The 110334-nt window shown below is 71.5% G+C and carries 120 protein-coding genes, 2 tRNA genes and 1 pseudogene (1 of these 123 only partly in view); 64 read left to right on the plus strand and 59 right to left on the minus strand.

Going from position 1 to position 110334, the window contains the following annotated elements:
- Nucleotides 1-95: 95 nt before the first annotated feature.
- Nucleotides 96-926, minus strand: a complete 831-nt coding sequence (locus ACF059_RS31390; RefSeq protein WP_392063961.1) for a DUF3626 domain-containing protein — start codon at nt 924-926, stop codon at nt 96-98.
- 38 nt (nt 927-964) lie between these two features.
- On the opposite strand from ACF059_RS31390, the gene ACF059_RS31395 reads away from it, so the two are divergent.
- Complete coding sequence (locus tag ACF059_RS31395) at nt 965-1525, plus strand: GNAT family N-acetyltransferase (protein WP_392063964.1); 561 nt, start codon at nt 965-967, stop codon at nt 1523-1525.
- A 161-nt stretch (nt 1526-1686) separates the two neighbouring features.
- Here ACF059_RS31395 and ACF059_RS31400 read toward each other — a convergent pair whose 3' ends face one another.
- The 6 genes from ACF059_RS31400 to ACF059_RS31425 form a co-directional block, all read right to left on the minus strand.
- A complete protein-coding gene (locus ACF059_RS31400) occupies nt 1687-3174 on the minus strand; it encodes a type VI secretion protein (protein ID WP_392063967.1) in 1488 nt (495 codons plus the stop codon).
- A gap of 2 nt (nt 3175-3176) precedes the next feature.
- On the minus strand, nt 3177-4595 hold the full coding sequence (locus tag ACF059_RS31405) for an ATP-binding protein (protein ID WP_360894379.1): 1419 nt from the start codon (nt 4593-4595) through the stop codon (nt 3177-3179).
- Between the two features lie 19 nt (nt 4596-4614).
- Entirely contained in the window at nt 4615-6177 is a 1563-nt protein-coding gene (locus ACF059_RS31410; RefSeq protein ID WP_392063970.1) for an SCO6880 family protein, read from the minus strand.
- Nucleotides 6174-7499 carry a hypothetical protein gene (locus ACF059_RS31415; protein ID WP_392063972.1) on the minus strand — a complete coding sequence of 442 codons (1326 nt, stop codon included), beginning with the start codon at nt 7497-7499 and terminating at the stop codon, nt 6174-6176. Before ACF059_RS31415 ends, ACF059_RS31410 begins: the two co-directional genes overlap by 4 nt.
- A complete protein-coding gene (locus ACF059_RS31420; RefSeq protein WP_392063975.1) occupies nt 7489-8316 on the minus strand; it encodes a hypothetical protein in 828 nt (275 codons plus the stop codon). Before ACF059_RS31420 ends, ACF059_RS31415 begins: the two co-directional genes overlap by 11 nt.
- A gap of 98 nt (nt 8317-8414) precedes the next feature.
- On the minus strand, nt 8415-8723 hold the full coding sequence (locus tag ACF059_RS31425; RefSeq protein ID WP_008742356.1) for a hypothetical protein: 309 nt from the start codon (nt 8721-8723) through the stop codon (nt 8415-8417).
- 368 nt (nt 8724-9091) lie between these two features.
- Between ACF059_RS31425 and ACF059_RS31430 the strand changes: the two genes are divergently transcribed.
- Nucleotides 9092-10255, plus strand: a complete 1164-nt coding sequence (locus ACF059_RS31430; protein WP_392063978.1) for an alpha/beta fold hydrolase — start codon at nt 9092-9094, stop codon at nt 10253-10255.
- Nucleotides 10256-10506: 251 nt separating this feature from the next.
- On the opposite strand, the gene ACF059_RS31435 is transcribed toward ACF059_RS31430, so the two are convergent.
- Complete coding sequence (locus ACF059_RS31435; protein WP_392063981.1) at nt 10507-11361, minus strand: pentapeptide repeat-containing protein; 855 nt, start codon at nt 11359-11361, stop codon at nt 10507-10509.
- Between ACF059_RS31435 and ACF059_RS31440 the strand changes: the two genes are divergently transcribed.
- From ACF059_RS31440 to ACF059_RS31460, 5 genes are all read left to right on the plus strand, one after another.
- Nucleotides 11360-11968, plus strand: coding sequence for a LysE family transporter (locus ACF059_RS31440; RefSeq protein WP_366868439.1), 609 nt, complete (start codon nt 11360-11362; stop codon nt 11966-11968). The two genes, ACF059_RS31435 and ACF059_RS31440, sit on opposite strands and share 2 nt — an antisense overlap.
- A gap of 52 nt (nt 11969-12020) precedes the next feature.
- A complete protein-coding gene (locus tag ACF059_RS31445; protein WP_392063985.1) occupies nt 12021-12836 on the plus strand; it encodes a thioesterase family protein in 816 nt (271 codons plus the stop codon).
- Nucleotides 12837-12886: 50 nt separating this feature from the next.
- Nucleotides 12887-14641 (plus strand): protein kinase, encoded by a 1755-nt coding sequence (locus ACF059_RS31450; protein WP_392063988.1) that lies wholly within the window; start codon nt 12887-12889, stop codon nt 14639-14641.
- A gap of 75 nt (nt 14642-14716) precedes the next feature.
- Nucleotides 14717-15721 (plus strand): bifunctional lytic transglycosylase/C40 family peptidase, encoded by a 1005-nt coding sequence (locus tag ACF059_RS31455; RefSeq protein ID WP_366868450.1) that lies wholly within the window; start codon nt 14717-14719, stop codon nt 15719-15721.
- Nucleotides 15722-15925: 204 nt separating this feature from the next.
- Nucleotides 15926-16654: a phosphatase PAP2 family protein gene (locus ACF059_RS31460; RefSeq protein ID WP_392063991.1), complete on the plus strand. Its 729-nt coding sequence runs from the start codon at nt 15926-15928 to the stop codon at nt 16652-16654.
- A 145-nt stretch (nt 16655-16799) separates the two neighbouring features.
- On the opposite strand, the gene ACF059_RS31465 is transcribed toward ACF059_RS31460, so the two are convergent.
- Together ACF059_RS31465 and ACF059_RS31470 are read right to left on the minus strand one after the other, a co-directional pair.
- Nucleotides 16800-17018, minus strand: a complete 219-nt coding sequence (locus ACF059_RS31465) for a hypothetical protein (protein ID WP_392063994.1) — start codon at nt 17016-17018, stop codon at nt 16800-16802.
- A gap of 90 nt (nt 17019-17108) precedes the next feature.
- Nucleotides 17109-17327, minus strand: a complete 219-nt coding sequence (locus ACF059_RS31470) for a hypothetical protein (protein WP_392063997.1) — start codon at nt 17325-17327, stop codon at nt 17109-17111.
- A 132-nt stretch (nt 17328-17459) separates the two neighbouring features.
- Here ACF059_RS31470 and ACF059_RS31475 point away from each other — a divergent pair, with 132 nt between their 5' ends.
- Nucleotides 17460-18293 (plus strand): hypothetical protein, encoded by an 834-nt coding sequence (locus tag ACF059_RS31475; RefSeq protein ID WP_392064000.1) that lies wholly within the window; start codon nt 17460-17462, stop codon nt 18291-18293.
- Between the two features lie 141 nt (nt 18294-18434).
- Nucleotides 18435-18590 (plus strand): hypothetical protein, encoded by a 156-nt coding sequence (locus ACF059_RS31480; RefSeq protein WP_360894414.1) that lies wholly within the window; start codon nt 18435-18437, stop codon nt 18588-18590.
- A gap of 42 nt (nt 18591-18632) precedes the next feature.
- Here ACF059_RS31480 and ACF059_RS31485 read toward each other — a convergent pair whose 3' ends face one another.
- A complete protein-coding gene (locus tag ACF059_RS31485; protein WP_360894346.1) occupies nt 18633-18959 on the minus strand; it encodes a metal-sensitive transcriptional regulator in 327 nt (108 codons plus the stop codon).
- 204 nt (nt 18960-19163) lie between these two features.
- On the opposite strand from ACF059_RS31485, the gene ACF059_RS31490 reads away from it, so the two are divergent.
- The gene (locus ACF059_RS31490; protein WP_243631357.1) at nt 19164-19784 is read left to right on the plus strand and encodes a DUF47 domain-containing protein; all 621 of its coding nucleotides are present in this window, start codon (nt 19164-19166) and stop codon (nt 19782-19784) included.
- A 5-nt stretch (nt 19785-19789) separates the two neighbouring features.
- Nucleotides 19790-20788: an anion permease gene (locus tag ACF059_RS31495; protein ID WP_392064004.1), complete on the plus strand. Its 999-nt coding sequence runs from the start codon at nt 19790-19792 to the stop codon at nt 20786-20788.
- A 157-nt stretch (nt 20789-20945) separates the two neighbouring features.
- Here the strand turns inward: ACF059_RS31495 and pstB are convergent, their stop codons facing one another.
- The 7 genes from pstB to mshD form a co-directional block, all read right to left on the minus strand.
- Nucleotides 20946-21722, minus strand: a complete 777-nt coding sequence (gene pstB / locus ACF059_RS31500; protein ID WP_360894338.1) for a phosphate ABC transporter ATP-binding protein PstB — start codon at nt 21720-21722, stop codon at nt 20946-20948.
- Between the two features lie 29 nt (nt 21723-21751).
- Entirely contained in the window at nt 21752-22834 is a 1083-nt protein-coding gene (pstA, locus tag ACF059_RS31505; protein WP_392064007.1) for a phosphate ABC transporter permease PstA, read from the minus strand.
- On the minus strand, nt 22834-23823 hold the full coding sequence (gene pstC, locus ACF059_RS31510; protein WP_392064010.1) for a phosphate ABC transporter permease subunit PstC: 990 nt from the start codon (nt 23821-23823) through the stop codon (nt 22834-22836). The genes pstA and pstC overlap by 1 nt, the downstream gene beginning before the upstream one ends.
- Nucleotides 23824-23950: 127 nt before the next feature.
- Nucleotides 23951-25087 carry a phosphate ABC transporter substrate-binding protein PstS gene (gene pstS / locus ACF059_RS31515; protein WP_392064013.1) on the minus strand — a complete coding sequence of 379 codons (1137 nt, stop codon included), beginning with the start codon at nt 25085-25087 and terminating at the stop codon, nt 23951-23953.
- Nucleotides 25088-25331: 244 nt separating this feature from the next.
- Nucleotides 25332-26303, minus strand: a complete 972-nt coding sequence (locus ACF059_RS31520; protein ID WP_392064016.1) for a CHAD domain-containing protein — start codon at nt 26301-26303, stop codon at nt 25332-25334.
- Between the two features lie 4 nt (nt 26304-26307).
- Nucleotides 26308-28650 carry an RNA degradosome polyphosphate kinase gene (locus ACF059_RS31525; RefSeq protein WP_392064019.1) on the minus strand — a complete coding sequence of 781 codons (2343 nt, stop codon included), beginning with the start codon at nt 28648-28650 and terminating at the stop codon, nt 26308-26310.
- A gap of 194 nt (nt 28651-28844) precedes the next feature.
- Nucleotides 28845-29771 carry a mycothiol synthase gene (gene mshD, locus ACF059_RS31530; protein ID WP_392064022.1) on the minus strand — a complete coding sequence of 309 codons (927 nt, stop codon included), beginning with the start codon at nt 29769-29771 and terminating at the stop codon, nt 28845-28847.
- Between the two features lie 166 nt (nt 29772-29937).
- On the opposite strand from mshD, the gene ACF059_RS31535 reads away from it, so the two are divergent.
- Complete coding sequence (locus ACF059_RS31535; RefSeq protein ID WP_392064025.1) at nt 29938-31752, plus strand: bifunctional metallophosphatase/5'-nucleotidase; 1815 nt, start codon at nt 29938-29940, stop codon at nt 31750-31752.
- A 61-nt stretch (nt 31753-31813) separates the two neighbouring features.
- Here ACF059_RS31535 and ACF059_RS31540 read toward each other — a convergent pair whose 3' ends face one another.
- Nucleotides 31814-32596 (minus strand): alpha/beta fold hydrolase, encoded by a 783-nt coding sequence (locus tag ACF059_RS31540; protein ID WP_392064028.1) that lies wholly within the window; start codon nt 32594-32596, stop codon nt 31814-31816.
- Between the two features lie 121 nt (nt 32597-32717).
- On the opposite strand from ACF059_RS31540, the gene ACF059_RS31545 reads away from it, so the two are divergent.
- Together ACF059_RS31545 and ACF059_RS31550 are read left to right on the plus strand one after the other, a co-directional pair.
- A complete protein-coding gene (locus ACF059_RS31545) occupies nt 32718-33305 on the plus strand; it encodes a TetR/AcrR family transcriptional regulator (protein WP_392064031.1) in 588 nt (195 codons plus the stop codon).
- A 61-nt stretch (nt 33306-33366) separates the two neighbouring features.
- Nucleotides 33367-34275, plus strand: a complete 909-nt coding sequence (locus ACF059_RS31550) for a phosphatidylinositol-specific phospholipase C (RefSeq protein ID WP_392064034.1) — start codon at nt 33367-33369, stop codon at nt 34273-34275.
- Here ACF059_RS31550 and ACF059_RS31555 read toward each other — a convergent pair.
- The 3 genes from ACF059_RS31555 to ACF059_RS31565 all read right to left on the minus strand — a co-directional run bounded on the left by ACF059_RS31555 (nt 34249) and on the right by ACF059_RS31565 (nt 37770).
- Nucleotides 34249-35697, minus strand: coding sequence for a HAMP domain-containing sensor histidine kinase (locus ACF059_RS31555; protein WP_361945317.1), 1449 nt, complete (start codon nt 35695-35697; stop codon nt 34249-34251). The two genes, ACF059_RS31550 and ACF059_RS31555, sit on opposite strands and share 27 nt — an antisense overlap.
- Nucleotides 35694-36425: a response regulator transcription factor gene (locus tag ACF059_RS31560; RefSeq protein WP_361945407.1), complete on the minus strand. Its 732-nt coding sequence runs from the start codon at nt 36423-36425 to the stop codon at nt 35694-35696. Before ACF059_RS31560 ends, ACF059_RS31555 begins: the two co-directional genes overlap by 4 nt.
- A gap of 82 nt (nt 36426-36507) precedes the next feature.
- A complete protein-coding gene (locus tag ACF059_RS31565) occupies nt 36508-37770 on the minus strand; it encodes a S1C family serine protease (RefSeq protein ID WP_392064037.1) in 1263 nt (420 codons plus the stop codon).
- 158 nt (nt 37771-37928) lie between these two features.
- Between ACF059_RS31565 and ACF059_RS31570 the strand changes: the two genes are divergently transcribed.
- Nucleotides 37929-38321 carry a hypothetical protein gene (locus ACF059_RS31570; protein ID WP_392064040.1) on the plus strand — a complete coding sequence of 131 codons (393 nt, stop codon included), beginning with the start codon at nt 37929-37931 and terminating at the stop codon, nt 38319-38321.
- Between the two features lie 26 nt (nt 38322-38347).
- On the opposite strand, the gene ACF059_RS31575 is transcribed toward ACF059_RS31570, so the two are convergent.
- Nucleotides 38348-39370, minus strand: a complete 1023-nt coding sequence (locus ACF059_RS31575; RefSeq protein ID WP_360894303.1) for a LacI family DNA-binding transcriptional regulator — start codon at nt 39368-39370, stop codon at nt 38348-38350.
- A 24-nt stretch (nt 39371-39394) separates the two neighbouring features.
- Nucleotides 39395-40210, minus strand: a complete 816-nt coding sequence (locus ACF059_RS31580) for a response regulator transcription factor (protein WP_392064043.1) — start codon at nt 40208-40210, stop codon at nt 39395-39397.
- A 404-nt stretch (nt 40211-40614) separates the two neighbouring features.
- On the opposite strand from ACF059_RS31580, the gene ACF059_RS31585 reads away from it, so the two are divergent.
- The 13 genes from ACF059_RS31585 (at nt 40615) to ACF059_RS31645 (ending at nt 50765) form a co-directional block, all read left to right on the plus strand.
- Nucleotides 40615-40869, plus strand: a complete 255-nt coding sequence (locus tag ACF059_RS31585) for a MoaD/ThiS family protein (RefSeq protein WP_392064046.1) — start codon at nt 40615-40617, stop codon at nt 40867-40869.
- Between the two features lie 10 nt (nt 40870-40879).
- Nucleotides 40880-42754 (plus strand): hypothetical protein, encoded by a 1875-nt coding sequence (locus ACF059_RS31590; protein WP_392064049.1) that lies wholly within the window; start codon nt 40880-40882, stop codon nt 42752-42754.
- Between the two features lie 63 nt (nt 42755-42817).
- Nucleotides 42818-43534, plus strand: coding sequence for a DUF2993 domain-containing protein (locus tag ACF059_RS31595; protein ID WP_392064051.1), 717 nt, complete (start codon nt 42818-42820; stop codon nt 43532-43534).
- 161 nt (nt 43535-43695) lie between these two features.
- Complete coding sequence (locus tag ACF059_RS31600; RefSeq protein ID WP_350206375.1) at nt 43696-43779, plus strand: putative leader peptide; 84 nt, start codon at nt 43696-43698, stop codon at nt 43777-43779.
- A 181-nt stretch (nt 43780-43960) separates the two neighbouring features.
- The gene (locus ACF059_RS31605; RefSeq protein ID WP_360894291.1) at nt 43961-44806 is read left to right on the plus strand and encodes a sulfurtransferase; all 846 of its coding nucleotides are present in this window, start codon (nt 43961-43963) and stop codon (nt 44804-44806) included.
- A 52-nt stretch (nt 44807-44858) separates the two neighbouring features.
- The gene (locus ACF059_RS31610) at nt 44859-45149 is read left to right on the plus strand and encodes a DUF1416 domain-containing protein (protein ID WP_030030422.1); all 291 of its coding nucleotides are present in this window, start codon (nt 44859-44861) and stop codon (nt 45147-45149) included.
- Between the two features lie 154 nt (nt 45150-45303).
- Nucleotides 45304-45567 (plus strand): DUF3099 domain-containing protein, encoded by a 264-nt coding sequence (locus ACF059_RS31615; protein WP_360894288.1) that lies wholly within the window; start codon nt 45304-45306, stop codon nt 45565-45567.
- A 127-nt stretch (nt 45568-45694) separates the two neighbouring features.
- Entirely contained in the window at nt 45695-46474 is a 780-nt protein-coding gene (locus ACF059_RS31620) for a hypothetical protein (RefSeq protein ID WP_392064056.1), read from the plus strand.
- Nucleotides 46471-47331: a hypothetical protein gene (locus ACF059_RS31625; protein ID WP_392064059.1), complete on the plus strand. Its 861-nt coding sequence runs from the start codon at nt 46471-46473 to the stop codon at nt 47329-47331. Before ACF059_RS31620 ends, ACF059_RS31625 begins: the two co-directional genes overlap by 4 nt.
- A complete protein-coding gene (locus ACF059_RS31630) occupies nt 47328-48371 on the plus strand; it encodes a hypothetical protein (protein WP_392064062.1) in 1044 nt (347 codons plus the stop codon). Before ACF059_RS31625 ends, ACF059_RS31630 begins: the two co-directional genes overlap by 4 nt.
- 267 nt (nt 48372-48638) lie before the next feature.
- On the plus strand, nt 48639-49211 hold the full coding sequence (locus tag ACF059_RS31635; RefSeq protein WP_392064065.1) for an FABP family protein: 573 nt from the start codon (nt 48639-48641) through the stop codon (nt 49209-49211).
- 108 nt (nt 49212-49319) lie between these two features.
- Nucleotides 49320-49775 carry a Fur family transcriptional regulator gene (locus tag ACF059_RS31640; RefSeq protein WP_360894273.1) on the plus strand — a complete coding sequence of 152 codons (456 nt, stop codon included), beginning with the start codon at nt 49320-49322 and terminating at the stop codon, nt 49773-49775.
- Nucleotides 49776-49796: 21 nt separating this feature from the next.
- Nucleotides 49797-50765: a YgfZ/GcvT domain-containing protein gene (locus ACF059_RS31645; protein ID WP_392064068.1), complete on the plus strand. Its 969-nt coding sequence runs from the start codon at nt 49797-49799 to the stop codon at nt 50763-50765.
- A gap of 31 nt (nt 50766-50796) precedes the next feature.
- Here ACF059_RS31645 and dtd read toward each other — a convergent pair whose 3' ends face one another.
- Complete coding sequence (gene dtd / locus ACF059_RS31650) at nt 50797-51222, minus strand: D-aminoacyl-tRNA deacylase (protein ID WP_392064071.1); 426 nt, start codon at nt 51220-51222, stop codon at nt 50797-50799.
- A 136-nt stretch (nt 51223-51358) separates the two neighbouring features.
- Here dtd and ACF059_RS31655 point away from each other — a divergent pair, with 136 nt between their 5' ends.
- The 5 genes from ACF059_RS31655 to ACF059_RS31675 all read left to right on the plus strand — a co-directional run bounded on the left by ACF059_RS31655 (nt 51359) and on the right by ACF059_RS31675 (nt 55490).
- A complete protein-coding gene (locus ACF059_RS31655; RefSeq protein WP_366868409.1) occupies nt 51359-51934 on the plus strand; it encodes an AmfC protein in 576 nt (191 codons plus the stop codon).
- Nucleotides 51935-52026: 92 nt separating this feature from the next.
- Complete coding sequence (locus tag ACF059_RS31660; RefSeq protein WP_392064074.1) at nt 52027-53271, plus strand: GNAT family N-acetyltransferase; 1245 nt, start codon at nt 52027-52029, stop codon at nt 53269-53271.
- A gap of 119 nt (nt 53272-53390) precedes the next feature.
- Nucleotides 53391-54158: a putative protein N(5)-glutamine methyltransferase gene (locus ACF059_RS31665; RefSeq protein ID WP_392064077.1), complete on the plus strand. Its 768-nt coding sequence runs from the start codon at nt 53391-53393 to the stop codon at nt 54156-54158.
- A gap of 131 nt (nt 54159-54289) precedes the next feature.
- Complete coding sequence (locus tag ACF059_RS31670) at nt 54290-54637, plus strand: DoxX family protein (protein ID WP_361945270.1); 348 nt, start codon at nt 54290-54292, stop codon at nt 54635-54637.
- A gap of 166 nt (nt 54638-54803) precedes the next feature.
- On the plus strand, nt 54804-55490 hold the full coding sequence (locus ACF059_RS31675; protein ID WP_392064080.1) for a hypothetical protein: 687 nt from the start codon (nt 54804-54806) through the stop codon (nt 55488-55490).
- 28 nt (nt 55491-55518) lie between these two features.
- Here ACF059_RS31675 and ACF059_RS31680 read toward each other — a convergent pair whose 3' ends face one another.
- The 3 genes from ACF059_RS31680 to ACF059_RS31690 all read right to left on the minus strand — a co-directional run bounded on the left by ACF059_RS31680 (nt 55519) and on the right by ACF059_RS31690 (nt 57717).
- Nucleotides 55519-56094 carry a hypothetical protein gene (locus tag ACF059_RS31680; protein ID WP_392064083.1) on the minus strand — a complete coding sequence of 192 codons (576 nt, stop codon included), beginning with the start codon at nt 56092-56094 and terminating at the stop codon, nt 55519-55521.
- 763 nt (nt 56095-56857) lie between these two features.
- Nucleotides 56858-57472 carry a DUF6461 domain-containing protein gene (locus tag ACF059_RS31685; RefSeq protein ID WP_392064086.1) on the minus strand — a complete coding sequence of 205 codons (615 nt, stop codon included), beginning with the start codon at nt 57470-57472 and terminating at the stop codon, nt 56858-56860.
- An 86-nt stretch (nt 57473-57558) separates the two neighbouring features.
- Complete coding sequence (locus tag ACF059_RS31690) at nt 57559-57717, minus strand: hypothetical protein (protein WP_392064089.1); 159 nt, start codon at nt 57715-57717, stop codon at nt 57559-57561.
- A 220-nt stretch (nt 57718-57937) separates the two neighbouring features.
- Between ACF059_RS31690 and ACF059_RS31695 the strand changes: the two genes are divergently transcribed.
- The 3 genes from ACF059_RS31695 to ACF059_RS31705 all read left to right on the plus strand — a co-directional run bounded on the left by ACF059_RS31695 (nt 57938) and on the right by ACF059_RS31705 (nt 59425).
- Complete coding sequence (locus tag ACF059_RS31695; protein ID WP_392064092.1) at nt 57938-58339, plus strand: helix-turn-helix domain-containing protein; 402 nt, start codon at nt 57938-57940, stop codon at nt 58337-58339.
- Between the two features lie 23 nt (nt 58340-58362).
- Nucleotides 58363-58941 (plus strand): hypothetical protein, encoded by a 579-nt coding sequence (locus ACF059_RS31700; protein ID WP_392064095.1) that lies wholly within the window; start codon nt 58363-58365, stop codon nt 58939-58941.
- Between the two features lie 148 nt (nt 58942-59089).
- A complete protein-coding gene (locus ACF059_RS31705; protein ID WP_361945255.1) occupies nt 59090-59425 on the plus strand; it encodes a DUF2516 family protein in 336 nt (111 codons plus the stop codon).
- A gap of 40 nt (nt 59426-59465) precedes the next feature.
- Here ACF059_RS31705 and ACF059_RS31710 read toward each other — a convergent pair whose 3' ends face one another.
- The 3 genes from ACF059_RS31710 to ACF059_RS31720 form a co-directional block, all read right to left on the minus strand.
- Nucleotides 59466-60839: a PP2C family protein-serine/threonine phosphatase gene (locus ACF059_RS31710; protein ID WP_392064098.1), complete on the minus strand. Its 1374-nt coding sequence runs from the start codon at nt 60837-60839 to the stop codon at nt 59466-59468.
- Between the two features lie 476 nt (nt 60840-61315).
- Entirely contained in the window at nt 61316-62371 is a 1056-nt protein-coding gene (locus ACF059_RS31715) for an NlpC/P60 family protein (RefSeq protein WP_361944307.1), read from the minus strand.
- 336 nt (nt 62372-62707) lie between these two features.
- Complete coding sequence (locus ACF059_RS31720) at nt 62708-63541, minus strand: class I SAM-dependent methyltransferase (protein WP_361944310.1); 834 nt, start codon at nt 63539-63541, stop codon at nt 62708-62710.
- A gap of 264 nt (nt 63542-63805) precedes the next feature.
- Here ACF059_RS31720 and mshA point away from each other — a divergent pair, with 264 nt between their 5' ends.
- Nucleotides 63806-65176 (plus strand): D-inositol-3-phosphate glycosyltransferase, encoded by a 1371-nt coding sequence (gene mshA / locus ACF059_RS31725; RefSeq protein WP_361944312.1) that lies wholly within the window; start codon nt 63806-63808, stop codon nt 65174-65176.
- Nucleotides 65169-65669: a YbjN domain-containing protein gene (locus tag ACF059_RS31730; protein WP_392064103.1), complete on the plus strand. Its 501-nt coding sequence runs from the start codon at nt 65169-65171 to the stop codon at nt 65667-65669. Before mshA ends, ACF059_RS31730 begins: the two co-directional genes overlap by 8 nt.
- Nucleotides 65670-65732: 63 nt before the next feature.
- Here ACF059_RS31730 and ACF059_RS31735 read toward each other — a convergent pair whose 3' ends face one another.
- Entirely contained in the window at nt 65733-67013 is a 1281-nt protein-coding gene (locus ACF059_RS31735) for an MDR family MFS transporter (protein ID WP_392064105.1), read from the minus strand.
- Nucleotides 67014-67178: 165 nt separating this feature from the next.
- Here ACF059_RS31735 and ACF059_RS31740 point away from each other — a divergent pair, with 165 nt between their 5' ends.
- Entirely contained in the window at nt 67179-67937 is a 759-nt protein-coding gene (locus tag ACF059_RS31740) for a phosphoglyceromutase (protein WP_392064107.1), read from the plus strand.
- Nucleotides 67938-68159: 222 nt separating this feature from the next.
- Here the strand turns inward: ACF059_RS31740 and ACF059_RS31745 are convergent, their stop codons facing one another.
- Complete coding sequence (locus ACF059_RS31745; protein ID WP_392064110.1) at nt 68160-68954, minus strand: hypothetical protein; 795 nt, start codon at nt 68952-68954, stop codon at nt 68160-68162.
- Nucleotides 68955-69938: 984 nt separating this feature from the next.
- Here ACF059_RS31745 and ACF059_RS31750 point away from each other — a divergent pair.
- Nucleotides 69939-70271 (plus strand): GIY-YIG nuclease family protein, encoded by a 333-nt coding sequence (locus tag ACF059_RS31750; RefSeq protein ID WP_392064112.1) that lies wholly within the window; start codon nt 69939-69941, stop codon nt 70269-70271.
- Between the two features lie 185 nt (nt 70272-70456).
- Here ACF059_RS31750 and ACF059_RS31755 read toward each other — a convergent pair whose 3' ends face one another.
- Nucleotides 70457-70684, minus strand: a complete 228-nt coding sequence (locus ACF059_RS31755) for a hypothetical protein (RefSeq protein ID WP_392064115.1) — start codon at nt 70682-70684, stop codon at nt 70457-70459.
- Between the two features lie 162 nt (nt 70685-70846).
- Here ACF059_RS31755 and ACF059_RS31760 point away from each other — a divergent pair, with 162 nt between their 5' ends.
- The 3 genes from ACF059_RS31760 to ACF059_RS31770 all read left to right on the plus strand — a co-directional run bounded on the left by ACF059_RS31760 (nt 70847) and on the right by ACF059_RS31770 (nt 72847).
- On the plus strand, nt 70847-71665 hold the full coding sequence (locus tag ACF059_RS31760) for an arylamine N-acetyltransferase (RefSeq protein WP_392064118.1): 819 nt from the start codon (nt 70847-70849) through the stop codon (nt 71663-71665).
- 181 nt (nt 71666-71846) lie between these two features.
- Entirely contained in the window at nt 71847-72200 is a 354-nt protein-coding gene (locus ACF059_RS31765; RefSeq protein ID WP_392064120.1) for a hypothetical protein, read from the plus strand.
- 233 nt (nt 72201-72433) lie between these two features.
- A complete protein-coding gene (locus ACF059_RS31770) occupies nt 72434-72847 on the plus strand; it encodes a hypothetical protein (RefSeq protein ID WP_392064123.1) in 414 nt (137 codons plus the stop codon).
- Nucleotides 72848-72883: 36 nt separating this feature from the next.
- Here the strand turns inward: ACF059_RS31770 and ACF059_RS31775 are convergent, their stop codons facing one another.
- Nucleotides 72884-73480 (minus strand): DUF2867 domain-containing protein, encoded by a 597-nt coding sequence (locus tag ACF059_RS31775; protein WP_392064125.1) that lies wholly within the window; start codon nt 73478-73480, stop codon nt 72884-72886.
- Nucleotides 73481-73577: 97 nt separating this feature from the next.
- On the opposite strand from ACF059_RS31775, the gene ACF059_RS31780 reads away from it, so the two are divergent.
- A complete protein-coding gene (locus ACF059_RS31780; protein WP_360894203.1) occupies nt 73578-74138 on the plus strand; it encodes a TetR/AcrR family transcriptional regulator in 561 nt (186 codons plus the stop codon).
- A 90-nt stretch (nt 74139-74228) separates the two neighbouring features.
- Here the strand turns inward: ACF059_RS31780 and ACF059_RS31785 are convergent, their stop codons facing one another.
- Both ACF059_RS31785 and phoU read right to left on the minus strand, forming a co-directional pair.
- A complete protein-coding gene (locus ACF059_RS31785; RefSeq protein ID WP_361944336.1) occupies nt 74229-74378 on the minus strand; it encodes a hypothetical protein in 150 nt (49 codons plus the stop codon).
- Nucleotides 74379-74566: 188 nt separating this feature from the next.
- Nucleotides 74567-75244, minus strand: a complete 678-nt coding sequence (gene phoU, locus ACF059_RS31790; RefSeq protein WP_360894197.1) for a phosphate signaling complex protein PhoU — start codon at nt 75242-75244, stop codon at nt 74567-74569.
- Nucleotides 75245-75464: 220 nt separating this feature from the next.
- Between phoU and ACF059_RS31795 the strand changes: the two are divergent.
- A pseudogene (locus ACF059_RS31795) lies at nt 75465-76613 on the plus strand (sensor histidine kinase); the annotation flags it as partial.
- A gap of 88 nt (nt 76614-76701) precedes the next feature.
- Nucleotides 76702-77382 carry a response regulator transcription factor gene (locus ACF059_RS31800; RefSeq protein WP_030387286.1) on the plus strand — a complete coding sequence of 227 codons (681 nt, stop codon included), beginning with the start codon at nt 76702-76704 and terminating at the stop codon, nt 77380-77382.
- A gap of 122 nt (nt 77383-77504) precedes the next feature.
- Here ACF059_RS31800 and ACF059_RS31805 read toward each other — a convergent pair whose 3' ends face one another.
- Nucleotides 77505-78206, minus strand: coding sequence for a DUF461 domain-containing protein (locus tag ACF059_RS31805; RefSeq protein WP_392064130.1), 702 nt, complete (start codon nt 78204-78206; stop codon nt 77505-77507).
- A gap of 623 nt (nt 78207-78829) precedes the next feature.
- On the opposite strand from ACF059_RS31805, the gene ACF059_RS31810 reads away from it, so the two are divergent.
- From ACF059_RS31810 to ACF059_RS31835, 6 genes are all read left to right on the plus strand, one after another.
- A complete protein-coding gene (locus tag ACF059_RS31810) occupies nt 78830-79312 on the plus strand; it encodes a CarD family transcriptional regulator (RefSeq protein WP_003953493.1) in 483 nt (160 codons plus the stop codon).
- Nucleotides 79313-79580: 268 nt separating this feature from the next.
- Nucleotides 79581-80327, plus strand: a complete 747-nt coding sequence (gene ispD, locus ACF059_RS31815) for a 2-C-methyl-D-erythritol 4-phosphate cytidylyltransferase (RefSeq protein WP_392064133.1) — start codon at nt 79581-79583, stop codon at nt 80325-80327.
- Entirely contained in the window at nt 80317-80862 is a 546-nt protein-coding gene (gene ispF / locus ACF059_RS31820) for a 2-C-methyl-D-erythritol 2,4-cyclodiphosphate synthase (RefSeq protein WP_392064136.1), read from the plus strand. The genes ispD and ispF overlap by 11 nt, the downstream gene beginning before the upstream one ends.
- A gap of 94 nt (nt 80863-80956) precedes the next feature.
- Nucleotides 80957-82357 (plus strand): cysteine--tRNA ligase, encoded by a 1401-nt coding sequence (gene cysS / locus ACF059_RS31825; RefSeq protein ID WP_366868388.1) that lies wholly within the window; start codon nt 80957-80959, stop codon nt 82355-82357.
- A 95-nt stretch (nt 82358-82452) separates the two neighbouring features.
- Nucleotides 82453-83424 (plus strand): 23S rRNA (guanosine(2251)-2'-O)-methyltransferase RlmB, encoded by a 972-nt coding sequence (rlmB, locus tag ACF059_RS31830; RefSeq protein WP_360894180.1) that lies wholly within the window; start codon nt 82453-82455, stop codon nt 83422-83424.
- 146 nt (nt 83425-83570) lie between these two features.
- A complete protein-coding gene (locus ACF059_RS31835) occupies nt 83571-85079 on the plus strand; it encodes a DoxX family membrane protein (protein ID WP_392064139.1) in 1509 nt (502 codons plus the stop codon).
- A gap of 122 nt (nt 85080-85201) precedes the next feature.
- Here the strand turns inward: ACF059_RS31835 and ACF059_RS31840 are convergent, their stop codons facing one another.
- The 3 genes from ACF059_RS31840 to ACF059_RS31850 form a co-directional block, all read right to left on the minus strand.
- Nucleotides 85202-85987: an NDP-sugar synthase gene (locus ACF059_RS31840; RefSeq protein WP_392064142.1), complete on the minus strand. Its 786-nt coding sequence runs from the start codon at nt 85985-85987 to the stop codon at nt 85202-85204.
- A 28-nt stretch (nt 85988-86015) separates the two neighbouring features.
- Complete coding sequence (locus ACF059_RS31845; protein ID WP_392064145.1) at nt 86016-86429, minus strand: hypothetical protein; 414 nt, start codon at nt 86427-86429, stop codon at nt 86016-86018.
- A 255-nt stretch (nt 86430-86684) separates the two neighbouring features.
- Nucleotides 86685-87773: a sn-glycerol-3-phosphate ABC transporter ATP-binding protein UgpC gene (locus ACF059_RS31850; protein ID WP_366868384.1), complete on the minus strand. Its 1089-nt coding sequence runs from the start codon at nt 87771-87773 to the stop codon at nt 86685-86687.
- Between the two features lie 287 nt (nt 87774-88060).
- Between ACF059_RS31850 and ACF059_RS31855 the strand changes: the two genes are divergently transcribed.
- Nucleotides 88061-89230, plus strand: a complete 1170-nt coding sequence (locus tag ACF059_RS31855) for a hypothetical protein (protein ID WP_392064148.1) — start codon at nt 88061-88063, stop codon at nt 89228-89230.
- 109 nt (nt 89231-89339) lie between these two features.
- Nucleotides 89340-89413: transfer RNA gene (locus ACF059_RS31860), tRNA-Thr, on the plus strand.
- A gap of 71 nt (nt 89414-89484) precedes the next feature.
- Here the strand turns inward: ACF059_RS31860 and ACF059_RS31865 are convergent.
- The 13 genes from ACF059_RS31865 to ACF059_RS31925 all read right to left on the minus strand — a co-directional run bounded on the left by ACF059_RS31865 (nt 89485) and on the right by ACF059_RS31925 (nt 96672).
- Entirely contained in the window at nt 89485-90630 is a 1146-nt protein-coding gene (locus tag ACF059_RS31865; protein WP_392064151.1) for a tyrosine-type recombinase/integrase, read from the minus strand.
- Entirely contained in the window at nt 90630-90833 is a 204-nt protein-coding gene (locus tag ACF059_RS31870) for an excisionase family DNA-binding protein (RefSeq protein ID WP_360894159.1), read from the minus strand. Before ACF059_RS31870 ends, ACF059_RS31865 begins: the two co-directional genes overlap by 1 nt.
- A 2-nt stretch (nt 90834-90835) precedes the next feature.
- Nucleotides 90836-92239: a replication initiator protein RepSA gene (gene repSA / locus ACF059_RS31875; RefSeq protein WP_392064154.1), complete on the minus strand. Its 1404-nt coding sequence runs from the start codon at nt 92237-92239 to the stop codon at nt 90836-90838.
- A 4-nt stretch (nt 92240-92243) separates the two neighbouring features.
- A complete protein-coding gene (locus ACF059_RS31880) occupies nt 92244-92429 on the minus strand; it encodes a hypothetical protein (RefSeq protein ID WP_392064157.1) in 186 nt (61 codons plus the stop codon).
- Between the two features lie 4 nt (nt 92430-92433).
- Complete coding sequence (locus tag ACF059_RS31885) at nt 92434-92613, minus strand: hypothetical protein (protein ID WP_392064160.1); 180 nt, start codon at nt 92611-92613, stop codon at nt 92434-92436.
- Nucleotides 92614-92707: 94 nt separating this feature from the next.
- The gene (locus ACF059_RS31890) at nt 92708-93253 is read right to left on the minus strand and encodes a GGDEF domain-containing protein (protein ID WP_392064163.1); all 546 of its coding nucleotides are present in this window, start codon (nt 93251-93253) and stop codon (nt 92708-92710) included.
- 5 nt (nt 93254-93258) lie between these two features.
- Complete coding sequence (locus ACF059_RS31895) at nt 93259-93591, minus strand: SpdD-like protein (RefSeq protein WP_392064165.1); 333 nt, start codon at nt 93589-93591, stop codon at nt 93259-93261.
- A gap of 12 nt (nt 93592-93603) precedes the next feature.
- Nucleotides 93604-93759 (minus strand): hypothetical protein, encoded by a 156-nt coding sequence (locus ACF059_RS31900; RefSeq protein WP_360894141.1) that lies wholly within the window; start codon nt 93757-93759, stop codon nt 93604-93606.
- A gap of 19 nt (nt 93760-93778) precedes the next feature.
- Entirely contained in the window at nt 93779-93967 is a 189-nt protein-coding gene (locus ACF059_RS31905; protein ID WP_392064169.1) for a mobile element transfer protein, read from the minus strand.
- 19 nt (nt 93968-93986) lie between these two features.
- Nucleotides 93987-94652, minus strand: coding sequence for a DUF2637 domain-containing protein (locus ACF059_RS31910; protein ID WP_392064172.1), 666 nt, complete (start codon nt 94650-94652; stop codon nt 93987-93989).
- A 66-nt stretch (nt 94653-94718) separates the two neighbouring features.
- Nucleotides 94719-94910, minus strand: a complete 192-nt coding sequence (locus ACF059_RS31915; RefSeq protein WP_392064174.1) for a hypothetical protein — start codon at nt 94908-94910, stop codon at nt 94719-94721.
- 80 nt (nt 94911-94990) lie between these two features.
- Nucleotides 94991-96340, minus strand: coding sequence for an FtsK/SpoIIIE domain-containing protein (locus ACF059_RS31920; protein WP_392064239.1), 1350 nt, complete (start codon nt 96338-96340; stop codon nt 94991-94993).
- 2 nt (nt 96341-96342) lie between these two features.
- Nucleotides 96343-96672, minus strand: a complete 330-nt coding sequence (locus tag ACF059_RS31925) for a hypothetical protein (RefSeq protein WP_030764160.1) — start codon at nt 96670-96672, stop codon at nt 96343-96345.
- A gap of 153 nt (nt 96673-96825) precedes the next feature.
- Between ACF059_RS31925 and ACF059_RS31930 the strand changes: the two genes are divergently transcribed.
- A complete protein-coding gene (locus ACF059_RS31930) occupies nt 96826-97692 on the plus strand; it encodes a GntR family transcriptional regulator (RefSeq protein WP_392064177.1) in 867 nt (288 codons plus the stop codon).
- A complete protein-coding gene (locus tag ACF059_RS31935; protein WP_392064180.1) occupies nt 97679-98371 on the plus strand; it encodes an HAD family hydrolase in 693 nt (230 codons plus the stop codon). Before ACF059_RS31930 ends, ACF059_RS31935 begins: the two co-directional genes overlap by 14 nt.
- Nucleotides 98372-99583: 1212 nt before the next feature.
- Here ACF059_RS31935 and ACF059_RS31940 read toward each other — a convergent pair.
- Nucleotides 99584-99790, minus strand: a complete 207-nt coding sequence (locus ACF059_RS31940) for a hypothetical protein (protein WP_392064182.1) — start codon at nt 99788-99790, stop codon at nt 99584-99586.
- Nucleotides 99791-100123: 333 nt separating this feature from the next.
- On the opposite strand from ACF059_RS31940, the gene ACF059_RS31945 reads away from it, so the two are divergent.
- The 3 genes from ACF059_RS31945 (at nt 100124) to ACF059_RS31955 (ending at nt 102107) form a co-directional block, all read left to right on the plus strand.
- Nucleotides 100124-101062, plus strand: coding sequence for a restriction endonuclease (locus ACF059_RS31945; RefSeq protein WP_392064185.1), 939 nt, complete (start codon nt 100124-100126; stop codon nt 101060-101062).
- Nucleotides 101063-101649: 587 nt separating this feature from the next.
- Nucleotides 101650-101775 carry a hypothetical protein gene (locus ACF059_RS31950; protein ID WP_392064188.1) on the plus strand — a complete coding sequence of 42 codons (126 nt, stop codon included), beginning with the start codon at nt 101650-101652 and terminating at the stop codon, nt 101773-101775.
- Between the two features lie 254 nt (nt 101776-102029).
- Nucleotides 102030-102107: transfer RNA gene (locus tag ACF059_RS31955), tRNA-Thr, on the plus strand.
- 85 nt (nt 102108-102192) lie between these two features.
- Here ACF059_RS31955 and ACF059_RS31960 read toward each other — a convergent pair.
- Nucleotides 102193-103575, minus strand: coding sequence for an NAD(P)/FAD-dependent oxidoreductase (locus ACF059_RS31960; protein WP_392064190.1), 1383 nt, complete (start codon nt 103573-103575; stop codon nt 102193-102195).
- Nucleotides 103576-103762: 187 nt separating this feature from the next.
- Between ACF059_RS31960 and ACF059_RS31965 the strand changes: the two genes are divergently transcribed.
- Both ACF059_RS31965 and ACF059_RS31970 read left to right on the plus strand, forming a co-directional pair.
- Nucleotides 103763-104236, plus strand: coding sequence for a GNAT family N-acetyltransferase (locus ACF059_RS31965; RefSeq protein ID WP_392064193.1), 474 nt, complete (start codon nt 103763-103765; stop codon nt 104234-104236).
- A 50-nt stretch (nt 104237-104286) separates the two neighbouring features.
- Nucleotides 104287-104961 carry a pentapeptide repeat-containing protein gene (locus tag ACF059_RS31970; protein WP_392064196.1) on the plus strand — a complete coding sequence of 225 codons (675 nt, stop codon included), beginning with the start codon at nt 104287-104289 and terminating at the stop codon, nt 104959-104961.
- A gap of 228 nt (nt 104962-105189) precedes the next feature.
- Here the strand turns inward: ACF059_RS31970 and ACF059_RS31975 are convergent, their stop codons facing one another.
- Genes ACF059_RS31975 through ACF059_RS31985 form a run of 3 tightly spaced genes read right to left on the minus strand, consistent with a single transcriptional unit; the run spans nt 105190 to nt 107645 of the window.
- A complete protein-coding gene (locus ACF059_RS31975) occupies nt 105190-105693 on the minus strand; it encodes a hypothetical protein (RefSeq protein ID WP_392064199.1) in 504 nt (167 codons plus the stop codon).
- 60 nt (nt 105694-105753) lie between these two features.
- Entirely contained in the window at nt 105754-106377 is a 624-nt protein-coding gene (locus tag ACF059_RS31980) for a response regulator (RefSeq protein WP_392064202.1), read from the minus strand.
- A complete protein-coding gene (locus tag ACF059_RS31985; protein ID WP_392064205.1) occupies nt 106374-107645 on the minus strand; it encodes a sensor histidine kinase in 1272 nt (423 codons plus the stop codon). The genes ACF059_RS31980 and ACF059_RS31985 overlap by 4 nt, the downstream gene beginning before the upstream one ends.
- A 376-nt stretch (nt 107646-108021) precedes the next feature.
- Here ACF059_RS31985 and ACF059_RS31990 point away from each other — a divergent pair, with 376 nt between their 5' ends.
- The 3 genes from ACF059_RS31990 to ACF059_RS32000 form a co-directional block, all read left to right on the plus strand.
- Nucleotides 108022-108579 (plus strand): heme-binding protein, encoded by a 558-nt coding sequence (locus ACF059_RS31990; protein WP_392064208.1) that lies wholly within the window; start codon nt 108022-108024, stop codon nt 108577-108579.
- A gap of 56 nt (nt 108580-108635) precedes the next feature.
- The gene (locus tag ACF059_RS31995; protein ID WP_392064211.1) at nt 108636-110051 is read left to right on the plus strand and encodes a M1 family metallopeptidase; all 1416 of its coding nucleotides are present in this window, start codon (nt 108636-108638) and stop codon (nt 110049-110051) included.
- Nucleotides 110052-110135: 84 nt separating this feature from the next.
- On the plus strand, nt 110136-110334 hold the 5' portion of the coding sequence (locus ACF059_RS32000; protein WP_392064214.1) for a VOC family protein. 200 nt of this gene lie beyond the right edge of the window; 199 of the gene's 399 nt are visible here — the first part of the coding sequence; its start codon is at nt 110136-110138; the stop codon falls past the right edge of the window.

Here is a 110334-nt window from a genome sequence, read left to right on the forward strand (position 1 = left end):
AGAGTAGGACGCCGCCGAACAATCATTGCGGAAGCCCCGCACCAGCCCCCTTTTCGGGGGGTTCGGTGCGGGGCTTTTCTGCGTTTACCGGCCGGTCAGCGGGGGCCGCCGTAGCGGGCCAGGAGATGCCAGACCCGCTTCAGGGCCTGCTGGTCGTGGCGGCCCGTGCGGGCCGCGTCGCCGATGACCCGTGGCGTAAGCCGGCCCGAGACGGCTATCTCCGTGCCGAGGTCCACGTACTCCTGGCCGCGGTACTCGGGGTGGCGGATCAGCTCGGTGACGGTGAGCTGGAATCCCCCGTGCCATTCGGTCGGACAGGGGAGTTTGGCGGCCGCGGCCTCGACCTCCGTGTCCCGGTAGCTGGGGTCCAGTACGAGGGCGGCGACATCGCGGTCGAGCCGGACCGGGGTGTGGACCTGCGCCTCGATGTAATCGTCGAGGGCGTCCTGGTCATCGGCCTCCGCCAGGGCTATCAGGGGCATGCGGGCCGCGACTCCGAAGGATTCGGGTTCGAGGTAGCTGTCCGGGTAGCAGAACGTGGTCCGGGCGAGGGCTTGCGGGGTGAGGCGGAAGTGGGCCGAGCCGAAGCGGGGGGCCGCGCCGGCCGGGTGGTGGCGGTAGTTCAAGGCGCCGTATACGGGGCGGGACTCGGGTGGGACTTCGTCGTACGCGCCGCCGAAGATGCGGCTCTCCCACTGCCAGCGGGCTCCGCCCGGGTGGGCGGTGAGGCCGCCGTTGCTCGTGCCCGTCACGAACTGAGAGCGGTACACGCCCTCCTCGGCCATCGCGGTGAGGAGGGGCACGCCGCCGAAGTCGCGGTCCGGGTGGAAGTTGAGGGTCACGGCCAGGGCCGGGTCCAGGGGCGGGCCGTAGGCGCGTGCGGCGACATGGCGCAGGGCTTCGACGTGCGGGTTTGGTGAATTCACAGATGAAGTCTGCCGGTTGGGCTCATAGGATCGCGTCCATGAACGAGCTCCAGCATGTGATACGTCCGGTGCGCGGTGACGAGTGGGAGCAGGTCAAGGCGCTGCGGATCGCCGCGCTGGGGGATCCCGCCGCCCCGGTGGCCTTCCTGGAGACGGTCGAGCAGGCCGAGGCCCGCCCCGACGCGTTCTGGCAGGAGCGGGCCCTGGGTGCGTCGCACGGGCGGGCGGCCCGGCAGTTCGTCGCCGTGGCTCCCGACGGGCAGTGGGACGCGACGGTGGTGGTGCTCGTGGAGGAGGGCGGTACCAGCGACTTCTTCGGCCAGGACGTCGAGCAGACGCAGGGGCACCTGGTCGGGGTGTTCGTGCGGCCCGAGCAGCGGGGGACCGGGCTGACCGAGGCCCTGTTCGGGGCCGCGCTGGAGTGGGCCTGGTCGCTGGAGGAGCCCGTGCTGGCGCGCGTACGGCTGATGGTGCACGAGGAGAACGCGCGGGCCGCTGCCTTCTACCGGCGGTACGGGTTCGTGCCGAGCGGCTCGGTCGTCGCCGTGCCGGGGGATCCGGCTGCGAAGGAGCTGGAGTACGTGTTCCCGCGGCCCTAGGCCGTCTCTTCCGGATCTTGCCGGGGCCCGCGCCGCCCGGCACCGCGCCTCGCTGCGTTGTCGGGGCGCCCGAGTACGTCCAGTACTCGGGCGCCCCTCCGCCTTGCGATGCACGGCACCGGACGACGCGGGCTCGACCGACAAGATCCGAAAGAGACGGCCTAGTGCGGGGCCGGGTCGAAGGTGGACTGGGGCCAGCGGGTGCGGGCCTGTTCGCGGCTGCGGCACAGGGCCAGCAGGGGGAGCGAGTCGTCCTGGAGGAGCTCGGGCAGCTGGGGGATCGGGGCGACGGCCGCGACGTCCTCCAGGACCAGGGTGAGTGGTGGGTCGAGCCGACCGTGGGATGACCGTACGGCCATGCGGCGGCCGTGCTCGACCACGTGAGAGGCGAGTGCGGTCAGCAGGGGCATCGCACCCGGGTGGGTACGGGGGTCCTCCAGCGGTTCACCCACCACGTAGAGGGTGCCCCCTTCGGCGGCGAACGATGCGAGCGCGAGGGAATCCGCCCGGTTCGGGTTGCAGGCCTCGCGGATGTGGATCGAGGTCAGGCAGGACAGGGCGTGGGCCGTCAGGCTCTGGGCGAGCTCGCGCCGTTGGGGATGGGCGGTGAGTGCGCTCTCCAGCTCGCCGGCCGCGCCGGGGGCGGCCTGGGGGTGGGTGCGCAGGATGCGGACCGGGTCCTGGGCGTTGTTGCCCTGGGCCCAGCGGTGGAGTTGTTTGAAGGGGCGGTCGTCGAGGGCGGCGGCTTGGAGCCAGCTGCGCAGGAGCGTTTCCGCGGTGTCGGCGACGGCTGCGTCGAGGCGGGCCTGGGGGCGTACGGGGGCGAGGAGGGCGAGGGCGCGGGCGGCGGCGGTGTCGCGGTCGGCGCAGCCCTCGGCCGGGTTCCAGTGCAGACGGGCCGGGGTGTCGCAGCGGTGGGAGGGGTCGTAGAGGAGGACCGGGCCGAGTTTGGCGCGGGCGTCCTTGGTCTCGGCCCAGAGGGCGGGGGAGGAGGTCACGATCAGCGCTGCCCCCTCGCTCTCGCCGACGCGCTGCACCGCGGCGCGCAGGCGGTCTTCGGGGCCGCCGTAGGTGATGCGGCTGGTGGCGGGCGGGCGTGCGGGGGCGTAGCCGAAGCCGTAGCGGTAGGCCTCGTCCACCGGGGGCGTCGGCGGCGCCGGGACGGGTGCGGGTGCCGGCGCGGGGAGGGGTGTCGGCGCCGGTGTCTGCGCGGGAAGGGGCGCCCGGGCCGGCTGGGGCTGCGGGGGTTCGTACCGTACGGGGTCCTGCGCGGCCTGTTTGGCCAGGGCGCGGCGGGACTTGGTGCGGGCGACCACCCCGATCGCGAAGACGGTGAGGACGAACATCACCAGGAGCTGGCTGATGAACAGGCCCCAGAACAGGCCCCAGCCCGAGAGGGCGGCGGGGTCCGTGTCCGGCCAGGCGGCGGCGATGTCGTGCGGCTCCGTTATCAGGGCGCGTACGGCCTCCGGGGTGCGGGTGAAGGTGACCGTGTCGGGCCAGGCGCCCTTCGCGAGGACGGCCCCGAGGCCGGTGGCCGACCAGACGAGGACCGCGAGGCCCAGGAGGAAGGCCAGCAGGGCGACGAGCAGGCCGTCGGGGATGCCGCCGCCGCGCGCGGGGGGCTGCGTAGGGGGTGCGTCGTGCATGGTCAGGCCACCGTGGTCGCGGAGCCGGGGCCGCTGCTGCGGCGGCGTTCGATGGCGAGGGCGCGTTCCTCCGCCTCCAGCTCGGCGGCCAGCATGTCGTCGTGGAGGAGGGTGGGGGCGGAGGACTCGGTCATGGCGCGGTCGGTGAAGACCAGGGGGCGTTCGGCTTCGGTGATGAGGTGTTTGACCACTTGGACGTTGCCGTTGACGTCCCAGACGGCGATGCCGGGGGTGAGGGTCGGGATGATCTCGACCGCCCAGCGGGGCAGGCCGAGGACCCGGCCCGTGGCGCGTGCCTCGTCGGCCTTCTGGGCGTAGATGGTGCGGGTGGAGGCCATTTTGAGGATGGCTGCGGCCTCGCGTGCGGCGGCGCCGTCGACGACGTCGGAGAGGTGGTGGACGACGGCGACGAAGGACAGGCCGAGGCGGCGGCCGAACTTGAGCAGGCGCTGGAACAGCTGGGCCACGAAGGGGCTGTTGATGATGTGCCAGGCCTCTTCGACGAGGAAGATCCGCTTCTTGCGGTCGGGGCGGATCCAGGTGTGTTCCAGCCACACGCCGACGATCGCCATGAGGATGGGCATGGCGATGGAGTTGCGGTCGATGTGCGACAGGTCGAAGACGATCAGGGGCGCGTCGAGGTCGATGCCGACGGTGGTGGGGCCGTCGAACATGCCGCGGAGGTCGCCGTCGACGAGGCGGTCGATGACGAGGGCGACGTCGAGGCCCCAGGCCCGGACATCGTCTATGTCGACGTTCATCGCTTCGGCGGATTCGGCCTCGGGGTGGCGCAGCTGTTCCACGATGTCGGTCAGGACCGGCTGGCGGTCGCGGATCGTGTCGACGACGTAGGCGTGGGCGACCTTGAGGGCGAAGCCGGCGCGCTCGTCGAGGCCGTGGCCCATGGCGACCTCGATGATGGTCCGCAGCAGCGCGAGCTGACCGGTCGCGGTGATCGCCGGGTCGAGGGGGTTGAGGCGGATCCCGTCGTCGTTGGCGGCGATCGGATCCAGGCGGATGGGGGTTATCCCCAGCTGCTGGGCGATCAGGTTCCACTCGCCGACGCCGTCCTCGCCCTGGGCGTCGAGGACGACGACCTGGCGGTCCTTGAAGCGGAGCTGGCGCAGGACGTACGTCTTCTCCAGGGCGGACTTGCCGTTGCCGGATTCGCCGAGGACCAGCCAGTGGGGGGCCGGGAGCTGCTGGCCGTAGAGCTGGAAGGGGTCGTAGATGTAGCCCTTGCCGCTGTAGACCTCGCGGCCGATGATGACGCCGGAGTCGCCCAGTCCGGGGGCGGCGGTGGGCAGGTAGACGGCTTGCGCCTGCCCGGTGGAGGTGCGGACGGGCAGGCGCGTGGTCTCGACTTTGCCGAAGAGGAAGCTGGTGAAGGCGTCCGTCAGGGCGGACATGGGATCTCGCATGGGCGGCACTTCCCTCCAGCTAGCGTCGGATGCCGGTGGCGAACGGCAAGGTGTTGACGAAGGCGCGGTGGTGCTCGCGGTCGCACCATTCCAGCTTCAGGTAGGACTTGCCGGCGGAGGCGCGGATGGTGCGCTTGTCGCGGGCGAGGGCTTCGGGTGAACGCGAGGACACGGTGATGTACCCGACCAGGTTGACTCCTGCCGCACCGCTGGCGAGATCTTCACCTCTTTGGTCGAGCCGGCCGTGGGCGGCGATGTCGCGGGGGTCGACGGTGCGGTTCATCTTGGCGGCGCGGCTGGCGTCGGCCTCGTCGTTGGTCTTCTCGGTGAGCATGCGCTCGATGGCCACCTCGGTGGGCTCCAGGTCCATGGTGACGGCGACGGTGCGGATGACGTCCGGGGTGTGGACGAGGAGGGGGGCGAGGAAGTTGACGCCGACGGGGGTCATCGGCCACTCCTTGACCCAGGCGGTGGCGTGGCACCAGGGGGCGCGGGTGGAGGACTCGCGGGTCTTGGCCTGGAGGTAGGTGGGCTCCACGGCGTCGAGCTCGGCCGGCCAGGCGTTGCGCTTGGTCATGGCCTGGATGTGGTCGATGGGGTGGTCGGGGTCGTACATGGAGTGCACGAGGGAGGCGAGGCGGCCCTGGCCCAGGGGCTGGCGGACGCGGATGTCGGCCTCGGCGAGGCGGGCGCAGATGTCGGTGAGCTCGCGGGCCATGACGATGGCGAGGCCGGCGTCGCGGTCGAGCTTGCGGCCCTTGTGGGGGGTGGAGGCGCGGGCGATGGTGACGGCTTCGGCGGCCAGGTCGCGGGTGTAGTGCATGCAGGCGACGAGGTACGCGCGGTGCTGCTCGGAGGAGGTGGACACCATCGACTGGAGCTGGTCGTAGGAGTCGCGCAGCCAGCCGGGGGCCTGGGTGTCGCCGCGCTGGGCCACGTCCTTGGCGTGCGCGTCGGGGTCGGCGGGCAGGGTGCGGGCGAGCATCTGGAGGCGGGTGACGAAGCCGTCGCCGTTGGCCACGTGCTTGAGGAGGGTGCCGAAGCGGTCGACGAGGGCCTCTTGGTCCTCGCTGTCGCGCAGGCCGACGCCGGGGCCCTCGATCTCGATGGCGGCGGTGACGGTGCGGCGGTCCGCGTGGAGCAGGACGGCGATCTCGTCGGGGCCGAAGGGGGCGGCGAGCCAGCTGATGCGGCCGATGCCGGGGGGCGGGCCGACCTCGACCTCGCGGCCGTCGGAGCCGCGGATGCCGGCTTCCATGGCGCCCGAGCGGTACGTGGTACCGCGGCGCAGGGTCCGCTTGTAGCTGCGGCTGATCTCGAACCAGCGGTAGAAGGTGCGGCCCTTGTACGGGACGTACACGGCGGCGAGCGCGAGCATCGGGAAGCCGGCGAGGCTGACGATGCGCAGGGTGAGGTCGGGGACGAGCAGTCCGCTCATCATGCCGAAGAACGCCCCGGCGATGATCAGGGCGATCTCGCCGGTCTCGCGGTTCTTGCCGACGATCGCGTTCGGCCGGGCCCGGCCGATGAGATACGTGCGGCGGGGTGCGACCGGGTGCATCTGGTGGGACTGGGTCGTCAACGCCCGTCACCTCCTGTGTTCCTCGTGCCTGAACTCGTACTCGTGCTCGTGCGGGGCGGGGGTGCGGCGGAGGGGACAGATCCGCCGCCGGACCCACCGCCGGAGGGGCGGCTGCTGTGGGCGGCCACGCCTCCGGAGAGGGGGTTGGCGGGGCGGGGCGCACTGCCGCCGCCGTCGCCTCCGCGGTGGGCTCCGCGGCTGCTGTGGGTCTTGATGCCCTGCGAGACGAGGGAGGCCGGGGAGCTGATGACGGCGGCTGCCTGGGCGCCGTCGGTGGCCTTGCTGCGGTTGGAGCGGGCGGAGGCGATCTCGTCGCCGAAGCCGGGGACGAAGCGGTAGATCATCGCGGAGGCGAAGATCGCCAGGAGGATGATGGCGAGGCCGGTGACGACGGCGGAGAACGCGTTCGGGCCCTTTTCTCCGGTCAGGGCTCCGGCGAGGCCGAGGACGATGACGATGACCGGCTTCACGAGGATGACGGCGATCATGATGCCGGCCCAGCGGCGGACGTGGCCCCAGAGGTTGCGGTCGACGAGCCCGGAGTACACGACGACGCCGAGGAGGGCGCCGACGTAGAGGAGGGCGGCCCGGATGAACAGCTCCAGGAAGAGGATCCCGGCGGCGAGGACGGTGACGAGGGCGACGACGATCAGCATGATCGGGCCGCCGCCGATGTCGTCGCCCTTCTTGAGGGCTTCGGAGAAGGAGCCGAAGAAGACGTCGGTCTGGCTGCCGGTGGCGGAGGCGATGACCTCGGTGACGCCGTCGGTGGCGGAGACGACGGTGTAGAGGACGAGGGGGGTGAAGGCGGAGGCGAGGACGGTGAGCCAGAGGAAGCCGATGGCTTCGGACATGGCGGTGGTGAAGGGGACGCCGCGGACGGCTCGCTTGGCGACGGCGAAGAGCCACAGGACGAGCGTGAGGATGGTGGAGGCGGCGAAGACGACGGAGTACTGCTTGAGGAAGGCGGGGTTGGTGAAGTCGACGTCGGCGGAGCCCTTGACCGCTTCGCTGAGCTTGGTGACGATCCAGGCGGCGGCGTCGGCGCAGCCGCGGGCGAGGGAGGCGAGGGGGTTGAGGGCGTCTCCGCCGTCGCTGGGCGCCAGTCCAGTCCTCGGGGTGCCCCCGGAGGTGCCCGTGCCACTCTGGCAGTACTGCTTCGAGGGGCCGTCGAGCAGGGCGCACGGGTCGTTGCTGGCCTGCGGGGTGGGCGGCGGCGTGGGTGCGGGGGCCGCGTAGGCGCGGGTGGTGAGGGCCACGACGGCAACGTTGGCGAAGGCGATCACACCGAGCCGGCCGGGGAACCGGAGGCTACCGGGCATACGTGAATCCTCCGAATTCCTTGATGGCCTTGCTCATGTCGTCGGACGTCGACACGGGGACATCACCGGGAACTGGGGCGGGCCCGTCCTGCTGGGAGTCGTCCACGACCTTCCAGTCCTCACCGATCCAGCTCAGTTCGAAGGTCCAGGTCTTCCAGAGGGTCCGGACCGGGTCGGTGGACTTGGCGCCGGACATGCCGATCAGGCCCGTGTACCAGACGGCGATCTTCGCGCTGGCCGGGCTGTAGCTTTCGACGCGCGTGCCGATCGGGACGGCGCGGGTGACGAAGGTGCTGCCCTGCGGGGGGTTTCCGTTCGCGTCGAGGCCGAGCTTCGCGAGGAAGGCCGCGGAGTAGGCCTCGTCCTGAGGACCTTTCAGCCCGGTAGCCACATCCGGTGCGTAGATCCCGTCGACGAGGGCGTGCCGGGTGTTCTTCTTGAACATGCCGTCGGAGCCGAGCACCACCGCGTAGTTGGCGGCGGCCGACTGTGCGCCCTGTTCGTCGTGGGCGAAGCCTCTGGGGATGCCGGAGGCTTTGCCGGTGACGGGGAGCGTGCCCGTGGACGTCGTCGAGGAGGCGGCCGGGGCGTTGTCGGCTGGTTTGTTTTCCGGGGTGTCGGGGGTTTGGTTCGCGAACGCGATGGCGGCGATGAGGAGGACCACCACGCCGACCACCGTGACCAGGCTGCGGGTGGGGCGGGGGGTGCGGCGGGTGGGGCCGTACGGGTCGGCGGGGGAGTCCGGGAGGCGGGTGCGGGTCTGGCCCGTGCCGCCGACCTCGCCGTGGCCGCCGCCGTACTGGTCGTCGTTGCTCATTGCGTTTCGGCCCCCTCCGCGTCGTACGACGGTAGCGCTGGTTCCCGCGCAGGCGCGGTGTGGTGAGTCCTCATCAGGTACGGCCGCGGGTGGCCCGGCTAGACGGCCATTCCGTAGACGATGGTGAAGAGGGTGCCGAGGGAGCCGATGATGAAGACTCCGGTCAGGCCGGCCACGATCAGGCCCTTGCCCTGTTCCGCGCTGAACGTGTCGCGCAGGGCCGTCGCGCCGATGCGCTGTTTGGCCGCGCCCCAGATGGCGATGCCGAGGCAGAGGAGGATCGCCACGGCCATGACCACCTCGATCATGACCTTCGCTTCGTTGCCGAGACTGCCGAACGGCCCCCAGTTCGGGGCGATTCCGCCGATGATGGTGGTGATGTCGCCCTTTTCGGCTGCCAGGATCATGTAACTCACCGCCCCTGTATGGGTAGTTCCGGAAGGCCCCGGCCCGACGGCAGGGGTTACGCACTATCTTCGCTGATGAAACCGCCGTCGTCGTCGACTTGACGGGTCTCTTTACCCGATCTCGCGGCCCGCACCCTGCCTGCGCGCTCTGACCAGCAAGAATGTGCGGTCACTCTGTGTATCACGGAGGGTGACGCCGGGCAATGATTGTCGTCTCGGCGTACGGGGGGCGGGGTGAGGGGCCGCCGTTCGGCGTAACGGGGTGCGGGGGCTTGGTCCGACTCGCCGATATTCGTACGACATGTCGGATGGTGTGACCGTTGGTCCGTACGGGGGCGTTGTCAGTGGTGCCCGGCAGGCTGGATGGCATGACGACGACTCCGTGGACCCTTGCCGATGTCGAGGCGGCCATCCGGGCGGGATGGTCCGCCGACACCTCCGAGCCCGCGGGCATCTCGGGGATCTCGTGGTCGGCCGAGAATCCGGCGTGGGGGCAGTGCGACATCACCGCCGTCGTGGTGCAGGACATCGTGGGCGGGGAGCTGGTGGTCGGAGAGGTGTTCCTCGACGGCCGGCAGGAGGGCTACCACTGGTGGAACCAGCTGCCCGGGGGGATGCGGGTCGATCTGACGCGGGAGCAGTTCCGGCGGGGCGAGGTGGTGACGCCGGGTCGGATCGTGACGCGGCCGCCGGGGCGGTTGTCGAGGCGCTGGGAGGAGTACCAGCTGCTGCGGCAGCGGGTCATCGACAAGTTGGGGCCGTTGCCCGGGGTGGTGTGGGTGCCGGGCGGCAGCGGGCCGCGGAAGCTGGCTTACACGGACTTCGGTGGGCCGGGGGCGCCGCTGCTCGCGCTGCACGGGCACTTCGGGGAGGGGGCGCTCTACGCGGACCTGGCGCGGGAGGTCGGGCCGGCGTGGCGGGTGATCGCCCTGGACCAGCGGGGACACGGGGACTCCGACCGGGCGGGGGAGTACACGCGGGAGGGGTACGTCGCGGACGCGGCGGCGGTACTGGAGCACCTCGGGCTCGGTCCGGCGGTGGTGCTGGGGCATTCGCTGGGCGGGGTCAACGCGTACCAGCTCGCGGCGCGGCGGCCGGATCTGGTGCGGGCGGTGGTGGTCGAGGACATCGGGGCGGTGGTCGAGGACGACCTGTCCTTCGCGCGGCAGTGGCCGCGGCGGGCCGCGACCCGGGACGGGTTCCTGGCGGGGGTGGGGAGTGCGGCGCCGCACCTGGCGGGGTCCCTGCGGGAGCATGCGGACGGGTGGGGGCCGGCGTTCGAGGTGGAGGACATGGTGGAGTCCCAGCGGGGGCTGAACGGGGACCACTGGGGGGACTGGCTGGCGGTGCGGAGGCCGACGCTGCTGGTGCGGGGGGATCGGAGCCGGGTGTTGTCGGCGGGGCATGCGCGGGAGATGGCCGTGCGGAGGGCGGGGGTGCGGTTGGTTGAGTTGCCGACGGGGCATGCGGTGCGGGTGGGGGATCCGGAGGGGTTTTTCGCTGCCGTGCGGGGGTTTTTGGCGCGGGTGTGAGGCCGGGCCCGTGGGTGGGGGCCGGGGCCGGGGCCGTTGCCGGGGCTCCGCCCCCGGCCCCGCGCCTCAAACGCCGGCGAGGCTGAAAGAGCGGGGCTCCGCCCCCGGCCCCGCGCCTCAAACGCCGGCGAGGCTGGATTTGGGGCTCCGCCCCGGACCCCGCGCCTCAAGCGCCGGCGGGGCTGGAGGTGGCGGCGGGGGCTGGAAGAGCGGGGCTTCGTGCCGGGTCCCGCGTCTCGCGACGGTGGGGTTTACGTCCAGTGGGTGGGGTGGGTGAGGGTGGGGGGGATTTGGGTGGTGGGGGTGCCTTGGGCTGCGTTGAGTTGGGGTTGGGTGAGGAAGATGGCGCCTCGGAGGTCCGCGTCGCGGAGGTTGGCGTCGCGGAGGTCTGCGCCGATCAGGTCGGCCGTGCGGAGGTCGGCGTGGCTGAGGTCGGCGGCGATCAGGTAGGCGCCGCGGAGGTTCGCGCCGCGGAGGTTGGCGGCGGAGAGGCGGGCGCCCATCAGGTCGGCGCCGCGGTGGTTCTTCTTGCGGCCCGGGACCTTGGCCCGTACGAGCTCGCTGGTCTTCAGGAGCAGGGTGTTGGCCTCCTGGCGCAGGGCGGCGACGTCCAGGTCCGCCAGGGCGGCCGCGTCGGCGCGCGTCCACTGCTCCGTGTCGGCCAGGGCGCGGCGGAGCTGCGCGTGGACCGGGGCGGCGTCCGGGAGGGTCAGGGCCTCGTTGATGTAGAAGAGCAGCTCGTGCAGCTGTCGCATCACCGGGAAGGCCTCGAACATCGCGCGGGCCGTGCCGGGGTGGGTGCGCCAGTCGCGGCCGCCGAAGGTGACCTGGGAGATCTGCTGGCCCGCGCCGTAGCAGTCGAAGACGGTGCAGCCCTGGAAGCCCTGGTCGCGCAGCCGGGTGTGGATCGTGCAGCGGAAGTCCTGCTGGAGGTTCTTGCAGGGGGTCCCGGCGGGCTTGTTCACGGCGAAGTCGTTGGACTTGGCGAAGGGCAGGGCTACGCAGCAGAGCGCGAAGCAGTTCGCGCAGTCCGCCTGGAGGACGGGGAGAGTGGTCGGCACGTGCCTATTGTCTCCCGGCGTCGTCAGCGGTGAGCATCGCCGCATGACAGAAGTGATCGCAGTCGCCGTTATTACCCTCCTCGCCGTGATCAGCCCGGGCGCCGACTTCGCCATGGTGGTCCGCAACAGCTATCTCTACGGGCGGCCCACCGGCCTGTTCGCCGCCGCCGGGGTCGCGGCGGGCGTGCTGGTCCACGTCTCCTACACGATGCTCGGGGTCGGTCTGCTGATCGCCTCCTCCACCGCGCTGTTCACCGCGATCAAGCTGGCGGGCGCGGCCTACCTGGTGTGGATCGGGATACGGACCTTCCGGGCGCGGGCCGAGGTGACCGTGGACCTGGAGTCGAAGCCGGGGCTGACCGGGGCCGCGGCGATGCGGTCGGGGTTCTTGACCAACGTGCTGAATCCCAAGACGACGCTGTTCGTCGTCTCGACCTTCACGCAGGTCGTCCACCCGGACACGCCGGTGTGGCAGCAGGCGGGCTACGGGGTGTTCATGTCGGCGGCGCACCTGGGCTGGTTCGGGGCGGTCGCGCTGTTCTTCTCCGACTCCCGGCTGCGCGACCGGATGCTGAAGGCGCAGAAGACGCTGAACCGGGCCATCGGGTCGGTGCTGGTGGGGCTGGGGGTGGGGCTGGGGTTCGCCCGCTGAGGGGGCGGCGCGGGGCTGGTGCCGCCGGTTACCTGTCGGTAGCGTGCTGGGTATGGGCGCTGTCGAGGGGTTCTTCGAACGAGTTGATGCCGGGCGGTTCACCGCCACCGAGTACACGCGCGGCCCCTGGGACCCGGGCTCGCAGCACGCCGGCCCGCCGGCCGCCCTGCTCGGGCGGGCGGTCGAGGAGCGGCCGGGTGCGCGGGCGGACATGCGTATCGCCCGGATCACGTACGAGATCCTGCGCCCGGTGCCGATCGGTGACCTGGAGGTCACCACCAGCGTGGTCCGGGCCGGGCGCAGCACCGAGGTGGTCGAGGCCGCCCTCGGCCCGGTGGGCGCCGCGCCCGTGATGCTGGCGCGGGCCCTGCGGATCAGGGTGGCGCCGGAGGCGGTGCCGGCCGTGGTGGCGGGGCCGCAGCTGCCGCCGCCGGGGGAGGTGGAGGTGACGCCGTTCTTCCCGGTGCCGTGGGAGCGGGGCTACCACTCGGCCATGGAGACCCGGTTCACGCAGGGCACGTTCGTCGAGCTGGGTCCCGGGACGTGCTGGATGCGGATGAAGGTGCCGCTCGTCGCGGGGGAGGAGACCAGGCCGCTGGACCGGGTGCTGATCGCCGCCGACTCGGGCAACGGCATCAGCTCGGTGATGGACTTCGGGCGCTACGTGTTCATCAACAGCGACCTGAGCGTCCACCTGCACCGCCATCCGGTGGGCGAGTGGGCCTGCGTGGAGGCCCGTACGAGCGTGGACGCGGCCGGGATCGGGCTGGCCGACGCGCAGCTGCACGACGAGAAGGGGCCCATCGGCCGCAGCGCGCAGAGCCTCTTCGTCGCGCCCCGCCAGGAGGGCGGCCGGGCCGGGGCGTAGGGGTCAACCCGGCTGCGAGGCAGGGCAGTCGGTGTGGCAGGCTCGGCCGGGTGGAGGCGCTCAGCTCGACCGATCCGGCCCGCATAGGGGCCCACGCACTGCTCGCCCGGCTCGGCGCCGGTGGCATGGGACAGGTGTACCTCGGGCGTTCCCCGGGTGGGCGCCTGGTGGCCGTCAAGGTCATCCGGGACGAGATCACCGGCCACCCGGAGGCGCTGGCGCGCTTCCGCCGGGAGGCCGGGACGGTGCGCGCGGTGCGGTCGGCGTACACGGCGAACCTGATCGACGCCTCGCTGGCGGCGCCCCCGTTCTGGATCGCCACCGAGTACGTGGCCGGCCCGACGCTCGCGCACGCCGTCGGGGCGGGCGGGCCCCTGCCGGCCGAGACCTGCCGCCGGCTGTTCGCGTCGCTCGCGGAGGGCCTGGCGAGCGTCCACGCGTACGGGGTCACGCACCGGGACCTCAAGCCGCAGAACGTGATCCTGGGCGCGCAGGGCCCGCAGCTCATCGACTTCGGCATCGCGCGCGGCGTGGAGGACACGGCTCTCACGCAGGACGGCCAGGCGCCCGGGACGCCGGGGTACACCGCGCCCGAGGTGCTGCTGGGCGGCGAGGCGGGGCCGGCCGCGGACGTGTTCGCGCTCGGGGCGACGCTCGCGTACGCGGCGACCGGGCGGCCGCCGTTCGGCACGGGCGTGGCGGCCACGGTCAGCTACCGCGCGGTGCACGAGCCGGTCGACGTGGCCGGGGTGGAGCCGGATCTGGCGGCGCTGATCGGGGCCTGTGTGGCGAAGGACCCGGCGGCCCGACCCGGGCCGGCCGAGGTCATCAGCCGCTGCGGCGTCCGGGACGCGCTGGTGGACGACCCGGTGTACGTGGGGCTGGGGGCGCTCGGGGAGCCGGTGCCGGTGCACGAGATGCGCACGCAGGGGCCCGGGTATCCGTACGTGCCCACGCAGCAGGCGCATCCGGCGTACGAGGTGCAGCCCGCGGGGCCGGAGCGCCCGGCCGGTCGGCGGCGCGGGGCCCTGGCCGGTGCGGGGGTGGCCGTGACGGTGGCGCTCGCGCTGGCGGCGTGGAAGCTGATGCCGTTCGACGGCAGCCGGGACGAAGCCGGAGGCTCCGGTTCCACGGCCACGCCCCCCGCAGCGGCATCCGGCGGCCCGGCGTCCGGCGGCCCCGCGTCCGGCAGCCCCGCGTCCGACGGTCAGGCGCCCGGAGCCGCCGCCTCCAAGGGCGGCGCCAAGCCCCCGGCCCCCTACATCGAGAACAACCGGATCTCGCGCTACCTGTGGACCCCGTCCCCCGATCCGGACAAGGCCGCGCACGGGGTCGGCCAGTGCAACCAGGTCCCCGAGGCGAAGACGCCGGGCGCCGACTTCCAGTACTCGGTCTCGACCACCCGCTCCGACCCCGGCCCCGGGGCGGCGCCCGGCACCTCCGTCCGCATCAGCATGCGCGTCAAGTACGCGGAGATGGCGCAGACGGCGCCCGATCCGTACTACGTGGCCGTGGCGGTCAAGTCCCCGCACGACATCTCACCGGACACCGGCAAGCCCTTCCCCATGGACAACAGGGCCGTCGGCTACACCAGCAAGCCCACCGACGTCTACACCCACTGGAAGTCGGGCGGCGACGTGACGCTGACGTATCCGGACGACTTCGCGCAGCACGCCGCGGGCAAGACCTGGCCCGCCGTGCCCGTCGGCAACGACCCGGGGGACTGGACGGTGGTGTTCTACCACGTCGAGGATGACCCTACGAAGTACGACAGCATTGCCTGCACCGGCTTCCAAGTGGGGTAGTAAACATGCGACACGGCCGAATCGCACGTTGAAGTGACGGGGATGGGGGAGGGTTGACGGGTGCGCAGATTCTGGATGGCCGGTGGGATCGGGATCGGGCTGTGTCTGACCTTCGTGGCGCTGCTCGTCGTCGGGACGTACTCGGCCGCGGCGGGCCTGGCGGGCGCGGCGGGTGGCCGGGCCGTGGGCCTGACCAAGGGGGCGGTGCCCGCCAAGTACCAGTCGCTGGTGGAGAAGTGGGGCGCGCTGTGCCCCGCCATCAGTCCGCCGCTGCTGGCCGCTCAGCTGTACTCCGAGAGCGGCTGGAACCCGAGCGCCGTCAGCCCGGCGGACGCGCGTGGCATCGCGCAGTTCATCCCGGGCACCTGGGCGGGGCACGGCATCGACGGGGACGGCGACGGGGACCGGGACATCTGGGACCCCAATGACGCCATCCCCTCCGCCGCCTCCTACGACTGCGAGCTGGCCAAGGACGTGGCGAGCGTGCGCGGCGACGCGACGTCGAACATGCTGGCGGCGTACAACGCGGGTGCCTACGCGGTCATCAAGTACGGGGGCGTGCCGCCGTACAAGGAGACCCAGGGCTACGTGAAGGCCATCACGACCCTGGCGAAGAGCTTCGAGCGGCCGGTGGGCCGGGTGGCGCCCTCGCAACAGGCGGCCGGAGCCATCTACTTCGCGCAGAAGCAGCTGGGCACGCCGTACCTGTGGGGCGGTAACGGAACGCCCGACCAGGACGGGCGGTTCGACTGCTCGGGGCTGACCAAGGCCGCGTACGAGACGGTGGGGATCCAGCTCCCGCGGGTCGCCAACGACCAGTACAACGCCGGGCCGCACCCCTCGCGCGATCAACTGCTGCCCGGGGACCTGGTGTTCTTCTCCGATGATCTGACGAACTCCCGGACGATCCGGCACGTCGGGCTCTACGTGGGCGGCGGCTACATGATCAACGCCCCCTACACCGGGGCCGTGATCCGCTTCGACAAGATCGACACGCCGGACTACTTCGGTGCGACGCGCGTGACCAAGGACGGCGCGGAGGCCCTTCCGGAGCGTTCCGCTCCTGGTCGGACGCCGTAGCAACTCTCCGTGAACCAAAGGCCCTGAGCTGCGACGACGTGTCACTCTTCGATAACGTTGGAGTGATCATTCGGTGGAGAGTGGAACGTAGTCGCCAGAACGGGCGTTCCATGAACGCGGGGGTTGATCAAGTGGGGGGCGAAGGGGCGCACACCGGCGTGCGCCCGCGGGCGAACCACGGCAAGGGCAAGGGGCCGCATCACCATGGCTGGACTCACAACCGGTGGGCCGAACGTGGATGTCAGCCTGCTGTACGAGGTCAACGGACAGGCCCGGCAGGCCCCGGGCTGGCTGGACCGGGCCGTGAGCCTGGCCGGTGAGTACGGAATCGTGCTGGCCCTGGTGCTCCTGGTCCTGTGGTGCTGGCGCGCCGCCCGCCGGCAGGACGAGGCCACCGCCGTCGAGTCCTTCGCCGCGCTGGTGTGGGCCCCCCTGGCCGCCGCGCTGGCCCTCCTCGTGAACGTGCCGCTGCGTCAGTTCGTCGCCCGCCCGCGGCCGTTCCACCAGCACGACGGCCTGCAGGTGCTCGATCCCGGCTTCGGCGCGGAGATCGGGAACACCGGCTTCTCCTTCGTCAGCGGGCACACCACCCTCGCGATGGCCCTGGGCGTGGGCCTGTTCGTCGCCAAGCGGAAGTACGGGGTGCTGGGCATCGGGCTCGCGCTCGCCGAGGGCTTCTGCCGCGTGTACATGGGCGTCAACTACCCGACCGACGTGATCGGCGGGCTCGCGCTCGGCACCGCCGTCGTCCTGGTGCTCGCGCCGCTCGCCATGGCGGTGCTGACCCCCGCGGTGCGGGCGGTGGCGCGCTCCCGGCGCCTCGGGCAGCTCGTACGGTCCAAGGGCCGGGCCCTTCCCCGGCCGGTCGGCCTGCCCCAGGCGCAGACCCCGCCCGCGGGGCAGCGTACGCACGAGAGCGACCTCGCCGCCTGACCCCGCCTGACCCCGCCTGACCCGTACGGCCGGGCCCGTCAGGTCTGCGCGTACGAGTCCCATACGGCGAGCAGGACGGCCACCAGGAGGCACAGCCCCGCCGCGCCGAAGCAGACGCGGACCGCAGGCGGGCGGGGGCGGGGCGTCACGGGTCGCCGCCGTCGGTGTCGCCCTGGCGGCGGTACTGGGAGCGCAGCCACAGCCCGGTGGTGACGGCCGCGGCGGAGGTGACCCCGACGGCCAGGGCCACGTCGGCCGGTCTGTCCGCCGAGCCCACGGGTCTGGCCCGGGCCGCGGCGGCCGGGGCGGACACGATGAGCAGGGCCCAGAAGAGGGCTGCGACGCGGGGTGCGGATCCTGGCATGAGTCAAGGGCATCCGCTGCGGCGCGCCCCGGCCAGCCGGGCCGTCCGAACGGGCGAGAGCCGCTACGAGCCACCCAGCCACCCGTCGGGCTACCCCGCCGGGTGGCGGGCGGCGTCCTTGCGGGCCAGGTCGCGGGAGCGGCGGGCCGGGCCGGTCCATCCGCAGGTGCAGACGGCCAGGCAGAACGAGCCGCGTTCGGCGGTGGACGTGGCGTGGCCGGCGGCGGACGGCTGGGCCGCGGCGTCCGGGCGCGGGAGCGGCACGGAGGCGAGCGGAGGGAGCGGGGGCGCGTCGGTAGGCGGTTCCACGGCTCCACGGTACCTGGGGGGGACGGCGGCCGGGGAGCCCCGCGGCCCGTGACGGGAAACCCCGGACCTCGTTAAACGGAGCGGGTGGGGGCCTCGGGCAAACAGCGGTCATGCGTTGGGGGTTGGCAGGCGATGGTGGTTCACCGGCACAAGCGTCGGCGCGAACGTGCGGGTGAGGCGTTGCTCGCCGCCGGCGTCACCCTGGCGCTCACCGCGATGAGCGGCTGCGCGGGCGACGCCGCCAGCGACGACCGGCCTCCGGCGGACCCGGCGGCGGTGGTCCGCGGGGCCGCCGACGCGCTGGCGAAGACGGGGAGCGCGCGGACCCGTACGGCCATGGAGATGGCCACGGGCGGCACCCGGGTCACGATCCGCGGCGAGGGCGGGGTCGACTTCAAGCACCGGATGGGCCAGCTCCTGGTGATGCTCCCGGCGGACGTGAAGGGCAAGGCGGAGCACCGGCCCATCACCGAACTGCTCGTGCCGGGCGCCCTCTACATGAAGAACCGCGGTGCGGGCGTGCCCGTCGACAAGTGGGTCCGGATCGACACGACGGCCCTCGCCGACGGGAACCTGGTCACGGGCGGGGCCACCGATCCGCTGGTCGCGGCCGAGCTGCTGCGCGGGGCGCAGGAGGTCACGTACGTCGGGGAGACCGAGGTGGCGGGCACCAGGGTGCGGCACTACCGGGGGACGACCGACATCGGACGGGCCGCGCGCAGCGCGGTGCCGGAGCTGCGGGGAGCACTGGAGGCGGCGGCGAAAGGGTTCAGCACGGACACGGTGCCGTTCGACGCCTACCTGGACGAGGAGGGGCGGCTGCGGAAGGTCCGGCACCGCTTCACCTACGTCAACAATGGCGTGATCGATGTCTCGTCGACGACGCTGCTGTACGGGTTCGGGACGCCGGTGACCGTCGTATTGCCCGCAAGCGGGGACATTTACGCGGGGAAGATCGCCGAGTAGGGCGGCGGCTGGGGCGATCGGGCCATGGGCCGGTATCCGGAAATGGTCCATCCGTGTCATGCGGGGGAAGGCCCCGGCTCCCTACGCTGGGACCGGGCGCCGGTGAGGGCCGGTGGACGGTGGCAGATTGAGGTGACACGCGTGACTCCCGCAGGCGGTACGACGGTGCAGGACCACGTGGCTCTCGCCGAGATCGAGCTCTGCGGCGAGCTGATCATCGCGGCGTCCGCGGCAGCCGAGGAGCGGCTCAGCCAGGACCGGATCGACGAGGTGTTGATGGGGATCTGGGCCGGCTGACCGCCGTGTCCGGGGCTCACGCACGCGCCGAGGCGCAGCAGGTCAGGTGCGCAGGAGCCGGGCGATGGCCTTCGTGGCCTCTTCGACCTTGGCGTCGATCTCGGTGCCGCCCTTGACCGCCGCGTCGGCGACGCAGTGGCGCAGGTGTTCCTCCAGGAGCTGGAGGGCGAAGGACTGGAGCGCCTTCGTGCTGGCCGAGACCTGGGTGAGTATGTCGATGCAGTAGACGTCCTCGTCGACGAGCCGCTGGAGGCCGCGGATCTGGCCCTCGATCCGGCGCAGCCGCTTGAGGTGCTCCTCCTTCTGGTGGTGGTAGCCGTGGACCGCTCCGCCGTCGTGGGGGTTCCCCGCCGCCTCGATGGTCGTCATACGTCCTCCCGTGCTGCGGAATGAGGGGGCGCGAAGGTGCATACCCCTCATGGGTATAGGGTACTGGGCTCCGCCCGATGGGGCAGGGGTCCCGTGGTCCTCACTCTGCCTGATGGAGGACACTGGGGAACCGCCGGTTAGCCGTGGCCGGGGGATGCGCCTAGCATCAGCCTGACCGAATCCAATGCACCCCGAGGACCTCACGTGCGATTTCGTCTGACCCCCAGGGAGACGAGCTTCTACGACATGTTCGCCGCATCCGCGGACAACATCGTCACGGGCTCCAAGCTCCTCATGGAACTGCTCGGAGCGGACTCCTCCGCCCGGGCCGAGATCGCGGAGCGGATGCGGGCTGCGGAGCACGCGGGAGACGACGCGACCCACGCGATCTTCCACCAGCTCAACTCCTCCTTCATCACGCCGTTCGACCGCGAGGACATCTACAAGCTCGCCTCGTCGCTCGACGACATCATGGACTTCATGGAGGAGGCCGTCGATCTCGTCGTCCTCTACAACGTGGAGGAGCTCCCCAAGGGAGTCGAGCAGCAGATCGAGGTGCTGGCGCGCGCGGCCGAGCTGACCGCCGAGGCCATGCCGCACCTGCGGACGATGGACAACCTCACCGAGTACTGGATCGAGGTCAACCGGCTGGAGAACCAGGCGGACCAGATCCACCGCAAGCTGCTCGCGCAGCTCTTCAACGGCAAGTACGACGCCATCGAGGTGCTGAAGCTCAAGCAGATCGTCGACGTGCTCGAAGAGGCGGCCGACGCGTTCGAGCATGTTGCGAACACGGTGGAGACCATCGCGGTCAAGGAGTCCTGAACCTCGTGGACACCTTCGCTCTGGTCGTGACCATCGGTGTCGCGCTCGGCTTTACCTATACGAACGGTTTTCACGACTCCGCGAACGCGATCGCGACCTCCGTCTCGACGCGGGCGCTGACCCCGCGCGCGGCGCTGGCGATGGCCGCCGTCATGAACCTCGCCGGTGCCTTCCTGGGCAGCGGGGTGGCCAAGACGGTCAGCAAGGGCCTGATCGAGACGCCGCACGGCAACCGGGGCATGTGGATCCTCTTCGCGGCGCTGGTCGGCGCGATCGTGTGGAACCTGATCACCTGGTACTTCGGTCTGCCCTCGTCCTCCTCGCACGCGCTGTTCGGCGGCATGGTGGGCGCGGCGCTGGCCGGCGGCATCGGCGTCCTGTGGGACGGCGTGGTCGAGAAGGTCGTCATCCCGATGTTCGTCTCCCCGGTCGTCGGCCTGGTCGCCGGCTACCTGGTGATGGTGGTCATCCTGTGGCTCTTCCGCCGGGCCAACCCGCACAAGGCGAAGCGCGGCTTCCGTATCGCGCAGACGGTCTCGGCGGCCGCCATGGCGCTCGGTCACGGCCTCCAGGACGCGCAGAAGACGATGGGCATCGTCGTGATGGCCCTGGTCATCGCCGACGTGCAGGCCGCGGACGCGGCGATCCCGGTGTGGGTCAAGATCGCGTGCGCCGTGATGCTGTCGCTGGGTACGTACGCGGGTGGCTGGCGGATCATGCGTACGCTCGGCCGCAAGATCATCGAGCTGGACCCGCCGCAGGGCTTCGCGGCCGAGACCACCGGCGCCTCGATCATGTTCGGCTCGGCGTTCCTCTTCCACGCGCCGATCTCCACCACCCACGTGATCACCTCGGCGATCATGGGCGTGGGCGCGACCAAGCGGGTGAACGCGGTCCGCTGGGGCGTGGCCAAGAACATCATCCTCGGATGGTTCATCACGATGCCGGCGGCGGCCCTGGTCGCCGCGGTGAGCTTCTGGATCGTGAACCTGGCGTTCGTCTAGCCGGCGACGAGAACCAGCCAGGACGAGAACGGGCCGGCTCCCCCCACCCAGGGGGAGCCGGCCCTTTTCTTTCTTCCGCCGTGCGGTGGCACCGCCATGCAGCACCGCAGGACGCGGGGTCACGCGGCGCAGCCGCGTGAGGTCTCGTCCGGCCGGTCTAGCCGAAGCGGCCGGAGATGTAGTCCTCGGTCGCCTGCACGGACGGGTTCGAGAAGATCCGGTCCGTGTCGTCGATCTCGACGAGCTTGCCGGGCTGGCCGACCGCCGAGAGGTTGAAGAAGGCGGTGCGGTCCGAGACGCGGGCCGCCTGCTGCATGTTGTGCGTCACGATGACGATCGTGAAGCGCTCCTTGAGCTCGCCGATCAGGTCCTCGATCGCGAGGGTGGAGATCGGGTCGAGCGCCGAGCAGGGCTCGTCCATCAGCAGGACCTGGGGCTCGACCGCGATGGCGCGGGCGATGCACAGACGCTGCTGCTGGCCGCCGGACAGGCCCGAGCCCGGCTTGTTCAGGCGGTCCTTGACCTCGTTCCAGAGGTTGGCACCCTGGAGGGACTTCTCGACGATGTCCTGGAGCTCGGACTTCTTGAAGGAGCCGTTCAGCCGCAGGCCGGCCGCCACGTTGTCGAAGATCGACATGGTGGGGAAGGGGTTGGGGCGCTGGAAGACCATGCCGACGGTGCGGCGGACCGCGACGGGGTCCACGCCGGGGCCGTACAGGTTCTCGTCGTCCAGGAGCACCTTGCCCTCGACGCGGCCGCCGGGGGTGACCTCGTGCATGCGGTTCAAGGTGCGCAGGAAGGTGGACTTGCCGCAGCCGGAGGGGCCGATGAAGGCGGTCACGGAGCGGGGTTCCACGGTCATCGAGATGTCGTCGATGGCCTTGTGGGCGCCGTAGAAGGCGGACAGTCCGCTGACGTCGATTCGCTTTGCCATGAGGGGTCACTTCGCTTTCGTGAGTCGCGTCAGCGACCGGTCTTCGGGGCCTTCCAGCGGGCGATGCCGCGGGCCACCAGATTGAGGATCATGACGAAGGCGATCAGTACGAGCGCTGCGGCCCATGCCCGGTCGTAGGAGGCTTCACTGCCGACCTTGTACTGCTCCCAGATGTAGAGCGGGAGCGAGGACTGGGCGCCTTCGAAGGGGTTGCCGTTGATCAGCTGGGAGCCGAAGACGAGCAGCATGATCGGGGCGGTCTCGCCGGTGATGCGGGCGACGGCCAGCATCACGCCGGTGGAGATGCCGCCGATGGCGGTGGGGAGCACGACCTTGAGGATCATGCGCCACTTCGGCACACCGAGGGCCAGGGCGGCCTCGCGCAGCTCGTTCGGGACGAGCTTGAGCATCTCCTCGGTGGAGCGGACCACGACGGGCATCATCAGGATCGACAGGGCCATGGACCCGGCGAAGCCGGAGGGGCCGAAGCCGAGCATCAGGTTCCAGGTCGTCAGGATGAACAGGCCCGCGACGATGGAGGGGATGCCGGTCATGACGTCGACGAAGAAGGTCACGGCCCTGGCGAGCGGGCCGCGGCCGTACTCGACGAGGTAGACGGCGGTCAGCAGGCCGACGGGCGCCGCGATCAGGGTGGCCAGGCCGACCTGTTCGATGGTGCCGAGCAGGGCGTGGTAGACGCCGCCGCCCTGGTCGAAGCTGGTCACGCCGTTCATGGAGTGACTGAGGAAGTTCCCGTCGAGGAGCTTTGCGCCGCGGCTGACCGTGGTCCACATCAGCGAGAACAGCGGGACGATCGCGAGGACGAAGCAGACCCACACGACGGAGGTCGCGACGCGGTCCTTGGCCTGGCGGCGGTTCTCGATCACCGCGCTGGCGGTGTAGGTGACGGCCACGAACAGCAGGGCCGCGATCAGGCCCCACTGGACCTTGCTGTGCAGGCCGAAGACGAGGCCGGTGCCGCTGCCGAGGGCGATCGAGAGGACCGCGATGCCGGCCGGGGCCCAGCGGGGCAGCCCGCCTCGGGTGAGGGTGGTGGGGGCGGCGGACTTGGTGGCCCGCGTGGGCCGCTGGTCCTGGAGTGTGTGGCTCATCAGGCGTTCGCCCCCGAGAAGTCCTTGCGGCGAGCGATGATCAGGCGGGCTGCACCGTTGACCAGCAGGGTGAGCAGGAAGAGGACCAGACCCGAGGCGATCAGCGCGTCCCGGCCGAACTCGTTGGCCTCGTCGAACTTCGCGGCGATGTTCTGCGCGAAGGTGCCGCCGCCCGGGTTCAGGACGTGGAACGAGATCAGGAAGCTCGGGGAGAGCACGGTCGCGACGGCCATGGTCTCGCCCAGCGCGCGGCCGAGGCCGAGCATCGAGGCGGAGATGACGCCGGAGCGGCCGAAGGGCAGCACCGCCATCCGGATGACCTCCCAGCGGGTCGCGCCGAGGGCCAGGGCGGCCTCCTCGTTCATGCGCGGGACCTGGAGGAAGACCTCGCGGCTGACGCTGGTCACGATCGGCAGGATCATGATCGCGAGCAGGATGCCGACGGTGAAGAGCGAGCGGGCGACGCCGACCTGGGTCTTGTCGAAGACGTACGTCCAGCCCAGGTACTCGTCGAGCCAGAGGTTCAGGCCGTTCAGCTGCGGGACGAGGAAGAGCGCGCCCCAGATGCCGTAGATGATCGACGGCACGGCGGCCAGCAGGTCGACCACGTACGCGAGGGGCGCGGCCAGCTTGCGCGGCGCGTAGTGCGAGATGAACAGGGCGATGCCGACGGCGATCGGAACCGCGATGGCCATCGCGATGATCGAGCTGACGACGGTGCCGAAGAGCAGGACGGCTATGCCGAAGACGGGCGGGTTGGCCGACGCGTTCCAGTCGAAGGTGGTGAGGAAGTTCCCCTCGTTCTTCGACAGGGCGATGGAGGCGCGGTAGGTGAGGAAGGCGGCGATCGACGCCATGATCACCAGGAGCAGGATGCCGGAGCCCTGGGAGAGCCCGGCGAAGATCTTGTCACCGGCGCGGCCGGTGGACCTCGTGCTCTGGGTGACCGGCGGAGCCGTGTCTGTCTGGGCGGGTGTGGTGGAAGCCATGGTCTTTCCGGTCTGTGTGGGGGGCGGGCCCCCTGGCGGCGGTGCACCGGATTCCCCTGGGTGAAGGGGAGGGTCCCCGAGGTGTCGGCTGCCCGGACGGGGGTGGCCGACACCTCGGGGCTCAGGACTAGCCGAGGTTCTTGATGACTTCGCGGACCTTGGTGTTGATCTCGGCCGGGATCGGCGCGTAGCCGTTCTCGCTGAGGATCTTCTGCCCCGCGTCGGAGGCGGCGTAGTTCAGGAAGGACTTCACGGTCGGGAGCGTCTCGGCCTTGTTGCCCTTGTCGCAGACGATCTCGTACGTCACCAGGACGAGCGGGTAGGCGCCCTCGGCCTTGGTGGCGTAGTCGAGCTTGAGGGCCAGGTCGGAGCCGGTGCCGGAGATCTTGGCGGCGGCGATGGCCTTGGAGGCGTTCTCGCCGGTGGCCTTGACCGGGGCGGCGGCGCCCGTGTTCAGGTCGACCGTCTTGATGCCCTGCGAGCTGGCGAAGGAGAGCTCGAAGTAGCCGATCGCGCCGTCGACCTGCTTGACCTGCGCGGCGACCTGGGAGGAGCCGGAGGCGGACTGGCCGCCCGGGGCGGCCCACTTCTTCGCGGCCTCGTACGGCCAGGCGTCGGGCGCGGTGGCCTTGAGGTACTTGGTGACGTTCTCGGTGGTGCCCGAGTCGTCGGAGCGGTGGAAGGCCTGGATGGGGGTGGAGGGAAGCGTGACGCCCGGGTTGAGCTTCTTGATCGCCTCGTCGTCCCACTTCTTGATCTTGTCGTTGAAGATGTTGGCGACCGTGGCGGCGTCCAGGTTCAGCTTCTCCACGCCGGCGACGTTGAAGCCGAGGGCGATCGGGCCGCCGACCATCGGCAGGTCGACGGCCTGGCCACCGGTGCAGATCTTCTTCGACTCCTCGACCTGCTCCGGCTTCAGCGCCGAGTCGGAGCCGGCGAAACCGACGGTGCCCTGGTTGAAGGCGACGATGCCCTCACCGGAGGAGGAGGACTTGTAGTTCACCTCGACGCCCGAGCAGGCGGCCATGTAGTTCTTGATCCACAGCTCGACCGCGTTCTTCTGCGCGGAGGAGCCGGAGGCCAGCAGCTTGCCCTTGGCGTCGTCGCACTTGACGTCGCCGGCGGCGGCCGCGGAGGGCTTCGTCGTGCCGTCGGCGGTCTTGGTGTTGTCGTCCGAGCCGCACGCCGTGAGGACCAGGGCGCCGGACACGACGAGCGCCCCGAGGGCGGAGGCACGAAGCATGTTCTTGCGCTGAAGCTTCACTTTCGGGTGTTCCTTCCAGAAGCCGCCGGCCGCTTTCTGTATCGGGGCGGCGTGCGAAGAGGACTACGTCGGTTGCCCGGGAGGCCGCTCGCTGTGTCCGGCGACGCGCTCCGTGCACCACTGAAATTAGGCAGAACAGGTGAAGCGGCCGACCGGGGAGAGTGAACGGACGGTGAACCGTGGCGGACGACCCGGTGCGTTCCGGCCGGAGCGCCCCCCGGGGTCATCATCCGTTATCCGGCCGTTACCTCGGTGTGACCGCGGGCTCCGGGAGCCAGATGGCCTGAAAGGCGCGGCGGGCCGCCTCCACCTCGTGGCGCTGGTCGGCGTGCAGCACACCGAGGGCGTACGCCGTTGCCGGGGCGATGCGCGGGGTGCGGGCCGCCGTCGCGGAGGCGGCGGCCGCCTCGGCCGCGTCGCGGTGGCGGTCCAGGGCCGCCCCGGCGGCCGCCGGGCGGGTCACGTCCCCGCCGAGCGCCTCCTGGGCGTAGCGGTGGACCCGCAGGAGGCGGCGCACCTCGTGCCAGGACCCGTCGTGGTCCGCGTCGTACGGGCTCGGCGCCGCCCCGGAGCCACCGGCCGGCGGCAGTGCCGCGACCGCGGCCGACAGCCGGGTTTCGGCCACCGCGGCCAGCGGGACCAGGACCTGCGAGACGCACCCCCGGGCCGCGACCGGATCCAGCGGGACCTCCGACGCCAGCACCGCCACCGCGTCGGCCACCGCGTGGAAGCGGGCGGAGCCGAGCGCCTGCAGGGTGGCCGAGTGGGCGCGCGTACGGGCCAGGGTCAGCTGCCGCTCCAGCAGGGCGCCGGCCCGCGCCGAGCCCACCGTCAGCGCGCCGGCCGTGCCGCGCGCCACCGGGACCCGGGGCGAGCCCGACAGCCGGTGCAGCGCGTCCAGCAGCCGGGTCAGCCGGGCGGCGTACGCGTGCTCGTCGGCCAGCGTCGAGGACAGCCACACCAGCTCGGTGCGCAGCCCGTCGGCCCAGGAGGACTCGGTCACTCCCCGGAAGGTGGCCAGGGCTCCGCTGATCCGGCGCGCAGCCCCCCGCAGGCTGCGCGCCGCATCGCCTCCGTCGGCGCCGTCGGCCCCCGCCCCGGACTCCGTCCGGGGGGAGCCGCCCTCCTCGTGCAGGCGCAGCCCGCGCAGGAAGGCGGTGGCCTGGGAACGCAGGTACGCGCCGAGCACGTCACCCGCGTCCCCCGTGGCCGTCATCACGTCATGGTTTGGCTGAGCCACGCCGGCGCCTCCGCGCGTCTATGAGCATCTCCTGTACGTGCCGCAGCGGCTGGCCCTCCGCGTCCGTGCTGTGCCGGGTCCACTCGCCGTCCGGGCCCAGGTGCCAGGAGGACGTGAGGTCGGACATGCCGGTTTCCAGCATCCGGTCCAGGGCCGCGCGGTGGGCCGGGTCGGCGACCCTGACCAGTGCCTCGATACGGCGGTCGAGGTTGCGGTGCATCATGTCGGCGCTGCCGATCCACACCTCGGGCTCGCCGCCGTTGCCGAAGGCGAAGACCCGGGAGTGTTCGAGGAAGCGGCCGAGGATCGAGCGGACCCGGATGTTCTCCGAGAGCCCGGGGACCCCGGGGCGCACGGCGCAGATGCCGCGCACCCAGATGTCGACGGGCACGCCCGCCTGCGCGGCCCGGTAGAGCGAGTCGATGAGGGCTTCGTCGACGATCGAGTTCATCTTCAGGCGCACGTACGCGGGGCGGCCGGCCCGGTGGTGGTCGGCCTCCTTGTCGATGCGCGCGATCAGGCCGTCGCGCAGCGAGCGCGGCGCGACGATCAGCCGGCGGTAGGTCTCGCGGCGGGAGTAGCCGGAGAGCCGGTTGAAGAGGTCGGAGAGGTCCGCGCCGACCTGCGGGTCCGCGGTGAGCAGGCCGAGGTCCTCGTAGAGCCGGGCGGTCTTGGGGTGGTAGTTGCCGGTGCCCACGTGCGCGTAGCGGCGCAGCTGGTCGCCCTCCTGGCGCACGACGAGGGAGAGCTTGCAGTGGGTCTTGAGGCCGACGAGCCCGTAGACGACGTGGCAGCCGGACTCCTCCAGCTTGCGCGCCCATTTGATGTTCGCCTGCTCGTCGAAGCGGGCCTTGATCTCGACGAGTACGAGGACCTGCTTGCCGGACTCGGCGGCGTCGATCAGGGCGTCCACGATCGGGGAGTCGCCGGAGGTGCGGTAGAGCGTCTGCTTGATGGCGAGGACGTCCGGGTCGGCCGCGGCCTGCTCCAGGAACCGCTGCACCGAGGTGGAGAAGGAGTCGTACGGGTGGTGCAGCAGCACGTCCCGCTCGCGCAGGGCGGCGAAGATGTCGGGCGCGTGCGCGGACTCGACCTCGGCCAGGTCCCGGTGGGTGCCGGCGATGAACTTCGGGTACTTCAGCTCGGGCCGGTCCAGGGAGGCGATGCCGAACAGGGCGGTCAGGTCGAGCGGCCCGGGCAGCGGGTACACCTCGGAGGCGTTGACGTTCAGCTCCTGCACCAGGAGGTCCAGCACGCCCGGGTCGATGGACTCCTCGACCTCCAGGCGCACGGGCGGCCCGAAGCGGCGCCGCATGAGCTCCTTCTCCAGCGCCTGGAGGAGGTTCTCGGCGTCGTCCTCCTCCACCTCCAGGTCCTCGTTGCGGGTCACGCGGAACATGTGGTGGGCGAGCACCTCCATGCCCGGGAAGAGCTCTTCCAGGTGCGCGGCGATGACGTCCTCCAGCGGGACGTAGCGCTGCGGTGAGGCCTCCAGGAAGCGGGAGAGGATCGGCGGGACCTTGACCCGGGCGAAGTGGCGGTGGCCGCTGGCCGGGTTGCGCACGACGACAGCCAGGTTGAGCGAGAGGCCGGAGATGTACGGGAACGGGTGCGCGGGGTCCACGGCCAGCGGGGTCAGCACCGGGAAGATCTGGTTGCGGAACAGGGTGAAGAGGCGGGCCTGCTCCTTCTCGGTGAGGTCGGGCCAGCGGATCAGGTGGACGCCCTCCTCGGCGAGGGCCGGGGCGATGTCCTGCTGGAAGCAGGCGGCGTGCCGGGCCATGAGCTCGCGCGAGCGGGTCCAGATCAGGTCCAGCACCTCGCGGGGCTGGAGGCCGGAGGCCGACCGGGTGGCGACACCGGTCGCGATGCGCCGTTTGAGTCCGGCCACGCGGACCATGAAGAACTCGTCGAGGTTGCTCGCGAAGATCGCCAGGAAGTTGGCGCGCTCCAGGAGCGGGGTCGTCGGGTCCTCGGCCAGCTCCAGCACCCGCTCGTTGAAGGCCAGCCAGCTGCGTTCCCGGTCGAGGAAGCGGTCCGCGGGCAGCTCGCCGCCGTCCTTGTCCTCGTAGGTGTCCGGGTCGGCGTCGAGGTCCGGATCGAGGTCCAGGTGGGGGCGGTGCGCGGCGATGGAGCCTATGCGGGGCGTCGCGGGCGCCGGGGCGGCCGCCTGGCCGTTCGCCCGCGCGTGGGCTTTGGCACGGGCCTTCGCGTCGGCCTTGGCCTCGGAGTGTTCCTCCGCCTTCGCACGGGCGGCGGCGGACAGGTGCGACGGGTGCTGGGCCGGGACCTCGGTGGGGCCCGTGCTGGGCTGGTGGCTCATGACTCCATTGTTCCGCGCACGCGGCAGGACGGGCGCGTCGGAAGTGTCGGCCGTCAGTCGGAGTCGGGGCTGCATTCAGCGACAGTCGCAAGGCCGTCTGAATGCCCGGTGAATGGCATGTGGCTTCCCGGCTCTGGCTGGGGCACGAGTCGTGGGGGCGGGGCGGCGGGCGGCCCGCCCCACCCCCCGCCCGCTCAGCTCTCCGTGCGGTACATCAGGTCGACCTCGTGCGTGGTGAAGCCGAGGCCCTCGTACACGGAGAGGGCCGCCGGGTTGTCGGCGTCCACGTAGAGCATGGCCGTCGGCAGGCCCTGGGCCGCGAGGTGGCGCAGGCCGATCGCGGTGAGGGCCTTGCCGAGGCCGCCGCCCTGGGCGCCGGGGCGCACTCCGAGGACGTAGACCTCGCCCAGCTGCTCCGCCGCGTGGACCTTGGTCCAGTGGTAGCCGATGAGCTCCCCGTCGCGCTCGGCGAGGAAGAAGCCCTTGGCGTCGAACCAGGGCTGCGCGATCCGGTCGTCCAGGTCCCGCTGGGTCAGCGAGCCCTGCTCGGGGTGGTGGGCGAAGGCGGCCGCGTTCGCCGCGAGCCATGCCGCGTCGTCGTCGCCGGGCACGAAGGTCCGTACGCTCACGCCCGCCGGGAGCACCGGCTCGGGCAGCGGGTCGCCCTCGGCCAGCGGCCGGCGGAGCTGGCGCAGCTCGCGGAAGAGGGTCAGGCCGAGGACCTGCGCAAGGTGCCGGGCGGCCGGCTTGCCGCCGTGGGCCCAGACCCGCAGCCGCTTGCCGGAGGCGGCCAGGAGGGCCATCCCCATCGCCCGGCCGTGGCCGCGCCCCCGCAGGGACGGGTGCACGATGAGCTCGGCGGCCGGGGCCTCCACCGGGTCGGTGTCCTCCAGTTGCCCGTACGCGGCGAGCCGGCCGCCCTCGGTGAGCAGGAAGTGCCGGATCCCCTCGCGCGGTCCGCCGCGCAGCTGGAGCCGTCCCTGCTCGGACACGGCGGTGGTGCCGTCCGTACGGGCGCCGTCCTCGATGAGGTCGGCGATCGCGTCGGCCTGTTCCTCTGTCAGCTCGTCGAGGGTCTGAATCTGCCGTCCTGGCTCCAGGGCCGCTGCTGCGTCAGTCATGGCACGAGCCTACGACCGCGAGGGGCCGCGGGAGGAGTCCGGCCCGGGGGGAATGTCTCCCACGCGTAACCAGCTCGATACCCGCTACCCCCTGTCGTGCTACGCGCGTTGACCATAGGCTTCCCCGGACCTCCCAAGCAGTATCGCTGTCCACAAAGGGGACTAAATGTCAGCGACGCCACAACGGCACCGCCGAACCCGCCGGTTGACCTTCGCCGCCCTCGCCGTCACGGCCGGGGCCGGGGCGATGGTCGCCGCCGCACTGCCGGCTGGAGCCGCGAGTGGTGGCGGTGCGGCCAAGGGCCGGACCGTCGATGTGCAGATGCTGTCGTTCAACGACTTCCACGGCACGCTGGAGCCCCCGCAGGGCTCCTCCGGCAACGTGAGCGAACGTCAGGCCGACGGCACCACCAAAGCCATACCCGCGGGCGGGGTCGAGTACCTCGCGACCAGCCTGCGCGAGGCCCGCAAGGGCCACGAGTACTCGGTCACCGCAGCGGCCGGTGACATGATCGGCGGCAGCCCGATGCTGTCCGGCATCTTCCACGACGAGCCGACCGTCGAGGCGCTGAACAAGCTCAAGCTGGACGTGTCCAGCGTCGGCAACCACGAGTTCGACGAGGGCAAGGCCGAGCTGCGCCGCATGGTGTACGGCGGCTGCCACCCGGTCGAGGGCTGCTTCGAGTACGGCAAGGAGTTCACGGGCTCCGAGTTCAAGTACCTCGCCGCGAACGTGACGGACGAGAAGACCCAGCGTCCGATGATGTCGCCCACCTTCGTGTGGAAGAAGGGCGACGTGAAGATCGGCTTCATCGGCGTCACCCTGGAGGGCACTCCGGACGTCGTGACCGCCGAGGGCGTCAAGGGCCTGAAGTTCGGCGACGAGGTCGAGACGATCAACAAGTACGCCGCCGAGCTGAACAAGCAGGGCGTGAAGTCGATCGTCGCGCTGATCCACGAGGGCGGTCTGCCCGCGAGCGGCGCGTACAACTACGACTGCGACGTCCCGGGCGCCGGCGCCGGCATCTCGGGCGCGATCGTGGACATCGCGAAGAACGTGGACCCGAAGGTCGACGCGCTGGTCACCGGTCACACGCACCAGGCCTACTCGTGCAACATCCCCGACCCGGCGGGCAACCCGCGCACGGTCACCTCGGCCGCCTCCTACGGCCGGCTGTTCACGGACACCACCCTCACCTACGACCGGCAGACCAAGGACATCGTCCGTACGCCGGTCGCCTCGCCCAAGCCGGTCAACAAGGTCGTCACCCGGGACCAGCCCAAGGCCCCGGACATGACCGAGCTGATCGACCGCTGGAAGGCGCTCGCCGCCCCGATCGCGAACCGCCCGCAGGGCTTCATCGCGGCCGACATCCCGGGCCGCGGCTCGGACGCGCCCGAGAAGCCGCTCGGCGACCTGATCGCCGACGCGCAGCTGGACGCGCTGGCCCCGGCCGACAAGGGCGGCGCGCAGCTGGCCCTCATGAACCCGGGCGGCATCCGCGCCGACCTGGCCTACAAGGCCGCGGGTGAGGAGGGCGACGGTGTCGTGACGTACGGCGAGTCCTACACGGTCCAGCCGTTCAACAACATGATGAACATCGTCGACCTGACCGGCGCGCAGCTGATCACCGCGCTCCAGCAGCAGGTCAGCGGCCCGGTCAACGGGGTGAGCCCGAAGATCCTGCAGGTCTCGAAGGGCTTCACGTACACCCTGGACATGACGAAGACGGGCGCGGACCGCGTCGTCGTCGACTCGGTGAAGCTGAACGGCGCGGCCATCGACCCCGCCAAGACCTACCGCGTCGCGATGAACGAGTTCCTCGCGGGCGGCGGTGACGGCTTCACCGTCCTGAAGCAGCACAAGAACAAGCTGGTGGGCGCGTCCGACCTGGACTGCTTCAACGCCTACCTGATGAAGTCGACGGCGGCGACCCCGATCGCGCCGCCGGCGGCGGACCGGATCACGGTCGTCAAGTAGCACCTGGAGCAACCCCGGTGAGGGGCGGCGGGCCGGTCGGCCCGCCGCCCCTTCGGCGTTCTCAGAGGCCGGCGAGGAACGCCGCGACGGCCCCGTGGAGGCCCTGGGGGTCCTGGAACGGCACGAAGTGGTCGCCGTCCAGGGGCGCGTACGAGGTCCCGGGCCGCCGGGAGACCATCGCGTCGGCCACCTCCCGCGTCAGGGCCTGGCTGCGGGTGCCGTGGACGAGCAGCGCCGGGCAGTGGCTCGCGAGCCAGGCGTCCCAGTGGTCGCCGCGGCAGGCCTCGATCGAGTCGAGCTGGTCCTGCGGGTGGAACGGCAGCCGCCAGCCCGTCCCGTCGGGCAGCGGGCGCAGCGCCTGCGCGACCATCTGGGCGCCCAGGGGTCCGGCCGCGTCGAGCAGTTCCTCCCGGGTGGGCGCGGTGTAGCGCGCGCCGCGCAGGAAGCCGAACCACTCGGAGTCCGCCGGGTGGATCTCCACCGTGGTGTCGACGACGATCAGCGCGCCGACCCGGTCGGGGTGGCCGGCGGCCAGGTACTGGGCGTTGAGCCCGCCGAGGCTGTAGCCCAGCACGGCCGCGGGAGCCCGGACGCCGAGGTGGTCGAGCAGGGCGACGGCGTCGGCGACGTATCCCTCGCGCCGGTAGTCGGGGGCCCGGTCGGAGTCGCCGTGGCCGCGCTGGTCCGGGGCGATGACCCGCCATGCGTCGCCGAGGGCCTGCGCGAGGCCGGTGAAGGCGGCCCCTTCGGACATGCCGCCGTGCAGGGCGAGCAGCGGGCGGCCCGGGCCCCCGAAGTCCCGGTAGGAGAGGGTGCGGTCGTCGATCTTCAGCTCGTGGCGCATGGCCGGTCCTCCGGTGGTCCGTGGATCTTCGGATGGGTGCAGCCTGCCAGTATTTGGGCAAGCGTGCAAGACGTACGTCTAGGGCGCACGCCCAAATCCGGGGCGCGGATACGATCCCGGCATGGGAAATCGCGAGGACCTGCTGGCCGGAGCGCGCCGCTGCCTGGAGGAGAAGGGCTACCTGCGCACGACGGTGCGCGACATCGCCACCGCCTCGCAGGTGAGCATGGCCGCGATCGGCTACCACTTCGGGTCCCGGGAGGCGCTGCTCAACCAGGCGCTCTTCGCGGCCATGGACGAGTGGGCCGCGGGCTCCGGCCGGCTCACGGGGCAGGGCGAGAGCGCCGAGGCGCGGTACGCCGACACCTGGGACCGCAAGATCCGGGACTTCGGCGACATGCGCTGGCTGTGGCTCGCCAACGTCGAGGCCTTCGTGCACGCCCAGTCCTCGCCCGAGCTGCTCGCGACCCTGGCCGAGGGCCAGCGCAGGTCCCGGCGCATGGTGGCCGCGCAGCTGCGCGGGGTGCCCGAGGACGCGGTCGCCGAGGAGGACGTACGGGCCCTCGGGTCCCTGCACATCGCGCTGCTGACCGGGGTGATGGTGCAGTCCCTGACCGACCCGGAGCAGGCGCCGAGCGGGGCGGAACTCCTCCAAGGGCTGCGCACCATGGTGGAGTTGCTCGAAAAGCCGACCCCTACCGACAGGTAGTAAAGGCCGGTCCGGCACGCCATAATCCCGTCCCACCACTGGGTCGGGAAAAGGGGCGGGCATGGGCATGCGCACGGGCACGGGCACGGTCGCGGGAATGGACCGGCGGGCGTTCCTCGTCGGAGCACTGGCCACGGGCGTCGCCGTAGGGCTCGGCGCACCAGCCGCCGCGGCCACGGCCACGGCGCTCGGCACCCAGGACTGGATGGCGGCCCTCGGGGACTCCACCGCCCTCCAGCGGATGACCATCCCCGGCACCCACGACTCCGGCGCCCGCCAGGGCGGCCTCTACGTCGCCTGCCAGAACACCTCGATCAGCGAGCAGCTCGACTCGGGCGTCCGCTTCCTCGACGTCCGCTGCCGGGTGACGGGCGGCTCCTTCGCCATCCACCACGGGTCCTTCTACCAGAACCTGATGTTCGGCGACGTCCTCGTCGCCTGCGCGGACTTCCTGGCGGCGCACCCCTCCGAGACCGTCCTGATGCGGCTCAAGCAGGAGTACTCCACCGACAGCGACGCCACCTTCCGCGCCGTCTTCGACGACTACCTCGACCGCCGCGGCTGGCGCCCGCTCTTCCGGATATCCGACACCCTGCCCTCGCTCGGGCAGGCCCGCGGGAAGGTGGTCCTGCTCGCCGACAACGGCGGTCTGCCCGGCCTGCGCTACGGCGACGGCAACGTCTTCGACATCCAGGACGACTACAACGCCGAGCCCTTCGCCAAGCGCGGCAAGATCGAGAACCACTTCCGCAAGGCCGTCCAGCAGCCCGGCAAGCTCTTCGTGAACTACACCAGCACCTCGGCGTACATGCCGCCCCGCTGGAACTCCGACCGGCTCAACCCCCAGGTGCACGCCTTCGTCGACGGCGCGGAGATGGCCGGCCGGACCGGGCTCGGGATCGTCCCGATGGACTTCCCCAACACCCGCTCCGGCCTGGTCGCCTCACTGCTGCGGCACAACCCCGTCTGACGGCAGCCGCGGCGGCGGGGCCGGCGCCCCCGGGATGCGGAGCACCGCCTCCGTGCCCGGGCCGCCGTCGGCCGCCGCCCGCAGCTCGGCGCTGCCGCCCGCGCGGGCCGCCGTACGGGCCACGATCGACAGGCCCAGGCCGCTGCCGGGCAGGGCGCGGGCCGACGGGGAGCGCCAGAACCGCTCGAAGACGTGCGGCAGGTCCTCGGCCGGGATGCCCGGCCCGTGGTCCCGTACGGTCAGCTCACCCGCCCGCAGCGTCACCTCGACCGCGCCGCCCGGCGGGCTGAACTTCACCGCGTTGTCCAGGACGTTGACCACGGCCCGTTCCAGGGCGGCCGCCTCGCCCCGTACGTACCAGGGCGACAGGTCGGAGCTGAAGGACAGCTCCGGGCCGCGCAGCCGGGCCCGGGACAGCGCCGCCCCCGCGATCTCGTGCAGGGCCACCACCTGGAGCGGGCTCCCGGCCCCGGCGTCCGGCCGAGACAGCTCCTGGAGATCCCCGATGAGCGCGGCGAGCTCCGTCATCTGCGCCTTGACCGAGGCCAGCAGCTCCCGCCGGTCGTCGGGCGGGATGGCCCGGCCGGTCTCCTCGCTGCGCGCCAGCAGCTCGATGTTGGTGCGCAGGGAGGTGAGCGGGGTGCGCAGCTCGTGCCCGGCGTCCGCGATCAGCTGGGCCTGGCGCTCCTGGGAGGAGGCCACGGCCGCCGTCATCGCGTTGAAGGACCGCGACAGGCGGGCGATCTCGTCGTCGCCCTCGTCGGGGATGCGGACGGTGAGGTCCTCGGTGCGCGCGATGTGCTCGACGGCGTCGGTGAGTTCGTCGACGGGCCGCAGTCCCGTACGGGCCACCCACAGGCCGGCCGCGCCCGCGCCGACGACGCCGATCCCGCAGACCAGGAGCAGCACCCAGGCCAGGGTGGACAGCGGCTTGTCGATGTCCGCGAGGGGCTTGGCCACGGTCAGCGCGGCGGGCTGCCGGTCCACCAGGGCGGGCTGGGTGTAGACCCGCACCGCGGTGCCGTCGGAGGTGGTCGCGTCGTAGAGGACGGCCCCGCGCCGGCGCTGGGCGACCTCCAGGTCGAGCTTGGTGACCTCCAGGGTGTTCTTGCCGTCGACCCAGCAGTGCCGGCCGTCCGCCAGCACGATCTGCACCTGCGCGCTGAGGTTGTTCGCGGGCCGGTCCGGCAGGGCGCCGCCGCTGACGCAGCCGATCGCCCCGTACACCTGGTTGGCCTGCCCCTCCGCGTTGGTGGCGCGCAGCGTGCTGTCCAGCTGGTCGCGGAGCTGGGTGCGCACCATCACCCAGGACACGGCGGCCACGGCGGCCACGGCGAGCGCCACCGCCACCGTGACCAGCAGGGCCAGGCGGGAGCGCAGCGGCAGTGCGCGGAACCGGGCGGCCGGGCCCGTGCGGCTCACTCGGGCCCGCTCTCGCCGGCGCGCAGGACGTAACCGACCCCGCGCACGGTGTGGACCACGCGCGGCTCGCCGCCCGCCTCGGTCTTGCGGCGCAGGTACATCACGTACACGTCCAGGGAGTTGGAACTGGGCTCGAAGTCGAAGCCCCAGACGGTCTTCAGGATCTGCTCGCGGGTCAGGACCTGGCGCGGGTGCGCGAGGAACATCTCCAGCAGCGTGAACTCGGTACGGGTCAGCTCCACCGGGCGCCCGGCCCGCGTGACCTCGCGCGTCGCGAGGTCCATGCGCAGGTCGCCGAAGGTCAGGACGTCCTCGTGGCCGGCCTCGCCGCCGCCCTGCGGGGCCGCGTAGGAGCTGCGGCGCAGCAGGGCGCGGACCCGGGCGAAGAGTTCGTCGAGCTCGAACGGCTTGACGAGGTAGTCGTCGGCGCCGGCGTCGAGACCGGTGACGCGGTCGCCGACGGTGTCGCGGGCGGTGAGCATCAGGACGGGCGTGACGCTGCCGGCGGCGCGCAGCCTGCGGGCGGCCGTCAGCCCGTCCATGCGCGGCATCTGGATGTCGAGGACGATCAGGTCGGGGGCGTAGGAGGCCGCCTTGTCGAGGGCGTCGAGCCCGTCGACGGCGGTCTGTACGGCGTACCCCTCGAAGGCGAGGCTGCGGCGCAGGGCCTCGCGCACGGCCGGTTCGTCGTCGACGACGAGGATCCGGGCTTCGCCTTCGGCGCCCATGCCGGTGGTTGCGGACATGGCTGGTCCCCCTGGGGTGGTGGTCTTCGGTGCGGGCGGGCGTCTCCCAGCCTCGCACGAGGGGCTAGGACGGGGCGCCGAAGCCACCGGCCGAGGAGTTGAGGGTGTCGGAGCCGGTGGAGCCGGTGGAGCCTTTGCCGCCGGGGCCGCCCTTGCGCAGGGAGGGCAGGTCGGCCTTGACCGTGTTGACCGGGATGGCGAAGCCGAGGCCGACGCTGCCCGCGCTGGAGCTGTCCTTGGACGGGGAGTAGATCGCGGAGGGCATGCCCACGACCTCGCCGTTCATGTTGAAGAGGGCGCCGCCGGAGTTGCCGGGGTTCAGGGAGGCGTCCGTCTGGATGGCCTTGTACGAGGTGGTGTCCGAGCCGGGGTTCCCGTTGAACTGCCGGCCGTCGAACGAGAACGGCCAGCCGCCGTCGTCCTGCTGGCGGCGCTGCGGGGCCTGCTGCTCCGACTTCGGCACGTTCACCTCGCGGTCCAGCGCGGACACGATGCCGCTGGTGACCGTGCCGGTGAGGCGGTCGGGGGAGCCGATGGCGACGACCTGGTCGCCGACCTTGACCTGGTCGGAGTCACCGAGCCGGGCGGGGGTCAGGCCTTTCGCGCCCTGGAGCTTGATCAGGGCGAGGTCCTTGTCGGGGTCGGTGCCGACGAGCGCGGCCCGGTACTTCTTGCCGTCGCTCATCGTCACCTCGATCTCGGAGGCGCCGTTCACGACGTGGTTGTTGGTGACGATCTCGCCGTCGGCGGTGACGACGATGCCGGAGCCGGTGCCCTGGCCGGAGCCGGTGCGGGTGTCGATGCGGACGACCGAGGGGCCGGCCTGCTCGGCGACGCCGGAGACGGTGCCGGTGCTGGACTGCGAGACGTTGGTGCCCCTGAAGCCGCCCCCCGCCGTGCCGTTCTGGTGGCCCATCAGCTGCTGGACGCCGGCCGCGGTGCCGCCGCCGATCACGGCCGCGGCGAGCGCGACGGCCGCCAGCAGCGCGACCGGCCGCTTGGCGCGGGGCGCGGGGGCGGCGGCATGGGCGGGACCGCGAGAGCCGTGGCCCCCGCCGCGAGAGCCGTCGCCTCCGCCGTGCGAGCCGTCGTCCCCGCCACCCGCACCGCCGGCGGGCGGGACCGTCTCGCCCCGGATCACCGGCGGCTGGTGTGCCTCGTGCCAGCCCGGGGCGGCGGGCGGGTAGGCGGGCGGCGGCGGGTACGAGCCCTCCGCGGCGTCCTGCGCCAGCCGGTCACGTCCCCGCTGCCAGTCCTCGCCGAACGGCGCGGGCTGGGTCGGGCGGTTCTGGGGGTACTCGCCTTCGCGGCGGAAGCTCTCGGTCATGGCTACGACTCTGGGCGGCGAGGATGAGAGCTTCCTGAGACCGGCCTGAGAAGCCCGACAGAACCGCGTAATGCCCGATATAAGTCCGCTTCCGTCGACCCTCCGGCTCCGGTATCTTGAACGCGTTCAGATGAACATGTTCAAATCTAGGGGCGGGTATGGGCGCGGACGTACGTCATAAGGTGGCCGACGGGTCGTGGACCTGGGCCGTGGCCGCCGCTCTGTCGGCCGTGACGATGGCGCTCGTCGGGTTCGGGGCGGGCGGCCCCGTGGCGCTGGGTCTTCTCCTCGGGCTGGCGGCGCTGGTCGCCACACCGCTCTCGCTGCGGCGTCGACCGAAGGCCTTCGCGGTGGTCTGCATCGTCGTGGGGGCGGTGATCCTGCCCCTGGGGCTGCTCTTCGCCCTGTTCGGCGTGCTGGTGTTCCTCCCACCGGGCCCGCTGCTGATCGTCGCGGCCTACGCCGACCGCCGTAACCGGCCGGACGACCGCGTGGTGATCCTGGCCGTCGCGACGTCGATCGCCGCGACGATGGCCTTCATGGCGCTGTGACGCGAGCTCTCCCGCCCCGTGCGGCTTTAGCGGCAGCCGCAGGAGCGGCGGATCACCAGGGCCGACGGGAACTGCTTGAGCCGTTCGCGGCGCGAGCCCGCCACGCGCAGGGAGTCGTCCAGGACGAGGTCGACGGCCGCGCGGGCCATCGCCGGGCGGTCCGAGGCGATCGTGGTCAGCGGCGGGTCCGTGAGGGCCGCCTCCTTGACGTCGTCGAAGCCCGCCACGGCCAGCTCCCCGGGCACGTCGATGCGCAGCTCCCGCGCCGCGCGCAGGACGCCGATGGCCTGGTCGTCCGTGGCGCAGAAGATCGCCGGGGGGCGGTCCGGGCCGGACAGGACCTCCAGGGCCACGCGGTACGCGTCGTATCGGTTGTACGGGGCCTCGAAGAGCCGGCCCTCCACCGAGCGGCCGGATTCCTGCATGGCCCGGCGCCAGCCCTCGACGTGGTCGGCCACCGGGTCGCCGACCGACGGGGTGTTCTCCACGCCGCCGATGCAGGCGACGTACTCGTGACCGTGTTCGAGCAGGTGCCGCGTCGCGAGCTGGGCGCCTCCGATGTCGTCCGTGATGACGGCGACGTCGTCGATGGCCTCCGGGCGCTCGTGCAGCAGCACGACGCGCGCGTCCCAGGCCTCGATCTCCGTGGCGGCGCGCTCGCTCATGCCCTGGCTGACCAGGATCAGCCCCGAGACCCGCATGCCGAGGAAGGCCCGCAGGTAGTGGACCTCGCGCTCGTCGCGGTAGTCGGAGTTGCCGACCAGCACCATCTTCCCGCGCTCGGCCGCGGCCTGTTCGACCGCGTGCGCCATCTCCGCGAAGAACGGCTGCCGGGCATCGGGGACGATCATGCCTATGAGGTCGGTGCGCCGTGAGGCCATCGCCTGGGCGACCCGGTCCGGGCGGTAGCCCAGGTCCTTGATCGCGGCGAGGACACGCTCGCGCGTGGCCGGGGCGACCGGCCTGGGTCCGTTGTTGATGACGTAGCTCACGACGGCGGTAGAAGTACCCGCAAGTCGCGCTACGTCATCCCGCGTCACCTTGGCCACACGCGGGAGTCTACGCGGGGTGACCTACCTCTGGGCAGGGCGTACGGGGGAGTGGATGCTCACAGGATCTTCGGCCGACCGGGTGACGGCGGTGGTGGCCTGCGCGGCCGCCTGGGCGGCGGCCTTCTGGGCCGCCTGGGCCGCGGCCTCCGCCGCCGCCCGCTCGACCTTCTCCGGGGTCACGAAGCGGTAGCCGACGTTGCGGACCGTGCCGATCAGCGACTCGTGCTCGGGGCCGAGCTTGGCGCGCAGCCGCCGTACGTGGACGTCGACCGTCCGGGTGCCGCCGAAGTAGTCGTAGCCCCAGACCTCCTGGAGGAGCTGGGCGCGGGTGAAGACCCGGCCCGGGTGCTGCGCGAGGTACTTGAGCAGCTCGAACTCCTTGAAGGTGAGGTCCAGCACCCGCCCCTTGAGCTTGGCGGAGTACGTCGCCTCGTCCACCGACAGATCGCCGTTGCGGATCTCCATCGGGGAGTCGTCCGAGCCGAGCTGCTGGCGGCCGGTGGCCAGGCGCAGCCGCGCCTCCACTTCGGCCGGTCCGGCGGTGTCCAGGAGTACGTCGTCGATGCCCCAGTCGGCGGTGACGGCCGCGAGGCCGCCCTCGGTGACGACCAGGATCAGGGGGCAGCCGGGCCCGGTGGAGCGCAGGAGCTGGCACAGCGAGCGCACCTGCGGCAGGTCGCGGCGGCCGTCGACGAGGATGACGTCGGCGCCCGGGGTGTCCACGAGGGCCGGGCCCTCGGCCGGGGCCACCCGGACGTTGTGCAGCAGCAGACCGAGGGCGGGCAGCACCTCGGTCGAGGGCTGCAGCGCGTTGGTGAGCAGCAGGAGAGAGCTCACGACCGACCACCTGCCCGGGTCGGACGGTGGTGCACGGTTCGCTGGTCCATCACGTCGGTTCCTCCTCGGTCCCGTCGAGGACGTGCGTGGTACTGCTTCGTACGGTTCTCTGGCGCCCTGTGCGGTCCCCGCGCCCTGGGGTCCGCATGGATACCACTGTTCTCGGTTCGTTCAACGTGCTGAAAGCACAAAAGGACCCGGGGGCAACGTTGCCCGGATCCTCTCGCCAGCAGAATAGCCCACCCTTCCTTTCCGGGCCGAGGCTTCTGCGGCTTCCACTTCTGTGGTTCGTGCCACGCCCGCAGCCCGCGTATGCCCCGGTTTCACCGGATCACTCGCCCGGGCGGGCGCCGGGAGGGGCCATCATGGAGGCCGACGGTAGAGAGCCGACGAGGGGAGCAGCAGTGGCAACGGGAACCATCCGCTACTGGGGGGCGGCCAAGGCCGCGGCCAAGACGGCGGAGGAGCCGTACGCGGCGCGCACGCTGGCCGAGGCGCTCGACGCCGTGCGCGAGCGTCACCCCGGGGAGCTGACCCGGGTGCTGCTGCGCTGCTCCTTCCTGGTCAACGACGAGCCTGTGGGCAAGCGCCCGCATGATTCCGTCCTGCTGAGCGAGGGGGGCACCGTCGAGGTGCTCCCGCCGTTCGCGGGCGGGTGAGCGGGAGCCGATGAGCACGCCTGAGGAACAGCAGCGGTACGCGCAGCAGCAGTATCGAGAGCAGCACCAGCACCAGCAGCAGCCACAGCAGCCACACCAGCACCAGCAGCAGGATCCGTACGGGACCCAGACCTGGCAGTCCGACACCTGGGACACCAGCCACCAGCCGGTGCACCCGCCGCTGGGCGCGGTGCCGGGCCAGCCGGCGGCGCCCGAGGGCTGGTTCCGCGACGAGGCCTCCGCGCCCGCGGCCGTGGATGGCGGTGCGGGTGCGCCCTGGCCGGGCGGCCCGGCTGCGGCGCAGCAGCAGGCCATGGCCCCGGAGGGCTGGTTCCGCGACGAGAACCAGCAGCCGGCCCCGGCTCCCGCCCCGGCGCCGGGTCCCGCCCAGGACTGGTCACAGGGTGCGGGGATGCCCGCCGCGGCCGCGGAGACGGCCTACCTGCCCCCGTACCCCGGCCCCGAGCCTCAGCAGCAAGCCGCGGCGTCGTCCTCCGGCCGCCACGCGGCGGCCCCGGCCGAGGGCCGGGAGCCTGCCGTGCCCGAGGGCTGGTTCCGCGACGAGGTCCCGGCTCCGGCCGCGGCCCAGGACTGGTCGCAGGGTGCGGGCATGCCCGCCGCGGCCGCCGAGACGGCGTACCTGCCCCCGTACCCCGGTCCGGCGCAGCACTCGGCCCCGGCCGAGGAGACCGCCTACCTTCCGCCGGTGCCCGCCTTCGAGCAGCAGACCCCGGCGCCCTCGCGCGGCCGCCACTCGGCCGCCCCGGCGCAGCCTCAGGCGCCCGTCGCCGCCTCGGCCTCCGCCTCCGCCTCCGCGGAGGAGACCGCCTACCTGCCGCCGTACCCCGGCCCCGCGCAGCAGCAGAGCGCCGTGCCCGAGGGCTGGTTCCGGGACGAGGTCCCGGCCGCGGCCCCGGCGTCCGCTCCGGCCGAAGAGACCGCCTACCTGCCGCCCTACCGGCCGGAGGCGGCGGCCGAACAGACCGCGTACCTCCCGCCCCAGGCGGCCGGCCCCGCCCCGGAAGCCGCGGAGGCCCCGGAAACGGCCGTTGCAGCGGCAGGGGCCGGAGCGCCGGGCGCGGCGGCGGCCGAGTGGTCCCCGCCCACCCTCGCCGGCAACACCCTGCGCGCCGTCGATCCGGCCCAGGCCCGCGCCGAGGGCCGGTCGCCGATCATCGACCCCGGACCGCAGGCGGCCATACTGACCGCCGGCCTCGGGCTGCTGCTCGCCGTGGCCGCCGCACTCGGGCCGTTCGCCCTGCTCGTCCCGCTGATCGTCCTCCAGGCGCTCACCGCGGCCGGCTGGTTCCGCCTCAACGGCATGTGGCCGGCCCGCCAGGGCATCGCCCTCGCCTTCGCCGGGGCGCTGGTCGCCGACGCGGCCGTGCTCGCCGTGGACGACGCGTACGGCCCCGGCGCGATCGTCGGCACCCTCGGCGCCTGGGTGCTGCTCACCCTCGTCCTCCAGCTGCGCAGCCACGCGGACCCCGACGAGCGCATGTACGGCCTGATGGCCTCGGTGGCCTCGGCCGCCCTCGCCATCGTCTGCGCGGGCTACCTGGCGGCGGACCTGGCCGCCGTCACGGTCGGCGCGGCCGCCGTCGCGGTCGCCGTCTTCGCCCGCGCGCTGCCGCTGCCCACCCTCCCCTCGGTCGGCGTCTCGCTGGCCGCGGCCGCCGGTGCGGGCATCGCGGTCGGCGGGCTGACGTCCGTCGGCGTGGGCGGGGCCCTGCTCGGCCTCGTGGCCGGGGTGTGCGCGCTGATCGGGCTGCGGGTGGCCGCGTATGACTATCCGTCAAAGTTCGTGCACATGACGGCCGGTGTGGCCCTGCCGCTCGCGGCCGCCGCTCCCGCCGTGTACCTGATCGGCCGGGTGGTGGGCTGATCCCTGCCCGACGAGGGGCATGGTCAACTAGAACGCACGTACCGACTAGCTGGGGGAGGGCACGTGCGTGCTCTGCGCATCGTTGTGATCATCGGAGTGGTGCTGGGGGCCGTGTTCGTCGGCCTGGACCGCGTGGCGGTCACCTACGTCGAGGGCCGGCTGGCCGACCGGATCCAGGCCAGGCAGGGCCTGGGCGGCAGCTCCGAGGTGGAGATCCGCGGTTTCCCCTTCCTGACGCAGGCGCTCAGCCACGACCTGGAACGCGTCGACCTGAAGCTCCGCGGCGTCGACGTCATGGCGGACGGCCGAAAGACGCGGCTCTCGGAGCTCGACGCGAGCTTCCACGACGTGAAGCTGAACGGGGACTACGGCGGCGGCACCGCCCGGCGGGCCGAGGGCACCGGCCTCATCACGTACGCGGACCTGACCGCGGCCTCGCAGACCGGCGCGACCCTCTCCTACGGCGGGGCGCCGGGCAAGGTGCGGGTCACCGCGGCGGTGGACGTCCTCGGCAAGACCCTGACGCGCCACGTGGTGTCCACCATCACCCTCGTGGACGCGCAGGACGGAAAGGGCGGCAAGCTCGTGCGGGTGCGGGCCGACGAGGTGCCCGGCGAGGGCATCCCCGGGGTCGAGAAGCTGATCCGCAGGAAGACCGACTTCGACCGCAGTCTGGACGGCGGTATGCCGGCCGGACTCCAGCTCTCCACCCTGACCTCGGACGAGACCGGCGTGCACCTCACTCTGGGCGGCTCGAACGTGACGGTGGCCGGATCGTGAGACGGTGCGGTCCGATCCGCAGATGGGCGGGCCGCACCACGGGTCCCAGGGGCGGCGCGGCGGCCGCCAGGGGCACTCGTATCCCAGTATGCGGACGATCCTGTCTCGGAATATGACACACCGGTGACAGGGCGGCTGATTCGTCCCTACGATCCATGGCTATGAAGCATCAGCAGGCGGACCTCACGAAGCGACGGGCAGTAGACCTGTGTCGCGTCGCCGCCATGCTCTGTCGATCCATGTGACCTGCGAGCGTATCCGCTCCATCAGCCCGGACGACGGCCCCACGGCCCTTCCCGCGTGATCCCACCCGCCTCCTGAGTCCCTGACGCCTCCCCGTTCAGGATCTTGAGCCGCGCCCATGGGCACGCAGCACCGCAGCACCACCAGCACCGCCCCGCCGCACACTGCCCCGGAGGAGACACCATGAGCCGCAGCGACGTCCTCGTAGACGCCGACTGGGTCGAGGCCCACCTGAACGACGCGAACGTCGTCATCGTCGAGGTGGACGAGGACACGTCCGCCTACGACAAGAACCACATCACCAACGCCGTCCGGATCGACTGGAAGAGCGACCTCCAGGACCCGGTCCGCCGCGACTTCGTGGACCAGGAGGGCTTCGAGAAGCTCCTCTCCGCCAAGGGCATCTCCAACGACGACACCGTCGTCCTCTACGGCGGCAACAACAACTGGTTCGCGTCCTACGCCTACTGGTACTTCAAGCTCTACGGCCACCAGGACGTCAAGCTCCTCGACGGCGGCCGCAAGAAGTGGGAGCTCGACTCCCGCGACCTGGTCGACGGCACCGAGGTCCCCAACCGCCCGGCCACCCAGTACAAGGCCAAGCCGCAGGACACCTCCATCCGCGCCTTCCGCGACGACGTCGTGGCCGCGATCGGCTCCCTGAACCTGGTCGACGTGCGGTCGCCCGACGAGTTCTCCGGCAAGCTGCTCGCCCCGGCGCACCTCCCGCAGGAGCAGTCGCAGCGCCCCGGCCACGTGCCGAGCGCCCGCAACATCCCGTGGTCGAAGAACGCCAACGACGACGGCACCTTCAAGTCGGACGAGGAGCTCACCGCCCTCTACCAGGCCGAGCAGGTGGACCTGGCGAAGGACACCATCGCCTACTGCCGCATCGGTGAGCGCTCCGCGCTCACGTGGTTCGTGCTGCACGAGCTCCTGGGCCAGGAGAACGTCAAGAACTACGACGGCTCGTGGACCGAGTACGGCTCGCTCGTCGGCGTGCCGATCGAGCTCGGCCCCAACAAGTAACTCCGGGCACGCGACGCCCCGTAGGACGACCTCTCTAGGACAGGACAGAGACATGTGTGGAGCACAGATCGGCGGGCCCGACCTCGCGACCCTCAAGCCCGGTGAGACCGCGATCCAGGGCCAGGTGACCAAGGACGGCGAGCCCGTCAGCGGTTACGTGCGGCTGCTGGACTCGACCGGCGAGTTCACGGCCGAGGTCCCGACCTCGGCGACCGGCCAGTTCCGCTTCTACGCCGCCACGGGCTCCTGGACGCTGCGGGCGCTGGTCCCGGGCGCCCAGGCGGACCGTGCCGTCGTGGTCGCCGAGGCCGGCGGCGTGACGGACGTGGCGATCGCGGTCTGAGACACCGCGCGCGAACCGCAGGCGGCGCCGCACGCGGCGCCGGCCGCGTGATCGCCTGATTGATCGGCCGAAGGGCCGCACCCCCGGGGGTTGGACGCCACTGGATCGGGGTGCGGCCCTTCGCGCCGTCCGCCCGCGGTTCTACGCTGGGGGTATGTACGCCCGGCGACGACGCGTCTACTTCCTCCTCATGGGCGGATGCCTCTTCCTCTTCGTCTCCGCCTGGTCCTTCGTGCGCCTGCTGTCGGTGGAGGCGGCGGTGGCCCTGTGCGTGGTCGCCATGGTCATCCCGCCGGTCGCCGCGATCGTCGCGAACCGGCGCGGGCCGGACGACCGCTGGTGGGACGACCCCTCGGGCGATCCGAAGTCCGACGAGTGGTGGGACGAACTGGACGGAAAGCGGCGGCGCGAGGACTGAAACCCCGCGCAGACTCCGCGAGATAAGAATGTAATAAGCATTCATACAACTGCTGCCCCCCGAGGCGGGTCATGGGTACGCGCGGGTACACGATCCGCGCTCTCCAGTCCTGCGGGGGGACTCTCCTTTGGAACACGAACAGACCATCTCCGACCAGCGGAAAGAGGAGGAGACCTCACCGGCCGAAGCGCCGCGCCGCCGTCGGGGACGTACGACGCTCCTGATCGCGGGGATGGCCGTACTCGGCGTGCTCGCCGGGACCGTCACCGGTTACGCGGTCCAGTACCACCGCGAGCCGACCGCGCTGCCGCCGCTGGCCCAGCAGAAGATGGCCGGGCCCAAGCCGGCTGCGGTGAACGACGCGACGAGCCGGCGCTCGATCAACGCCGCCCGCTGGCACAAGGCGGACGAGGACCTGGCCAAGAAGCTGCTGGACCTCCCCGGCGGTGCGCAGGACAGCTTCTCGGGTCCCGTGTCCACGGACGCGTTCTCGGCGGAGTACTTCCTTGAGCCCTCCCAGGCGGTCGGCTCGCTCATCAGGGAGGCCAAGTGCCTCGCCACCGCCCGGTGGTCGGAGAACGACCGGAACTACATCGAGATCCACCTGCTCCAGTTCCGCGACCGCGGGGGTGCCGACGACTTCTACACGGAGATCGTCCAGTACATGCCCCAGAAGGACCACGCGGGCAACACGGGCAAGGACCTCCCGGGCGCGCCGGCGGACTTCGGGCACCTGTGGATCGACTCCAAGGCGCAGGAGAAGGCCGGTTACCACCCGGTGCGGCAGGGCCGCGCCGTGGTGCGGCGCGGCGACATCGTCATGAGCATCGAGTACACGAACAACCGCGGCGAAGTCGACGAGAAGGCCCTGGTCGAGCTGGCCCAGCGACAGATGGAGCGGCTGTGACCGAGCAGCAGAACGCAACCGGGCCGGAGGCGACGGCCGAGCCCGTGCCCGCGGTCGAGCCCGCGCCCGCGGTGGCGGTCGAGCCCGCGCCCGCGGCCGAGCCCGTGCGCAAGAGGAACCGCAGGACGCTCGCGCTGGTCTCGGCGGCCGTGGGCGTCGTCGTCCTCGTGGGCGGCGGTGTCGCCGGCGCGGCCGCGCTCGCCGACGCCGACCGGAGTGCGCCGACGCGGTACTGGGTGGCCGAGGACCACACCACCGGCGGCACGCCGGCCCCGGTCCCGTCCGTGCCGCCCAACGAGCTGACGGGCAAGCTGATGCCGATGCCCGTCGGCTACTGGCCCGGTCCCGACCTCGACGCCGAGGGCAACCACTACTACCTCCCGAGCGACAAGGCGCTGCAGAGCTTCACCGGCGCCCGTACGGGCCTCTCCAGCAGTGAGCGGGCCGAACGGGACAAGTCGCTGGCGGACCTGAAGCTCAAGGGCATGGCCGGGCGCAGCTACGGCCGCGGCGAGGGCTCCGGCGCCGCGGTCGCCGAGATCCGGCTCATCCAGGCCGATCCGCAGCAGCTCGCCACGTTCGCCGAGTTCGCCAAGAAGCTCATCGAGCTCACCGCCGCCGGCGGCGAGGCCCCCCAGGTGGAGGGCCACCCGCAGGCCAAGTGCGGGCTGGACGACACCCTCAAGGGCGGGAAGGAAGGCAAGGAGAAGATCGACGCCCTCGACTGCGTGGCCGTCGAGGGGGACGTCCTCGTGACCTTCCGCATGTACGGGAGCAAGGGATTCGCGGTGAAGGACGCCGCGAGCCTGTTCAAGCAGCAACTCGACCACCTCAAGTCCCCCGGGGAGTCCGCGTGAGCGAGCAGAACACCACCACCCCCGAGGCCAAGGCCAAGGCCGAGACCGAGCCCGAAGCGGTGACCGCGCCGGCGCCGCAGGCCGAGGCCGCAGCGGCACCGGCGCCGCACGCGGAGCCTGAGGCCGAAGCGGCACCCGAGGCCGCGGCGGCAGCCGCGCCCGACGCGGAGCCGGCGCCCGAAGCGGAGCCCGAGGCCGCAGCCGCAGCCGCCCCCGCCCCCGTCGTCGAGGCGGCGGCCCCGCCCAAGGACCGGCGGGCCCTGCGCGCCGCCCTGCGCTGGACCGCCGCCGTCGCCGTCTTCGCCGTGGTCGGCGCCGGCGTCGCGTACGGGATCACGGTGCCGGAGCGCACCGACGTCCCCGGCCTGTCCACCGAGGGCGACGGCCGCTGGGCGTTCCCGGAGCTCTCCCGGCCCGCGCTGCCCGCCGGCGCCCCGCTGCCCCAGGGCCCGGACAACAAGGACGGGACGCACTACGGGCAGCTCTCCGGCCTGCTGCTGCCCGCTCCCCGGGGCGCCAAGGCCGACGACGCGGTCAAGGCCGACAAGGACGGGACGGTGCCGGTCGACTCCTTCCTGGAGGAGTACGCGCCCGAAGCCCGCGAGAAGCTCAAGACCTCCCTCGAATGGGACGGGCTGCGGCAGATCGCCGGCCGGGGCTGGACGACGCCGGACGGCACGCGCACGCACGTCTACCTGCTGCGCTTCCACTCCTCGGGCTTCGTGGACGCCTTCAAGGGCTGCGACACCAACGCCCAGCTGAACGGCGTCTCGGCCCTGGACCTGGACGACGTCTGGAGCACGGCCAAGAACACCCAGATGAACAGCACCACGCTGGACTTCCCCGGGGCCGCCAACTTCGACGGCACCGACCTCAGCGTGTACCAGGAGATGAAGCCCGTCACCGGCGAGGAGCAGACCAAGGTCGGCTGCCTCCGGACGGGTGACGTGCTGGGCGTGGTCCTCCAGACCCGCAAGGGCGAGGTGGCACCCGTCCCCTTCCACCAGACGGTGATCCTGCAGAGCCAGCTGCTGAGCTGATCACCGGGCGGGCGCCGTACGGCCCACCTCACACCGTGCGCCGGTTCCCGGGCCAGTAGGCTTGGGAACCGGCCCCGTACAGCCCCCCAACGATTCCGAGGAGCACCCCGTGCTTGAGGCAGTCTTCACCTCCCTGCTGGTCCTGGTCTGCGTCGGCGTGATGGCCTTCACCGGCCTGGCCGTCAAGAAGCTGTACCAGGGTCAGCGCTGAGCCTCGGCCCAGCAGACCGCCCCGGAACCCCTCCCACAGAGCCTGAGCAGCCATTCATGATCCAGATCCCGTCCGACCTGAACCCGGGCCTCGTCCCCCTCGCCTTCCTCCTCGGCAACTGGGAGGGTGCGGGCGTCTTCGACTTCCCGGGCGAGGAGAAGTGCAACTTCGGCCAGGAGGTCGTCTTCAGCCACGACGGCCGGGACTTCCTGCACTACACCTCCCACACCTGGGTCCTCGACACCGAGGGCAACAAGGTGCGGCCGCTGGAGTCCGAGTCGGGTTACTGGCGCATCGACAAGGACCGCAAGGTCGAGATCGTCATGGTCCGCGACCAGGGCGTCGTCGAGGTCTGGTATGGCGAGCTCGCCGACCAGAAGCCGCAGATCGACCTGGTCACGGACGCGGTCGCCCGTACGGCGGCCTCCGGCCCGTACAGCGGCGGCAAGCGGCTCTACGGCTACGTGAAGAGCGACCTCATGTGGGTCGGCGAGAAGGCCACCCCGGACGTCGAGCTCCGTCCGTACATGTCGGCGCAGCTCAAGAAGGTCGTCACGCCCGAGGAGGTCGCCGAGATGGCGCGCAACCTCCCGGACATGCCGGACGACGGCATCGCCTTCTTCCGCTGAGCCGTCCACGGGCCGAGCGGTCCACGGGCCGAGCCGTCCACAGGCTGTGTACGAAGGGGATCACGGGCAGGCCGCCCGAGGTCCCCTTCCCGCGCTTAGACTGGCCGGGTGGTGAGCACCGAGAGCACCGAAGGCACCGACTGGAAGACCGACCTGCGGCAGCGCGGCTACCGGCTGACACCGCAGCGCCAGCTTGTGCTGGAGGCGGTCGACGCACTGGAGCACGCCACCCCGGACGAGATCCTCGCGCAGGTGCGCAAGACGGCCTCCGGGGTCAACATCTCCACGGTCTACCGCACCCTGGAGCTCTTGGAGGAGCTCAAGCTGGTCTCGCACGCCCACCTCGGGCACGGGGCCCCCACCTACCACCTCGCCGACCGCCACCACCACATCCACCTGGTGTGCCGCGACTGCGAGGACGTCATCGAGGCGGACGTGGACATCGCCGCCGAGTTCACGGCGAAGCTGCGGGCCACCTTCGGCTTCGAGACCGACATGAAGCACTTCGCGATCTTCGGCCGGTGCGCCGGGTGCTCCGCGAAGCACCGTGACGGCACGGCGTAGCCGAGTCGTACGCTTGGTCCCATGACCAGCAGCCCCTTGCTCCATCTCCCCGGCGCCGTGCAGGCCGAAGGCCGCGACGAGGGCGTCGCCGCCCACTACGGCGAGCTGTACGGCGAACAGCGCGCCCTCGCGGACGGGCGCGGCTTCGTCGACCTCTCGCACCGCGGAGTCGTCACCGTCTCCGGACCGGATCGGCTGAGCTGGCTGCACCTGCTGATCACCCAGCACGTCACCGAGCTGCCCGCCGGTCAGGCCACCGAGGCGCTGATCCTCTCCGCCAACGGCCACATCGAGCACGCGCTCTACCTCGTCGACGACGGCGAGACCACGTGGGCGCACGTGGAGCCCGGCACCCAGGGCGAGCTGATCGCCTACCTGGAGGCCATGAAGTTCTTCTACCGCGTCGAAGTCGCCGACCGCACCGCGGAGTTCGCGCTCGTGCACCTGCCGGCCGGCTCCATCGCCGAGGTCGCCAAGGAGCTCGTCGTACGCGAGACCGCGCACGGCCGTGAGGTCTTCCTGCCCCGCGCCGAGCTGGAGGCCTTCGCCGCCTCGCACGGCCCGGCCGCGGGCCTCCTCGCCTACGAGGCCCTGCGCGTGGAGGCGCACCGGCCGCGGCTCGGCCTGGAGACCGACCACCGGACCATCCCGCACGAGCTGGGCTGGATCGGCACCGCCGTGCACCTCCAGAAGGGCTGCTACCGCGGCCAGGAGACGGTGGCCCGCGTCCACAACCTGGGCAAGCCCCCGCGCCGCCTGGTCTTCCTGCACCTGGACGGCTCGGAGGTGGTCCTCCCGGCGCACGGCGCCCCGGTCCGGCTCGCCGCCGACGGCGAGGAGGGCCGCCAGCTGGGCTTCGTGACCACCGCCGTCCGCCACCACGAGCTGGGCCCGATCGCCCTCGCGCTGGTCAAGCGGAACGTCCCGGTCGACGCCCCGCTGCTGGCGGGCAAGACGGCCGCGGCACAGGAGGTCGTCGTAGCGCCCTAGCCGGCGCCAGCGGTGGGACGTCTTGAGACGTCTAGATGTCGATGACGATGGTGAACGGGCCGTGGTTGGTCAGGGAGACCCGCATCTCCGCGCCGAACCGGCCCGTCTCCACCGTCGCGCCCAGCTCGCGCAGCTGCGCCACGACCTCGTCCACCAGCGGCTCGGCCACCGGGCCGGGCGCCGCCGCGTTCCACGTGGGGCGCCGGCCCTTGCGGGCGTCCCCGTACAGCGTGAACTGGGAGATCACCAGCAGCGGGGCGTTCACGTCGCTGCAGGACTTCTCGCCCTCCAGGATCCGCACCGACCAGAGCTTGCGCGCCAGCAGCGCCGCCTTCTCCGGTGTGTCGTCGTGGGTCACCCCCACCAGGACGCACAGTCCCTCGCCGACGATCTCGCCCACGGTCTCGCCGCCGACGACGACGGCCGCGCCGTCCACCCTCTGCACCACTGCTCGCATACCACCTGTGTACCAGGCTTGCATCCGTCCGGGGCCGATCGGGTGGACTGGGACTGCATCGGGGCCACGGAGAGTGGCACGATGCACGCAGGCGGTGCGGGTGCGCCGCACCGGTCGAGGGGACGGACTCGTTCGCATGAATACTTCTGGTACCTCCGTACCTGCATCACCCGCTTCCGTCGCAGCTGCCGCGGTACGACCGCCCGCGCAGCGCACGGCCGAAGCCCTTGAGGCGGTGACACCGACCGCCGCGCTCGGACTGCCGGAGCTGCGCGCGCTGCGCCGCGACGCGCAGCGCGACGAGGCCGATCTGAGCTACGTCCGCAGAATCCTCCAGGGCCGCATCGACATCCTGCGCGCCGAGCTGGCCCGGCGGACCGATCCCGAGACGCCGGTGGTGGACCGGCTCTCGGTGATCCTCGCCGACGCCCCCTCCAGCCGCAGCGCCTCGGCCCGGCACGTCACGCTCGGCACCCCGCACAGCGAGGAGTACCGGCTGCTGGCCTCGGAGATGCTCTCCGACGTGGAGCTCTCGGACCTGGACGCCCGCACGGACGCCGAGCTGCACGAGGGGATGGCGCGGCTGGTGCACTACGAGCAGCAGGTCTCGCGGCGCAGGCAGCAGCTCCAGCGCACGGTGGACGACTGCACCGCGGAGATCACCCGGCGCTACCGGGACGGCGAGGCACAGGTGGACGACCTGCTGGCCTGAGCGGGCGGGCCCTCGGCCTGAGCGCGACTACCGGCGCTGCGCGGGCGGAAATTCGGGCGACGGGCGCCGGGCGGGCGATTAGCGTGCCCGTCATGAGTGCTGACGTCCGGCCGATCGCCGCATCCGAACTCCCCGACTGGCTGCACACCGTGAACACCGGTTTTCTGAACGCCGCCAGAGCGACCGAGTCCGACGTGGCCCAGCTGGCCGAGCACTACGATCTCGACCGCGTCCAGGGCGGGTTCGACACCGGCACCGGCCGCTGCGTGGCCGCCTTCCGCTCCTTCGCGCAGGAGCTGACCGTGCCCGGCGGGGCGTCCGTCCCGGCCACCGCGGTCTCCAACGTCGGCGTGCTGCCCACCCATCGCCGCCAGGGGCTGCTGTCCCGGATGATGGCCGCCGAGTTCGCCGCGGCCCGGGAGCGCGGCGACGTACTGGCGACGCTGATCGCCGCCGAGTACCGGATCTACGGGCGGTACGGCTTCGGCCCCGCCGCATCCGTCTCGGAATGGGAGATCGACGTACCGCGCACCGGACTGGACCCTCAGCTGTCCGTGCCCGCGGACGGCGGGCGGATCGAGATGGTGGACGCGGCCGAGGTGCGGCGGATCGGCCCCGAGCTGCACGAGCGGCTGCGGGCGCTGACGCCCGGGATGGTGGGCCGGAACGAGCGCTGGTGGCGGCTGATGACCGGCCTGGAGACGGTCTCGTACCGGCCGTACACGGAGAAGTTCCACGCCGTGTACCGGACGGCGGCGGGGGAGGTGGCCGGACTCGTCCTCTACAGCGCCGACGACCACTGGACGGACGCGAAGATCCCGCAGAACACCGTGCAGGTCAGGGACTTGCTGGCGCTCACCCCGCAGGCGCAGCGCGCGCTGTGGCAGTTCCTGTGCTCCATCGACTGGGTCACCAAGGTCCGCACCGGCTACCGCGCCCCCGACGACCTCGCCCCCCACCTGCTGCCCGACCCCCGCGCGGCCCGGGTGGTCACCGCGGCGGACTTCCTGTGGGTGCGGGTGCTGGACGTCGTACGAGCGCTGAGCGCGCGGACGTACGAGGTGCCCGGGGTGCTCGTCCTGGAGGTGACGGACCCGGCGGGTCCGGCCGCGGGCCGCTACCGGCTGGACGCGGGCAGCGGCGCGTGCGCACGGACGCAGGAGCCGGCGGACCTGCGGCTGGACGCGTCCGCGCTGGGCTCGCTGTACCTCGGCGACGCGTCGGCGGTGCGCCTGGCCGAGCTCGGGCGGGTGACGCAGGAGCGGCCCGGGGCGGTCGCGCTGGCGGACGCGGTGTTCCGTACCGCGCGCCGCCCCTGGTGCCCGGACGTCTTCTGAGGCGGACGGGCCCGGCGCCGGGGGCGCCCGGATGCGGCGGCCGTATCGTCGCCATGAACGGCTTGTGCGTGGACGCCACGCACTTTCACGAACGAGGACTGAGGTTTTTGACGCCTTCGATGGATTCGACGTCCCTGGTGCAGGCCCTGCGTGCGGCGGGCTGCGTCTTCGCTGAGGAAGAGGCGGCGCTGCTGGGCGGGGCCGCCCGGGACGAGGCTCATCTGGCCGGGCTGCTGGCCCGTCGGGTGGGCGGCGAACCGCTCGAACACGTCGTGGGCTGGGCGGAGTTCTGCGATCTGCGCATGGAGGTGGGCGAGGGGGCCTTCGTGCCCCGCCGGCGCACCGAGTTCCTGGTCGAGGAGGCGGTGGCGCTGGCCCGGCCCGGCGCGGTGGTGCTCGACCTGTGCTGCGGAGTCGGCGCCCTGGGCGCGGCGGTGGCGGCCCGGTTCCCGGGCGGGGTGGAGCTGCACGCGGCGGACATCGACCCGGCGGCGCTGGCGTACGCGCGGCGCAACGTGGCCCCGTACGGAGGCCGCGTGTGGGAGGGCGACCTGTACGCGCCGCTCCCCGCGTCCCTGCGGGGCCGGGTGGACGTGCTGGTGGTCAACGCCCCGTACGTGCCGACGGAGGAAATCGACCTGATGCCGTCGGAGGCGCGGGACCACGAGCCGCTGGTCTCGCTGGACGGTGGGCACGACGGCCTGGACGTCCACCGCCGGGTGGCGGCGGGCGCCCTGCCCTGGCTGGCCCCGGGCGGCCACCTGCTGATCGAGACGAGCGCCCGCCAGTGCCCGTCGACGGCGGCGGCCCTGACGGCGGCGGGCCTGGCGACCCGGGTGGTCACCTCGGAGGAGCTGTACGCGACGGTGGTCATCGCGACGGCCTGAGCGGACAGCCGCGGAAACTCATCTGGGCGGGGCTGTCACATCGGTGGGCAGCGGCGGGTCAGAGGAGTGAACGAGACGGGAAACCCGACCGGAGCGAGCATCGCACCGGCGCCCGTCCGAGGGGAGCCCGGATGTCCACCACCGCTGTAGTTTTCGCTCTGGCCGGCGCGGTCATGGTCGGTTTCTCGTCCTACTCGGTCTTCGCCAAGGCGCCGTACGTCGTCGGGCCGCTGGCCGAGTACGGGGTTCCGCGCTCGTGGTGGACCTTCCTCGGACTCGCCAAGGCGGCCGGGGCTGTGGGCCTGGTGGTCGGCCTCTTCGTGCCGCTCGTCGGGGTCGCCGCCGCGATCGGGATCACGCTCTACTTCGCGGGGGCCGTGATCACGACGTTCCGGGCGAAGGCGTACGCGCACGCCGTCTTCCCGGTGATGTACGCGGCCCCGGCCGTCGTCGCCCTGGCGCTCGGCTTCAGCGGCTGAGCCGACGGATCTTGCGCGGGCCTGCCCGAACCGTGCGCGGCCGTCAGGCGTCGTAGCCCAGGGGCAGATCCTCCACGGCGGCCGCGCCGCCGACTGGGGCACGGGGGGGGCAACGGGGATGACGAAGCGAGCGCAGACACGCGGTACGGGTACGGGTACGGGCGCAGTGCTCGAGCCACTGCTCTGGGCTGTGCTCGGGCTGGCGTTGCTGGCGCTCTCCGCGGTCCCCGGCCTCGCGGTCCCCAAGCAGATCGCGGTCGAGACGGCCTTCCGGGAGGCCCGGCCCTGCCCCGACGAGCCGGTGGCGGGCACCACGACGGACTGCCTCCGCACGGTCCGGGGGACGGCCCGCTCCGCCCAGTACGCCAAGAGCGCCCGGGCCGTGATGTACCAGGTGCAACTGCGGCCTCCGGTCCCGGCCCCGGCCAACCGGCCCCTGAACCTCGACCCGGACGGCCCGCTCGCGGAGCGCATCCGGCCGGGGGACCCGGTGGAGGTCACGACCTGGCGGAACCTCCTGGTCGCCGTCAGCCACGACGGCGTCCGCGAGACGCTCCCCGGGCTCCCGGACGAGGACCCCGCCATGTCCGCCGGGTTCACCCTGATCGGCGTCTGGCTGGCGGCCCTGGCCTTCACCGCCTCCGTCGGCAACGCCCGCCACCCCTCCGCACCGCGCGTCGGCTTCGGCCCGGCGAAGTGGGCCGGCGTGCTGATCGTCCCACTCGCCGCGGGCTTCCTGTCGGGCAACGTCGCGGACGGCTGGACGGCAGTGGCGACGACGGTGGCCCTCTCGACGCTGATAGCCGTCCCGGCCACGATCGCCGCCCTACGCTGGGACCGCGACGACGCGTGAGTGCTCGCGACAGACGCTCTCTCGGGGCTCAGAGGTTCTGGAAGTTCCAGAACACGGCTACTTCGTCCTCGTTCACGGCGATCAGCCCGGCGTCCCAGTCGTACCCGCTGAAGGGGTTGGAACCCAGAGCGGATGGCCTGCGGACATCGGAACGGCCGTCCTTCCAGCCGAGGTTGGTGTAGAAGCGGGTGCCCTCCGGGAAACGAGACAGGAGCACCTCGGCCCGGCTGTCCCTTTCCGACCCACACCCCTCCCCGCCCGGCAGCAGGGAAAGGGCCGAGAGCGGTCGGACTGCGAGCAGGATGAGCAGCGACGGCACCGAGGCTCGCGGGAGCTCACTCACGAGCGCCCGGCAGCGTTCCGCGTCCGCGGACGTGGAGGGTGTGTCCAGCCAGGGGAACAGCGGGTCTTCCCGGCGCTCCTCCTCCCCGTCGTAGGGGTCGATGGATTCCCAGCCTCGTGGGTCCTGCGTCTCAAGGCGCATGATCGCCCCGGCGTCCAGCCACCACTCGTCGTGCTCGCGCGCAGCGACGCCGACGAACGTGCAGACCCACTCGTACAGCTTGAGAGCGTCCGTCCACGTTTCCGAGGTCAGCGGTTCCATCGTCCGTTCCCCTACTCGGGCGCCGACCTGTAACGACGAATGGTTCCGCCAAGCAGCGCACGGGGAAAACCTACGCTTCCCGGCCGCGCCGCCGACATGGATCGACCGACCGGGTTCACGCACACTGGAACGTCAGGGGGGCGGGTGACTGGTCAGACAGCGAAGATCGCATCGCGTTGCGAGTGCGGCAGCATGGCGGTGCGACAGGTGAGCCAGTTCGTCCTTCACGATGAGTTGTGGTGGGACTCGGAGTTCTCTTGCGCGTCCTGTGGCACCTGCCGGTGTGAACACGCCGGTCCCGGACCAGCGCCCGAGGATGTTCGGGAGGCTCTGCTGGCAGCGCACAGGGATGTCAGGCTGCGGTTGGCCGTCTCGCTCCCCAGTAACCTCCCGGCTTTGAAGGTATTCCGGGAGGTGTCAGCGGTCTCCTTGTCACGGGCTCGTGAACTGGTCGAGGCACTGACCCGCGAAGGTCTGGTGGGGACGTTGTCGGAGATGGAGTTCCTGAAGGCCCGGCTGCGACTGCGTGGAGTTCCTGTCGACGTCGATCGATAGCTGACAGTGGTTCCGAGCAGCCCGTCCCGGCGATGTGCAGGGCTTGGCCCGCCCAGGCGTGATTGCAGTCGCGGCCGCGACGGTTCACCAGCCACTCGTGCCAGCCGGTCGGCCAGGGCGTCAGGCCGGGACTTCCGTGGCGGATAGCGTTTTTCGGCCACCGCCTTTGGCAGCGGGAGCTGGTCCGAGACCTGAGCGCATCCAATTTTCAGCGGAACTCGGCGGTGCCGCAGATGAAGGTGCTGTCCTGGAGGAGGGTCGGGGTGACTCGAATGCCGGTGAGGTGCTCGGCGAGTGCGAAGGCGGCTGGCACGGCCAGGTCGTCCTCCGTTTCGGTGGGCTCCTCGAGGAAGGTGAATCCGAGGCTGCGGATGACGTCGAGGAGGTCGTCGGCGCGCGTGCCGGAGCGGTGGTCGGCGTTGCGGAGTTCGAAGTGGAGTTGGAGTTCCGTGTCCTCGGCCCAGAGGAACGAGCCGTCGTTGTTGGCGTTCGCGTTGTCGTAGTGGGAGATCCAGCGGGTGCCCGCTGATGCGGGGAGGGCCTTCTTCTCATTCACTCCGTGCCAGCCGTTGGGCTCGATCATGAGCGTCCAGGGGCCGAGAGGCGTCATTCCGAAATACGTCCGTGTGGTGCTGGGGCCCCAGAGGTCGTATGCGGCGTGGACGAGTGCGGTGATCCCGGTGACCTCGGGTTCGGCTTGGCCGCCCAGCCTGCTCAGCAGTTCGCTCGGCGGCACGTCATGCACCAGGGTGACGCAATAGGACTCGGCGAGGTCCGGGAAGTGTTCTTCGAACCACATGTAGTCAGCAGTAGTCGTAGCCATGCGCGAGATCCTTCATGACCCCTCTGACATTGAGGACGCCCGGGTTCTGACAGGGAGTCGCAGCAGGTCGCGGCGGACCCGCCGCATCACCGTGCCGGCCATTCAGGTGATCTTGCAGGGGTGACGGCCGGAGTGGAGCGGGTCGTCGGGGGCAGGCGGCGGAAGAACTCGTCCAGGAACTGGTTCACATCCGCGGTGTGCCTGCTGTCGCTGAGGAGGGTCTGCCAGGAAGGCGTCATCGACATGCCCATCACGGTCACGCCGCTCGGTAGGCCGTTGCGGGAGAAGTCGGCTCTCCAGCCGGTGCGTGAGCCACGGGTTTGCAGCTGGCTCGCGAGCCCTTGCTCGTAGTTCAGGCTGGACACCCACCTGGCCCACCCGGCCGGGGCCGGGGGACGGGTGCGAGTGCGAGATGCTGCAAGCGGGGCGCTTGCAAAAGTTAGCAAGGTCGGGCAGGATCGGAGCATGGCATCGCTCAACGTCGGAAACCTCGGCGAGTACCTCCGTGAGCAGCGTCGGCAGGCCCAGCTTTCGCTGCGGCAGCTGGCCGACGCGGCGGGGGTGTCGAATCCGTACCTGAGCCAGATCGAGCGCGGGCTGCGCAAGCCGAGCGCGGACATCCTCCAGCAGCTGGCCAAGGCGCTGCGGATCTCCGCGGAGACGCTGTACGTGCAGGCCGGGATCCTGGACGAGCGGGATCCGGACGAGGTGGAGACGCGGGCCGTCATCCTCGCCGACCCGTCCATCAACGAGCGGCAGAAGCAGGTGCTGCTCCAGATCTACGAGTCCTTCCGCAAGGAGAACGCGCTCGATGCGCCCGCCGAGCCCGCCGCGCCCGCCGACGGGATGCCGTCGGAAACGAACTGAAGTTGATCCGGGAGGACCAGCACATGGCCATCGCCGATGACCTGAAGAAGACCCTCACCGACCCGACCCCCCTCTACTTCGCCGCCGGCACCGCCGACCTGGCCGTGCAGCAGGCCAAGAAGGTGCCGGGGCTCATCGAGCAGCTGCGCGCCGAGGCCCCCGCGCGGATCGAGGCCGTGAAGAACACCGACCCGAAGGTCGTGCAGGACAAGGCCCGGGAAGCGGCCAAGGAGGCGCAGGAGGCGGTCACCGCCAAGGTCGCCGAGGTGCTCGGCGCGATCGACGCGAAGAAGCTCGGGGAGACCGCCCAGGACCTGGCGCTCCGCGGTGTCGGCGTGGCGGCGGAGTACGCGGTGCGCGCCAAGGAGACGTACGACAAGGTCGCCGAGCACGGCGAGCAGGCCGTACGGGCCTGGCGGGGCGAGGTCTCCGAGGAGATCGTCGACATCGCCGTGGTCGTCGAGCCGGAGGCCGCGCCGGTCTCGGAGCCGAAGGCGGAGCCGGAGCCGGCCGCCGCCGAGGAGAAGCCCGCCGCCAAGAAGCCCGCCGCGCGCAAGAGCACGGCCAAGAAGACCGCCGCCGCGGCGGACGACGCGAGCTGAAGCAGCACAACGGTATGAACCACGACGGGCCGGGCACCCTTCAGGCGCCCGGCCCGTTGTGGTTCATGAAGGGGCCCGGGCCGGTAGCGTGGAGTCGGGCGGCACGTGATGACGTGCGAAGCACGAGCAGGAGAAGGCGGTCGAAGCGATGCTGATGGACGGGTTCGATCGAGGCGTGCTCCCGATGCTCGGGCTCGCCATGCTGGTCCTCGCCGTCGTGGCCTTCGTGTTCGCGCTGCTGGCGCGCGAGGACGCGTACCGGGCCGCCGAGAAGCAGACCAAGACGTTCTGGCTGGTCATCCTCGGCATCACGGTGCTCGTGGACTTCTTCCTGGGGATGCTGTTCCTGCAGATCGCCGGTCTGGTCGCCACCATCGTGTTCTTCGTCGACGTGCGCCCGGCCCTCAAGCAGGTCTCGGGCGGCGGCCGACGCGGTGGCAGCAGCAGCGACGGGCCGTACGGGCCGTACAACGGCGGGCGGTAGCGCTCCCGCCTCGTCCGCTGCGGACGGCCCGCCGCCCGGCTCAGCCTTCGGCGCGGGAGAGCAGGACCAGGGCCACGTCGTCGGTGAGCTCGCCGCCGTTGAGGCGCCGCGCCTCGGTGACGGAGGCCTCCAGCAGGGCCTCGCCGCTCAGGCCGCGGTCCAGGTGCCGGTTGATCATCTCCACCATGCCGTCCTGGCCCAGCCGCTCCTTGCCCTCGCCGATCCGGCCCTCGATCAGGCCGTCGGTGTAGAGCATCAGGCTCCAGCTGCCGCCGAGCTCGACCTGGCGGCGGGGCCAGCGGGCCTTGGGCAGCAGGCCGAGCGCGGGGCCGTTGTTCTCGTACGGGAGCAGCTGCGCGGGGCGGCCCGGCCTGGAGATCAGCGGGGCGGGATGCCCGGCCAGGCACAGGCCCGCGCGGCGGCCGTCCGGGGCGATGTCGACCGTGCAGAGGGTGGCGAAGATCTCGTCGCCGGGGCGCTCGACCTCCAGTACCTCTTGCAGCGTGGCGAGCAGGTCGTCACCGCACAGGCCGGCCAGGGTCAGGGCGCGCCAGGCGATGCGGAGCTCGACGCCGAGGGCGGCCTCGTCGGGGCCGTGGCCGCAGACGTCGCCGATCATGGCGTGGACGGTGCCGTCGGGGGTGCGCACGGTGTCGTAGAAGTCGCCGCCGAGGAGGGCGCGGCTGCGGCCGGGGCGGTAGCGGGCCGCGAAGCGGAGGTCGGAGCCCTCCAGTAGGGGGGTGGGGAGCAGGCCGCGTTCCAGGCGGGCGTTCTCCTGGGCGCGCAGTTTCGATTCTGCAAGTTTGTACTGGGCGATGTCCGCCCGTTTTCTCTCGACCGCGTAGCGGATGGCGCGGCTCAGCAGCCGGCCGTCGAGCTCGTCCCGGAAGAGGTAGTCCTGGGCGCCGACCCGTACGGCCTCGGCCGCGTGCTCGACCTCGTCCTCGCCGGTGAGCACCAGGACGGCGTGGTGCGGGGCGATGCGCAGCACCTGGCGCAGGGCCGTCAGCCGGTCGACGGCGGTGGCGGTGCCCATCCCGATGCCGCTGGCCGCGGCTCCCGGAGTACGGGCGCTGGTGTCCGGGAGGGCCAGGTCGAGGAGGATGCAGTGCACGTCGGGCGTGAGCAGCCGCTCGGCCTCGGTGAGGTTGCGGGCGGTGCGGAGCCGGATGCGGTGGCCGTCGGTGTCGAGGATCTCGGGGACGGTGAGGCCGCCGGCGGGGTCGTCCTCGATGACGAGGAGGGTCAGCGGGGTCGTCTGCGCGGTCGTCTGCGCGGTCGCCTGGGTGCCGCCGATGGCAGTGGCGATGGCGGTGGCGGCGGGTGCGGCAGCTGGCGCTGCCGCGCCGTTCAGAACGGCCTGACCGCTCTCCGCGGCCGGGGTGTCCCTTTGCCGGGGTACGGGTGCGGGCATCGTCTCCGGTTCCTTCCCTCCCCCCGAGGGTGCGCTCGTCCGCCAGACCCTAGCGGCCGGGCCGGGTCAGCGGAATGCCGCTGGGTGTGAGGGCCTCCGGCATATGCCGGCATCACGGGGGAAAATCGGCCTCATGGATGACAAACGTCACGACGGGGCCGTGTTCCGTCCCGCCTAGCGAGACGTACCGAACCCCCGCTTGGTTGCCTGCCGACGCCGGGCTGTCACACCCCGTCGCCGTTCGCGGCGCCAATCCAGCCCCGCCGGCGTTTGAGGCGCGGGGTCTGGGGCGGAGCCCCGGCAGCGCCGACGCCCCGTACATCACCCCACACCCGCGCGGCTGGAGCCGCACCCGCCCGGCGGGAGCCACACCCGCGCGGCTGGAGCCGCACCCGCCCGGCGGGAGCCGACCCGCACGGGCGGAGCCGCACCCCCGCGGGCGGGCCCGCATCGCACGCCGAGCAACCCCGCAGGGGCTACGCGTCGGGGCGGACCACCGCCTTGATCGGCATGGAGCCCGCGCCCGCCAGGGTGACGTTGCGGCCGGGGCGCGGGGCGTGGACCATCGCGCCGTCGCCCACGTACATCCCGACGTGGCTCGCGTCCTCGAAGTAGATGATCAGGTCGCCGGGGCGCATGTCCTTGATCGCGACCTTCGGCAGGCGCAGTTGCTCCTGCGAGGTGCGCGGGATGCCCTTGCCCGCCGCCCGCCAGGCCTGGGAGGTCAGCCCGGAGCAGTCGAACGAGCCGGGGCCCGTGGCGCCCCACACGTACGGCTTACCCATCTGCGCGGTCGCGAACTGCACGGCGCGCTTCCCGGCTTCCGAGGCCGCGTTGTTGACGTCCTTCATCGCGCCCGTCGACAGCCACGCCTTCTGCGCCTGGTACTGGGCTTCCTGCTCCAGCTGGATCAGCTTGGCCTTCTCCTCGGCCTCCAGCTTGCTCTCCAGCTCCTCCGCCGCCTTGATCTTCTGCTCGACCTGCTTCTTGGAGTCCTCCTGCTTGATCCGGTTGGCCTCCAGCGTCGCCCAGCGCGTGCTCGCCTCCTGGGCGTACTGCTGCAAGTCGCTCTGCGTCCGGTTCAGTTCGGAGAGCAGGTCCGAGGTGGCCTTCTCGCCCTGGCGCAGCCGGTCCGCCCCGTCGAGGAACTGGCTCGGGCTGTCGCTCAGCGCCAGCTGCGCGCCCGGCGGCAGTCCGCCCGAGCGGTACTGGGCGCGGGCGGCGGCCCCCGCACGGCTCTTCAGGGTGGTGATCCGCTCCTGGCCCGCCGCGACCTGCTTGGCGATCTCGACGATCTTGTCCGACTGGGTCTTCGTCTCCGCCTCGGCGAGGTTGTACGCGTCGGTGGCCGTGCCCGCCTGCCGGTAGAGGTCCTCGATCTCCTTGCGTACCTGCTCCAGGGACTTGACGCCCGGTTCGGGCGGCGGGGCGGCGAACGCCGTGCCCGTCGCAAGACCCGGTGCGGTCAGCACCGCCAGCGCGCACAGCAGGACGAACGAGCTCGCGCCTCGACGTCGCCTTACGGCCCCCATGGTTCCCCCAGGCACCCGAGTCAGATCTCGTATCAGATCTGACTATTCATCAGTAACTTTCCACTGCCTTCGGGATGGTGCCACGACTCGATGAATTCCAACAGCCTTGTGGACGGCTGTCCGATCTTGTCCGCCCAACGGAGGCCCTAGTGCTGTGACCGGAGAGGTTCACCGCGTCGCGGCGCCCGGCACGGCACCTCGCCGCGTTGTCGGACCGCACAGGTACGTCCAGTACGAGCCGCGGTCCTCCGCCTTGCGATGCACCGCACCGGACGCCGCGACCCGGCAAACCTTTCCGGCCACAGCACTAGCCGCACGGCGGACGCCGCGCCCCCTTCACCCCAGCGGGCGCAACGCCTCCCACCGGACCGTCAGTTCACCCTGCCGCCACCGGCCCGGCCCGTCCGCCAGCGGCCAGTCGCCGGACAGGGCCCGCGCCGTCCGGATCCAGCGCTGCCGCGCCCCGTACGAGGCGTACGGCGCCGCCGCCGCCCACGCCCGGTCGAAGTCCCGCAGGAACGCGTGCACCGGCTCGCCCGGCACGTTGCGGTGGATCAGCGCCTTCGGCAGTCGCTCCGCCAGGTCCGAGGGACGCTCCAGGGAGCCCAGCCGGGTAGCGAACGTCACCGTGCGCGGCCCCTCCGGGCCCAGCGCCACCCACACGTGCCGCCGCCCGATCTCGTCGCAGGTCCCCTCGACCAGCAGCCCGTCCGGGTCCAGCCGCGCGCACAGCCGCGCCCATACCTCCGCCACCTGCTCCTCGTCGTACTGGCGCAGTACGTTCGCCGCGCGGATCAACGAGGGGCGCGCCCCCGCGTCCAGGGGCACCTCGAAGCCGCCGTGCCGGAAGCTCAGCCCCTCCCGCTCGTACGGCTTCGCCCCGGCGACCCGCGCCGGTTCGATCTCGATGCCCACCACCCGGACCCGCGGGGCCACCTCGCGCAGCCGCGTCAGCAGCTCGACCGCCGTCCAGGGGGCCGCGCCGTAGCCGAGGTCCACCGCGACCGGCGCCTGCGCGCGCCGCAGCGCGGCCCCGTGCGCGGCCGCGATCCAGCGGTCCATCCGGCGCAGCCGGTTCGGATTCGTCGTCCCGCGCGTCACCGATCCCACGGGGCGGCCGGCGGCGCGGCCGGGCGCGCGGCCGGGAGGCGGGGTGGTGCGGGAGGTCATGGGCCGAGGGTATGCGCAGCGCCCGCACGGCGGGAAAACCCGGCTGCGCCCGCCCCGTACGGAGCCCCGTACGAGGCCCTCCGCCCGGCCGCGCCCCAGGAAGACCCAGGAAGCCCCCGGTAAACCCCCGGCAAAATCGCGGACCCCGGAATGCGGGGGACCGCCTTCCGGGTTGCACTCCTTGCAGGGCGCCTTCCGCGCCCCCGCCGTCATGCCGTCCGGGCGTCGTGCGCGCGGCCGTCCTAGCCGAGAGGAACCGCTCCCTTGAGCCAGTACGTGTCCCGCCTCAGCGGCCGCCTCGCGGCCGCCCGCGCCACCCGCCACGAGCCGCCGCGGCTGCGCCTGCCGGCCGTCGGCCACCACCGCAAGCCGCGCCGCGTCGCCATGCTCAGCGTGCACACCTCCCCGCTGCACCAGCCCGGCACCGGCGACGCCGGCGGGATGAACGTCTACATCGTCGAGCTCGCCAAGCGCCTCGCCGCGATCAACATCGAGGTCGAGATCTTCACCCGGGCCACCACCGGCGGGCTGGCGCCCGTGGTCGAGCTGGCCCCCGGGGTCCTCGTACGGCACGTGGACGCGGGCCCGTACGAAGGCCTCGCCAAGGAGGAGCTCCCGGCGCAGCTGTGCGCCTTCACCCACGGCGTCATGCAGGCGTGGGCCGGCCACCGCCCGGGCTACTACGACCTCGTCCACTCCCATTACTGGCTCTCCGGCCACGTGGGCTGGCTCGCCGCCGAACGCTGGGGCGTGCCGCTCGTCCACGCCATGCACACCATGGCCAAGGTCAAGAACGCCGCGCTCGCCGAGGGGGACACCCCCGAACCCGCCGCCCGCGTCATCGGCGAGACCCAGATCGTCTCCGCCGCCGACCGGCTCATCGCCAACACCGCCGAAGAGGCCGACGAGCTCGTCCGGCACTACGACGCCGACCCGGCCAAGGTCGCCGTCGTCCACCCCGGCGTGAACCTCGACCGCTTCACGGTCGGCGACGGCCGGGCCGCCGCCCGCGCCCGCCTCGGCCTGCCGCAGGACGCGGTCATCCCGCTCTTCGCCGGGCGGATCCAGCCGCTGAAGGCCCCGGACATCCTGCTGCGCGCCGTCGCCGTCATGGTCGAGCAGGACCCCTCGCTGCGCCGTCGCCTCTTCGTCCCCGTCGTCGGTGGCCCCAGCGGCAGCGGTCTCGCCAAGCCGGAGGGCCTGCAGAAGCTCGCCGCGAAGCTGGGCATCGCGGAGCTCGTGCACTTCCACCCGCCGGTCGCGCAGGACGGGCTCGCGGACTGGTTCCGGGCGGCGTCCGTGCTGGTCATGCCCTCGTACAACGAGTCCTTCGGGCTCGTCGCGATAGAGGCCCAGGCCGCCGGCACGCCCGTGCTCGCCGCCCGCGTCGGGGGACTGCCCGTCGCGGTCAACGACGGGACCACGGGGATCCTCGTAGCCGGGCACGACCCCGTGGACTACGCGCGCGAGCTGCGGCGCTTCGTGGACCAGCCCGGCCTCGCGGACCGGATGGGCGCCGAGGCCGCGCGGCACGCGCAGTTCTTCGGCTGGGACACCGCGGCCAGTGGCACGGCCGACGTCTACACGGCCGCCATGCACGATCATCGCCGTCGCGTACGCTCGCACCATGGCTGACGCTGACACCGCTGAGATCGCCTCGACCATCGAAAGCGCCCTGGACGGCGCCGAACTGAGCTGGGAGAGCCCCGAGCCGGGCTCCTACGTCGTCCAGCTCCCCGGCACCCGCAAGCTGAGCACCACCTGCTCGCTGCGGGTCGGCCGGCACTCGCTGTCGGTCAACGCCTTCGTGATCCGCCACCCCGACGAGAACGAGGCGGCCGTCCACCGCTGGCTGCTGGAGCGCAACCTCAAGCTGTACGGGATGGCGTACGCCGTGGACCGCCTCGGCGACATCTACCTGACGGCCCGGCTCCCGCTGGCGGTCGTCAGCCCGCAGGAGCTGGACCGGCTGCTCGGCACGGTCCTGGAGGCGGCCGACGGCTCCTTCAACACCCTGCTGGAACTGGGCTTCGCGAGCGCGATCCGCCGCGAGTACGAATGGCGCGTCTCGCGCGGCGAACCGACGTACAACCTGGACGCGTTCAAGCACCTGACGCAGCCGTCCTGAGCGGGCGGCGCGCCACGCGTCGGCGGGCGGGGCATTACGCCGCGGCGCGCGGCGCGCGGCGCGTTAGGCCTCGGCGCCGGCCGGGAGCGGGGCGCCCGCCGTGGTGGCCGCCGCCCCGGCGTCCTGCCCGGCCACCGGCTCCTGCGCCAGATTCCGCATCAGCAGCCAGTAGCCGACGCCCGCCACCGTGCCCAGGACAGCGGTCGTGCCCCACAGCCAGCCCGCCCCGAAGTGGTCGATGACCGTGCCCGCCAGCAGCGGGGCGACCAGCGAGGCCACGGCCCACGACATCGTGTACATGCCCTGGTAGCGGCCGCGTCCGTGCAGCGGGGAGAGGCGCACGACCAGGCTCATCTGGGTCGGCGAGTTGACGATCTCGGCCAGGGTCCAGACGCAGACGGTCAGGGTGAGGATCCCGAGGGAGCCGCCGAAGGCCGTGAGGCCGAACCCGTACCCCGCCAGCAGCGCCGAGAGGACGAGCAGCTTCTGCGGGTCGCGGTGCTCGATGAACCGGGTGACGGGGATCTGGAGCAGCACGATCAGGATCCCGTTGACGGCGATGACCAGGCCGTAGTCGCCGGTGGAGAAGCCCGCGGACCCCATCGCCAGCGGCAGGCCGAACGAGCCCTGCATGAAGATCAGCGCGATCAGGAACGACAGCCCGACCACCCCCATGTAGCGCCCGTCGCGCAGCACCGTGCCCAGGCTGACCTCCGCTTCGGCGGCCACCTGCGCCGCGTCGCCCTTCTCGGGCCGGGACTCGGGCAGCTTCACGTACACGAGCACCGCGCAGACGAGCGTCAAGGCGGCCTCGCCCAGGAAGCCGGCGAGGTAGCTGTACTGGGCCACGAACCCGGCGACGGTCGCGGAGACGGCGAAGCCGAGGTTGATCGCCCAGTAGTTGAGCGCGAAGGCCCGGACCCGGTCCTCGGGGCGGACGATGTCCGCCATCATCGCCTGGACCGCGGGCCGCGAGGCGTTGGACGTCATGCCGACCAGCAGGGCGACCGACGCGATCGCCGCCGGGTGCTCCATGAAGCCCAGCAGGGCGACGGAGAACGCGGTCGAGACCTGCGCGGCCAGCAGCGTGGGCCGGCGCCCGAGCCGGTCGGTCATCACCCCGGCGGCCAGGGAGGAGATCACACCACCGAGTCCGTGGAGCGCGACGACGAGGCCGGCGAAGGAGGCGGAGTAGCCCCGTTCCACGGTCAGGTACAAGGTCATGAAGGTGGCGACGAAGGCCCCGAGGCGGTTCACGAGCGTGCTCGTCCACAGCCACCAGAACGCGCGGGGCAGGCCGGCGACGCTCTCCCGGGCAGCCCGTATCAGGCTCGCAACGGACATAAGGAATCCCCCCGGAGGTGTAAGCGTCACTCGACCTCCACGCACATTACGAGCGGCGGTCCCCCCACGCCAGTCAATTGACGCGCGCAGTCAATCGGCGGGCCCGGGCGCAGCCGCCCCCACACCGCGCGCGGGCGCGCCCGCCCGTCCATTAGGCTCGTACGCATGGCCGACGCACCGTACAAGCTGATCCTCCTCCGCCACGGCGAGAGCGACTGGAACGCGAAGAACCTGTTCACCGGCTGGGTGGACGTCAACCTCACCGAGAAGGGCGAGAAGGAGGCGGTCCGGGGCGGTGAGCTGCTCAAGGACGCCGGCCTGCTGCCCGACGTTCTGCACACCTCCCTCCAGAAGCGCGCCATCCGCACGGCGCAGCTCGCGCTGGAGGCCGCCGACCGCCACTGGATCCCGGTGCACCGCTCCTGGCGCCTGAACGAGCGCCACTACGGCGCCCTCCAGGGCAAGGACAAGGCGCAGACCCTCGCCGAGTTCGGCGAGGAGCAGTTCATGCTGTGGCGCCGCTCCTACGACACCCCGCCGCCGGTCCTCGAGGACGGCACGGAGTTCTCGCAGTCCGACGACCCGCGCTACGCGTCCATCCCGCGCGAGCTGCGTCCGCGCACCGAGTGCCTCAAGGACGTCGTCGAGCGCATGCTGCCGTACTGGTACGACGGCATCGTCCCGGACCTCCTCGCGGGCCGCACGGTCCTGGTCGCCGCGCACGGCAACTCCCTGCGCGGCCTGGTCAAGCACCTGGACGGCATCTCCGACGCCGACATCACGGGCCTGAACATCCCGACCGGCATCCCGCTCGTCTACGAGCTGGACGCCGACTTCAAGCCCCTGAAGCCGGGCGGCGCCTACCTCGACCCGGCCGCGGCCGCGGCCGCCATCGAGGCCGTCAAGAACCAGGGCAAGAAGTAACCCCTCGCGAATTAGCCCCCTACCTGCGGTTTCTTCGTGGGCAGGGGGCTTTTCTCTGCCTCTGGGCCGTTCTCCGGGCCGTCAGGGCGATGGGGCCGCGCGGGCTCCGGCCTCCGGCTCCACGGTCGGCGGCCGGGCAGAGCCCAAGTACCCCTAGTGCACGGACGCACTCAGTGCCGCGCGCACTCCATCTAGGCACGGGTGGCCCGGGATGCCGACTCGTCACGACCAGGAGGGTGAGTCGGTCAGTTTCTCCAAGTCGAGCTGATAGGCGTTCCTCAGCCGCGTGAAGTCGTAGAAGTCGCCCTGAGGCTCGCGCTTCACGGTCAACAGTCCCTGCGCTTCGAGTTCCTTGCGGCCCTTGGTCCACGTGTCGGAGGAGAGGCCGTATCGCTGACGCTTCGCAGTATGGATGTACTGCGGCTCTGAGTACCCTCCGAGGGCGTCTCTGAGGGCAAATAGCAGGGCTGTTGCCGTCGGCGACAGTTGGAGGAGCCAACCGCTCGTCCAGAACTCGATCGGCATGCCAACATACCGGCCTTCCTCTCTGGGCTGCGTGTACGCCCCACCGTCGCCGGTGGCGCTCATCAGCGTGATCGCTGAGGGCCTCCCCCACTGCGGCTGGAGGTCGATGAACTTGTTGTCCGCCAGCCACGTCAAGTTGCTGGCAACGCGCCTGGGTCCCGTCCTGGGGTCGAGTCCGAGCATCTGCGTCCAGCCGTTTGGGCCCGGCGGCCTCCGCAGGTCGAAGGGCTCTTTCGTGGCCATCATGGTGATGCACAGATAAAGCCGGAGGCGCACCTTGCCCCCACGCCCGCCTTGGATGAGCCGAGCAAGAGGCGGAGGACCGCCTTTACCCTCAGGCGCTATGACGAACGCCGGCGGGAACGGGATGTGGCCCCGTCTCTTCGCCTTGTCCGCCACCCCCCGCAGGTAGCCGAGCGCCTCAGACCGACGTTCACTAGGCGACACGTCTTTTACCTTCCTGCAGGAGAGGCCGGGGTACCAGGGGTACATGGGGTACCAGGGGGTTCAAGGCTCTTCTATAGATTCCGCCACAGCGGTCGGGAGACTACAGCAAGAGCGCATGACACTGCAGTGCAAGGGGAGACGACCCCTTCACTATCGCATGTGTCTCCTTCGCAAACGTTATTCACCCACTTTGACCTGCTGTTTTCCACCTGTCAGCATCGTCATCAGTCACGCAGGACATCGCAGGGCGGCCTCCTGGATGCTGCGATTCCACTGATGAGGGGATTGATGCAGATTGTCCGATCACGACTCGTCGCTTCGGGGCCTCTGGGCAGCGGTCATCATGCTCGGTGCGCTCGTCGTCGCAATGCTGAGCACGGCCACTCTGTGGACGGTGGGAGCACCCGCGTACGCGTCGCTTGGGGCAGGGGGTGCCACCTTCATCGGTGTTGCCACTTTGGGGATCGCCCTGGGGAAGTTTCTGACTGAGTAACGCCCAATGGCGGCGAGGCTTTGAGCGGGCGAGGTGGGATGGCGGGCAGCGACGCCCGACAGCCCGCCTTCGGCTCCCGCTTGACAGGCCGTGCCGGTGGCGTGCCAGATTCTGCGGGAAACCCCGCGGGAGCAGCAGGGCAGTGGGGACTTGCCCCAGGTGCGCTCCAGGCCTTAACGCCACCCCACCGCGGGTCAACGCAGCAGTCGCCGGCAAGAAACCCGAGCTTTCCAAGCTGATGTCACGAGCCACACAGGCCAGAGGCGCTCAGTCGGTGTCGACCAGTAACCTGCGGCGATCAGTCGCGGCACGTCTGGAGGCTTCGTGGAAGCTACCGCTCTCGTCAGTCCCGATCGATTGTGGTCGGCGCAAGAGATTCTGGTGCGTCCGGCCCCTGTCCCAGCGGCGGCAGGGGTCTACGGGTGGCACTTCAAGCAGCCGCCCCACCCGGAGCTGGACGCTGGGCGTCTGCTCTACGTCGGAATAGCCCCGCGCTACATGGCGGATCGGACCAGCCGCAGAACCTGCGTAAGCGGGTGCGCTACCACTACCGGGGCAACGCGGCTGGCTCGACGCTGCGGCTCACCCTCGGATGTTTGCTCGGACTTGAGCTGCGCCGCGTGTGCAGCGGCAAGCGGATGAATTTTGGCAAGGTCGGCGAAGCGAAGCTGAGCGAGTGGATGGCGGACAACGCGCGGGTGTCTTGGATCGAGCAGAGCGAGCCGTGGGACCTGGAGGCTCAGCTCATCTCCCAACTGGACCTCCCGCTGAACCTTGACCAGAACCGCCATAACGCGTTTTACAGTCGGTTGAAGGAGCTACGAGCCCAAGCACGTCAGCGAGCGCGTGAGTTGCCTAGCAGCCTGTAGACCCACAGGGAGGGCAACGTGCCGATGGCTGGGCCGTCCTGGGCCGTCCGAGGCGCTCGACAGGGGCCATGACGACCAACGAGGACCACTAGGTGCAGGAGCCCACCGCTCCTCACCAGCAGATTCCTTGGTCACCAAGAGCCCAGGCAAGCACTTGCACCACGGTACGGGGCAAGGCCGACCGGTCAGGCGGACGCCTCGCGGCGGGGCGTCTTGCGCGTCCGTGCGCCGGCGACGACGAGCGCCAGGCCCGCCGCGGCGATGCCGAGGTAGGCGGGGGACGGGAGGGCGACGAGCTTGTGCAGCCAGCCCCATTCCGTGCCGAAGCAGGCCTGCGAGGCGAAGCTGACGAGCCCTTGGGCTCCTACGACGTAGCCGATGCTCTCGACGGTGTACCCGATGGTTGTTCGCACGGATCAAGCCTCTCGCGGCCCCGCCGCGGGATCGTCCTCACCAGGGCGGAAAACGCGGTAGGCCGAAGGATGCAGTCGCGTCGCGTGCGGCCGGTCGTCCGAGCGGGACCTAGGTCCAATGGCGCATGGCGGTGGTCGGTGGGGGGCGTCAGAGTGGCGGTCATGGAAGCTCTCGACCCCGGCCGTACCGAGGCCTATCTGCGTCGTCTGGGGGCGGCGCGGCCCGAGCGGCCCACGGCCGCCTCGCTGCGCGAGCTGCACCTGCGGCACCTGCGCGCCGTGCCGTTCGAGAACCTGGCGATCCACCTCGGTGAGGATCTCGTGCTGAGCCGGAACGCCGTCTTCGACAAGATCGTGACCGCCGGGCGCGGCGGTATCTGCTACGAACTGAACGCGGGCTTCGCGGAGTTGCTGGGCGCGCTCGGCCACCGGGTCGAGCTCCTCCAGGCCCGGGTGTACGGCAAGGACGGCGCGCTGGGCGTCCCGTACGACCACCTGGCGCTGCGCGTCGACGGGCGCTGGCTCGCGGACGTGGGGTTCGGCGACCACAGTGTCCACCCGCTCGACCTGGACGAGCCGGGCGAGCAGAAGGATCCCGGCGGGGTGTTCCTCGTACGGCCGGCCCCGGACGCCGGTCACGCCGGTGGCCACAGTGGCGGGGGTGACCTTGAGGTGGTGCGCGACGGCGTGCCCGCGTACCGGCTGGAGACCCGCCCCCGCGCGCTCGCCGACTTCCTCACCGGCGCATGGTGGCACCGCACCAGCCCCGAGTCCGGCTTCACCAGGGGTCCGGTCTGCTCCCGGCTCACCGAGGACGGCGGCCGGATCACCCTGCGGGAGCGCACCCTCATCACCACCGCCGCGGACGGCGACCGTACGGAGGAGGAGCTGGCGACCGACGAGGAGGTACGGGCCGCCTACCGCGCGTGGTTCGGCATCGTCCTCGACCGGCTGCCCGTGCCGCTGCACCCCCGGCCGTGAGCCGCCAGGTGGGGCGGAGCCCGTGCGGGTCCGGACGTCGGGGGACGGCCTCCGGCCACTTTCGTTCAAGTCTGCTCTGTCCGTCTTCCGCCGCAGTTAGCCTGACGGCTTGATCACCATTCGTGTTGGGGAGGCAGTGGTGAAAGACCGACAGGGCAGGGAGCTCGTCCCTGGAGATCCGGTGACCGTTTACTCCACGAGCGACCGGCCGTTCCACTTGCACGGTTCTCACGGCGTCGTGTTGAGCCTCGGGATCAAGCGGGTGAAGGTCGAGCTCACCCGAGCCGCTTTCGAGAGCAGCGACGGGAAGGTCGAGACGTTCCTGCCGTCCGATCTGGAGTACGGCCACGAGGGCACACCGAGGAACGCGGACAAGATGGTGGAGACGATGCTGGAGATCCAGCGCGTACCCGTGAACGACGCGGCGGCGCTGGCGGTGGAGAGCGGCGTCATCACGAAGGCGCAGGGCGATCAGCTCGTCCGGCTCTGGCACGACCACACCGCGGCGAAGGCGGCCTGGCGCATGACCGGCTGAGCAGGTCCTCTGCTCGACACGGGCCTTGTGCTCGAAACAGCCCCCTGCCTGCGGTTTTCCCGCGGATCGGGGGCTTTTCGCCGTCTGCTGACAGATCTGCTCCGGGGGGTCAAGTCCCGTTTTCCCGTGTCATGACGGGCCGGGCCGCCGTCCCGCCTACTGGAGGCACGGCCACACCGCACACGCGGCGGGCCGGACAGGAGAACGGACGCCACCACGCACAAGGAGCAGTCATGTCCTACGACCTTCCCACCCCGGCCGACGTCCAGTCGAAGCGGCGGATCGCGCGCCTCGGGATGGCCCTGACCTCGGCCGTCTTCATCTCGGGGGCCATCGCGCTGCCGGCGACCGCGGCGACCGCGACGTCCGCGCCTTCGACCCAGCCCTCGGTCACCGGCATCCGCACGCACGACCACCGGGACCGTGAGTCCGGCGGGGACGTCTTCCGGACCTGTACGTGCAAGCACGGCTCCGGCTCCGTCTGGCGGGACACGTGGGACCGGGACACCTGGGACCGGGACACCTGGGACCGGGACACGTGGAAACGGGACGTGCTGTGCGTCAGGCCGCACCAACACGACAGGGTGAAGCACCACGACTGGCCGGTCGACAACGGCCCGCACGTCAGATGGATGCCGGAAAGGTGATCCTCCGAACAGGGACCCCGGGCGCGCCGGCAGCCGTCAGGCCGCGCGCCCGGGGGCGGTCTCCCGCCACCTGCGGCCGATCGAGCGGAGCAGTGCCGGGTAGACGCCCAGGTAGCGGAAGGGCTTGATGCCCGCCATGTAGACCGCCCCGAGCAGGCCGTTCGGCTTGACGAGGGCGGTCATCTGGCCGCGGTATCCGCCGGGCGCCGCCGGGTCCGGGACCCAGCCGACGTGCATCAGCACCTGCACCGTGCGGTTGGCGCTCTCGGCCACCCACTCGTCGTGGGTCTGGTAGACGGAGGTGAACGGAACCGCCGTGAGGTCCGGCCCGCGCGGTCCCTCCCGCAGGTCCGCGGGCAGCCGGTCGCGCACGGACGCCACCCGGGCGCCGGCGCCGCCGTCGGCCTTGTCCCAGCCGAACAGGGCCCCGAGCTTCCAGCGGACCGCGAACAGCAGTCGCGCCACGGGGGAGGAGACGGCCTCGGAGCTGTCGGCGAACTGGGCCACCAGCCGGGCGAGGTCGTCGGGACCTCCCGGAGTCGGCAGCGCCCATACGTCCTCGACGTGGAAGTCGCCGGCGATCTCGTGGATGCGCCAGGGACGGGAGGTGTGCGCGGTGCTGGGGAGTCTCATGAGCAAGCCCCTATCTATACGATGCCGTATATGGAGAGCCTAGCAGCCGTGTATACGCCTCCGTATACACGGGGCTGGGCGTGAGGAGGGGCAGGGCATGGGCGCGACCCGCACGCCACGCGGCAAGTGGATCGAGGAGGGGCTACGGGCCCTCGCCGCCGGCGGCCCCGAGGCCGTCCGGATCGAGTCGCTGGCGCAGGCGCTCGGCGTGACCAAGGGCGGTTTCTACGGCTATTTCGCCAACCGCGGTGCGCTGCTCACCGAGATGCTCGACACCTGGGAACGCGAGGGCACGGAGGGGGTCATCGCCCAGGTCGAGACCGGCGGCGGAGACGCCAGGGCCAAGCTGGAGCGGTTGTTCGCGATCGCCGGGGGCGCCGAGGAAGAGGCGGTCAAGGGCACCGCGGCGGAGCTCGCGATCCGAGAGTGGGCCCGGCGTGACGAGGCCGTGGCGCAGCGGCTGCGCCGCGCCGACAACCGGCGCATGGAGTACCTGCGTTCGCTGTTCCGCGCCATCTGTTCCGACGAGGACGACGTCGAGGTCCGCTGCCTGCTCACCTTCTCGGTGCGGATCGGCGGCTACTTCATCGCCGCCGACCACGGCCGTCACAGCCGCGCGGAGGTCATGGACCTGACGACGAAATGGCTGCTGCGGTAGCCGAGTTCGCGGAGTTCGCGGCGTGCACGTCGGGCCCCGGCCGAGGGTGATCGGACGGGGCCCTGCTCGTGCGGGCGCCGGCGGCGGCAGTCAGCCGCCGCACTGGCAGGGGGCGCCGGACTGGCAGCCGCAGCCGCAGCCCGAGCCGCAGCCGCAGGCCGCGAGCAGCGGGAGCCGCAGGGGCTCCGGCCGCGAAGGCGGCTCCTGCTCCGGGGTGATGGGGACGGGGGAATCGGGCATGGTTCCTCCTCGCAGGCGGCGTACGGGACTTCGCACGACGGACCGCCCTCGCCTCATTCATGCCCAGCGGCACCGGCGCGTCAACGGCGCATTGGGGCTCGCGACGCCGGGCGCCTGACACCCCGGCCGCCTGACCGCGCCCGACACCCAGGCCGCCCGACCACGGCCGCCCCTCAGCGCCCCGCCCCTCAGGCCCCCTCCACCTGCGTCGGCTGCTGGAGGTCGTCCGCGTGCTCGCCCGTCACCAGGTAGACCACGCGCTTGGCCACCGACACCGCGTGGTCCGCGAAGCGCTCGTAGTAGCGGCCCAGCAGCGTCACGTCCACCGCCGTCTCGATGCCGTGCTTCCAGCGGTCGTCCATCAGGTGCTGGAACAGCGTGCGGTGCAGCTGGTCCATCTCGTCGTCGTCCGTCTCCAGCTGGAGGGCCAGGTCGACGTCCTTCGTGATGATGACCTCCGCGGCCTTCGCCATCAGGCGCTGCGCCAGCTGACCCATCTCCAGGATGGTGGCGTGCAGGTCCCGCGGCACCGCCGTGTCCGGGAAGCGCAGCCGGGCCAGCTTCGCCACGTGCTGGGCCAGGTCGCCGCTGCGCTCCAGGTCGGCGCTCATCCGCAGCGAGGTCACCACGATGCGCAGGTCGGTGGCGACCGGCTGCTGGCGCGCCAGCAGCGCGATGGCGCGCGCCTCCAGGTCGTGCTGGAGGTCGTCGACCTTCTGGTCGGCGGCGATGACGCTCTCGGCGAGCTTCAGGTCGGCGTCGAGCATGGACGTCGTGGCCCGCCCGATCGCGGAACCGACGAGCCGGGCCATCTCGACCAGGCTTTCTCCGATCGAGTCCAGTTCCTCGTGGTACGCGTCGCGCATGTCTGGTGTCCCTCTCTTGGCCTTGACGTACTGCGGTACTGCCCGGGGGCGGGCCGGGGCGGCCGTTGGCCCCACGGTGCCACGGTGAGCCGCGAACGCGTCCGACTCCGGCACCGCAAGTGAATCAACCCCGTCCCCAGGGTGAACTCTGGGCGACGACTGTTCGAGGTGCCACCCGAACGGCTGTGGAAGTGTCCTCCCACCTGCTTAACCTGGATCCATGGACGTGAACGCGGCGGTCGCCGCAGCTGCAGCGATCGCCGGTCTGTGTACCGGCGTCATCGCCATGCTGGCGTTCCGCTGGAGCGAGCGCGACCAGGCCCGCCCCACCCGGAGCTCCATGCGCCCCGACATCAATGCGGTGCTCCCGCCCGGCGTGGACACCGTCCTCTCCGTGCTCCGCTCCTCCGCCGTCGTACTGGACGAGGGCGACGCGGTGGTCAAGGCCAGCTCGGCGGCGTACGCCCTCGGGCTGGTCCGCGGCGGCAAGCTCGCCGTGGAGCCCATGCTCCACATGGCCCGCGACACCCGCCGCGACGGGGAGATACGCCAGGTCGAGCTGGACCTGCCCCGGCGCGGCACCGGCCGCGGCGAGGCCCTCGCCGTCTCGGCGCGCGTCGCCCCGCTCGGCTCCCGCCTGGTGCTCCTCCTGGTCGAGGACCTCACCGAGGCCCGCCGCATCGAGGCCGTACGCCGCGACTTCGTCGCCAACGTGTCGCACGAGCTCAAGACCCCGGTCGGGGCGATCTCCCTGCTCTCCGAGGCCGTCATGGACGCCGCGGACGACCCCGAGGCGGTCAGCCGCTTCGCCGGCCGCATGCAGATCGAGTCGACCCGGCTCATCAACCTCGTGCAGGAGCTCATCGACCTCTCCCGGGTCCAGAACGACGACCCGCTGGAGGACGCCGAGCCCGTGCGCGTGGACACGCTGGTGGCCGAGGCCATCGACCGCTGCCGCCACACGGCCTCCTCGAAGCAGATCACCATGGCCGCGGGAGGCACCGCCGACCTGCGGGTCTGGGGCAACCGCGGACAGCTCGCGGCCGCCCTGGGAAACCTGGTCGAGAACGCCGTCAACTACAGCCCCGCCCGCACCCGCGTCGGCATCGCCGGGCGCAGGGTGACGGCGCCGGGGGGAGACTTGATCGAGATCGCCGTGACCGACCAGGGCATCGGCATCCCGGAAAAGGACCGCGAGCGCATCTTCGAGCGCTTCTACCGCGTGGACCCGGCCCGCTCCCGCGCCACGGGAGGCACGGGCCTCGGCCTTGCGATCGTGAAGCACGTGGCGGCCTCGCACGGCGGGGAGGTGTCGGTCTGGAGCTCGGAGGGTCAAGGTTCCACGTTCACCCTGCGACTCCCCGAAGCAGCCGCACCGGCTGCGGCCCCGCGCACCCATCCGACCCCTGCCTGAACCAGAACCCGCCCCCAGCCATACCTGCCCCGGAGGTCCTTCCGTGACCCGAGTGCTCGTCGTCGAGGATGAGGAATCCTTCAGCGACGCCCTGTCCTACATGCTCCGCAAGGAGGGCTTCGAGGTCGCGATCGCGGCGACCGGCCCCGACGGGCTCGACGAGTTCGAGCGCAACGGCGCCGACCTCGTCCTCCTCGACCTGATGCTCCCCGGCCTGCCCGGTACGGAGGTCTGCCGGCAGCTGCGCGGCCGTTCCAACGTCCCCGTGATCATGGTGACCGCCAAGGACAGCGAGATCGACAAGGTCGTCGGGCTGGAGATAGGAGCGGACGACTACGTCACCAAGCCCTTCTCCTCGCGGGAGCTGGTCGCCCGCATCCGCGCGGTCCTGCGCCGCCGCGGCGAGCCGGAGGAGGTCACCCCGGCCGCGCTGGAGGCCGGCCCCGTACGGATGGACGTCGACCGGCACGTGGTCACCGTCGCCGGCGGCAAGGTGGACCTCCCGCTGAAGGAGTTCGACCTGCTGGAGATGCTGCTGCGCAACGCGGGCCGCGTGCTGACCCGCATGCAGCTCATCGACCGGGTCTGGGGCGCCGACTACGTCGGTGACACCAAGACCCTCGACGTCCACGTCAAGCGCCTGCGCGCCAAGATCGAGCCGGACCCGGGCGCGCCGCGCTACCTGGTCACGGTCCGGGGCCTGGGCTACAAGTTCGAGCCGTAGGCCCGACGGCCAGCCGTCCGCATACGGGAAGGGCCCCGGCCGCTGATGCGGCCGGGGCCCTTCCCTTACTTCCCGTGTGCGTACGGGGCGCTACGACGCCACGGCGCCCCGTGCGGCCTGCGTCAGTGGCCCGCGGCGTGCGAGGCGGAGCCCGACGGGGAGGCGGCCGCGCTGCCCGAGGGGGACCCGGACGGGCTGCCCGAGGCCGCACCGGTGGCCGCGCCCGACGGGGAGCCCGACGGGGAGCCGGCGGGGGAGCCGGACGGCGTGCCCGAGGGGCTGCCGGAGGGGGTGGAGCCGGCGGCCGGGGCCGCGGACGGGCCGAAGCCCGCGTACATGCCCGTGCCCGGGACCACGAAGGCGTCCAGCTCGACACCGCCCGTGCTGCTCAGCTGGAAGACGACCTTCTGCACGTCACCGTTCTTGGCGGCCTCGGCGCCGTCCTCGATGACGGCGGAGGCGTTGCCCGCGCCGCCCAGCACCAGGGTGCCGCCGGCCGGCACGGTGACCTTGCCGGCGCCCTCGGCGGCCTTCAGCACGACCTTGCCCTTGCCACCCGCCAGGGTGATGCCGTCAAGGGTCTGCGCCTTGGTGCCCGAGTTGAAGACCGTCGCCGAGACCGTCGCGGGGCCCTTCTTGTCCTTCTCGCCCTGGGTGATGACCAGCGCGTTCTGGATCTTGATCTCGCCCTTGGTGACGGCGGCGTTGTCCGGCTTGATCTGGAGGGTCTGCGCGTCGTTGCCCGCACCGCATGCGGCCAGCGAGGCGATCGAGAACACGACGGCGGTGGCGGCGAGGGCGCCGCGTCGAAGGCTGCGGCTCACGGCGGCGGCAACTCCTTGGACGAACGGAAGGGGAGGGTGGGCACTCGGAACGGCCGAGGTAAAGCCGCTCTAAGGGTGTGTCAGCGCGCTTAGGTTACCGAGCCGCCGCCCCGCCCCCGCACCCGACCCTCCGCAGCGCGGCCCTCACCCTGGGGGCGTCCCACGATCTTGCATTCCGCCGGCCGTCGCCTTGTCGTTCACCGCGGCGCCCGCCCCTCGTTCACCTCGCCGATCATGTGGCTCGCGCATATCGTGCGTCGGCCACCGCGTGATCAATTTCCGGATTCCCTCGAACGCCACTTCGTGATCAATTCGAGGATTGGGCCGGAACCCGGTCGCTGTGGGCTCCGCCAGTCGAACGGAGTAGTTCGGTTTCCCGACTCCGAAACCGGCAAAACGGGACGTACGTCACACTGATGGGGGTGCCGGGCAGGTGTAGCGTGGCCCTTTCGCCCGGTCCGCGCAGCGCCCCCGACCTGCGAATACCCCCTTCCGAGAGCCCTCCGCAGCACGTTCCTGTTGCTGTTGTCAAGCCCCGAGATGTGCCCTGACCTGCGAAAACGCCATTCATAACGGTCAGTTCTCGTGTTACCCTGGATAGCCACGGAAGGGGTACCTGTCACATGACGTTCAAGGTTGGCGACACCGTGGTCTATCCCCATCACGGGGCCGCGCTGATCGAGGCCATTGAGACTCGCCAGATCAAAGGCGTGGACAAGACCTACTTGGTGCTCAAGGTCGCCCAGGGCGACCTGACGGTTCGTGTGCCTGCGGACAATGCGGAGTTCGTCGGCGTTCGCGACGTAGTCGGCCAGGACGGGCTGGACCGGGTCTTCGAGGTGCTTCGTGCACCGTATGCCGAAGAGCCGACGAACTGGTCCCGGCGCTACAAGGCAAATCTGGAAAAGCTCGCTTCTGGCGATGTCATCAAGGTCGCCGAAGTGGTGCGTGACCTGTGGCGTCGTGAGCGCGAGCGCGGTCTTTCCGCGGGTGAGAAGCGCATGCTCGCGAAGGCGCGCCAGATCTTGGTCAGCGAGCTCGCGCTCGCTGAGAACACGAACGAGGACAAGGCCGAGGCCCTCCTCGACGAGGTTCTCGCGTCCTGACGCGAAGCCCCGTACACAGTTGTGCCGCGGTGCCCGATGACAAGGTCTCTCCTCCACGAGAGGCCTGTTGCCGGGCGCTGCGGCATGTCTGTACCCATACCTTTTGATCTACTTCTTTGATCACGCCATCCCCATGGCGTGACTGGCGTGCCGGGTCCGGGGCAGCCTGCTCGACCGGTCGTCACGGAAGGGGCGAGGGCGTCGCACCCGGCACCCTTCAGGCCATACCCATGTCGGCCGAAGTCACAAACCTGGCTCGGAGCTACTGATGTCTGACGCAACGCCCACCCCCCGCACCGCCGCGGTGATCCCGGCCGCCGGCCGCGGGGTACGCCTGGGCCCCGGTGCCCCCAAGGCCCTGCGGGCCCTCGGCGGCACCCCGATGCTCGTCCACGCCGTGCGGGCGATGGCCCGCTCCCGCGCCGTCTCCCTCGTCGTGGTCGTCGCGCCGCCCGCCGAAGCCGCCGAGGTGCGCCTCCTGCTGGCCGAGCACGCGCTGCCCGAGCGGACCGAGATCCTCGTCGTGCCCGGCGGGGAGACCCGCCAGGAGTCCGTGCGCGCGGGCCTGGACGCGCTGCCGCAGGACGTCACCTCCGTACTCATCCACGACGCGGCCCGCCCGCTCGTCCCCGTCGACACCGTGGACGCGGTCGTCGAGGCGGTACGGGACGGAGCCGCCGCCGTGGTGCCCGCGCTGCCCCTGGCCGACACCGTCAAGGAGGTCGAGCCCGGCAAGCCCGGCGAGCCCGAGCCGGTCGTCGCCACGCCCGAGCGGGCCCGGCTGCGCGCCGTGCAGACCCCGCAGGGCTTCGACCTCGCCACCCTCCGGCGGGCGCACGCCGCGATCGCCGTCGACGGCGAGGGCGCCACCGACGACGCCGGCATGGTGGAACGGTTCGGCGTGCCCGTCGTCGTGATCCCCGGCCACGAAGAGGCCTTCAAGGTCACCCGCCCGCTCGACCTGGTCCTCGCCGAGGCCGTACTCGCCCGCAGGAGGGCCACCGATGCCTACTAGCCCCGCAGGTTCGCCGGACCGGGGCGCGAGCCCCGCCACCCCGCCCGTAGCCCCTCTGCTGCCGCAGGTCGGTATCGGCACCGACGTCCACGCCTTCGAGGCCGGCCGCGAGCTGTGGTGTGCCGGTCTGCTGTGGGAGGGCGAGGACGGCCTCGCCGGACACTCGGACGGCGACGTCGCCGCGCACGCCGCCTGCGACGCCCTCTTCTCCGCCGCCGGAGTCGGCGACCTCGGCGCGCACTTCGGCACCTCCCGCCCCGAGTGGTCCGGCGCCGCCGGCGTCACCCTTCTGGCGGAGGCCGCCCGCATCGTCCGCGCCGAGGGCTTCGAGATCGGCAACATCGCCATCCAGGTGATCGGCGTGCGCCCGAAGATCGGCAAGCGGCGCGAAGAGGCACAGAAGGCGCTCGCGGCGGCCGCGGGCGCCCCCGTCTCCGTCTCGGGCACCACCACCGACGGACTCGGCCTCACCGGCCGCGCCGAGGGCCTCGCCGCCATCGCCACGGCCCTCGTCTACCGGACGAACCGGGCCTGAATACCCTCCGCGACGGCACCTCTTCGGCAACAAAGGGGCCCCGCGGCCCCAAAGGGTCGCGGGGCACTGCTATACGCGCACTACCCTGGATGCCGTGACTATTCGCCTGTACGACACCAGCGCCCGGCAGATCCGTGACTTCACCCCGCTCACCGCGGGCTGCGTCTCGATCTACCTGTGTGGCGCCACGGTGCAGGCGGCCCCGCACATCGGGCACGTCAGGTCCTACCTGAACTTCGACATCATGCGCCGCTGGTTCACCTACCGCGGCCTCGACGTCACCTTCATCCGCAACGTCACCGACATCGACGACAAGATCATCAAGAAGGGCGCCGAGCAGGGCCGCCCCTGGTGGTCCATCGGCTACGAGAACGAGCGCGCCTTCAACGACGGCTACAACGCGCTGGGCTGCCTCCCGCCCACGTACGAGCCGCGCGCCACCGGCCACGTGCCCGAGATGATCGAGATGATGCGCGTCCTCATCGAGCGCGGTCACGCGTACGAGGCGGACGGCAGCGTCTACTTCGACGTGCGTTCCTTCCCCGGCTACCTGGCGCTGTCCAACCAGGACATCGACGACCTGCGCCAGCCCGCCGAGGAGGGCATCACCGGCAAGCGCGACCCGCGCGACTTCGCCATGTGGAAGGCGTCCAAGCCCGGCGAGCCGGACTGGGAGACCCCGTGGGGCCGCGGCCGTCCCGGCTGGCACCTGGAGTGCTCCGCGATGGCGCACAAGTACCTGGGCAGCGCCTTCGACATCCACGGCGGCGGGCTGGACCTGATCTTCCCGCACCACGAGAACGAGATCGTGCAGGCCCAGGCCTTCGGCGACGAGTTCGCCAAGTACTGGGTCCACAACGCCTGGGTCACCATGTCCGGCGAGAAGATGTCCAAGTCGCTGGGCAACTCGGTGCTCGTCTCCGAGATGGTCAAGCAGTGGCGCCCGATCGTCCTGCGCTACTACCTCGGCACCCCGCACTACCGGTCGATGATCGAGTACAGCGAGGAGGCCCTGCGCGAGGCGGAGTCCGCCTTCGCCCGCATCGAGGGCTTCTGCCAGCGCGTCGTCGAGAAGGCCGGCAAGCCCGTCGAGCCGGCCTCCGAGGTCCCGCCCGCCTTCGCCGAGGCCATGGACGACGACCTCGGGGTGCCCCAGGCGCTCGCGATCGTCCACACCACCGTCCGCCAGGGCAACAGCGCGCTCGCCGCCGACGACAAGGACGCGGCCATCGCCCGCCTGTCCGAGGTCCGGGCCATGCTGGGCGTCCTCGGCCTCGACCCCCTCGACCCCCACTGGGCCGGCGAGGCCGACCGGGAACAGGACCTGCACGGCGCGGTCGACACCCTGGTGCGTCTCGTCCTGGAACAGCGCGAGTCCGCCCGGGCCCGCAAGGACTGGGCGACCGCCGACGCCATCCGCGACCAGCTCCAGCAGTCCGGGCTGGTCATCGAGGACGGCCCGACCGGACCGCGCTGGACCCTGGGCCCCCGCTGAGCCCGGGTAGCTGAGCTTGGTGTGCTGCCCGGCGCTCCGGGCCGCACACTCTTCATACGTACATATCGCAGCATCAAAGAAAACAGGTAGAAGTCATGGCCGGGAACAGCCAGCGCAGGAACCGTCGCACGTCCAACAAGAAGGGCGCGACGGTCGGCAGCGGTGGCCAGCGGCGCAAGGGCCTGGAAGGCAAGGGCCCCACGCCCAAGGCCGAGGACCGCAAGAAGCACAAGGCGAACCGCATCAGCAACGCGATGGCCCGCCAGGCGGCCAAGCGCCGCCCCGCCCCGCGCCGCGGCGGTCCCAAGGGCACCAGCGAGATGGTCGTCGGCCGCAACCCGGTCTTCGAGGCGCTGCGCGACGGGGTCCCGGCCACCACGCTGTACGTCCAGCAGTTCATCGACAACGACGAGCGCGTCCGCGAGGCCCTCCAGCTCGCGGGCGAGCGCGGCAACATCAACCTGATGGAAGCCCCGCGCCCCGAGCTCGACCGCATGACCAACGGGCTCAACCACCAGGGCCTGGTCCTGCAGGTCCCGCCGTACGAGTACGCGCACCCGGAGGACCTCACCGCGGCCGCGTACGACGACGGCGACGACCCGCTGATCGTCGCCCTCGACGGCGTCACCGACCCGCGCAACCTCGGCGCGATCGTCCGCTCCGTCTCCGCCTTCGGCGGCCACGGCGTGGTCATCCCCGAGCGCCGCGCCGCCGGCATGACCGCCGGTGCCTGGAAGACCTCGGCCGGCACCGCCGCCCGCACGCCCGTCTCCCGCGTGACCAACCTGACCCGCGCCCTCCAGGACTACAAGAAGGCCGGCATCACGATCGTCGGCCTCGCCGCCGAGGGCACGCACACGGTCAGCGACCTGGACGCGCTCGGCGGCCCGGTCGTCATCGTCGTCGGTTCCGAGGGCAAGGGCCTGGGCCGTCTCGTCGGCGAGAACTGCGACTACCTCGTGCGCATCCCGATGCCGGGCGGCGCCGAGTCGCTCAACGCCGGTGTCGCCGCGGGCGTCGTGCTCTACGAGGCGGCCCGCCGCCGCGCGGACCGCGGTCGCGTCTGAGCCCGACCACTGATCCACTTGGCTCACGGACAGTGACCCGTGAGCGTGTCACCCCGCCCGTTTCGGGCGGGGTGGCTTGATCTTGACGGGTCTCGGACAGATCCCTGATGTCAAGGCAGTGTCCTAAACACTGATCACTCGGTTAGATGAGTGTGGACACCAGAACGCCAGGTTTCGACGACCAGCCCGCGCTGAGCATGGTCAAGGTGCCGTGCGATCCCGCACAGGTCATCGTCAACCACGCCAGCTTCCGCGTGCGGCTCGCACCGACCCCGAGCGCGCGTTCCAAGCCCTCGAAGGTCCCCGGCCGCGCGCCCGTCCTCGGCGGGGCCGCGGTCGCCGCCGCGGGGGTCACCCGCCGCAGGGCCCCCGTCGTCTGGAGCGGCAAGTCCGACGCCGGCGACGCCGCGGCGATGGGCGGACTCCTCCAGGCGGTGCGCGAGGCCGGACGCGACCCCGACGCGTACGACGGCGGAGCGACCCAGGTCATCCCGCGCCTCGACCTGGCCCACGACCTCGCCGACGAGACCGTCGCCACGCCGACCGTCATCGGCCAGCGCACCTACGGCGACCCCGGCGAGACCCGCCCGCTGGCCGCCGTACGGGACCTCCCGCCCGGCCAGCCGTCCGGCCCGGGGGCGGGCACGGGGCCCGGGGCCGACTCCCGGCGGGGCGCCAACGACACCCGCGCGCAGGCCTCGTACTACCCGGGCCGCCGCATGAACCTCGGCGTCGTGCTCCTCCCGCTGCGCGTCTTCCTCGGGTTCATCTCCATCTACGCCGGCATGGGCAAGCTGTGCGACCCCGTCTACTTCGACGGCGGCGAGCGCGGCTCCATGGTCACCTGGCTGCGCACCCTCCACCCCTGGGCGCTCGCCGAACCGCTGCGCGACTTCGCCCTCGCGCACCCGGTCGGAGCGGGCCTCAGCGTGGCCTTCCTCCAGGTCATCGTGGGCGTGCTGACCGTCTTCGGCCTGTGGCAGCGGTTCGCCGCCTGCTTCGGGGCGCTGCTCTCCGCCGCGCTGCTGATGACGGTCAGCTGGAAGACCGTGCCCGCCTACGACGCGCCCGACATCATCTACCTCGCCGCCTGGAGCCCGCTGATCATCGCGGGCGCCCCGGTCTACTCCCTCGACGGGCGCCTCGCCGGCGAGGCCTGGCGCACCCTCGGACCGCGCTCGGAGGTCTGGCGGCTGCGCCGGCGCGTCCTGCGCCGCGGCGCCGTCATGGCCACCGTCGTCTGCGGGCTCACCCTGCTCATCGGCTCGCTCCTCGGCGGCGCCGTCCGCTCCACCACCGTCGTCACCGTGCCCGGCCCGGGCGAGGCCCCGACCAACTACCTGCCCGGCCGCCCGCTGCCGCAGACCCCGGCCCGGCAGCAGCCCACCCAGCAGCCCTCCAAGGCGCCGTCCCCCTCGGCTTCCCCCACCGAGTCCGCCGCCAAGTCGGCCAAGGCCTCGGCCGCTCCCACCCGGGAGAGCGCGGGCACGGGCTCGGAGTCGCCCACCGCGACGAAGGGCACCACGAGCAGGCAGACCCCGCGCAGCACCCCGCGGCAGTCCACCTCGCCCAAGGCGCCGACCACTTCGGGAACCACGAGCGGCAGCACCACCCCGACCAAGCAGTCCGGCCTGGTCGGAGGACTCCTCGGCTGAGGCTCCTCGGCTGAGACCGACCGGCACGACCGGCACGGAACAGGGCCCGGCGCGCGAGCGTGCCGGGCCCCTTCGTGTGCCGCCGCAGGTGCCCCCCGTACGTTCTCGGGATGCGCGCGGCCTCAGGAAGCCGTCTGCGCGGCCAACTCCCGGGCCGCCTCCGCCAGGTCCTTGGCGGTGTCGATCGCCCGCCAGTAGGCCCCCTGGGGCAGCGGGAAGCCCGCCAGCCGCCGCTCGCGCGCCAGCCGGGGGAAGGTCGTCCGCTCGTGGTCCCCGAAGTCCGGGAGCAGCGCGGCGAATTCGGGCCCGAACACGTACACCCCGGCGTTCACGGCGTACGGCGACGGCGGGGCCTCGATGAAGTCCAGTACCTGCCCGAACTCGTTCGTCTCCACCACGCCCCACGGGATCCGGGGCCGGGCCAGCGCCAGCGTCGCCACGGCGCCCCGCTCCGTGTGGAAGGCCGCCATCTCGCGCAGCGAGAACCGCGTCCATACGTCGCCGTTGGTCGCGTACCAGGCCCGGTCGGGGTGCGGGAGGTGCCGGGCGGCGTACTTGAGGCCGCCGCCGCGCCCCAGCGGCTGCTCCTCCACCACCGTCGTCACCCGCAACGGCAACCGGGCCCCGGCCAGCCACTCCTGGAGCACCTCGGCGAGGTGTCCGCACGAGACCACGGCGTCCGTGACCCCCTCGGACGCCAGCCAGGCCAGCTGGTGGCCGATGATCGGCAGTCCCGTCCCCGGGATCTCGACCATCGGCTTGGGGCGGTCGTCCGTGTACGGACGCAGCCGCGAACCCTGGCCGCCGGCCAGGACGACTGCCTGGGACGGAGCGGCGGGGTCCGCGGCTGCGGAGGGTACGGCGTCGGCGGCGGAAGGGGCGGGCGCGGGGCGGTGGTTGTCGGCCATGGCGGCCAGCGTAGGGACGCGGGCTGCGTCAGCCCATGGAGGCGACGCCGGACGCGTACGCGGTGTCGCACACCGGCCGGGCGTAGGACTGGGCCTTCGTCGGGCCGTACGCGTCGACGGCGGCCCGCCCCAGCGCCCGCGCGATCCCCACGCAGTGCTCGGCGAGCGACGGCCGCCGGTCCACCTCCCGCTGGAGGTGGGTGAGGACGTCGTCGGGCGCCTGCCCCTCCCGGAGTTCGGCGACGAGCTTGTCGCGCAGCACGTCGTGTGCGGCACGCGGCTTCGCGGGCACCGAGACGTCCTCGGCGGAGGCGGTCAGGATCTGGGAGGAGGAAGTGTCCGCCCAGGGGACCATGGTGACCGCGAGGGTCCCGGACAGGACCAGGACGACGGGCAGGACCAGGGCGAGGGAACGGCCGATACGGCGGGCAGTGTGGGTCACGAGGGCGAGAGTAGCGCTCGGTGAAGATTTGGCGACATTCTGTCACTCGGTCGGGGGATGGTTCGACGTGGCTTTTCGAATTACGGGTTGACGCGCGGGCCCGAATGGCCCGGTCTGCCGGGGTTGCTGGGGGGCCGCGGCGACAGGCCCCGCCGGGCCGTGCCCGGGTCCTGCCAGGGGCTCGCGCGGTCAACGGACGGCGAAGGGGCGCCCCTTGGCGGGACGCCCCTTCAAACCCCTCGGCCCTGCGGCGCGTCAGTCGGAGAGGCGCTCACCGGAGGACGTCGAGAACACGTGGATCTCGCCGGCCCGCGGCACCACGTGCATGCTGGACCCCTTCTCCGGCACCTGGCGGCCGTTGACGCGGACCACGAGGTCCTGCGAGCCCTCGGCGGCGGTGGTGGAGCCGTAGACGTAGCCGTCCGCGCCCAGTTCCTCGACGACGTTCACGACGATCGTCAGACCGCCGGACTCCGCGATGTCGAAGTGCTCGGGGCGCACGCCGACCGTGACCGTGCGGTCGCCCGCGTCGGCCGCGGCGGACAGGGCCTCGCGCGACACCGGGACGACGCTGTCGCCGAACTTGACGCCGCCGTCGGTGATCGGGACCTCGACCAGGTTCATGGCGGGGGAGCCGATGAAGCCGGCCACGAAGAGGTTCGCGGGGCGGTCGTACATGTTGCGCGGGGTGTCGACCTGCTGGAGCAGCCCGTCCTTCAGGACGGCCACGCGGTCGCCCATGGTCATGGCCTCGACCTGGTCGTGGGTGACGTAGACCGTGGTGATGCCGAGGTCGCGCTGGAGGGCCGCGATCTGCGTACGGGTGGAGACGCGGAGCTTGGCGTCGAGGTTCGACAGCGGCTCGTCCATGAGGAACACCTGCGGCTTGCGCACGATGGCGCGGCCCATGGCGACGCGCTGGCGCTGACCACCGGAGAGCGCCTTCGGCTTGCGGTCGAGGTACTGGGTCAGGTCCAGCATCTTCGCCGCGTCCTCCACCTTCCGGCGGATGGTGGCCTTGTCCTCGCCTGCGATCTTGAGCGCGAAGCCCATGTTGTCGGCGACCGACATGTGCGGGTACAGCGCGTAGTTCTGGAACACCATCGCGATGTCCCGGTCCTTGGGGGGCAGGTGCGTGACGTCGCGGTCACCGATGCGGATGGCGCCGCCGTTGACGTCCTCCAGGCCGGCGAGCATGCGCAGCGAGGTGGACTTGCCGCAGCCGGACGGACCGACGAGGACGAGGAACTCGCCGTCTTCGATCTCCAGCTCCAGCTGGTCGACGGCGGGCTTGTCGCCGCCGGGGTACAGCCGGGTCGCCTTGTCGAACGTGACAGAAGCCATGGTGATGAATCCCTTCTACCGGCAGGAACGTGCCGGACGATCCGAGTGGAAGGTCTAGTCCAGTAAGCGGACTTTCCGCCCGACGCTACCCGTCCGGACGGCTTCTGTCAGCACCCGGGAGGTCTCGTCTCGGACTCCGTCCGGGTGGCGACCGTTCGCATGGACTTGCGGAGGGTCCGAACCCAGGTGCGGGATCCGGCCGGGCGCAGGCGATACCTCTGGTGCGTCTTGGGGGCGCTTCCCGTGCGGTGGCGCCGGCCCGGCTTGGCACCGAGAGGGAGAACCGAATGAAGAATCGTCTCGTAGTCATCGGATCCGCTGTCGCCGCGAGCGTCGGCCTGTGCCTGGGGGCCGCACCGGCCGCCATGGCCCAGGCTCCGCTGAAGGTGAGCGTGGCCTGCGGTGACGTCGCGGCGCTCCTCACCGCGGTCGGTGACGCGAACGCGAACGACGACGGCGGCACGATCACGCTGGCCAAGGACTGCGCGTACACCTTCACGGACGACTTCGAGGACTCGGGCACGGCCCTGCCGGCGATCACCGGGAAGGTCAAGATCGTCGGGCGCAACTCGACCCTGATCCGGTCCGCCACCCAGGGCCTGCCGCTCTTCCGGATGATCTGGGTGAACGAGGGCGGTGAACTCCTCCTGAAGGGGGTCACCGTGGCCGGCGGCCACTCCGACGGGTACGGCGGCGGCATCAACAACGCGGGCACCCTGCGCCTGGAGGACAGCAAGGTCGCCGGCAACCGGGCCGACGGGGAGGGCGGAGGCATCCACAACACGGCCGGCAGCACGACGCTCGTCGACAGCGAGGTCCTGACCAACGTCGCCGTGACCACGAACGGGATCGCCGGCAACGGCGGCGGCATCAGCAACGACGCGGACGCCACCGTCACCCTGACCAAGTCCACGGTCGCGGGCAACGCGGCCGACGGCAGCGGCGGCGGCATCGAGAACGAGGGCACGCTCACCGTCGCCCACGGCCTCATCACCAACAACGTGGCCCGCGACGGCAGCGGCGGCGGCATCGACAACCTGGGCACGGCGAAGCTCAGGTACACCAAGGTCGTCGAGAACTGGGCCGGTCGCAACGGCGGCGGCGTCAACAACGGCGAGGAGGCGACGCTGGAAGTCCACGACTCGGCCATCGCCGACAACCGGGCGGCTCTGGACGGCGGCGGCCTCAACAACGCCGGCACGGCGACGCTGAAGAAGACCAAGGTGGAGGCGAACCAGGCCGGCCAGAACGGCGGCGGCATCAACAACGTGGAGGAGAACGCGGGCGGCGTCACGCAGCTGACGCTGGAGCACGTGACGATCGCGGAGAACCGCGCGGCGGTCCTGGGCGGCGGCCTCAACAACGGGGAGGGCGCCGGCGTGACCCTCACCGAGACCAAGATCGTCAAGAACCTGCCGACGAACTGCGCCGGTACGGTGCCCGGCTGCACGGCCTGACCCCTCCCGTGCCCCTTCCTGTGACCCCTCGTGCGACCCCTCCCGTGCGGTGCCCGCAGCCAATGTGATGGCTGAGGCAAAGGGCCCTGTGTAGAGTGATGGCGGCCCTGCCTCCTTAGCTCAGCTGGCCAGAGCACCGCTCTTGTAAAGCGGGGGTCGTCGGTTCGAACCCGACAGGGGGCTCACGGCAAAGGGCCAGCGCAAGGGCATGTTTGCCCGGCGCTGGCCCTTCTGCATGATCACTGCCATGCCACCTACGTGCCAGAAGGCGGCGGATCGCTCTCCTCCCGTGCGCGGCGAATCATCTCCCCGAGCTTCCCGGCGATGTGCTGATCACGGTCACTCGTCATGTGCTGGTAGATCAGCGCGGCCCGGGTCGTGCTGTGGCCCATCCGCGTCATGAGTTCACGGGTGCTCGCCCCGGCGCTGGACGCCAGAGTGTTCCCGGTGTGGCGCAGGTCGTGAAAGTGCACCCCACTGTCAACGCCCGCCTTCTCTCGGGCGGCGTTCCAGTCGTCTCGGAAGTTGCTTCGCCGCAGCAGACCGCCGCGGGGACCCTGGAAGAGGTGGCCGTCCTGTCCCGTGCGGGCGAAGTGCTCCAGGTGGTGCGACACCTCAGGGGCGAGCTCGATGGGGAAGGCGACCGGTCGAACGCCGGCGGCGGACTTCGGCGCCTTGTCAGCGAGCTTGCCGTTCTGCAGCTCGGACTGGGCGCGACGGACCAGTACCACGCAGCGGGCCAGGTCGAGGTCCCGGCGACGCAGGGACGCCAGCTCACCGAACCGGAGCGTGGTGAAGGCGGCGAGGAGGACGAGGAGCCGGTAGTGCGGCTGGATGGCGTCGGCAACGGCGTACACCTCAGCCACGGTGAGGATGGGCCGCTCCGGCACGTCATAGCGATCGGCGCCCTTGATACGACACGGGTTGCGGCGGATCAGCTCGTCGTCCACCGCCGTGTTCAGGATCGCCCGGAGGAGTTGGTACGCCTTGACCACGGTCGGCTCTCCTACGCCGGACTCCAGCAGGGCCGTACGCCATGCCCGGACGCGCGGTGTGGTGATCGCCGCCACTGTCCCGGCGCCGAAGGTCGGCTTGATGTACAGCCGGATCACGCCCTCACTCCGCTCCCGGGTGCGGTCTTCCAGCTTGCGATGCTTCAGCCAGTCGTCGGCATAGGGCCCGAAGGTGACCTTGCCAGCGTCGGGGGCTTGGTAGGTGCCCCGGATGATCTCGGCCTCGATGGTGGTCAGCCACACATTGGCATCTGTCTTGGTGTCGAAGGTGCGCGGCGCGGACTTGGTCTCGCCGGACAGCGGATCCCGATACCGCGCCTGCCAGCGGCCCGACCCGAGCTGTCGCACACTGCCGAAGCTGCGCCGTCTTCCCCCACGGTTCGCCATCAGGCCCCCAACCGGAATCGACGCTCGACCGGCCGGACGGTGTGCGTCTCGATGAACGCTTCGACGGCGGGCTCCGGGATGCGGACGTGCCGGCCGACCTTCACGAAGGTGATGCGCCGCTCCTCGATCAGCCGCCGAGGGAAGCGGACGGTCGTGCCGAGCAGCGAGGCCACCTGTTCCACGGTGAGCAGGCGCGCGGCCATGGTCACCACTCCTCTCCGGTAAGTGCTTCGATTTCAGTGCGGTGCTCGCGGGCGTGTTCGCGGTTGTGCTGGAGGTTCCGGCGGACGTTGGCGGCGAGCCAGGACTCACCGGGGGTGGAACCGTGGCCGGCATAGGTCCAGTGGGCGACGACGAGGAGGGTGGCCTCTGGGTGGTCGTCCGGGTCGGGCAGGCCGAGGGAGGCGCGTTGCTGGGCGGCGCGGTAGTCGGCGCGGACCTGGCGTAAGGCGCCGAGGGTGGTCGAGTAGCGGCGGGACTTGGTGGAGAAGTGACCGCGGAAGCCGAGCATGTGAGCCCAGGCGCGTAGCCGCCGGTCCGGGTATGCCCGGTCGAGGTCCATGCAGGCTTCCATGAGGCGTCGGGGGTGGTCGGGCACGCCGAGGAGAACAAGAGCCTCCTTGTTGCCGACCGGGTGGTCCACGGTGCCGGTCGTCTCGGCCGCTTTGGTCGCGTACTTGGCGACGTAGGAGGCGACCGCCTGCTCCGTCAGTTCCTCTCCGTTGCCGAAGGCGACGATGCGCTGGACGTCGATCTGTTCGCCCCACAGGAGCACCCAGTCGTTGTCGATGCCGTGCTCTGGGATGGCCGGTACGACGACGCGGACGCGGGCGGCGGCGGCGTGGATGGCGTCGGTGAGTAGGTCGAGGGTGGCCCAGGCGGGCGGTGGGGTGTCGGGGCCGTCCGGTCCGTCGAAGCGGATCACGGCGTGGAAGTGGACGGCTCCGCGCTTCTGGTACTCGGCGACCTTGCCGAACGAGACGCGGGATTGCTCGCGAGCGGCCTTCTGGGTGAGGCCGGCGCGGTGGGCGATCTCGCGGCGGAGGTAGATCGTGAAGTAGCGCCACAGCTCGGAGGCGTGGTTGTTCCACAGCACCGCGCCCGCGTAGTCGTAGGTGTCCGGGTCGAGCGGGGTGCCCAGTTCCTGGGCGTCCTCGGGGTGCCGGATGCCGCAGCGGCAGGGGCGGGCGCCGGGCCGGTTGTGGACGGGGCCGAAGGACGGGGCGGTCAGGGTGGCGAAGACGCGGGGGTGATCGCGGATCGTCTCGGGTGTGCCTTTGGCGGGATCACCGATGAGGCCGGCGCGGATCAGGTGGTAGGTGTCTCCGGCGTAGGTCCAGGCGCAGGCGGGGCAGCGGGAGGCGCGGCGGTTGCCGCAGGCGACGCGGAGGACTCCGCCGGGTTCGGTGTCGGTGTTGTAGGCGTGGATCACGGTGCGGGTGGCCGGGTCGAGGAGCTTGGTGCCGCCGGAGAGGCGGATCGGGGCGGCGCATCCTCCGGTGCGGCGGATCTGTTCGTGGAGCCGGTCGAAGCCGGGGGCCCCGGCCACCCGGAGCAGGTCGCTCAGGGTGGCCGGGTCCAGGCCCGCCGCGGTGACGGTGTCGGTCACGCGATCACTTCCTGTGGGCGGAGCCGTGGTTGGCGTTCCAACCGGCGACCAGGGCACCGACCTGTGCGTCTCCCTTGGCGGAGGCGGAAGCGCCGCAGTGGCAGACGGCGGAGGCGGTGGCGGGCTCGGACGGGGAGGGCTTGCTGACGTGCAGCCCGGGCGCGTTGTTCGTCGGGGTCAGCTTCGTCATGACGTCACCGGCCGAGCCGGACGAGGGCCGAGGGGATGGTGCGGCCGAGGCCCCGGCAGGTCGGGCAGTTGACGCGGATGGTCGACCGGGTGCCGTCGGAGGTACGGGCGCCGGTGGTGATCGTGGCGGTGGCGAAGCCGTCGCAGTCGCGGCAGACGGGCGGGGTCGGGGCGTGCTGGGGCATGATGAGTTGTCCCTTTCGGGTCCGTGGGATCTGGGAGGGGTTCAGGCGCCCGGGGCGGCGGAAGTTTGGCGACCGAGGCCGCCCCGGGGGCCGCTCAGCGTGTGTTGCGCCTGCCGTGGCCCTTGGCCGCGTACATCGAGGAGTCCGCGGCGGACAGCGCATCGGTGAGGGCCGGTACCGGCAGGTGGTCGCGGTGGCAGTGGCCGACCGAGGCCGAGACCGGCAGGGTGCAGCCGGTGTACGTGACGGGCTGGTCCAAGGCGGCCCGGAGGTCGCGCAGGCCCGTGGTGCGGCCAGGGTCGGTGACGATGGCGGCGAACTCGTCTCCGCCAAGGCGGGCGGCAATGCCGTGTCGTCCGCACCAGGTGGCCAGGCGGCGGGCCGTCGCGGTGAGCACCGCGTCTCCGGCGCCATGGCCGTGGTTGTCGTTGACGGCCTTGAAGTCGTCCAGGTCGACCAGGATCACAAGCGCGTTCGGATTCTTGGCGATGAGGCGTTCGGCGCGAGCGGTCCAACCGGCGCGGGTGTGAAGGCCGGTCAGGGGGTCACGGCGGGCGGTGGCCAGGCGACGCAGGAGCATTCCGCCGTGGAGGGCCCAGCCCAGGGCCGGTAAGCCCGCAGCGATGACGTGCGTGTCCATCCGCGTCACCACCCCTTCTGGAGGTCCTTGACCAGCAGGCGCAGGACCACGGCGATCACGGCGACGGAGACACCGGTGATGGCGACCGCGAGGAGCATCGAGACGAGGACGGCGCCGACGACGAGCACGACGGCGCCACCGCCGGCGGCGAGGGCGACGACGCTGCCGGGGGTGAGCTGGACCGTGGTGCGTGCCGGGGTGGTCGGCGCCGCGTGGTGCTCGGGTGCCATAGGCGAGGTCTCACGGGTGGGCTGGATGCCGGAGAGGGCGACGGGCTGTGCGGGCGGGGTGATGATGCCGGTCGGGAGCGGGTTGACCGGGATGCGCGGTCGGAGCATGGCGGGGTCTCCCTACTTGGTGATCGGGTCGATGAGCGGGGCGAGAGAGCTGTTGGCGAGGAGGTAGCCGCCGATGAGGAGTACGGCCACGAGCCACAGCGGGGGACGGATGAGCTTGTAGCCGAGGGCGCCGACGGCGATCAGGGCGAGCCAGAGCGGTACGTCCATGACGTGGTCTCCTTTGTGATCAGCGCGGGTTGCAGCGGTGCGTGCGGGCGGCGAGTTCGGCGGCGGCGCGACTGCGGTAGTCGGCGGAGAAGTCGCAGCCGGGGGCGGTGCACACGGCGGTGTGCAGGGTGCGGCCCCGGCCGTCGCTGTAGCTGCCGACCGTCACGGGGCCGAAGCGGATGACCTGGTAGAAGCGGTTCGGGCGCACGGGTCTGTCTCCCTTCCTGTCAGGTGAGCTGGGTGGCGATGGCATCCGCCAGTGCGGGCGGGATGCCGAGGCGGCTCCGCAGAGTCGCCGTGTCGATCGGGTCACCGGTCTGTGCCTTGTGGGCGTCCGCGATCTTCTGGGCGTGGTCGAGCAGAGCGGGCGGGACGGGCACAGAGGGCTGGATCGGAACAGGCTCCGGGGGCGCGGACCGCGGATCGGGTTCGGCCGGCGCCAGCTCGGAAGCCGGTTCCGGCGCGCGCTCCACGATCACGTCCGCAGCGGGTTCGACGCGTAGCTGATCCGTGCGCTCCGGCTCTCGGATTGGGGCGGCCGAGTGGGCGAGGAGCGTGCCGCCCAGGAAGGCGAGCGCTGGCCAGCCAGCGACAAGGATCCGCAGCCAGGCTGGGACGTTGTTCAGGTCAAGCAGTCCGGCGGTGGCGACGTTGGCGCCGAGCGACGCGATCAGGGCGATGGCGAACCACAGCCATGCGTCGCGGTTCTCCTCATCGGTGCGCATCCGACGCCACGCCGCCACCAGCAGCAGGTCAACGCTGACCGGGTAGGCCCACGCTTTCCAGCCGTCCTGTCCGGCTGCTGCTGCAAGGTCGTGCAGGTGGGCGAAGGACAGAGCACCGGCGATGACGGCCTGGATGAGCACGGCATCGAGGCGGAGAGTGCGGGACACGGTCGCCTCCTTTCGGGAGGCCGGTGCGGGGTGCGGTTCTCCGGCACCAGCGGGTTGGGGAACGGGTCAGGCGGTGCCGGTGCCGAGGCAGGTCGGGCACAGTCCGGACTGAGTGGCGCCGATCTCCCGGCGCTTGCGCCCGACCCGGACGGTCGTGGTGGTCTCCCCGGACCCGTCGCAGGTGCCGCAGGCTTCGGCGGCCGGTGTGGGCTTGGGGGATTGGGGTCGTCGGGCCGGTGCCTTCTTCTCGGTGGTCATGGCGATTCCTTTCGGTTTCGGGCATGGGTCGGGTAGGGACCTGGCGCGAGACGGTCGCGCCGACCGAGGAGAGGGGATTGCTAGTCCGTGGCCGGAGTCGGCTTCACGAGCGGAACGGACCCGGCGGCCGGGGCCACGGTGGGGATCACCGGCCGGTACGGGGAGAGGGCGGGAAGGACCGGGGTCCGGTGCGCGAACTGGGCGCAGATCTTGGCAGCTTCCTCAGCACTCAACTCGGGGGTGCGGATCCGGGACCAGCCGCCGGAGGTATCACCGGCCACCGCGACGCCGGGCTTGTCGGGCGGGATCGTCGTCACGGCCACGACCGCGTCCGGGGCGATGTCGCCCAGGCCCATGTCGGCGGTCTGCTTGTCGTTGACGCGGTGGACCACCCGGCCGGTGAGCTGGGCGCGGAGCGTGGTGGCGCCCTTGCCGAGTTCGGAGCCGAAGCGCTGGCCGCAGACCTCCAGGTAGATGCCGGCCGCGCGGGCCATCTGCCCGAGTCGGACCAACTGCATGACCATCCGGTCCCGGCGGTCCTCGTCCTTCTTACTGGCCACGAGGAACAGCTCTGCCACCTCGTCCACGAGCAGCACGACCGGCACGGGCCGGACCTCCTCGGGCAGTGCCCAAAGATCGGCCGCACCGTAGTCGCTCAGCAGGTCGAAGCGGCTTTCCATCTCGCCCACGAGCGCGTCCAGGAGGCCTGACGCCTCCTCCGGTGTGACGGCGAGCGCCGACAGGCGCGGCGCGTACCGGCGCTGCTCGACCCCCCTCTTGCAGTCGATCCCGACCAGGGCGACCCGCAACGGGGCAAGCCCGGCGATCAGGTTGCGCAGGTACATGGACTTGCCCGACTGGTTCGCGCCGAGTGTCAGCGCGTGCGGCACCTTGAGGTAGTCCCGTACGAACGCGGTGCCGTCCTCCCGGAGCGCGACCGGGACCACCATCTGCCCGCACGGGCGCCGACGCGGCATCTTCACCCGCCGCAGTACGTCGTAGCCGGTCATCCGCAGCTCCACGAAGCCCGGCTTCGTCTCCACCACGTGGACGGAGTGGACACCCCAGGCGTGGCGCAGCCGCTCGGAGGCCGCCATCACGTCGGAGGGCTCCAGCCCGGCCGGAAGGCGCAGGGTGACCCGCATACCGGTCGAGGAACCCCGCACCCGGCGGACCTTCGGCGGGACCGGCTGTACGTCGCTGCGGCGGGCCACGTTGCGGACCACGAAGGCCCGGAGGCGGGACGGCTGCACCGTCAGTCCGCACACGTCCATCGTGGCCCGGTACGTCACCGCGAACCGAACCCGGGCCACCGGCAGGCCCGCCACGGACCAGAACACGCGTGGGGCGCGGACCTTCGCGTATCCGAGACCACCGCCCGCACCGGCCAAGGGAAGGCCGACCTCCCATAAGGTCGTCAGGTCGGCCATGGTCATGCCCCGACCGTGATGGCGACGGCGCGGAACGAAATGCCGTGCCGGGTCTGGCCGTTGAACGTGTTCTCCCAGTCCCGGGCCTTGAGGCCGATCACCGACACCGGCATACCCGGCATCAGACCCTCGGGAAGACCGGTCTCCGGGACGGTCACCTGGTAGAGGTTGCCCTCCCCCTCGTCCGAAATCAGCAGGCCCACCGTGGAGAGGCCAGCGCCCGTCTCCCGGTCCATCGCCCGTTCACCGGTCTGCTTGCTCACGAGCTTCGGGGTCGGAGCCGTGGCCACGAACACCACGGCGGTCGACGTGTCCACCTTGAACGACGGCATGGTTTCTCCTTCAGAGATGCCAGCAGGGAGCTAGATGACCAACTTGGCTATCCCGGTTGGTCACATCTCGAAGGTAGGAGAGATGGCTAGCCATGTCAACAACATGACTGGCATGGCTGTCCTGCCTCTGGTGGTGTCGCCTACCATCGACCCATGACCTTCGTCCCCGAGCCCCTCGATCCAGACGACGACCGAGCCCCGTACGAGCAGGTGGCAAGCAGCCTCAGCGCCGCCATCCGCACTCGGAAGCTGGGCCCAGGCGAGAAGCTCCCGTCACACGCGAAGCTGACGGAGTACTACGGGTTCGCTCGGGCGACGATCCAGCGCGCGCTGCGCGACCTCGAAGACGAGGGCCTGGTGGTCTCCCGCAAGGGCAGCGGCGTCTACGTGCGCAACCGGACCGAGCGGCCGGCGGGCCTGCGCCCGTACGTCGAGCAGGCATTTTCCAAGGACCGCGTGACGATCGACTTTGCCGGGTTCTCCAGCGAGACGCTGCATGGGGCGCTTCAGGAACCGCTCGACAAGATCCGGGTCGGCCGACTCACGCCGTCGAGCATCGCCGTCCGGATACTCGTCCCGGACATGTCGGTGCCCCAGGCCGCGCCGGTGCGGATGGATGACGGCGCGGATGACAAGCGGCTTCGCGACCGCATGCACGACATCATGGTCAGCTACACCCGCAGCATCCGAGATGCCATTACCGAGCTGGAGCACCTGGGTCTTGTCGCTCAGACCCAGATCAGCGTCCGCGTTCACAGCGGAACCCAGTTCTTCAAGCTCTACGTGATCAACGACGAGGACGCGTTCTTCGGGTACTACCCGATCCGCCCCAACAAGGTCGTCGCCCAGGGCGAGACGATCGAGATCTACGACCTCGTGGGCAAGGACGCCACGCTCTTCCACCACTCGATCAACGACGGCGAGTCCTCCAGCGGAGCACAACAGGTCCAGCAGGCCCGAATGTGGTTCGACAGCGTGTGGGAGACCATCGGAAGGGACTTCGACCTTGACGCACGATGACCGGCTCTCAGGGGTGCTTGCGAACGCGCGGGTCGTCTTCTTCGACTTCGACGGCCCCATGTGCGACGTGTTCGCCGGGTTGCCCGCTCCCAAGGTCGCTGAGCAGCTCACCGTGCTTCTCGCCTCCCATGACGAAGCCGCGGGTGCCAAGGCCGCCGAGACCGACGACCCGATCGAGGTCCTGCGCATCGCCCGCGAAGCGGACACCGCCATTGGCCAGGAAGTAGAGCGTGCGCTGACGGAGGCAGAAATCGAAGCCGTTGCCGTGGCCGGGCCGCCGACTCCGGGAGCGGTGGAAGCCCTTCGAGCCGCGCAGTCGTCCGGGCGGGTCGTGATGGTTGTGAGCAACAACTCGGCTGACTGCGTCGGGCGCTTCGTGGAGGTGCACGGTCTGGGCGAGTACGTTGCCGGGATCGTCGGCCGGCCCTTTGGTCAGCCCCATCTGATGAAGCCGAACCCGTACCCACTCATCACGGCGGCCGAGCAGGCGCATGTGGACGTCACGCACTGCACGCTGATCGGTGACTCGCTGACGGATATCCAGGCCGCTCATGCAGCCGGTACGACGGTCATCGGCTACGCCAACAAGCCCCACAAGGCGGCCCAGTTCGCCGAAGCGGGAGCTGACACAGTCACGGACGACATGGCGGCCATCGCCGAGGCGCTCATCACGGCGTAGCCGTAGGAGCAGCGCGGACCTGTTACAGGTTTCTCTACCTCATCAAGCACCCGGCTGCGCTCCGCTCCGCCGGGCGGGCTTCCCGGCTCCGCTCCGCGCGACGCTCCTGCCTTCGGCCCGCTCCGCGCGCGCTGCGCCGACGCCCGCCCCTGCAAGGCGGGATAGGCCAAAGGGCATGAGCCAGTCCCCTACGGGCCGCCGGTTCCATCTGTCACCGACATGCCTCCGGCGGGGGCCTCAGGCTCCGGGATGGCGGGGGCACCGTTCGCGGGTGCCGGCCCGTGGATGGCTGGGGCGGGGAACTCCCATCCCATCTGCCATCGGCCCAGGACAAGCCGAGCAGACACGGTGCCGGGCGTCCAGGTCGTTCGTACAGTGGCGCGCTCCACCTGGACGCCCGGCACCGCGTCCGCTCCACATGCGTGTGGGCCGACGGCAGACGGGATGGGAGTTGGGGTGGGTGGTGGGCGACCCGGTCGACACGCTCAGCTTCAGTCTTGGCATGACATCGACCAACGCCGCTCCAGATCGCTGGCGAGAATCGGCCATCCTGCGGTTGTGAGCCCGCGTACATTCTGTGAGCGGCCCAGTCATGGTCGTGCAGCAGTGCGTCTATGTCGCCCCCATCCTTTAACGCAGAGCAACCCAGTAAAACGATCGTTTCCATTGCTAACCACGCACTGTGATCCTTGAAACGATCGTTTCAACGGAGAGTTGTCGTGTTGCGAATCATGCGCACAGGGGCTTGGCCGAACTGTTGCTACGGTCCGGCAGCAAGAAAAGAGCCCACCCCGACCGCAAGTGCTTGGCCGTGCGTGCGGTCAGGGGGGCCCAAGCCAACTGGAGGCTCGTTGATGAGTGTGGCTCTTCCCCAGGGGGATCTGTCAAACCCCATCCCAGGGAGCTGGGTTATTGCAGTGGTCGTCATAGTGCTGGTTCTCTCTCCAGCGTCAGCACAGGCTCTTGGGGCGTACGTCGACGCCGTGACTTTGGTATCTGCGCTCGTGGGCGTCGGTACCGCAGCGGTGTACCGCAACCGCGGCAGCCAAATCTGATGGCTAATGCGCTGGAGGCACTGTGTCGTGGCTGGAATGACCGTCACTGACCGGTCTGGCTAGAGCTACGGATCAGAAGGCTGCACAGACCAGGCCCCTGACCGCTACAGAGGTCAGGGGCCTGGCTAGTGGTGGCCAGTACGCGCTGGGAGGGGAGTTACCTCTCCTCGTCGCCGCCCTTGCCTCCCCTACGGTCGGTGGGGAGAACCGCGACGACCGCGGCGGCGACTCCCAGGGCCGAGCCGGCGGCCGGCGCGATCATGGCGAGTCCGAACGCGACGGCCCCGGCCGCGACGAGCGCCACCATCTTCCGGTTGGGGCGGCGGCGCCGCTCGCCATCCGACGGGGTTCGTCGTACTTTCATGTGGATGCCTCCTGGAGTGATGAACGAGGTGTTCAAGGGCGGCCCCCGGTGCAACGGGTGGCCGCCTGCTCCATTTGCAGGGGCCGTAGCCGCGTTCTCGATCTAGGCCGTCAAGCGCCCCGCGAGGCCCTATCCGGCAATCCAACAGACCTGTACTTCCTCTTGGCTTGCCCCCGAACAAGCTCCTCCCCCGCGCCTCCTCGACCTACCGCATGTCCGATTTGGATGCGGCTTTTGCGGGTCGGATTCCCGCATCTGATTCCTTCAGCGCATGAGCAGAGTACACTACGACACGCCGTAGTAGATCGGCACGAACGAAGAGGAGAGCTGCACATGACGGAGGTGAACGTCGCGGACCCAGCCGGCGTGATGTGGGGTCTCGCACCCGGCGAGACGATCGAGCGCAAGCGGCTGCACGCCGAGTACGGCGGTCGGACTCAGGGGGGCATCGGCCCATCGGCGAAGACGCCCAACGTCATGATCTTTACGGACCCGATCGCCGGCGAAAAACACGGCTACTACGACGGGTGGATGCCGGACGGACTCTTCCACTACAGCGGCGAAGGGCAGTACGGCGACCAACGGATGCTGTCGGGCAACGCCAGCATCCTCAATCACCGCGCCGAAGGCCGCGCGCTTCGCGTCTTCCAGGGCGCCCGCGGGGTCGTCACCTACCTCGGCGAGTTCGAGGTTGACAGCTGGTACGAGGCCGACGCTCCGGAGACCGGTGACGGGCCGCTCCGTAAGGTGATCGTCTTCAGGCTGCGGCCGGTGGACACCCCCGTGCAGGAGCCGGGAACGAAGCTGGGGCGGGTGCTACGCAACCAGCCCGAGCCTGTCGTGCACGTTGACATCGAGCAGCAGGAGACCGAGAAGGCGTTCGTCAACCCGAGCCGCGAGCCCTACGAGGCAGAGCGGCGGGAAGCCAAGCTCGTTCTCCAGTTCAGCGACTACCTCAGGTCGAAGGGGGAGCAGGTCCATCGGCATCGGATCCTGCCCGACGGCGAAACCCGTCCCCTGCTGACCGACCTCTACGCCCCAGGGATCGGTTTGCTGGTCGAGGCGAAGGGGAGCGTCACGCGTGAGAACGTGCGCATGGCCATTGGGCAGCTTGCCGACTACAGCCGCTTCGTAAAACCGGTCACGCGCGCGATTCTTCTACCGTCCAAGCCCCGCCAGGACCTGATCGACCTTGCAGCGAGCCAGGAGTGCGTGGTCCTGTGGCCTGCCGGCAAGTCGTTCGAAAGCAGCAGCTCAGACATGCAGCCCTAGCAGGTCGGCCCCGGGCTGGCCTCAGTAATGCTGCATCACCTGAGTGATGCAGCAGTATTAATGTCGGCAGCGCCTTGGGGCACGGCACCTGTGTCCCGGCCCGCGGAAACCTGAGACACCGGACGTTGCCAGATGCGTGCCAGGTGGGGCGGACAGCCACGGACAACACCGGGCTCCAAACAGCGCGAAGGTCCCACCTCCTACGCGTGTTTGCACAGGTCCCAGGGCTTTCAGGGCCTCGAAGATCGGTGATTCCCAAGCTCATAGCTCCTGTCGGCATGAGACCTAAAGCCAGTCACAGGGCAGAAGGCTCGGGCGTTAGCTGTAGGGGTGCACGTTGATGGACTTGAGCCCGGATCTACTGCCGCTGGGGTGGGTGCGGGATCGCCACCAGGTCCAGGCCGCAGGTTGGGCTACCGGTGTGGTGGCTGCCGGTCGGCACCGCTGTCCTGATCCCGAGGGCAGCACGGCCTGGGAGGGCGCACAAGGTCGTTCGTCCAGTGGGGCGCTCCACCTTGTGCGCCCTCCCAGGCCGTGCAGGGGCGGTGCCCATCAGGACAACGGCACCGACCTCCGAGGAGCACACCATGGCCTGCACCGACCCCCAGTGCGACGGCGGCATCATCCCCAACCCGTACTCGGACGACCCCGAGGACCTGACGCTCTGCCCCGGCTGCAACCACGGGTACGACCCCCGCGACTACGCCAGCTGATCCAGCCGCGGGCCCCGGCGCGAGTCGGGGCTCGCAGGGTTGGCGGTACAGCAGTGGCGTACCGCAACCACCGCAACCGCCCCCGGTCGCCAGCACTCCGACGAGGCCGTGAAGCAGCCGGTATGACCGTCGCTGACCGATCCGGCTAGATCTACGGAACAGAAGGCGGGCCGTGCCACTTCCGTGCCAGAAGTGGCGGGGAGCCACGGGGAGTCGGGAGCAACGGCGGTGTACGCCACCGGCATTGCCCAGGCGGCGAGCTGGCAGGTCAGCCCCTGGATTGCCCGCCCGCTCTTGTAAAGCGGGGGTCGTCGGTTCGAACCCGACAGGGGGCTCTGCTTTTCGAAGGCCCCGGACCGTTCAGGTCCGGGGCCTTCGGCGTGTCCGGCCGCGGGTCTTCGGCGGGCGTCGCCGGGGTCAGTGGCGGCCCGAGATGCGGTCCGCCAGGCGGGCCAGGGGGGTTGTCGCCGGGCTGTGCGAGGCGCTCTCGCGGCGGTCCGCCTCGCGGTAGGCGGCGTAGAGGGCCTGGACGCCGAGCCAGCGCAGGGGTTCGGGCTCCCAGCGGCGGACGCGGTGGCCCACCCAGGGCAGGGTGGTCAGCTCGGTGGTGTCGCCGAGGACCAGGTCGCGCAGGGTGCGGGCGGCGAGGTTGGCGGTGGCGACGCCCGAGCCCACGTAGCCGCCCGCCCAGCCGAGCCCGGTGGCGCGGTCCAGGGTGACGGTGGCGCACCAGTCGCGGGGGACGCCCAGGACACCCGACCAGGCGTGCGTGATCTCCGTACCCGTGAGCTGCGGGAAGAAGGAGAAGAGGAGGGCGGTGAGGGCCTCGATGGTGGCGGGCTGCGTGCGGCCGTCGTTGTCCGTGCGGGAGCCGAAGCGGTAGGGGACGCCGCGGCCGCCGATCGCGATGCGGTCGTCGGCGGTGCGCTGGGCGTACATGTACGCGTGCGCCATGTCGCCCAGGACCTCCCGGCCCGACCAGCCCAACCGGTCCCAGGCGTCGGCCGGCAGGGGCGCGGTGACGATCATCGAGGAGTTCATGGGGAGCCATGCGCGCTTCTGGCCCTTGAGGGCGGCGGTGAAGCCTTCGGTGCAGCGCAGGACGTGCGGGGCGCGGACGGTGCCGTAGGGGGTGACGGCCTTGCCGGCGGAGATCTCCGTGACCGGGGTGGATTCGTGGATGACGACACCGAGACGTTCGCACGCGGCGGCCAGGCCCTTGACCAGCTTCAGCGGGTGGACGCGGGCGCCGTGCGGGCTCCAGCTGGAGCCGACGGCGTCGGCGATGGCGATGCGCCCCTGGGTGGCGGCGGCGTCGTGGAGCTCGCGGTCGGTTTCGCCGAAGGCGAGTTCGGCGGCGTGGAAGGCCTTCAGGCGGCTGAGCTGGGCGGGGGTGCGGGCGACTTCGAGGACGCCGCCGCGGTGGATGTCGGCGTCGATGCCTTCCTTGGCGGCGACCTCGATGACCTCGGTGACGGTGTCGTTCATGGCCTGCTGGAGGCGGCGGGCGGCCGGGTGACCGTGCAGGGCGGCGTAGCGGTCGCGGCCGGCGATGCCGTTGTAGAGCCAGCCGCCGTTGCGGCCGGAGGCGCCGTAGCCGCAGAACTTCTGTTCGAGGACGGTGACGCGGAGGTCGGGCGCGGCCCGCTTGAGGTAGTACGCCGTCCAGAGGCCGGTGTAGCCGCCGCCCACGATGACGACGTCGGCGGTGGCGTGGGCGGTGAGGGGGGCGCGGGGTGGGGTGCGGGGGGTGGTGTGGTCGGTCGCGTACCAGAAGGAAATGCCGCCGTTGATCGTCATGGGGGATTGCTACAGGGGGTGGCGCGGGGGTGTCCAGGGACGGACTGTCGCGCGGTGGGGCGGGATGCGGGGCCGGGTGTCCGGTGCGGGTGGGGTGGTGGGGGCCGTAGGGGTGGGGTGGCCGGGGCCGTAGGGGTGGGGGAAGTGGGTGCCGCCCGGTTCGGAGGCGTCGGATTAGGGTGCTCGGATGATTCGTAGCGCTGTGGTCACCGATGTTCCCGTTCTTCACGCGATGATCCGCGAGCTCGCGGCGTACGAGAAGGTGCCGCACGAGGCACGCGCCACCGAGGAGCAGCTGCGGCAGGCGCTCTTCGGGGAGCGGCCGGCGGTGTTCGCGCACGTCGCGCAGGCGCAGGACGGCGAGGTCGTCGGCTTCGCGCTGTGGTTCCTGTCGTTCTCGACGTGGCGCGGGGTGCACGGGATCTACCTGGAGGACCTGTACGTACGGCCGGGCGTGCGGGGCGCCGGCCACGGCAAGGCGTTGCTGCGGGAGCTGGCACGGCTCTGCGTGGAGCGCGGGTACGAGCGGCTGGAGTGGTCGGTGCTGGACTGGAACGCGCCGGCCATCGACTTCTACGAGGGCCTGGGCGCGCGGCCGCAGGAGGAGTGGTCGGTGTACCGGCTGACGGACGGGGCCTTGGCCGAGCTGGGGGCCGCGTAGCGGGGTCGGTGTCCGGGGGGCTTGTCAGTGGTGTGGGTCACGATGGGGGGATGGCGCGAAAAGGGCAGCAGCAGACGGTGAAGGCGGCGCGGCGGCCGGAGGTGCGGTTGCCCGGGCTGTCGGCGTGGGAGGGGGGTGGACTGGAGCCGGACGGGGACTACGACGCGCTGGAGTTCGCGGACCTGGACCTCACGGGGCAGGACGCGGCCGGGGCCCGGTTCATGGACTGCGCGGTGCGGCGGTGCGTGCTGGACGAGGCGGGGCTGGCGAAGGCGCGCTTCCTGGACTCCGTACTGGAGGGCGTGCGCGGGGTGGGGACCGACCTGTCGGAGGCGTCGCTGCGGGACGTGGAGCTGGTGGACGCGCGGCTGGGTGGCGTGCGGATGCACGGGGGCGTGCTGGAGCGGGTGGTGGTGCGCGGGGGGAAGATCGACTACCTGAACCTGCGGGGGGCGCGGCTGCGGGACGTGGTCTTCGAGGAGTGCGTGCTGGTGGAGCCGGACTTCGGGGGTGCGGTGCTGGAGCGGGTGGAGTTCCGGGACTGCGCGCTGCGGGGCGTGGACTTCAGCGGGGTGCGGATGGTGGACGTGGACCTGCGGGCGGCGAGCGTGCTGGAGATCGTGCGGGGGGTGGAGGGGCTGGCCGGGGCCGTGATCAGTCCGGGGCAGCCGTTCGAGCTGGCGCCGGCGCTGGCGGGGCAGCTGGGCGTGCGGGTGATCGCGTAGCGGGCGGGAGGGTGTGGCCGGCCCGGGCCGAGCTGGCCGGGGCGGGTGCCGCGCCGTTGCCGGGGGCGCTGCCCCCGGACCCCCGCGCCTCAAACGCCGGCGGGGCTGGAATGGGCGGCGCGGCTGGAGTGGGGGTAGTCGGCCGGGCGGGCCGCCGTTGCCGGGGCTCCGCCCCGGACCCCGCGCCTCAAACGCCGGCGGGGCTGGAGTGGGGCGGCCCCGCAGGGGTTACGCCGGGACGCGGGGGAAGCGGGACTGGAGGGTCCAGATGATGGGGTTGTCGGCCAGGCCGTCGTGCATGTCGACCAGGTCCGCGATCACGTCGTGGAGGAAGTCGCGGGCCTCTCGGCGCAGCAGGCGGTGGCTGAAGGTGAGAGGGGGTTCCTCGGGCGGCATCCAGTCGGCCTCGATGTCGACCCAGCCGAAGCGGCGCTCGAAGAGCATGCGGTCCGTGGACTCGGTGAAGTCGAGCTCGGCGTGCTGGCGGTTCGCGGAGCGGTTGCCGCGCGGGTCCTGGTCGAGCTGCTCGACGATGTCGCACAGCGCCCACGCGAAGTCCAGTACGGGCACCCATCCCCAGGCTGTGGACACCTCCCGGTCCTTGTCGGTGTCGGCGAGGTAGACGTCCCCGCAGAACAGGTCGTGGCGCAGGGAGTGGACGTCCGCCGAGCGGTAGTCGGTCTGCGGGGGGTCCGGGAAGCGCCGGGAGAGGGAGTAGCCGATGTCGAGCACGTATCCGATGGTGTCACGCGGATCGGGGCCCCTCGCACGCCCGGCAGGGGGCAGCGGGCCTTACGAGGGGAGGAGGCGCTGTTCCTTGGCCACCGCGACCGCGCCCGCGCGGGTGTCGACGCCGAGCTTGTCGTAGATGCGGCCCAGGTGGGTCTTGACCGTGGCCTCGCTGATGAACAGGGCCCGGGCGATCTCGCGGTTGCCGAGGCCGCGCGCGAGCTGGCCCAGGATGTCGAGCTCGCGGTCGGTCAGGGTGGGGCGGGCGCCGCGCATGTGGGCCATGACGCGGCTGGCGACCGGCGCGGAGAGGGTGGTGCGGCCCTGGGCGGCCGAGTGGATGGCGGCGAAGAGCTCCTCGGGGCGTTCCGCCTTCAGGAGGTACCCCGTCGCGCCCGCGCCGATCGCCCGGGTGATGTCCGCGTCCGTGTCGTAGGTGGTCAGGACCAGGACGTGCGGGGGGTGCGGGGCCGAGGTGATGCGGCGGGTGGCCTCCACGCCGTCGATGCCCTCGCCGAGCTGGAGGTCCATCAGGACCACGTCGGGGCGGAGTTTGGCGGCCAGGGCGACGGCCTCCTCGCCGCTGCCCGCCTCGCCGAGGACCTCGATGTCCGGTTCGCTGCCCAGGAGCGCGAGCAGTCCGGCGCGGACCACCACGTGGTCGTCGCAGAGCAGGATCGTCGTCATGGGGTCGGCTCCAGGGGGATGGCGGCGGAGAGGACGGTGCCCTCGCCCGGGGTGGACTCGATCGTCAGGGTGCCGCCGAGCTGGCGGACGCGGGCGCGCATGGCGGGCAGCCCGTGGCCGCGTTCGGCGGCGTCGGTGCGGGGCTCGGCGAAGCCGTGGCCGTCGTCGGCGACGTCCAGGACGACCTGGTCGCCGAGGAAGCTCAGCGTGAGGGCGGCCGTACGGGCGCGGGAGTGCTCGCGGACGTTGGCCAGCGCGCCCTGTGCGATGCGCAGCAGGGCGGACTGGACACGGTCGGGGAGCGGGGCCGGGGTGCCTTCGAGGTGGAAGCGGACGTCGATGTCCGGGCCGGCGTCCAGGGCGCGCAGGGCGTCGGCGAGGCCGGCGCCGTCGGCGAGCTCGGACGGGGCCAGGTCGTGGACGAGCCGGCGGGCTTCGGCGAGGCCGTGCGCGGCGATGCCGGTGGCGGTACGGACGTGCGCGCGGGCGGTGGCCGGGTCGGCGTCCCAGGTGCGGTCGGCGGCCTGGAGCAGCATCTGCTGGCTGGAGAGGTTCTGGGCGAGGGTGTCGTGGATCTCCATGGAGAGCCGCTGGCGTTCGGCGAGGGTGCCTTCGCGGCGCTCGGTGGCGGCCAGTTCCCTGCGGGTGCGGATGAGGTCGTCGATCAGGGCCCGCTGGGCCTGGGCCTGGCGCTCCATGTGGACGAAGACGGCGGTGGCGAGGGCGGCGACGGCGGGCGGGGCGAGGAGGAGGTTGGGGTCGAAGGACTTGGCGAGCTTCAGCTGGGCGATGACCACGAGGCCGGTGAGGAGGGCGACCAGGACGATCGCGGCGCGTGGGGGGAGGGTGCGCAGGGCCGTGAAGAAGAGCGGTACGGCGCACCAGGCGAAGCTCGGCGCGAGGACGACCAGGACCACCCAGGTGGTGACGACCAGGCCGAGCCAGAGGAGGCGGCGGGTGGTGGGGGTGGGGCCTTTGCCCGTGCGGGTGGCGGGGGCTGGGCCTCTGCCTGTGGCTGGGCCGCTGCTGGTGCCTCTGCTGGGGCCGGGGCCCGTGCCTAGGGCGGGGCCGAGGACGTAGAGCAGGGCCAGGGTGATGCTGAGGGCGATGATCCAGGCGGTGCGGGGGTCGCCGGGGTGGCGCAGGAGGAAGCGGATGAGGGAGGCGCCGAGGAGGAGGAAGAAGGCGGTGTGCGCGACCGTCGCCAGAGTGCGGGTGTCGTCGCGCGGCGGGGCGGGGGGCACGGGCTGCTCCTCGGTTCGGGGCATGGGTCCATTGTCGGCGGTGGGGTCGGGTGCCGCGCCGTTGCCGGGGGCGCCGCCCCCGGGACCCCCGCGCCTCAAACGCCGGCGAGGCTGGATTGGGGCGCTGCCCCCGGACCCCCGCGCCTCAAACGCCGGCGGGGCTGATTGTGGCGGCGGGGCTGAATGTGGGGCGGCGGGGCTGAAGCGTGGGGGCGGTCAGGGTGATGGGGTGATGGTGGTCGGCTTGGGGGGCGCGGCGCATCGGCCGATCGGTTGACCCTGGGGTCAGCCGGTGGGGTCGGCGGGGGGAGCCGGTACGGGGACGGGGTGGCGGGGGGTTCGGGGAGAGGGTTGGAGAAGTCACCGCCTCACCCGATTCCACGCCTTCTCAGGAGCAGAGATGAACACCCGCACCCGCGTTCTCACCGGTACCGTCCTCGCCGTCGCCCTGGGCGCCGGGACCTTCGGCGCCGTGAGCGCCAGCGCCACGCCCGCCGCCAACGGCGCTCCGGCCGCTGCCGTGGCCAAGAAGGACGAGACGAGCGACAAGAACTTCACCACGTCGACGCACCTCACCGTCGACGCCGCCACCCGCGCCGCCCAGGCCGCGCTGCAGGCCGCCCAGGCCGAGAACCAGAAGGTGACGGTCGCGGTGGTGGACCGCAACGGCAACACCATCGTCACCCTGCGCGGCGACGGCGCCGGCCCGCAGTCCTACGAGTCGGCCCAGCGCAAGGCCTTCACCGCCGTGTCCTGGAACGCCCCGACCTCGGTGCTCGCGGGCCGTCTCGCCCAGACCCCGAACCTGAAGGACATCCCCGGCACCCTCTTCCTCGGCGGCGGCACCCCGGTGCAGTCGAACGGCGCCCCCGTCGCCGGCATCGGCGTGGCCGGCGCCCCGAGCGGTGACCTGGACGAGAAGTTCGCCAAGGCCGGTGTCGACGCCCTGGCGAAGTAGCCCCCGCCGAGAGGCGGCAGGGAGCCGCCTCGGGCCGCCCGCCTAGGATCGGCTGCGTGGAACACCGTGCGCCCTACCGCCTCGCCGTCCCCGCCCTCGCCGCCCTGCTCGCCCTCACCACGGCGTGTACGGGCGGCCCGGTGCAGGGTCGGCCGGGTGCGTCGGGGCTGCGCGACCCGTTCTTCCCCAAGGCCGGCAACGGCGGTTACGACGTCGACCACTACGAGCTGGACCTCGACTACGACCCCGCCGACGGGCGGTTGAACGGTACGGCCGTCATCACCGCCCGCGCCCGGCAGGGCCTCAGCTCCTTCAACCTCGACCTCAGCGGCCTCGAAGTCGAGGGCGTGACCGTCCAGGGCGCGGACGCCCGGTACAACCGGACCGGCAACGAGCTGACCGTGCGTCCGGCCGTGGACCTCAAGCCGGGCGAGGTCTTCCGTACGGAGGTCGACTACGCCGGGAAGCCGAAGACCCTGACGGACGTGGACGGTTCCAAGGAGGGCTGGATCACCACCCCGGGCGGCGGCGCGGTCGGCGTGGGCGAGCCGGTCGGGTCGATGGCCTGGTTCCCCGGCAACCACCACCCCAGCGACAAGGCCGTCTACGACATCACGCTCACCGTCCCGCACGGCTACGAGGCCGTGTCCAACGGCGAGTTGCGCTCCCGCACCGACACCGGCGACGGCCGGACCGCGTTCGCGTGGCACAACCCGGAGCCGATGGCGAGCTACCTGGCCACCGCCGTCGTGGGCAAGTACCAGGTGACGACCGGGCGCACACCCTCCGGGATCCCTTTGTACGAAGCGGTCGCGCCCGCGGAGGCGGCGGCGAGCGCGGGGAAGCTCGCGCGGCTGCCGGAGATGCTGGAGTGGGGCGGCCGCCGTTTCGGACCGTACCCCTTCGGTACGGCGGGGGCGATCGTGCTGCCCGCCGAGTCCCTCACCTACGCGCTGGAGACCCAGACCAAGCCCGTCTTCCCCGGTGCGCCCGGCGAGGAGGAACTGGTGCTGCACGAGCTCGCCCACCAGTGGTTCGGCAACTCGGTGTCGCCGAAGTCCTGGAAGGACATGTGGCTGAACGAGGGCTTCGCGACGTACGCGGAGTGGCTGTGGGCCGAGGACCACGGCGGGCCCACCGCGCAGCGGCACTTCCAGGCCTTCCTGGACGGGGACACGGCCGTCGACGAGGCCGCCGACTCCGACTGGGCCGCCTTCCCGCCCGCCTCCCCGCCCGGTCCCGCGCACATCTCGGCGGCCCCGGTCTACTACCGCGGCGCGATGGTCCTGCACCGCATCCGCCAGGAGGTGGGCGACGAGAAGTTCTTCGACCTGGTGCGCGGCTGGACGGCCGGGCACCGGCACGGCAACGCGGACACGGCCGACTTCACCGCCTACGCGCAGGAACGGACCGGGCACGACCTGAAGGGGGTCTGGGACGTGTGGCTGTACGGGAAGGGCCGTCCCCGTTGATCCGGGTGCCGTGCGGTGTGGCAGGCGTAGCATCGGAAGTGTGACGGCTCGCAGAGGACTCACCACCACGAGGAGGTGGCGTCCATGCCTGAGGTCCTGGGGATCGGGCATCTCGCCCTGACCGTGAGCGAAGTGAAACGCAGCGCGGACTTCTACAACCGGCTGTTCGATACGCAGACAGTGGTCGACGTGGAGGACGAGTACGGCCCGTTCGTGGCCGTCGCCTCCCCGGCCTTCGTCCTCGGCTTCCGAACGCACGGGACCACCGACCGGGCGGACGCCT

Origin of the sequence: Streptomyces sp. NPDC016562 (assembly GCF_043076955.1) — a bacterium.
Taxonomy (GTDB): domain Bacteria; phylum Actinomycetota; class Actinomycetes; order Streptomycetales; family Streptomycetaceae; genus Streptomyces.

Bases quoted from the DNA above. Each gene is read 5' to 3' on its own strand.
- ACF059_RS31395 (WP_392063964.1), top strand. From the start codon at position 965: ATGAACGAGCTCCAGCATGTGATACGTCCGGTGCGCGGTGACGAGTGG.
- ACF059_RS31400 (WP_392063967.1), bottom strand. From the start codon at position 3,174: ATGCACGACGCACCCCCTACGCAGCCCCCCGCGCGCGGCGGCGGCATC.
- ACF059_RS31405 (WP_360894379.1), bottom strand. From the start codon at position 4,595: ATGCGAGATCCCATGTCCGCCCTGACGGACGCCTTCACCAGCTTCCTC.
- ACF059_RS31415 (WP_392063972.1), bottom strand. From the start codon at position 7,499: ATGCCCGGTAGCCTCCGGTTCCCCGGCCGGCTCGGTGTGATCGCCTTC.
- ACF059_RS31420 (WP_392063975.1), bottom strand. From the start codon at position 8,316: ATGAGCAACGACGACCAGTACGGCGGCGGCCACGGCGAGGTCGGCGGC.
- ACF059_RS31425 (WP_008742356.1), bottom strand. From the start codon at position 8,723: ATGATCCTGGCAGCCGAAAAGGGCGACATCACCACCATCATCGGCGGA.
- ACF059_RS31430 (WP_392063978.1), top strand. From the start codon at position 9,092: ATGACGACGACTCCGTGGACCCTTGCCGATGTCGAGGCGGCCATCCGG.
- ACF059_RS31440 (WP_366868439.1), top strand. From the start codon at position 11,360: ATGACAGAAGTGATCGCAGTCGCCGTTATTACCCTCCTCGCCGTGATC.
- ACF059_RS31435 (WP_392063981.1), bottom strand. From the start codon at position 11,361: ATGCGGCGATGCTCACCGCTGACGACGCCGGGAGACAATAGGCACGTG.
- ACF059_RS31445 (WP_392063985.1), top strand. From the start codon at position 12,021: ATGGGCGCTGTCGAGGGGTTCTTCGAACGAGTTGATGCCGGGCGGTTC.
- ACF059_RS31455 (WP_366868450.1), top strand. From the start codon at position 14,717: ATGGCCGGTGGGATCGGGATCGGGCTGTGTCTGACCTTCGTGGCGCTG.
- ACF059_RS31460 (WP_392063991.1), top strand. From the start codon at position 15,926: ATGGCTGGACTCACAACCGGTGGGCCGAACGTGGATGTCAGCCTGCTG.
- ACF059_RS31465 (WP_392063994.1), bottom strand. From the start codon at position 17,018: ATGCCAGGATCCGCACCCCGCGTCGCAGCCCTCTTCTGGGCCCTGCTC.
- ACF059_RS31475 (WP_392064000.1), top strand. From the start codon at position 17,460: ATGGTGGTTCACCGGCACAAGCGTCGGCGCGAACGTGCGGGTGAGGCG.
- ACF059_RS31485 (WP_360894346.1), bottom strand. From the start codon at position 18,959: ATGACGACCATCGAGGCGGCGGGGAACCCCCACGACGGCGGAGCGGTC.
- pstB (WP_360894338.1), bottom strand. From the start codon at position 21,722: ATGGCAAAGCGAATCGACGTCAGCGGACTGTCCGCCTTCTACGGCGCC.
- pstA (WP_392064007.1), bottom strand. From the start codon at position 22,834: ATGAGCCACACACTCCAGGACCAGCGGCCCACGCGGGCCACCAAGTCC.
- pstC (WP_392064010.1), bottom strand. From the start codon at position 23,823: ATGGCTTCCACCACACCCGCCCAGACAGACACGGCTCCGCCGGTCACC.
- ACF059_RS31520 (WP_392064016.1), bottom strand. From the start codon at position 26,303: ATGACGGCCACGGGGGACGCGGGTGACGTGCTCGGCGCGTACCTGCGT.
- ACF059_RS31525 (WP_392064019.1), bottom strand. From the start codon at position 28,650: ATGAGCCACCAGCCCAGCACGGGCCCCACCGAGGTCCCGGCCCAGCAC.
- mshD (WP_392064022.1), bottom strand. From the start codon at position 29,771: ATGACTGACGCAGCAGCGGCCCTGGAGCCAGGACGGCAGATTCAGACC.
- ACF059_RS31535 (WP_392064025.1), top strand. From the start codon at position 29,938: ATGTCAGCGACGCCACAACGGCACCGCCGAACCCGCCGGTTGACCTTC.
- ACF059_RS31540 (WP_392064028.1), bottom strand. From the start codon at position 32,596: ATGCGCCACGAGCTGAAGATCGACGACCGCACCCTCTCCTACCGGGAC.
- ACF059_RS31545 (WP_392064031.1), top strand. From the start codon at position 32,718: ATGGGAAATCGCGAGGACCTGCTGGCCGGAGCGCGCCGCTGCCTGGAG.
- ACF059_RS31550 (WP_392064034.1), top strand. From the start codon at position 33,367: ATGGGCATGCGCACGGGCACGGGCACGGTCGCGGGAATGGACCGGCGG.
- ACF059_RS31560 (WP_361945407.1), bottom strand. From the start codon at position 36,425: ATGGGCGCCGAAGGCGAAGCCCGGATCCTCGTCGTCGACGACGAACCG.
- ACF059_RS31565 (WP_392064037.1), bottom strand. From the start codon at position 37,770: ATGACCGAGAGCTTCCGCCGCGAAGGCGAGTACCCCCAGAACCGCCCG.
- ACF059_RS31570 (WP_392064040.1), top strand. From the start codon at position 37,929: ATGGGCGCGGACGTACGTCATAAGGTGGCCGACGGGTCGTGGACCTGG.
- ACF059_RS31590 (WP_392064049.1), top strand. From the start codon at position 40,880: ATGAGCACGCCTGAGGAACAGCAGCGGTACGCGCAGCAGCAGTATCGA.
- ACF059_RS31600 (WP_350206375.1), top strand. From the start codon at position 43,696: ATGAAGCATCAGCAGGCGGACCTCACGAAGCGACGGGCAGTAGACCTG.
- ACF059_RS31605 (WP_360894291.1), top strand. From the start codon at position 43,961: ATGAGCCGCAGCGACGTCCTCGTAGACGCCGACTGGGTCGAGGCCCAC.
- ACF059_RS31610 (WP_030030422.1), top strand. From the start codon at position 44,859: ATGTGTGGAGCACAGATCGGCGGGCCCGACCTCGCGACCCTCAAGCCC.
- ACF059_RS31615 (WP_360894288.1), top strand. From the start codon at position 45,304: ATGTACGCCCGGCGACGACGCGTCTACTTCCTCCTCATGGGCGGATGC.
- ACF059_RS31635 (WP_392064065.1), top strand. From the start codon at position 48,639: ATGATCCAGATCCCGTCCGACCTGAACCCGGGCCTCGTCCCCCTCGCC.
- ACF059_RS31645 (WP_392064068.1), top strand. From the start codon at position 49,797: ATGACCAGCAGCCCCTTGCTCCATCTCCCCGGCGCCGTGCAGGCCGAA.
- dtd (WP_392064071.1), bottom strand. From the start codon at position 51,222: ATGCGAGCAGTGGTGCAGAGGGTGGACGGCGCGGCCGTCGTCGTCGGC.
- ACF059_RS31655 (WP_366868409.1), top strand. From the start codon at position 51,359: ATGAATACTTCTGGTACCTCCGTACCTGCATCACCCGCTTCCGTCGCA.
- ACF059_RS31660 (WP_392064074.1), top strand. From the start codon at position 52,027: ATGAGTGCTGACGTCCGGCCGATCGCCGCATCCGAACTCCCCGACTGG.
- ACF059_RS31665 (WP_392064077.1), top strand. From the start codon at position 53,391: ATGGATTCGACGTCCCTGGTGCAGGCCCTGCGTGCGGCGGGCTGCGTC.
- ACF059_RS31670 (WP_361945270.1), top strand. From the start codon at position 54,290: ATGTCCACCACCGCTGTAGTTTTCGCTCTGGCCGGCGCGGTCATGGTC.
- ACF059_RS31680 (WP_392064083.1), bottom strand. From the start codon at position 56,094: ATGGAACCGCTGACCTCGGAAACGTGGACGGACGCTCTCAAGCTGTAC.
- ACF059_RS31685 (WP_392064086.1), bottom strand. From the start codon at position 57,472: ATGGCTACGACTACTGCTGACTACATGTGGTTCGAAGAACACTTCCCG.
- ACF059_RS31690 (WP_392064089.1), bottom strand. From the start codon at position 57,717: ATGTCGATGACGCCTTCCTGGCAGACCCTCCTCAGCGACAGCAGGCAC.
- ACF059_RS31695 (WP_392064092.1), top strand. From the start codon at position 57,938: ATGGCATCGCTCAACGTCGGAAACCTCGGCGAGTACCTCCGTGAGCAG.
- ACF059_RS31700 (WP_392064095.1), top strand. From the start codon at position 58,363: ATGGCCATCGCCGATGACCTGAAGAAGACCCTCACCGACCCGACCCCC.
- ACF059_RS31705 (WP_361945255.1), top strand. From the start codon at position 59,090: ATGCTGATGGACGGGTTCGATCGAGGCGTGCTCCCGATGCTCGGGCTC.
- ACF059_RS31710 (WP_392064098.1), bottom strand. From the start codon at position 60,839: ATGCCCGCACCCGTACCCCGGCAAAGGGACACCCCGGCCGCGGAGAGC.
- ACF059_RS31715 (WP_361944307.1), bottom strand. From the start codon at position 62,371: ATGGGGGCCGTAAGGCGACGTCGAGGCGCGAGCTCGTTCGTCCTGCTG.
- ACF059_RS31720 (WP_361944310.1), bottom strand. From the start codon at position 63,541: ATGACCTCCCGCACCACCCCGCCTCCCGGCCGCGCGCCCGGCCGCGCC.
- ACF059_RS31730 (WP_392064103.1), top strand. From the start codon at position 65,169: ATGGCTGACGCTGACACCGCTGAGATCGCCTCGACCATCGAAAGCGCC.
- ACF059_RS31735 (WP_392064105.1), bottom strand. From the start codon at position 67,013: ATGTCCGTTGCGAGCCTGATACGGGCTGCCCGGGAGAGCGTCGCCGGC.
- ACF059_RS31740 (WP_392064107.1), top strand. From the start codon at position 67,179: ATGGCCGACGCACCGTACAAGCTGATCCTCCTCCGCCACGGCGAGAGC.
- ACF059_RS31745 (WP_392064110.1), bottom strand. From the start codon at position 68,954: ATGTACCCCTGGTACCCCGGCCTCTCCTGCAGGAAGGTAAAAGACGTG.
- ACF059_RS31760 (WP_392064118.1), top strand. From the start codon at position 70,847: ATGGAAGCTCTCGACCCCGGCCGTACCGAGGCCTATCTGCGTCGTCTG.
- ACF059_RS31770 (WP_392064123.1), top strand. From the start codon at position 72,434: ATGTCCTACGACCTTCCCACCCCGGCCGACGTCCAGTCGAAGCGGCGG.
- ACF059_RS31775 (WP_392064125.1), bottom strand. From the start codon at position 73,480: ATGAGACTCCCCAGCACCGCGCACACCTCCCGTCCCTGGCGCATCCAC.
- ACF059_RS31780 (WP_360894203.1), top strand. From the start codon at position 73,578: ATGGGCGCGACCCGCACGCCACGCGGCAAGTGGATCGAGGAGGGGCTA.
- ACF059_RS31785 (WP_361944336.1), bottom strand. From the start codon at position 74,378: ATGCCCGATTCCCCCGTCCCCATCACCCCGGAGCAGGAGCCGCCTTCG.
- phoU (WP_360894197.1), bottom strand. From the start codon at position 75,244: ATGCGCGACGCGTACCACGAGGAACTGGACTCGATCGGAGAAAGCCTG.
- ACF059_RS31810 (WP_003953493.1), top strand. From the start codon at position 78,830: ATGACGTTCAAGGTTGGCGACACCGTGGTCTATCCCCATCACGGGGCC.
- ispD (WP_392064133.1), top strand. From the start codon at position 79,581: ATGTCTGACGCAACGCCCACCCCCCGCACCGCCGCGGTGATCCCGGCC.
- ispF (WP_392064136.1), top strand. From the start codon at position 80,317: ATGCCTACTAGCCCCGCAGGTTCGCCGGACCGGGGCGCGAGCCCCGCC.
- rlmB (WP_360894180.1), top strand. From the start codon at position 82,453: ATGGCCGGGAACAGCCAGCGCAGGAACCGTCGCACGTCCAACAAGAAG.
- ACF059_RS31835 (WP_392064139.1), top strand. From the start codon at position 83,571: ATGAGTGTGGACACCAGAACGCCAGGTTTCGACGACCAGCCCGCGCTG.
- ACF059_RS31840 (WP_392064142.1), bottom strand. From the start codon at position 85,987: ATGGCCGACAACCACCGCCCCGCGCCCGCCCCTTCCGCCGCCGACGCC.
- ACF059_RS31850 (WP_366868384.1), bottom strand. From the start codon at position 87,773: ATGGCTTCTGTCACGTTCGACAAGGCGACCCGGCTGTACCCCGGCGGC.
- ACF059_RS31855 (WP_392064148.1), top strand. From the start codon at position 88,061: ATGAAGAATCGTCTCGTAGTCATCGGATCCGCTGTCGCCGCGAGCGTC.
- ACF059_RS31865 (WP_392064151.1), bottom strand. From the start codon at position 90,630: ATGGCGAACCGTGGGGGAAGACGGCGCAGCTTCGGCAGTGTGCGACAG.
- ACF059_RS31870 (WP_360894159.1), bottom strand. From the start codon at position 90,833: ATGGCCGCGCGCCTGCTCACCGTGGAACAGGTGGCCTCGCTGCTCGGC.
- ACF059_RS31880 (WP_392064157.1), bottom strand. From the start codon at position 92,429: ATGACGAAGCTGACCCCGACGAACAACGCGCCCGGGCTGCACGTCAGC.
- ACF059_RS31885 (WP_392064160.1), bottom strand. From the start codon at position 92,613: ATGCCCCAGCACGCCCCGACCCCGCCCGTCTGCCGCGACTGCGACGGC.
- ACF059_RS31890 (WP_392064163.1), bottom strand. From the start codon at position 93,253: ATGGACACGCACGTCATCGCTGCGGGCTTACCGGCCCTGGGCTGGGCC.
- ACF059_RS31895 (WP_392064165.1), bottom strand. From the start codon at position 93,591: ATGCTCCGACCGCGCATCCCGGTCAACCCGCTCCCGACCGGCATCATC.
- ACF059_RS31900 (WP_360894141.1), bottom strand. From the start codon at position 93,759: ATGGACGTACCGCTCTGGCTCGCCCTGATCGCCGTCGGCGCCCTCGGC.
- ACF059_RS31915 (WP_392064174.1), bottom strand. From the start codon at position 94,910: ATGACCACCGAGAAGAAGGCACCGGCCCGACGACCCCAATCCCCCAAG.
- ACF059_RS31920 (WP_392064239.1), bottom strand. From the start codon at position 96,340: ATGGCCGACCTGACGACCTTATGGGAGGTCGGCCTTCCCTTGGCCGGT.
- ACF059_RS31925 (WP_030764160.1), bottom strand. From the start codon at position 96,672: ATGCCGTCGTTCAAGGTGGACACGTCGACCGCCGTGGTGTTCGTGGCC.
- ACF059_RS31930 (WP_392064177.1), top strand. From the start codon at position 96,826: ATGACCTTCGTCCCCGAGCCCCTCGATCCAGACGACGACCGAGCCCCG.
- ACF059_RS31940 (WP_392064182.1), bottom strand. From the start codon at position 99,790: ATGAAAGTACGACGAACCCCGTCGGATGGCGAGCGGCGCCGCCGCCCC.
- ACF059_RS31945 (WP_392064185.1), top strand. From the start codon at position 100,124: ATGACGGAGGTGAACGTCGCGGACCCAGCCGGCGTGATGTGGGGTCTC.
- ACF059_RS31950 (WP_392064188.1), top strand. From the start codon at position 101,650: ATGGCCTGCACCGACCCCCAGTGCGACGGCGGCATCATCCCCAACCCG.
- ACF059_RS31960 (WP_392064190.1), bottom strand. From the start codon at position 103,575: ATGACGATCAACGGCGGCATTTCCTTCTGGTACGCGACCGACCACACC.
- ACF059_RS31965 (WP_392064193.1), top strand. From the start codon at position 103,763: ATGATTCGTAGCGCTGTGGTCACCGATGTTCCCGTTCTTCACGCGATG.
- ACF059_RS31970 (WP_392064196.1), top strand. From the start codon at position 104,287: ATGGCGCGAAAAGGGCAGCAGCAGACGGTGAAGGCGGCGCGGCGGCCG.
- ACF059_RS31980 (WP_392064202.1), bottom strand. From the start codon at position 106,377: ATGACGACGATCCTGCTCTGCGACGACCACGTGGTGGTCCGCGCCGGA.
- ACF059_RS31985 (WP_392064205.1), bottom strand. From the start codon at position 107,645: ATGCCCCGAACCGAGGAGCAGCCCGTGCCCCCCGCCCCGCCGCGCGAC.
- ACF059_RS31990 (WP_392064208.1), top strand. From the start codon at position 108,022: ATGAACACCCGCACCCGCGTTCTCACCGGTACCGTCCTCGCCGTCGCC.